The following is a 115,343-nucleotide window of genomic DNA, read 5'->3' as shown; positions in this document are numbered from 1 at the left end:
ATACAATCTCGCTCTTCATGAGTTAAGGTATACAACCCAAAGCTTGCTGTCACATTAAAATCAGCCAGACCTTCAATCTTCATGACATGCTCAGCAATATTTAGCCGTAATTGCTCAGCTATCACCATAGCACTATCATGCTTCGTGTCTGGCAGTACAACCAAAAACTCTTCGCCGCCATAGCGACTGATAATAGTCTTATCTGTTAACGACTGCGATAGCGTCTGCGAGATTTCAATCAAAACCTGATCACCTACATCGTGACCATAATTATCGTTAATCTGTTTGAACCAGTCCAAATCTAACAGCATGACGCTTAAGTCTTGATATTCTCGCACAGTAGCCAAGGCATACTTCATCTTTTTCAGACCGTAGCGGCGATTTTTAAGCTGAGTAAGCTCGTCCTGATTGGCATGTAGAAGGGTCTCAAACCGACTATCATCTAATACCAACAGTAAGGCACGGAATATATAGACGATAAAAATCGCTTTTGGTAGCGCTAAATATAAATGCGTCGACCGCCAAAAAAAGGCCGATGAACGCTGTAACTCGCTGATACTATCCCAATTTAAGACATTATTTTCAAAAGCTAACGCAGCCACCGCATTTTCAGCAGCCATAATCTCGTTGTAAGTTAGATAGTTATGACTTTCAAGCATGGGATGAATGACGGTTAACTGGCGTAAATTAGGCAGACTGATACCAAAGTAAGGTGACATAATCGCTAATAGCATCAAGATAATATGCAACCAAAACATACGCCAAGCATAGCGGCGCTTAATCAGCATCATGCCAAGCATAGCGCCGCCGACGAGCGACACGCCTGCAAACAAACTGCTATACCCTATCATCACAATAACAGTAGAAATGTAAGCAGTGTAAACCAAAACCAAAGCTATTTGCCATCTGCTTAAGACAATGTCGTTGTCATTGCTCGAATGAAATAAGCCTTTGACCATGCACAAAAAGAACAAACCGACAAAGCTAATTCCAAGCCATAATGGATATAAATAATGTATGTTTACATAGGTGTTTAACGCATCTTGCTGCCACCAGACATACAAGCACCAGAACCAATGCAATGACACTTCTAACACGATAAATAAGGCCATCAGCGATGTTCGGTCAGCAGCCTGCCACTCAAAAATCATTTGAGAGATTTTGTTGTAACCTAGATGGGATATCGATACAGCCATAGAGGGGCTACCGCAGAGAGTGTAAATACATTAAAAGGTATAAATGCGTTGAATACATAAGCGCTAAAATCAAAGCCAAAGCATATTATTCGCTCTGAAATTTTCATATCAAGTGTTACAAGTTCTGGCCTTATTATCAATCTATTTTACGCATTTATTTCCCAATAATTTCTCTATGAATGTAATTTTGTTTACTTGCCCATTTTTAGCCTTATTCATCATGATAAATAAGGCCCTATCGCTACTGAAAATAACCTTATTAGAAGTAACTGTAAAAAGGTAAATCCTACTCACTAAGCAAGCGTTGCAAAAGACTCCCAAACCCCTTGCTGATCATCATTCAAAATAGGAACGTCGCCCAAACGTCGCCAAGGCATGTTACTACCATGAAAATCACTACCAATAGATGCCGCAAGACCATGCTCAGCGAGGCTACGATCAACCATTCTGCGGGTACTAATCGGCTCGCTAGTGGCTGGCAGTTCACAAGCATCTCCGCCAAGCTGCGCAAACTCTTCGATCAGTTTACGCACGCGTGTCGCTGATAGTTGATATCGCGTAGGATGTGCGAGCACCGCTTTGCCGCCGCAAGCATGAATCAGTTCGATACCATGCTGCATCGTCAACGCCTCAATTGCTACATAAGCAGGTTTATTATCTGCTAGATACTTGTCAAAGGCTTTTTGAACAGTTTTGACTTCACCGCGCTCAAACAATACCTGTCCAATATGGGCGCGCCCGACTGCTTGTGGGTTGCCGCCTGCTTTATCGAGCACTGCTTGCCATAGCTCATCATAATTAATATCTAATAGCTCACTCAATTTTTCAGCGATACGTTGACCACGAGTGGCTCGACTGTCTTGCAGTTGCTGCAGCGTTGCGTGCATTTTTTCGCGATCAGTAAAGTCCAGTCCAAGTACGTGAATAATTTTATTGGTAGACTTATTCTTTCCGTAACCACCGCTTAATGTATGTTCACAGCTGATTTCAACGCCATTAATAATTTGCATATCACAGGCACTGGCAGCGACCCTTGCCTCGTCAATCCCTGCTAGCGTGTCATGGTCAGTCAATGCCAATACGTTGATGCCCGCTGCATGGGCACGCTGTATGACCTCGGTCGGTGCATAGGTACCATCTGAACAAGTACTGTGGCAATGTAAGTCGATTTTCATAAGCTGAGCCTTAAAGTGTTAGATAAAATAGAAGTAGAATAAAAGCTAGTGAGCAGACAGTCATTGTTACTATCATGAGTATTGTGATTTGTCTTGATGATTCTGTAGATTTAGCAGTTATCGGTGCTGTATTCGTGTTTATATTTGGCCAGTGGCATGGTCATCAGGCGCAATAAGAAAGTATTACTCTGTAGGTTGCGTATATCGCATGATTATCGTGTTGATTGCTTTTTTTTGGTGCGGTAGACGTGTAAACTACCCCATACGTTTTTGTTGGACATACCCTTTGCTATGAAAGCATTATTAGACTTTATTCCCTTAATTGCCTTTTTTATCGCGGCGCGTTATAACGGTATTTTAGCAGCGGCAGGGGCTTTGCTCATCGCCACTATTATCGTTTACGCCATTCATTTTATTCGTCAAAAAGGTAAGTTTGATAAGCAGCAATGGGTTGTCTTATTATTAACGATTTTATTCTGCGGTGGCACATTACTGCTGCGTGATGATATTTATCTGCGTTGGAAATCGCCCATTATCAATGGTATTTTTGCATTGACTCTATTCGTCAGTGCCGCTATTAATAAGCCATTGATGCAGCTTGCTATGAAAGAGGTATTTACCCTGACGCTTAGCGGCTGGAAAAAGCTGACCGTTGCTTGGGCATTGTTTTTCGCCCTAATGGCTGTACTACATTATATCACAGCGTTCACAATGTCAGATGAAGCATGGATCAACTTTAAGACCTATGGCTGGATTCCAATTATGCTGGTGTTTGTCGTGGCTCAATTTGCCGTGTTGAAAAAGCATCTCAACCCTGCCCTAACTGACAAAGCTACTAAATAGTTTCTGTTGCCTTGTCATAGCAGCAACCCCTTTATTGCTATGACGTTTATACTAAGCCCACATAAGCTCATCATTACTTTTTTATTATTCACTAAGGAAGTCTCATGTCTTTATTTGCAATCATTGGTCATGACGTGGCTAATAGCAGTGCACAACGTCTGATTACTCGTACTGAACATATTGAACGCTTAAAAGCACTGCACCAAGAGGGACGCCTCGTTATCGCAGGGCCAACGCCTATCGAACATGGCAAGAGTGATATGTCAGGCAGCTTAATCATTGCAGACTTTGACTCTATGGAAGCGGCTCAGGCTTGGGCAAACGATGAGCCTTATTTACGTGATGGCGTGTATAGTCATGTCGATATCAAACCATTTATTCAAGCATTGCCAGCGCCAACTGACAGTAATAATCAAGTAGCTGCATCGTGATTCAGAAAGTCTCTTTTTCACCTACCTGCTTCTACAAAAGTGCCCTGATTGGTCTCATGCTAGTGACAGCCGTTTCGGCGCAGACTGCACCTGCTGCGCCCATAACACCTGCTGTCGATGCAACCGATCCGGCAGCAGTGCTGCCGTTGACTGGGCCAGTAGCGGCGCGCGCTTTGCCAACGAAAAACTCAGCGCTAGATATCAATGATACCTTGGCGGCACAGTTACAACCATCTACTAAAGCATTGTCAGCTGCCAATCAAGAACTGCTTAGTCGTAATGCACAATTACAGCGCCAAGTGAACGATTTACAGACTCAAGTAAATGTTTTGGTTTACGAAAGTAAAGGACAGTTATTTCTATACGGTGCGTTTACCGTTTTGATCAGTCTATTAGTCGGCATTTTTGTTTCATGGTTAGTATTTGTCCGTCGTGAGCGCTGGTAGCATATGCTGTGCTCGCACTGACCAAATGTCGATATCATTGATCCGTCACAGCTGATCGTTTAGCTACCGTTATTGATATTCCTAAGAAGTGTCTCATGTCTACCGCTAATCATCAAAACCCTGAACATTTAAACGTTATCACGCCTGCCAAGATTGACTGGCAAACGGATGATACTGGCAATATGGTGCCAGTATCAGGTGAGTTTGGGGATGTTTACTTTTCTCATGCAGATGGTTTGGCAGAGACGCGTCACGTGTTTCTAGAGCACAATCAGTTACCAGAACGTTTAGCACACATTGCACCAAAGCAATGCTTTACGATTGCTGAGCTAGGCTTCGGAACTGGGCTTAATCTACTAGCAACGTGGCAATTGTGGCGCCAACTGCGTGACACCAATCCGCAATTAGCAACGGCTCGTCTGCACTTTATTACTACTGAAAAGTTCCCTATACCACTAGCAGATTTGACCCAGATACTTGCGTTATGGGGTCAGCGCGCGCCTGAGCTAATGGCATTTATTAAGCCACTTTTGGCTGCATATCCGCCCCTGATTTCAGGCTGTCATCGTTTAAGTTTTTCTTATGATAACTTAACCGTCGATATGTGGCTTGGTGATGCAGCAGAAAGTCTAAGCAAACTGGCATTAGATCACTCCAATCAGTATACCCCTTACATTGATGCTTGGTTTTTGGATGGTTTTGCGCCTTCTTGCAATAGCACCTTGTGGGCTGACAGTATCTTTGCCCAAATGCAGCGCCTATCACGCCCTCATACGACTGCCGCTACTTATAGCTGTGCAGGTATCGTCAAGCGCGGACTAAGAGAGCATGGCTTTCAAATTAAAAAAGTCAGAGGTTTTGGTCGAAAGCGGGAAATGCTAACAGCCATTATGACCAATGCAGAAAGTAGTGACCTTACTGACGATAATAACAGTCACGAGGCGAAGCAAGAAACGACTTATAGCACATTTGATCACACTGTCGTTATTGGTACAGGTGTCTCAGGGTTGCTCACAGCTTGGTCGCTTGCCAGTCGCGGTATCAACGTCATTTTATTAGATAAATCAGCACCCTTAGCGGGCGCATCGGGCAATCCTAGAGCATTACTTGCGCCCAAAATGACGCCGATTCACCATGTTGACGAGCATCTGCATACCATCGGCTATCTCCATAGCAGCAGGCTATATCGAGGCCTTAATCAAACAGCCGTACAGCTTAATACAGCACCGGTACTTGAACTGACTGGCGCCCTTGATTTACTCATAAAAGCCAATATCGGTACGGAACAAATTGCCGACTATCCTGACGAGATGGCAACCACCCTATCGCATGAGCAAGCACAGATTACTAGCGGCCTAAAAGAGCAAGATTTATCAGAGAACTTGTGCTTACCGCAGTCTGGTCTGGTCAATCCGCAAGCATTAAAAAACATCATACTGACTCATCCACTCATTCACTTTCAGCAGTTAGAAGTGAATAAAATCAACGAGACTGAGCAGCAAGTTCGTATTGAAGGTATTGATGGAAACCATAACACTGTCACTATGACTACTGATAATATCGTCATTTGCGCGGCTTATGAAAGTCATAAATTGGATCAGCGTGTTTTTGATTGCCGTAAAATTCGTGGGCAGCTGTCTTGGTTTACCCCCTCGACGGAGCAACTAACAAAGCTACCTAAAATACCGCTTAAATATAGTGGTTACTGTGCACGGTTCAACGCACAAACTGGAGATGACGAATTAAATACCCTGGTCGCTAGCGAGCCATATTTATTGCTTGGCGCAAGTTTTATCCGCAATGACACAAGTACTGACATACGTCCTGAAGAGCATCAAATTAGCCGAGATAAGCTAATTACCGCCATTCCTGAGATGGCATCGATTATTCCGGCAGATACGAGTCTGTGGCAGGGACGAGCTGGCATTCGCACTCAAACGCCTGATTACCACCCTATCGTTGGACAATTGATAAATAGTCAGCGAATATGGACGATGAGTGCGATGGGCGCAAAAGGTTATGCATTGGCACCTATTTGTGCTGAAGCATTAGCAGATATGATGCTAGGCTCATTCGCACCACTGTCAGAGACGATGCTCGCACGTTTATCACCCAATCGTACACGGCTACAGACGCCGCTTGTTTAAGAATAAATGGCTCTTGTGTAAATAACAGCAATGATTTTCATAGTTCATACTGTCTTATGATATCTTGATTTAATGTCGACTCTAATAATGAGATATACCCCATGAGCTATCACCAAACCACCCTTACTCTACCCGCCTATGCGCGCGGCATTCATATCATTACTCCGAAGGTTGAAGAAGCTATTTCGCAGCTGTTACCTCACTCTGCCAAGGTAGGGTTGGTTCATCTGTTTTTGCTGCATACGTCAGCCAGTCTTGCGATCAATGAAAATGCTGATCCAGATGTCAGACTAGATACAGAAGATTGGCTTAATAAAATCGCACCGGAAGAGCAGCCAGAGTATCGCCATACTTTAGAAGGATCAGACGACTTGCCAGCGCATTTCAAAAGCATGATGTTTGGAGTAAGCTTGACTATACCGCTTGTCGATGGTGGATTAGGTCTAGGCATGTGGCAAGGTATTTACTTATGTGAGCATAGAAACCTGCAAGAATATGGCGGACAGCGTAAGCTGGTGATTACGGTAAATACGTAATAATATACTGTCAATAAATAGCAGATTGACCCTTGCAAATTACCACATTTACGTAGAGCGCCATTAACGGATAAAGCTGATTATGAATACTTCTCTTCCAAAAGTACTGAACTTACGAAAATCTAAATTGCTTTATCGTACGGCTCCTGCTATTTTCTTCAGTCTGTTGCTATTGACTGCTTGTCAAAAAGATCCAGAACCTGAAGCAACTGATATAACTACAGCTGAGACCTCAACGCAAACCACGCCAGTAACGACCAATATCAATGTAGATGCAGCTGAAGATAGCAATGCAGATGACGCTAAAAATGTAGCGCAGACCGATACTGATTCAGAACGTGATATGAGCTTAACGGAGTTAGATAAAGATCTTGGTGATACTACGTCTACGGCAAATGATAGCGCTGAAAAACCCAATCCAGAGCAAGCTATCAAAGGTGCACAAATCACTGATGTCCGTTATAAAAGCGCAGCAGGTGAGAATTTGTCCGTAGTCTTTGAGACGTCGGCAGCTGGTATGCTTAACGCTATCATTACTCGTCCCAACCAGCCAAAAATGATATTGAGCGCACCTGAAGGCCAAGGCAATAATCCTACCTATCAATCAGCTGACGGTAGCATCCAACTCGTCAGTCATGCTGGTGGCGGCACGATCGACCTTATCCGAAACAATAAAGTCACTAGCTTTGATGCCGTCAGTGCTGAAGCAGAAGTCATCACTGAATAAAACCCGCTTTACCTTCTGTTTCAACACTCTATTTAAACCATAAAAAAGGCGGCAAACGTTATTATCGTTGCCGCCTTTTTCCTTTCTTTGTATTACTCTCTACTGACTTGTCTCTACTAAGCTATCTGATGAGTGATTGTATTCACCCAAACCCAGTCGATTGCCCAAAAAGTCCGACCAACCAACTTATCAATGTCCATATCCCCCAGCCGACAAATACAATGACTAGCAGTCCAAGAAAATCAGGGATATGCAGATATAACCAAGCAACGATTGGATTGCGCCAAAAAAACCCAAAACGGCTTTGCTTCTGCTTGTCTTCTAATGATTGGTGCAGAAACGGTCGATCCATATGCATGGTTTCGGTAATACCATACTCATGATGTAGATGCTCGTGCACGATACCCAGTGTCTTACGGCTAGGACGGATAAAAATATCTAATAGCGTACCAATGCCAGGTACGATACCAACGACCATATCAATAAGTGCCAATCTCACCGCTGGCGTCATTTTATGAGCGGGCACACCTAACTGATGCCCTAATATAAATGCATAACTGGTCAATGCCAATCCTGCCAAGTCTCCTGCTAGTGGAATGGTCGAAAGTGCGGCATCCGCACCCATTCCTTGCTTAGTAAAAGGCACTCGCACTAGTGAATCCATAGTATTGGCAAACTTTGCCAGTTTACGCTCAGTTGCGATAACTTGCTCACGAGTCAGACCATGTTCGGCAAGTTTCGCTTGATAGTCTATGACTGACGCATTCGTATCAGACGGTTTCTTTGATTTAAATCTCGGCAATTTATCGAACTTATCCATTGAGCGTCGTCCATATGCAAGTGACTGCGATGAGCGCAAAGACATAGCGCCCTACCCAGATATTGGCCAAGAACGCCTGAAAGCAAGCCAAAGGATTGCGACTGGCACAAGCGCTGTTTTGTTTGGCAAACATCATCGCAACAAGCGCCAACCCAAATACTGGCGTTACACCTAATGTGGTCGGAGCAAAGTAATGCCACATAACCACGCCCATCATTAGCAAAAATAGCATCTGTAGTATCGAAATGATAATCACATCATAACGACCGAATAGTATCGCCGTTGATTTCACGCCAATTTTTAAGTCATCCTCACGGTCAGCCATGGCGTACTGGGTATCGTAGGCCACTGTCCAACACATATAAGCTAAGAATAGCAGCCAACACCAAATATCGGGAGCGCCTTGCACTGCCACATAGGACATCGGTATCGCCCACCCAAAAGCAGCTGCTAAAAATACTTGCGGCAGGTGCGTATAGCGTTTCATAAATGGATAAATAAACGCCAATATAACGGCACCAAGCGACCAGTAAAATACAGCTATAGGCAGGAAAAATAGCAGACTAGCACTTAACAGCACCAGCACTAAGAATGCAGCGATAGCTTCTTTACCAGATAAGCGTCCATCTGCTAATGGGCGACCTTTAGTGCGAGTCACATGACCATCTACTTTTCGATCGGCAAAGTCGTTAATCGCACAACCAGCCGCTCGCATAAATATTGCACCAAGGGCAAATATCGCGAATACCTTGATACTTGGCAACGCTGCCGTCATTCCTTGTTGCTGCGCCTGACCCATTGCAGCGAGTAGTACGCCCCATAATGTTGGCCATAAAAGCAGCTCAATGCCGACTGGCTTATCAAAACGGGTTAGTTGGATGTAGGCTTGTAGCTTGTCTTTAAATGTCATGGCTTTTTATTATCATTGTTTGAATAATTTTTATGTGCGCTTATATATTTCGCTCAGAACAACTGAATTAATTTTTGAAGGGGTTGGTTACTGAGTTTTAATAGACTAATTACTAAGTTTAATGGTCTGGCTACTGAATTTGTTGCCATAATTTATTCGCTTCGATCAGTGATAGCTCAGGATACTGCTTGCGTAATGCTTTCAGCGCTGGGACTTTGTCTTTCTGTTTCGCTTGTTGACGCAAAAATGCCAGTTGCTCTTGTGGATTGCTCAGCTCTTTTAACCGTGCCTCAAGCCGAAGAATTCGAGTACGCAGCATGATATTAATCAACAGTAAAACTGCACCCATAACCCAAATGATTAACGCTGACATTCCTTGCTCCTAAATCCATTAATTCTGAACACACAAACTGCTTAATTGCGTACATTTGCACTCGTACATTCATTATCGCAAACAGCAGCTGTCAGACAAAATAACCATCAAAGCGCACGGCTTCATTGTGCCAGCTTTCACTAGCAGGCTCATCAGCAAGCAGCGGTGCAAACTGTGGACGCTTTACGACCACGCGACCTTGGCCTTGCGTACTTTGTTTAACAACGGCCTGCGCACTACTTAGAAGCTGTCGCTCTTCATCTAACGTTGGTGGACGAGCCAATTGATGAAGAGCTTGCATATGCTTACCGACTTTTGCCCCTTTGCCTGTTTTGCTATCTTGATAGCTATCTTCTGGAAACATCGGATCCAAATAGATGACATCGATTGTCGTAGTATTATCTATTACAGTACTTACTTCTAAATTCGCAAAATAACTGAGTGCATCAGTGTTAATAATCTGTAGACGGCTCATGAGCTTTTGCCAATTGGGTAGCACACTCATACGCTGCTGCTCTACAAGTAACAGCAATGCCATCAACGGCTGCTGCTCAAGCATAGTGACTTGGGCACCAGTACTGGCCAATATCAAACTATCATGCCCAAAGCCAGCGGTTGCATCAATAACATGACTATCTGATGTGATTTTGGCCGCTTGTAATAGCAGCTCAGACTTACGGCCAGCACTCACTACACGGCGCTGCAACTTGTCCCACTCAGGTGCCACACTAAGCCCATCACTTAGCCATGATAGCTTGTCTTTATCATCTAATAATAAAATAGGCTGAGTAGATGCTTGGCTCAATTGCTGACGGCGCTTTTGAGTTAATTTCTCTGTAGCGACTTCGATATCTAAGATAATTGGTAATGTATGCTCAGCTATCAACGACTGTAGGCTCTCAACCTGTGCTTGCTGGCTGTCATTGACGTAGAATAGCTGACAATGTACAACAGCACCTGTCTCGTCATACGTTTGGGGCACATCGGTCATAACCATCATCCTATTTGCTGCTTATTTTCACTATAAATTACTGGCGTGTTAAATCATAACGCAAATCTAGCCAGCCATTTGATAACCAAAGCCCCAAGCGGCGACCAACACGATAACACCCGTGATAATGCGTAACCAAGCAAAAATAGTAAAGTCACGGCGACTTACCCATGCCACAAGTAAGCGGATACAAAGTAGCGCCACCACAAATGATACGATGGTTCCAATACCTAGCACCAGCCAGTCTTCACTGTTGGTCAGTACGTCACCATGTTTGACTAAATCCAACAGTGCTGCCCCTACAATAACCGGAATACCTAAAAAGAAAGAAAATTCAGCAGAAGCCTTACGTGAGACACCTAACCACAGCGCACCAATAATCGTAGCACCTGAGCGTGACGTCCCGGGTATAAGAGCTAAACATTGAAATAGTCCAATCATCAACGCAGTTTTTATGCTGACATCTTCCGCCTCTTCTGCAATGACCGCTTTAGGACGCTTTTCCACGTAAAATATCAGCAGACCGCCAATGATGAGCATAATGGCAACGACGATAGGATTAAACAAATAAGCTTTGATTTCATCGGCAAAAGTAAAACCAACAATCATCACAGGGATAGTAGAGACAATCAGACTCAGTCCTAGCTGTCTAGGATTGGTCATGCCCTCTGCTTTACCAGTCAGCAAGCCCATCAGCGCTTGCCATAACCTACCCCAATAGTCATAAATCACTGCTAAAATAGCGCCAAGCTGTACCACCACGACAAATAAATCGACTTTTTCTTTAGTCCAGAAACCCATCACATCTGCTGATAAAATCAAATATCCCGTACTAGAGATGGGTAAAAACTCAGTGATACCTTCAACGATACCCATGATGACAGCTTGAACGAATAAAACTATATCCACAGTGACTTTCCTAGAAACAGACTGGCCTAAAAAACTGGCCTAAAAACAGACCGATTGGCTGTCCTATATTAACGTTGATTTTATATTGGTATGCGCTTGCTAAACACTAAAAAGCTGGCTGCTATCAATTGAGTTAAACTGGTTATGGTTAAAGTATTTATCATAACCAGTGACAGCAAGCGACGCTGCAAAAAGCATATTTTATAAAGCTATGCTTTACCTTGCTCTTTAAGTGTTTTCCAAGCTTGGTTGCGTAGATATTTTGGCAATGCCTGCGATGCTTCCGTACCACCATCATTTGCAAACTGAGCAATACCAAGCTGCCCAATGACAACAGCATCTGGCCAAACATCTTCATGGCAGTCTTGCTGATCATGTCGTGTTAATAGCGGCGCGCCATTACCCGCGATAGGTAGGTTGAGTGCTGTTTGGCTATCATAATCTAATAGCTGCTCAGTGCTATCGCTATTATTAACCAAGACTGGCTGCATGATGCTATGACCTGATTTGTCATCAGTTGCCAACTCATACTGCCCAAAGTAGACTTGCTGCATACGAGCATCAAGAGCGCTATATAAGTGTGTTAGCCTGTATTTCTGATACGCGCATTGTGCGATTGCTTGTAGGCTTGAGACGCCAACGCAAGGCAAATCATGCGCTACAGACAGAGCCTGTACCACTGCCGTATTGATACGGATACCACTAAACGCACCCGGCCCGCGATTGAATATTAAAGCCTGTATATCAGCAAGACGCAACTGCGCCTCAGACAATGCAGCATCAATCATCGGTAAAATCTGTTGAGTCTGCTGACGCTTACCTGTTTCGGTATGGCTCGACAATACCTGTCCGCTCGAATCTAAAATCGCGATCGAACACTGGTCGAACACGGTATCCATTGCTAAAAACATCACAACCTCGGCTTTTACTTTTGGCGTTCTAAATTGATTTGTCAGATTTTAATAATTTTTAATAACGATCTATCATTCATTCACTATAAGAATACTGACAGAATGAAGCAGCGCCTATCATAGCATTTAGGGTACACGAATTTTATTAATTTCTATATTTTTCACACTTTATCCATCAGTGTTTATCTGCAACTGATAACGATAAAAAGCCCCAAAGCTTTATTGGCCTCGGGGCTTTGTTCAAACGTCTTAAAAATAACTAATCGTTATCTAAAAGCGGGTTTTGAACTTCTTTGGTGCTTGGTTTTGCATTTCTTGCATTTGCTTTTGCATCTCTTCGGTGCTTGGCATGTTGTTTGGATCCAGTCCCATCTGCTTGGCCATCTGTTCTGGATTCACGTCTTTAGCGCCACCTTGCTGACCGCCACCGCCAAACAATGGACCGCCGCCACCTGCTCCACCGCCACCCATGAGGCCTTGCATAGACTTCATCATTTTGCTGATGCCTTCAGGCTTTGAGATCATTTTCATCATTTTTGCCATTTGCTTGTGCTGCTTGAGCAAGCGGTTAACATCTTGAATCTCACGGCCTGAACCTGCAGCGATACGGCGCTTACGACTTGGATTAATCTTGTCAGGGTTTTTACGCTCAAATGGCGTCATTGAGTTGATCAATGCTTCCATCTCACGTACTTTTTCTTCTGGCTTGGCGTCTTCGACAGCTTTTTGCATATCTGAGCCGCCCATACCAGGCATTTTGTCTAAAAAGCCTGCCATACCGCCCATGCTCTTCATCTGCTGGAACTGGGTCAATAGATCCTCAAGGTCGAAGTCACCGCCCTTTTGCATCTTTTTCGCCATTTTTTCGGCTTTATCACGGTCAATTTTCTGCTCAACTTCTTCGACCAAACTCAGTACGTCACCCATACCAAGGATACGCTGCGCGATACGCTCAGGGTGGAACAGCTCTAGCTCGTCTAGTTTTTCACCGCGACCCAAGAATTTGATTGGCTTACCGGTGATAGCGCGTACAGAAAGCGCCGCACCACCGCGAGCATCACCGTCAGTTTTAGTTAAAATAACACCTGTTAATGGCAACGCATCATTAAAGGCTTTTGCGGTATTGGCGGCATCTTGACCCGTCATTGCATCGACGACAAATAGCGTCTCAGATGGGTTAACCGCAGCAGTTAGCGCCTTAATCTCATCCATCATGGTATCGTCGATATGTAGACGACCAGCGGTATCAATGATCAGGATATCTTGATATTGGATTTTGGCTTCTTCAATCGCACGCTTTGCGATATCAATTGGATTCTCATCTGTACTTGAGTTCACAAACTTAGCATTCACTTGACCGGCTACTTGCTCAAGCTGCTTGATAGCCGCTGGACGATAAACGTCGGCAGAGACTAGCATGACTTTTTTCTTTTGGCGCTCTTGTAAATATTTTGCCAACTTACCAGCTGTAGTCGTTTTACCCGCACCTTGTAGACCTGCTAGCAAATAAACAACAGGCGGCTTACCTGTCATCTCTAACTGCTGATTGGCGCTGCCCATCATTTCGGTCAGCTCGTCGTGTACGATTTTGACAAAGGCTTGACCTGGCGCTAACTCTTTTAGCACTTCAGCACCAAGCGCTTGTTCTTTTACACGTTTTACAAAATCACGAGTGACAGGCAACGCCACATCAGCTTCTAACAACGCCATACGCACTTCACGTAGCGTGTCTTTGATATTGTCTTCGGTCAACTGTCCGGTACCGACGATGTTACGTAGGCTCGACGACAAGCGTTCTGTTAAGGTATCAAACATAAATAACTCTCAATTAAAATGGTTTTCAATTAAATAATACGCAATTAAAATAACTCTAAATCAAACCATTAAAATGGTTCATAAATAATATTAGGATACGCTATAAGATATTAGGATATTGCATGACAAGGGACATGATAAAAGAATTATATTATCAATACTATAGCATTAACATGGCTCAAAACTTATAGTCGTTTCGCAAAGGACACAGCGCTTATAATTGTAGTTAACTTTTTACAGATGACATATTTTACGTTTTGCGCTATGCAGCACTGCCGATCATTTATAAGTTATAAGCAAGATGGTGCTCAATTGGCACCCATTTTATGATAAATTGGACGATTATTCTAATCATTCTGATAATACCACTTTAGCGACACATTGAGCGGCAGTTTATGCTCAGTATAAGATGAGGCTTTTTATCTGTGCACTTTGCATTCTTACTTGCTAGCATGGCTTATATCTTAGTCAGCATCCATATTGGTTGGGCGCTGGCTCAGGACAAACCTATCCACAAAAGCCTCAGTTTGGGCTTATTGCTGGTTGGCATGGCTGCACATGCGGCACTGCTATATCCATACGTTGTGACGCTGTATGGTTTAAATTTCAACTTATTTAATATAATCAGTCTGACCAGTTTATTTTTCTTATTCTTTTATCTATTGTTCTGTTTATATCGTCCTATTCTTAGTCTTGGTATTTTGGCTGCACCTACTGCGATAATAGGTATGACGGTCGGTTATGTCGGCCGCGCCCCTTATCAACCGCTCACTGACGTCAGTATCGGGCTTGAAATCCATATCATATTATCATTAGCTGCCTATTGTGTGCTGTTGATGGCGGCTGTACAAGCGCTATTTCTACGTCTACAAATACGTGAGCTTAAGCATCATACCATTCACCGCTTTTGGGTCAACAAGCTACCCTCCTTGCAAAGTATGGAGAGTTTATTATTCGATATGCTGTTGGTCGGGTTTGTATTGCTCAGTATCGCACTGGGGATTGGGTTTATCTATGTACAAGACTTGATGGCACAGCATATCGTGCATAAGACTGTTTTTAGTCTACTATCGTGGTTGTTATTTGGTGTACTACTATTCGGTAACTGGCGTGCAGGCTGGCGAGGCAAACGTGCAGCCAATATCACTATTTATGCCTTTATCCTATTAGCCATTGGCTTTGTTGGTAGCAAGTTCGTCTTAGAAATGCTTCTATAGAATATATTTTCAGAAAAAAGCGGTCAGCAACACTAGTTACTGACCGCCTTTTTATATTCTTAGCAGACTCACTACTGATTTTTCTTAGTTAAATACGACTGTCTTATTACCCGCCACAATCACACGGTTTTGCACATGCCAGTTTACAGCACGTGCTAATACGTTGCGTTCGATATCACGGCCGATAGCACGCAATTCTGTCACTCCTTGGCGATGCGTCACACGGTGTACGTCTTGCTCAATGATAGGCCCTTGATCAAGCTCAGCTGTGACATAGTGCGCAGTTGCGCCGATAAGCTTAACGCCTTTGTCATAAGCCTGACGATAAGGATCTGCACCCACAAACGCCGGCAAGAATGAATGATGAATATTGATAATCTGCATCGGCCAACGTTTGACAAAATCTGATGACAATATCTGCATATAGCGCGCCAATACTAGCAAGTCGTTACCTGCCATCAACTTATGAATCTGCTCTTCTGCATCGAACTTATTGTTTTTGGTCACTGGCACATGATGAAAAGTAATGCCAAAATTCTGTACTGCTTGCTTTAAGTCAGGATGGTTGCTGACCACACAAGTAATCTCACAATCGAGCAATCCACGCTGATGTCGCCATAATAAATCTAACAACGCATGATCAAACTTAGATACCAAAATACCGACTTTGGTCTTCGTTGCATTATTATGTAGACGCCAATCCATGTCGTGACGCTTAGCAACAGTATGTGCAAAGCTGGCTTCAAAATTCTCGATAATATCGCTTAATCCTGCCAAGGCAAACTCTAAACGCATAAAATATTGACCGCCTTCATGCGCCGTTGAATACTGATCAAGCGTAATGATATTAGCGCCATAACGATGAATAAATTCAGAGACTGCCTGTACGATACCTGCCTGATCTTTGCATTTGATGAGCAGAGTAGCTGTATCAATAGTGCTAGGAATCTGTTTGCTCTGAGAAGCTATGGTCGATAATGAAACCGTTTTAGTGTTGTCTGACATAATTCGCCCAATATAAAAAATGATGACTTATCGCTGAAAAATTGCTGACAGCGTAGTAAACCGGTTATTTTAATCTTTTTTGCAATACTTTGCTGAGCGAGTTGGTTGTTTTTGGTTATTTAAGGTGATTTGGTTATTTTAAAGGACAAACTAAAAACCCCCAACGTAGGGTTGGGGGCACCTTTAATCATGTAATAAAAAGAAGCAACTCATTCTAATTAGGATTACTACAACTAGGATTAGTACCGAATGGACTCACCCAGTTTGGACGTGTGGGAACACTAATATCAACATCGTCTATCAGGACTGGAAAACTAATTAAGCGAGACTGTTGTGACTCACTACCATCTACATTTGTATTAACAGTAACTTTGGCCTGGTACCATTCTGCATATTCTTTCGGATAGCGTATTGAAAAATCAACTTTACCAGCACCATCTGTTATAAAATTAAAGTTTTGGCTAGAACCAACCTCGTTGCCATCCTTGTCAAGTACTGCCACGACGTTAATTGGGTCTAACTGGCCATTCCCATTCACATCTTCACCTAAGTCTAAAATACCATTATTGTTTGTATCTTCACTAGGACAGCTTATATATGGGACACGATCCCATACATTTGTGTCAAGAGTAATATTTCTAAATACGCCCCACTGACCTTTACCGTAACTGCTAGGGTTTAAATTAATAGATACTGGTTGATTGATTGCTGGCTTACCTGTACTGTTTAATACGCTAATGGAGCCTTTTTGGAAATAATAAACTTCACGGTCACCAGCAGATATCTTATCCGCAAAGGAAAAACTGATAAATGTTGCTCTAGTCTGTATCGAAATCTTCGCTTCTACAGGACTAATATTTACTGGCTTTTCTGTACCATCTGGCAGCTCAATTAGTCGCACTTCAGCTGCAATGACAACGCCTTCTGTTTTTGTTGGGTTCTGCCCAGCATTGTAAACTACTTTCGCTAAACCACTACTATCAGTATAAGCGACACCTTGACCTAGACTACCCCCAGATGCATCCTTAGTAGTCGTAAACTGGACAATTGCATTTTTCACCGGTGCATCATCGCTATCTAATACGCGAGCGATCACTTGCGTTGACCCGCCAACACTTAGTACTGAACGCTCAGTCTGTAGAAGCAACTTGGTGGGGCTAACAGAGACGAAGCTCAATACCGTTTCTTTAATACTGTCTGGTTGGTTTGTTCTTCTATGTGTAGCAGTGATAGTAGCGCTATCAGGAACACTTGATTCAATATAGAACTCTAATTTCTTATTTAACACTGTAAATACACGGCGTGAACTGCCCTGTTCTTGATTTTCATTTTCATTTTGATAGATTTTGCCTTTGTTTGTGACAAGAATAACAGAATCACCATCATCAGCATCGGGAACACTTAATATTACTTTCTTTCTAGTATCCACCTCTATATCATTTGTTCGTTCAAAGTTCATACTTGATTTGATAGCCGATCCTACAGTTAATATATCAGAAATACGTTGAGTATTTTCAGCACCTTTAATTTCAATACTAAATACATAACTATCATTATTTGAAACATTTAAATCAGCTGTATTTAAGTCAAATCTAAAGTTACCATTACTGTCAGTGCTGCTACTTCCTACTTCTACATTGTTATTATACAATAACACAGTTGCACGATTGATAGGCTCTGCTGCACCATCCATTATCTGCCCAGATACAGTAAAGCTTTCCCCACTACTCACCATGTTTTTAGAAGAAATAACATTACTTGCTCGCGTACCAGAAACTATAATAGGGAAATTTTGCTCAACAATGCTATTTTCTTCGTCATTAACTAATACTGTTAGTAGACTTTCATGGTTTATTTGTGAATCAACATTCGCTCTGCTTTGTATCAGCTTTACTGTAATCAACCCTTCTGCATTAGTAACTTGATTAGAAGAACCATCTAAAGATAAACCATATAATGCAGCATCAGTAATGCCGATAACTACAGGGACACCTGCGACAATACCGCCCTTCTTATCAGTTACTCTAATATTTATCGTTGCCGTGTCTGCACCAGTTAGCAATTCGGTTTTATCAGAGGCAATAAACACATCATAAACATCATCTTTTTGTGTGTTCGTATTACCTTCTACTCCAAATAGTGTAAGAGATTGTTGAACACCATCAACACTGACTCTTACTGTTACACCGTTCTTAATAAGAAAATCACGCTGTGCTGCAGTTAACGTGTTTGTTGCTTGCAACTCAATGACTGCTTTCCCTTTTTCATCAGTAGTTATTCTAGAGCTAGAAGTGCTGAATAACCCAGTTGCTTTAGGGTCAGTGATTGCAAAGGTAACCGTCTTATCATTTACCACTCCGTTTTTATCATCTAATACTAGAGCCTCTATTTTTATAGAAGCATCTTTCGCCATATCCACATTAATACTAGTATAATTAGACAGTATATATATTTCACTTGCCTGAATATCTGACTCTTCCTCACTACCTGATTCTTGATTACTTGGAACTACTGTAACCAATCCAATATCTGGCTTTGGCGCGATAGTATCGGTACCATCACCGCCTCCACCACAACCTGCTAATGCTAATGCGCAAGTCAAAGAAGTGAGCTGAAACAACTTAGAAGTAAGGGGTAGAGAGCTGTATGACATGTTTTGACTCCGCATGAGCAGTAATTTATCTGAGCAAATAAGCAAAAAATCATTACCCAGAATCAAAATAGATTGGTAATGATACATAGATTTACAGTAATACTGACGTATTAACAGATTGTATTAAATATATAACAGCAACTTTACTGACTTTTGTTATAACTTACAACTAAAAATTAATCTTTACTATTAAACAATCAACAACATAGAGCGCTCATTTCAGGGTATAATAGCCCTCCTTTAATTCGACAGTTATTGTAAAAATATTTGAGTATTCATCTGTTTTATGGTATAAATGTCGGCTTTAAAATTTTCTGAATTGGTCAGCCTGTTATTTGCCTTTAGATAGCAGCAAAACCAGCTCAACCTTCATATAGTTTTGTTTGGTGCAAAGCTGCCGCTTGCTGTGTCCATGCCGCAAAAACGTGCAACTTGCCCAGACTGGTATGAGAAAAACTCATACCTCATAGATTAGGAGTTCGCCATGTCTCGAGTTTGCCAAGTGACTGGAAAGCGCCCTATGGTGGGTAATAATGTTTCGCATGCAAACAACAAAACCCGTCGTCGCTTTCTACCAAACCTTCACAACCATCGTTTTTGGGTAGAGTCTGAAAACCGCTTTGTACGTCTACGTGTGTCTACCAAAGGTATGCGCATCATTGACAAACTTGGTATCGATAAAGTGTTAGCGGATCTACGCGCACAAGGTCAAAAAGTTTAAGTTAAAAATAGCAGCTGGATGATGACTCTCATCATTTAGGCTGCTGTTTTGCTACATTAATTGTGGCAACTCACTCTTTGAGACACGTACCTATCGTTTGAAGACCCCTCATTTACAGGAAAGCTATCATGAGAGATAAAATTAAATTAGTATCAACAGCTGGTACTGGGTATTACTACACCACTACTAAAAACAAGCGCACTATGCCTGGCAAAATGGAAATCAAAAAGTTTGATCCAAAAGTACGCCAGCATGTGATCTTCAAAGAAGCTAAAATCAAATAATCTCCATTTTATAAATGGTACTATTTGAACAAAAAAAGGGCTTATCAATTGATAAACCCTTTTTTTTATGGCTGTAGTTTCATGTTGCTAAGCTACGTCTTCAATTATTCGCTTTAATTAGTGCTCAGAAACAACTAAAAATTAGCTGTAGTGTGTTGGTTCTTTATCATATACATGCGCATGCCACTTACTCATTTGCTTTTGCATAATGACCTGAATCGCAGCATGAATCATGTGTTGACCAATGGCTTGAGTATCGCTACCAAGTAGTTCTTTTAGCTTGTCAGAAAAATCAATAGTCATCAGCGGCGCTTCGTCTTGTTCAGCATCACGCAATAACAACCTACCATCATCTGCTTCCACTAACTCTAACGTGGTTTCTTTGGCAAATCCTGCAAACTGATCGCTACTCTCGTTATCTACTTCTATATCATTATCGATATCGTATGGCATTAATGTGTTCCTTATTATCCCGTTTAGTACTGGTAGAGAAACTAGTCATTGCAAAGCAGTCATTTTCTAAAAATACACTCATTCAGCAAATCTATCGTCTTACAGTAACGCGGGTAAATCTGTCTTACTCATACAATGGACGCTTTAACATTGAAATTCAAGGGCTGTCGCATAAGTCTTCGCTATAAAAGCAAACTTGAATGCTATGTCATTTGTATATACTAGTGCCAATAACGCAACTTTCCTAATGTAAATAAGAAGGCCACAAACATTCCAAGATAATAAACCAGCTTTAGCTCAAGGCTAGGATCACGATACTTAAATGGTAGTGCAACGGTGGCCGTCGCAGTGGGCAATATCAGCAGCATAAGCAGCCAGTTTTCAATGACATTTAGCCAACCTTGTAAATCAGTTCCGTGACGTAGTGATGCCAACCCCATTAACAAACAAGCGATAATTAAGCTGGTAAATAAGCCATTTGGTAAGTCTTTAGGATAGATAATTTTAGCAATACTGGCTGGTACGATTCTCATATAAAATTCCAGTCATGCTTGTAGAACATGGCTTAATGATTAAAAAATATAAAATATTACGACATTATATAAGCACGAATAAACAATATAGGTGCAAATAAACGATACAGACGCGAAAAAGCATTATATCTGCAGCTAAACAACTTAACTGTAAGTACCCATCAACCATAGCATCGATATACAAGAGGTCAAATAACCCAAACTAATCGCATTCCAACTCTCGATATGCAAGCCCTTAACTTTATTGAGTATGCGAGAGCCTACCCAAAAGAACAGCGGTATACCTAGCATAAATGCAGGCACAATGACCGTAGCATGACGCAGCACTGTTTCAACGTCATCGCCCACCATCAGGCGAAAGCCATAACCTGCCAAACTAAGTACAAGTGCAAACATCGCTAAGCCAATGGTAATACCTCTAGGCACCAAGCTGCGCTGCGGTGTTTCACTTTCAAGTGATTGCTTAGCCTGCTGATTCAACGTTTCATGAGAGTTTACTTGCACAGAAGGCTCTGTTGAACTGCTAGAATTGTTTGTGTCCATATTTCACCTTTACGCGACTGACCATTATATATAGCTGACTCAATTTAAAAGAGGTACAAGGCAACTGAGTGCAGATGTAACTGTGATACTTCAAGCGCGGTTAACGCTGTCGCTCTTTTATATGGAATTAACTATATAGTCATAAGTTATACAGCACATCTTAATATTATTATTGTATGGCTAATAGCGTTTATTAACCATATAACACTCACTAGCTATTGTTGGCTAATAGCAACTCTGCGCGCATCTCATCGATAGCCGCTTTATAATCTTCTTGATTGAAAATTGCAGAACCAGCAACGAACATATCAGCGCCCGCTTCAGCAATCGCACGTATATTACTGGCTTTGATACCACCATCAACTTCCAATCGAATATCTCGGCCACTGGTAATAATACGCTGACGTACCTGACGGACTTTATCTAAAGTACTATCGATAAACGACTGTCCACCGTAGCCTGGGTTCACACTCATTAATAAAATCTGATCTACTTTATCCATAACATAATCAAGATAATGTAATGGTGTCGCTGGGTTTAATACCAAGCCACACTCCGCGCCGCCATCTTTGATAAGTTGAAGTGAGCGATCGATATGAGCGCTAGCTTCAGGATGGAAGGTAATGATACTAGCACCCGCTTCCAAGAACTGCTCAATCATACTATCGACAGGTGAAACCATCAGATGCACATCAATTGGCGCTTCAACACCATAGTCACGCAACGCCTTACAAATCATGCTACCAAACGTCAAATTGGGTACGTAATGATTGTCCATTACATCAAAATGAATCACATCGGCACCCGACTCTAGTACCTTCTCCACTTCTTCGCCCAACCGCGCGAAATCAGCTGAGAGTATCGACGGTGCAATAAGATAAGGTTTAGCAGGACTGTTCATAATTGAGCTACCTAATTCATGTTTATATAAGATATTAATAAATTAAAAAGGAAATTATAATTGGCTCACATATGCTGAGAGCCTTTTATATATTGATGCTAAATACTTAATGGTTTAGCGCTGCTTATATTGAGTTTTGCAATAAGCGCGGCCAACTTCGAAAGAGCGCTTTGCCTCATGTTTGGTAGCACGATTGCTTACTCTCTGACGCCATAAGCGAAAAGATGACGGCTTTAGCTCTTGGCGCATGAGTTTGATAACCCCAGTCTCATCGAGACCATAGCTATGCTCTATAGCCCCAAATGGCGTTCTATCTTCCCATGCCATCTCTATCACGCGAGATATTTGTACATCATCAAGTACTCTATCGCCAGCGTCGTTGACGGTTTTTGCAATCAGCTCGTCTGACTTAGCTTGAGACACTTCATCATTATAATCATTGCTACGTTGTTTTTTTTGTAGAGCAGCATCCATATCAGCTTGCATAGTCGCTTTTGTAGAGCTCGTATCTGCTGACTTACTCTTTGAATTAGAAGCTGTCAAATCTTGATAACTTGCCATAAAAATCACCTGTTGAGCATGAATGGAATAGCGAAAAATGTATCACGGTCATCTGAATGACAACTTAGCTCATTTGAGCCATGTGCCAATGATGTTCGATATGATCATTAATCACCGTTTGGATAAAATAATAGCTGTGGTCATGACCTGCCTGATAACGTAATGTTAAGGGCTGTTTGGCTTTTTCACAAGCAGCTTGTAGGGTAGACGTTTGCAACTGACCTTCTGCTAAAAAGTTATCAGCCGCGCCTTGATCGACCAAAATGCTCGAATACTGCTGACCGACTTTTTCGATCATCTGTGAGGCATCCGCTTGCGCCCATAGAGACTTATCATCACCGAAGTACTCTGTATAAGCGGCTTGCCCCCATGCCGACTCACTGGCCGCACATACTGGCGATAAGGCCGATACACTGACAAACTTACTTGGGAACTTAAACCCTAGCAATAACGCGCCATGACCACCCATTGAATGTCCTGTGACACCGATACTGTGGATGGGAAACTCTGAACGTAGTAAGTCATATAACTCATCGACAATATAGCTTTGCATGTTGAAGTTGTCTGACCAAGGCGCTTGGGTCGCGTCAACATAATAGCTTGCACCTTGACCGACAAAATAGCGATCGTCGTTTGGTACATCGCTGTCTTCACTACTTCTAGGCGAAGTATCAGGTGCGATAAGTATCATACCAAGCTCGCTACATTTTTGCTGAAAATGCGCTTTATGAGTGACATTATCAGCATTACACGTCAGACCTGATAGGTACAGTATCGCAGGACAACGTCGTCCAGCCAAGGCTTCGTCAGGTAAATAAATACTAAACGTCATAGAGGTTTTGGTAGACGTCGACTCGTGACTATAATAATGCTGCTCACCGTTAAAGCAACGATTCACACTTTTTTGGGTAAGCTGTTTATTGGTAGATAAACTATGACTATAGGAATTTTGCATGAGTGATATCCTTTTATTCAAAATAGAACCAATGACGATGTTTAATAAATGCTCATCATCTAATAGTAAATCTGATATTGGCATTTATTAAATGCGAAATCATACTTTGTATTTATTCAGCTATTCAGCAGCTATCTCTACTTCGTCTACCGACTGATTAGTAGCACTGTCAGGTAAAATATTAACTGTTGTAGAAGTAGTATTATTTGTAATACTAGCAACGGATGGGCGCGCCTTATCAAACAATACTTGCTCAAACGCAGGCAATGCCGTCTCCATTAAACTACCAATGACCATTTGCGGCTCTGATGGCTCAAAGCCCATTGCGCTCTCACGCTCATTGACCCGTATACTGGCATCTTTAAAAGCCGACTCAAAACTGGTATTCCCTCGTAGACTTTCAGCAAAAAACGCTTGGCCAAAATAGGTCATCTCAGCTGTATTCGTGCAGCCAAACGATGCTTTGTCGGCAGCTGATGCAGTAATCACTACCGTGGTTGGCGATGCCAACTCGTCAATAAACGAACCTGAGTAGCAGGCAGACACCACGATCACACGCCAGCGGATACCAGATGCGTCTAGCGCGTCACGCAACCATGTGGCATCTAAATTATCCATCGCAAGCGGCGGATTTGCCAATTGGACGATATCCTGATTACCATGTGAAGACAACGTCAGGAACAACACATCTTCATCAGCGTTCATCTGCTGACCAATTTTCTTTAGACCGCGCAAAATGCTGGTCTTAGTAGCGATTGGTTCATCTAGCCAACTATAAGTATTATTAATCAGCGATAGTGAATGCCCGCTGGTACCAAAGCGTACATCAAACAGCTCGCGCACCCTATTAATCTCAGAGCGAAAAACGTTTTGATCAGAGAATCCTGCCACTCCCATAAAGTACCAGTCGGTTTTGCCATCGATACTCGGGTCTATACTATCCAATGCTTGCTGTAATAGACGTGGCTGCTGATACAGTGCCGCCTCTTCTAATACAGGCTCTATAGGTATTTGCTTAAAGATCGGCTGGTCTGCGACATTACGCTGCCAGATAGTCAGCAACGCTACCGCACCGACCAATACAATGATTCGCTCCCACCATGGTATACGCAGGCGACGGGAGAAAATCCACAATAGAGCTAGTGTCTGCCATAAGAACAATACTAAAAAAAGTACTGGTAAGAACGAATAACTCCAATTTGGCAACCAACCATAGCTACCAAAAAACTGCACCAAGCTCTGTAATAGGGCTGACAATGTATCAGCAACCAACCATAGTACTACTGGTACAAATACCAATGCTTGGTTGCTGGCTCGCCGAGCCAAAATGATACCACCAAGCAAAATGATCATCGGCCAGATTAAATAACTGACCAATCCTTGCTCATTAAATATGCTGCCACTTTCAGCAGCTAACCATGAAAATAAGACATTACTACCAAGCGCCAATAGCGCAAATACGGCAAACTGTACAAAAGTGGGTTTAACCCAAGAAAAAGCCCGTGTTGAACCCACTAGCATCCACAAGGTTGCAATAATATTGGCAGCGAAATTGAGCGAAAAACGCTGAAGCGAGACGGTTTTTAACGACGTAAGTGACAAAGACTTAGACCTCTAGCCAGTCGAGAAAAATAAAATGACTCAATGATAATTATCTTAATGTAACAGCCGCGCGGTGCAATCAGTTGACGATCTTTGTACAGCATGCAGACATCGATTTATATTGAATTCACGATGGAGTGATTATAGAAGATGACTAGCACTGCCTAATATTTTAGCTCGCTAATCTATCGCGATTGTAACGGATTGTCGGTTAAGAGGATAAGGCTGATTTGTAAAATTCACTCAAATTTGGCTAAAGATTCAAATAAAAAAGGAGGCCTCTTATATAAAGCCTCCTTTTTTGCTAATTACTAAACATTATCTCATCAATAGCTCATTGACGCGTTTTAGGTAAGCGGCTGGATCGTCTAGCTGACCACCATCTGCCAATAATGCTTGATCAAAGATTACTTGCGCCAAATCATCAAACTGCTCACTGCTCTCAAGCTTCTTAATGAGTGGATGATCAGGGTTTACTTCTAGCGTTGGCTTACTTGCTGGTACGTCCTGACCCATTTGCTGTAGCATCTGAATCATTTGTGGTGATAGCTCACCTTCACCAACGACCAAGCAAGCTGGACTATCGACTAAACGCGTCGATACTTTGACGTCTTTAGCACGCTCGCCCAATGCAGCCTTTAGCTTATCGACTACTGGCTTTAGCGTTTCTTGTGCTTTCTCTGCTTCCGCTTTTTCTGCTTCATCTTGCAAGTCGCCTAAATCTACTGCGCCTTTGGCGATGTTTTGCAGCGGTGTCTCATCGAATGAGGTCAAGAAGTTCATTGCCCATTCATCAACACGGCTGGTCATCAAGATAACTTCGATGCCTTTTTTCTTGAATAGCTCAAGTTGCGGGCTGTTTTTCGCAGCGGCTAGGTTATCAGCGGTGAGGTAGTAGATGGCTTTTTGGCCATCTTTCATACGACCTTTATAATCTTCGAAGCTTGTTACCAAACCGTCTTGGGTGCTGGTAGCATAACGCAATAGCTTAGCAATACGTTCTTGATTGCCTGCGTCTTCGCCTAAACCTTCTTTGATGACATCACCGAACTCTGCATAGAACTGGGCAAACTTCTCTTGCTTATCACTGTCTTCGCTATTCGCAAGGCTTGCGAGTAAGGTTAAGATACGGCGAGCGTTACCATCACGGATAGATTTTACATCACGTGACTCTTGTAGTAGCTCACGGCTCACGTTCAATGGCAAATCTGCTGAATCAATCACACCTTTCACGAAACGCAAATACATCGGTAGCAATTGCTCAGCTTCGTCCATGATAAAGACGCGCTTCACATATAGCTTTAGACCATGCTGCTGCTCACGAGTGTATAGATCGACTGGCGCTTTTTTAGGGATATATAGTAGCTGCGTATACTGTACGCGACCCTCTACACGGTTATGCGTCCAAGTAAGCGGCGCATCCATGTCATAAGAAATATTCTTATAAAAATCGACATACTCATCATCTTCAATTTCAGAGCTTGAGCGCGTCCATAGTGCACTGGCTTTATTGATTGTTTCCCACTCATCAGTGAGTACCATCTGGCCACTAGCAGGCGTGTCATCGTTCTCGTCTTCTTTTACATCTTCTTGCCAGATCTCTTTACGCATCTGAATTGGCAAGCTGATATGGTCAGAGTACTTATTAACCAAGCGCTTGATTTTGCTGCGATCTAAGTAGTTATCTTCGCCCTCGCTATATTCTTCTTTTAGATGCAAAGTAATCGCCGTACCGCGCGTGTCTTTGGTAATAGGCTCAACAGTAAAGCTACCAGTACCATCTGATACCCAGCGCACGCCTTTATCCGCAGGCTCGCCCGCTTTACGTGATTCGACACTGATGGTATCAGCCACGATAAAACCTGAGTAAAAACCAACACCGAACTGACCAATCAACTGTCCGTCTTGCTTTTGTGATTCAGACAATTTGTCTAAAAATGCCTTGGTGCCTGATTTAGCAATCGTACCTAAGTTTTCGATTGCATCGGCTTCGTTCATACCAATACCATTGTCGGTAAAGGTAATAGTTTTGGCGGCTTCATCGACAGCGATGCGGATTTTTAATTCGCCATCATCTTCATAAAGGCTATCATCATTTGTACCTTCAAAGCGCAACTTATCACAAGCATCCGACGCATTAGATACCAACTCGCGGACAAAAATATCAGCGTTAGAATATAGTGAATGCGTTACCAAATGCAGTAACTGCGCCACTTCCGCTTCAAACGTATGTTTTTTTAATTCTGGATTCAGACCTTCAGCTTGAGTTGCTTCACTCATAAAAACTCCTTTAAATTCTATGAAAGACCTATTATCAGATAACGATATACTCACTAAAGCCGTTCTCATAATGTTAGAGAACTTGCCGTATGCAATACCGTTAAACTGTCTATACTAATAGGGGCATTGAGAAAAAATTCAAGCTCAAAAGCCCTATTCAACAAAAAACACCGCGCTGGTTTACCAAGGCGGTGTTCTGGTATCAGTTATTTGTTTGCTTGGTTTTTACTTGCTTCGTCATTTAATTGCTTAGTCATTTTCTGATATAGCAACCAAAGCGCAAACGACAGCAACTATTCTGAATATGCTTCTATCAATATATCCCAGAGAGTCGTCAGCTTTTTTGAAAATTGCGTATGGGTTTTCATAGTAACCTCTATGTCGATTAACATCGGCTTGTTAGTAATATTGTCTTGTTAGCTACTATTAAAACCATTTCTCTATTATTTGTATAATTAATTGATTACAACGTATTATTTTATTTTACAAAACTATAAACTGGCTGACTCTTAGTCTTTAACGTGGCATCGGACGAATAGTAAGGATTTGCTCACTACGACCAAAAGGCCCATGTACATCGTGCAATACTGCACTTGTCAGTCCGATACCATCATCGCCATATTGTTGTACAGCCTCGATACCGAGCCAGCGACCTTTTGGCGAGCGATGCATATGGATTTGCAAATCAGTATTAGGAAACATCCACTCTAACTTAGATAAACCAAGACCCAATCTTGGTACAACACCATTGGCAGTATCGACCATACCTAACAGATGCACTAAGTCATCAGTCGGCTCGCCTTCAATCATGTCGAGATCATTGGTAATCCATACCATACCGCGACCAGAGCGACGGTCTTCTGTCGCTACTAGACGTACGCTCTCGATAAAGCCGCCCGGCCAGCCTTTCATGCCTTCCCAAACTGGCAACTCTTCAGGTTTGTATTCTGCTGGTTGATCTTCAAGTCCAGCAATCTCACTGGTATCTTGAGTAATAAGTCGCCATGCTCTTGCAATGATAGCATCGCGGCCACGGCTACTCATGACCGCTTCGACCAGCTCAATAGTCTTGCCTGGTCGGATACAGCGCGTAGTAATAGTAAAATCGTCAAGCGGTATTAACCCCAAGATATCAAGGCTCACACGTGCGATACGGGTATTAGGCTGCGGCGCAAAGCTATTGATCTCAGCTGTCAGTAGGCCTGTTGCTGGCGCCATGTGCTGCTCATGCTCATTCCAAGCACCTTGAGCATGCTTGGTTGGCTGATAATGCGCCACACTGACACCGTCTTCTTGTAGTTCTCGTTTAATAAATTTGTAATAAGCAGTCATAGCTATCCTATATTTGGCACTTTCATCTGTATTTTTTATTTATGCTTGTACTTTCTATTTATGGATAAGCTCTTGTTTTCTTAGCGTGAGAATACGGCGAGCTTTTTGTAAGAAGAATAATAAACAGATCATAACTACTGCGAGCATCGCGTAGAAAAAGCTTTTTTCTGCCATAAACTTCATGATATTCATAAACAATACGAAAACCACTGCTGCCATCACTAGCATATTGAGTTTTAGTTGCTTGTTGACTTCAGCGAGCGTGGCCTCTGCCAATATAAATCTGGCTTTTGGTTCTTTCATGCGATCTTATCCATATCAATGATGGTTCATACAAATATAAATACAAACACGAATATTAGTTACTTACCAACCTGAGTAACAGGTATCCGCAACGCTTTTGGCAGACTAAACGTCACATTTTCTTCAATACCAGATAGTTCACTAGGTAGATCGCCACCCCAGTCTTGCAGCTGTTGCAATACTTCTTGGATCAACACTTCGGGCGCGGATGCACCAGCGGTCACGCCTATACTCTGCACACCATCTAACCAACGCTTGTCCATCTCACTGGCATTATCAATTAAATACGCACGGCAATTCATACGCTCAGCCAGCTCACGTAAGCGATTAGAGTTTGATGAGTTTGGCGAACCAACTACCAAGACTACTTCACAGCGACTGGCCAAATCTTTTACCGCATCTTGGCGGTTTTGAGTAGCATAGCAAATGTCGTCTTTGCGAGGACCTTGGATACTAGGAAATTTCTCACGCAGCGCATCGATGACGCGCGCAGTATCATCCATCGACAAAGTTGTCTGAGTCACAAATGCCAAGCGTTCGGCGTCTTGTACAGTTAATGCAGCCACATCACCTTCATCTTCGACCAGATGAATCTGCCCACCATGGCGACGATTGAAACGCCCCATAGTGCCTTCGACTTCTGGGTGTCCTGCATGTCCAATTAACACTGCATCCATACCATCTTGCGCGAACTTTGCCACTTCGATATGTACTTTAGTTACCAACGGGCATGTCGCATCGAACACTGTCAAATCACGACGCTCAGCCTCATCTTCGACTGCTTTGGAGACCCCATGAGCGGAGAAAATAACGATGGAGCCGTCTGGCACTTCGTGAAGCTCTTCAACGAATACCGCACCACGATTGGCCAAGTCTGACACCACAAACTTATTATGCACAACTTCATGACGGACATAAATAGGCGGCTCGAAACGTGTCAATGCTTCATTAACAATCGCAATTGCACGGTCCACACCAGCACAAAATCCACGGGGATTGGCAAGATAAATTTGCATAAAAAGGCCTATCATTGGATAATTTATAGTTAAAACGTATTTTTGAATTTTTTATTCAAAAGTTGGGGCGAAATCAATGCTCTACTTTAGCATAATTTGCTTTTATCGCTCTCTAAAATAGCTGTCTACTCATAGCAATATTTTATAGGCAAACCTCAGCATACTCACGACATATTGCAAAACCAGCTTTAACTTGTATAAAAGCAGTTTATAATAATGCATCTATTATAATTTCTATCGCCATACATGATGGCGTTTTTTATTTTTTCCAGTCTTTGTTTTTAACTGAGGCACTGCTTAACTTTTTATCAACACGCATTTATTACGATACATTTTACGAGTTACTAAGACACCTTCTATTAGGATAAATTGTATGACAGGTTCATTATTCATTGTTACTGCCGCTTCAGGTACTGGCAAGACCTCACTGGTCAAGCAGTTGCTTGCGACCACCAACGACTTGACTGTCAGCGTCTCACATACGACTCGCGCACCACGCCCGGGCGAGATTGATGGTCAGCACTATCATTTCACAGATACCGATAGTTTTACCAATGGTATCAATGCGGGTCTATTTCTAGAGCATGCTGAAGTATTTGGTAATTATTATGGCACGTCAGAGGAAAGTGTACGTACTCAGCTAGCGGCGGGTATTGACGTTATTTTGGAGATTGACTGGCAAGGCGCGACGCAAATCAGAAATATCTTCCCCGATGCCATTATGGTTTTTATTCTACCACCTAGCATTGCGACATTACGTCAACGTCTCTCAACCCGCGCGCAGGATTCTGTAGAAGTTATAGAGCGCCGTCTAGCTGGGGCGGTCACCGAAATGGCACAATATGTGAATGCTGACTATGTAGTGATCAATGATAATTTTGACGTAGCCTTAGCTGAGTTAAAAGCCATTATCGTGGCCGACAGACAGACGCTTGGTCGTCAGCAGCAGCGCTATCATCGCACGATTAGCAACTTGCTAAACACTCAGGTAGAAGAGTAAACTAAGCACAAGCAGCTAATCTCGTAAGTAGATATAAAAAGCAACTACGCGGCTTGGCAAAAAATGCTATAATATTTAGCTATCCCCCTTTATATTTTTGATATTATTTTTATTGAGTGGCGGGCAAGGTCCGTTACTAATAGAAACAACCGAGGTAGCTATTTATGGCACGAGTGACGATTGAAGATTGTTTGGATAATGTTGATAATCGCTTTGAGCTAATTTTGGTCGCAAGCAAACGCGCCCGTCAATTGGCCAAAGGTATTGCCGAGCCGTTGGTTGACGTTGATAACGACAAGCCTACAGTATTGGCACTACGTGAAATTGCCGCTGGCAAAATCACACGCGACATCCTAAATCAGCCAGAGCATAATTTTGCTACTAGCTCATTAGATTTAGCATTGTCAGGCGACCACAGCTTCTAATAAGCTGTTTTGATAAGATGTATTTTATAAAGCCAATAGCGTTTTTATAAAATAAATACACATCTTGATCAACTATAGAGACCACAGCATAGGCTGTGGTTTTTTGGTTGTAATAATAATGTATTGGCTATTTTGGTCACCATTTATCCCCAAAATAGACCACTGAGTGAAATTTTTTCATCGCCCACACGCTTATCAGTTGACATTGAAAGCGATTTGCGATTAATTAGAGAATGGCGTACTCATCCTTAAGTTTTGTATGGTAGGTCATTATTTAGCTTCCATTTGCTTAGGTAAGTGGCCCAACAAGTAGGTCATGGAAAATAGGATCATTATTTTATGAGTCAAACCCTACCCAAACTCAGTCATCACCTCGTCGATGATGCTCAATATAATTTACTACGTTCGGTAGGTTATCTCACTGCTGCTGAGCGCCGTGATATTGTTGATGCTTGTGAGTTCGGAGATATTGCGCACATTAAAGACAAGCGCAAATCAGGGGAACCTTATATCACGCATCCAATCGCTGTCGCTGAGATACTAGCGGGCTTTCGCTTAGATCGAGATACCATCATTGCAGCAATTTTGCATGATACGGTCGAAGACACCGAAGTTAGTGATGAGCAAATCAAGCAGCGTTATGGTGAAATTGTATCAAGACTGGTCGATGGTGTGACTAAGCTAAAGTCATCTTCACATAACAAGCAGCAGAATAAAGCAGCCACCTTTCATAAAATTCTGACCGCCACCCTCGCTGACCCGCGTGTACTCATTATCAAGCTTGCTGACCGTCTACATAATATGTCTACGCTTGACGCAGTACGTCCTGAGAAGCAGCGCACTACAGCTCAAGAAACCTTGGATTTTTATGTGCCATTTGCCCGATTAATGGGTCTGAATGATATTGCTGACTATATCGAAGTATTGTGTTATCGCAATTTAGACTCTGATATGTACAACAAGCTGTCTGACAAACTGCTACAGCATGGGCTTGGACGAAACTTTCAAAGAGAGTCCATTCATCGCTATTTGAGTATCGTGCTAAATAACTTGGATCTCAATGGTCTGGTCAAAGTGTTAGACAATCGCGTGGTGATATATCGTCAGTTTTTCCGCAATCGCGGTGAGATTAATGCGCTACTGCGTCATTATGCGTTTGAAATCGTCCTCGACAATATCGAAGCCTGTGACAAGCTGGCCTATTATTTGATAAAAAAATATCAGATTGATGATACCCATATTGCGGATAATATTCGTCGTCCGCTACCAGGCGGTAACCAGTCCCTCACCCTTATCTATGAGCGTGATAATGATGTGGTAAAGGTCACTATATTAACTAAGCAAATGCAGAGCGCTGCCAGACTTGGGGTCATCGGCGCAGAGCACGCATCTGATGTCAGTCAGTCGGTTATCCAAGCATCATTACGTAACATGAAAGATTTGGTCGATGAAGATAATCTGAATGAAAACAGTCCTGATTTCTCAGCAGCAGTCTCTACCATTAATGAGCTGATGGATTATCTGCACTCTAGTAAAATCATTTGCTACAGCCCTCAAGGGCGTGCTTACGAGCTTCCACAGGGTGCAACGGCGCTAGATTTTGCCTACGCGGTCGGGCCTATGATTGGTAACGTTGCCGTTGGTGCAAATATCGAGGGCAAAACTGCAAAGCTCGGAACTGTAGTAAAAAATGGACAGTCCGTTGAAATAGAAGTGAATAGTCACTCAGAACCAAAAGCGGAGTGGTTAGGATTTGTAGTGACTAACAAAGCCCGTGAAGAGATTTTACGTTGGTTTAAAGATTTATCTGTCGCTGACAAACAACACCATGGTAGACAGGCATTGGATCGTGCGCTCCGAACGCATCAGAAAAGTTTTGATGACTTGACAGATGCTGACTGGAAAGACCTGACTGAATGGCGCGGCCTAACAGAAAAAGATGCGTTATTTGAACAAATAAGCTCAGGTACGCTACTTCCTCAGTTAGTTGTGACACGTTTGTTTAGCGATGAGCTGAGCGATCTACAGGCAAAAGTACATAGCGACGACATGACCCAACCGCAACAGCTGATCGCTAATGCTGCTGGCGTCGAGCTTGATTTTGCTAATTGCTGTCATCCAATATATGGCGACCCTATCGTAGGACATTTATCGCGTCATGGTTTGGTCGTTCATCGTCATAAGTGCTTCTCACTGGATGATATCCGCAAAGACAATCCTTATCAGGTCATTCAATTACGTTGGCGCAATGACAATGCAGTCAAACAAGGTGATATCGGCGAGCATGACTTAAAAAACAGTGGCAAGATTCGTTTTCCTGCTTACTTAAAGCTCTCTATTGCGCTTAGTGACGAGCAAATCAGTGAAGTTATCTATCACTTACGCCAGCTCAATATGGGTGTTGAAACCGTTGATGTTCGCAATACTGATACCATCATTCATATTGTAGTACGTAGTCGCAACCACTTAGCACAAGGTATCCGTGAACTACGCTCGTTGCTAGGTTTCCCTAACATTATACGGTTATATCAATTATAATAAGCGCATTTGCATTACTGCTATAGTCTTGATGCAAATAACTAAAATAGAACTGCTATTCTAGTAGCAATGAATCACTTACATAAAATATAAAAGGGATATTCCATGACTCGTCAAACCATCCAAACTGATAAAGCACCTGCAGCGGTCGGCACTTATTCACAAGCTGTAAAAGTCGGCAATACTGTTTATATCTCAGGTCAGCTTGGTTTTGATCCTGACACGATGGAACTAAGAGAAGGTTTTAAAGCACAAGCTGAGCAAGTATTTGAAAACATCAAAGCTATCTGTGAAGCAGCTGGTGGCAGTCTAAATGACGTGGTTAAATTCAATGTATCTTTGACTGACTTGAGTGATTTTGCTGTCTTGAACGAAGTGTTTGTCGCCAATCTAAGCGAGCCATACCCTGCCCGCGCTGCCGTCCAAGTAGCTGCTCTACCTAAAGGTGGTGTGGTAGAAATTGAGTCTATTCTTTATATCGAATAAGATGATATTTGATGCTTAGTATTAGGTGCTAGTTGTTGAGCGCTCATTATTAATTGCTAATTTTAGCAACAGCCTATAAGTCATATCACCATAAGCTTAGCGTCATGCTAAGCTTATTGGTCTCTGTTCTATTATTCTGATCTCATATTCACCTAATAAGACTGCGAAGCCGTTTATGTTGGTACAAGTTGCTCTGCCCGTTCCCCTTTATCGGGTGTTTGACTATAGCCTACCAGATGATATGCTTGCTTTACCAGACAGTACAATACCGACAATCGGCAGCCGTGTCGAAGTTTCGTTTGGTCGTCAGACTCTGATTGGCATTGTGATTGCTCATATTTCGCAAGATGATAGCAGCGTACCTGTTAACAAGATCAAACCTATTAATAAATGTCTAGATGCTGAGCCTATTTTGGACGCTGGCATGCTCAAGCTTGCCTATTGGTTGGCGCGCTATTACCATTATCCACTTGGCGACGTGTTAGCAGTTATTCTGCCAAGCCTTGTCCGTCAAGGCAAACCATTAGATTTACTGATTACCCATTGGCGAATTTTGCCTCATATCACTGATGATGATTTTCGAGCCAATGCTAAGAAACAAAAGCAGCAGTTCGATATGCTAAAGCTACATGGTCAGCACGGCGCCAGTGAAGATGTATTGCTATTAGAAGGGATGCAACGAGCCTTTTTAAAGACGCTAGAAGATAAAGGGTTAGTCGAGCGCTATATTCAGCCAAAACAAGCACCTACTCCAGTTAAACTGGCAAAAATGCCACTTGATCTCAATGATGAGCAGAAACTTGCTGTCGACGCTATTATTGCTGCCCATGAGTCCGATACTTATACTGGTTTTCTACTCAACGGCATTACTGGTAGTGGTAAAACCGAAGTTTATCTGCAAACGATGCAAGTCGTACTAGAGGCTGGTAAACAGGTTCTTATTTTAGTACCAGAGATTGGCCTTACACCGCAAACGCGGGCAAGATTTGCCAGTCGGTTCGCCGCCCACATTGTGCTATTACATTCTGGCATGACCAACACTCATCGCTTACAAGGTTGGCAAGACTGCCGCACGGGGCATGCACAAATCGTGATCGGTACACGTTCGGCTGTGCTATATCCTTTCGCAGATTTAGGCCTGATTGTCGTTGATGAAGCGCATGATGGCTCGTATAAGCAGCAAGACACATTGCGTTATCATGCAGCTGATGTCGCTCTCTATCGAGGTTTACAGTACAAAATCCCAGTCATACTCGGTACTGCCACACCTTCTCTTGAGCATTTAAAACTGGTCGATGATGGCAAACTATCAGAATACCAACTGCTTACTCGTCCAGGTAATGCCAAGCCTGCAACCATGCAACTGATCGATGCTCGCTTGCAAAGCACTCATCAACAAGCACAAGATGACGGTGCACGCTATGATACAGGGCTGACGGATGCCATGATTGGAGCGATACGGCAAACGCTAGAAGCTGGTGATCAGGTGTTAATATTTTTGAATCGTCGTGGCTATGCGCCTGTTCTATTGTGCGAGGCTTGTGGCTGGCAGGCAGATTGTCCGCGCTGTGACGCTCACCTAACCGTTCACTATAATAGCCAAGCTCAGCGAAACAGTCATTCAAGCAACTCTTATTTGAAATGTCATCATTGCGATTGGCAAGCCTATATCCCTACCGTATGCCCTGATTGTGGTAGTCAAAACCTAGATGCCAAAGGTATGGGAACGACAAGGCTTAGCGAAAATCTACACGCAATCTTTGCCAATCCCCAAACTAGCAAAGAGCTCTATCCGATTATTCAAATAGACCGTGATACCACAAGACGCAAAGACAGCTGGGAAAATATTTACGAGCAAATCAATAAAGGTAACCCAGCTATATTGGTCGGAACACAGATGGTTGCCAAAGGTCATCACTTCCCCAATGTCACGCTGGTTTGCTTACCCAATGCCGATCGAGGATTTTTATCAGCAGACTTTCGCTCACCAGAGCATACCGCACAGCTCATGATTCAGGTAGCTGGCCGTGCTGGTCGAGGTGACAAAGCTGGCCGCGTCTTGATTCAAACGTTGCAACCTGATAACGAGTTACTATTAAAACTGGTCAAAGACGGCTACTTGTCATTTGCACGCGAGCTACTGCAAGAGCGTCAAATGATGGGCTTGCCTCCTCATAAACATGCTGCATTGATACGCTGTGAAGGCAAAACTTTGGCAGCTACTACTCAAGCGCTCAAAGATGCTATTGCGCATTTGCCGAATGCTCATAACCTCGCTGTTCTCGGTCCTATTGATGCGCCCATGAGTAAAAAGAACAGCCGCTACCATGCACAGCTTTTGCTATTGGCTAAAGACCGCCGTCAATTGCACCATGTGTTAGGACAGTGGTGGAAGCCAGTGCTTGCCCTACCAAGCGCTAAATACCTTAAGCTTACTTTGGACATTGATCCTGTCGGTTGGTAGTTCTCATTCAGCTCTCAACAAATGGGTACATATCTTTCTGCTTCTCTTCTCATCATGTTTACTTCGTCGTTACAGCTTCTTATGCTTGGCTATGTTAAATTTATAATTATCAAATGGTATACGATCAAGGCTCTACGCCTACTCTACCCATAGCAAGCATCATTTATTAGTAAACGTCACTTATCAATAAGCATCATCTACCGAACGCAACTATCAGCGAATTTGAGTATTATTATGAGTTCAAATAATCCAAACTCTGACGAGCACAATCATAGCCAACAGCATGATAATACGAATGTGCCTAAGTACGTTCGCGAAGATGAAGAAAATAACTACACTCAAGAAAACCAAGGCCATCACGATCATGATGAGCATCTAGAACAAACAACCACAGCACGAGATACCAAAGGCTATCAGCGTACGTTGTTGTTCAGCTTTATTATCATTACTGGTTATATGTTTATCGAAGCCATTGGTGGCTGGCTCACTGGTAGTTTAGCCTTGTTATCTGATGCAGGGCATATGCTAAGCGATGCGATAGCGCTCGGTGCCACTTTGGTCGCATTTAAAATCGGCGAAAAAGCGGCCACTCACCAGAAAACTTTTGGTTACAAGCGTTTTGAGATATTAGTTGCTACGGTAAATGGCGCTACCCTTGTGATAATCGCTTTGATGATTTTTTATGAAGCGATCAAACGTTTTAACTCACCGCCAGAAATTGCCACCCAAGGCATGCTTATCGTGGCCACTATCGGTATGCTGATCAATATTCTAGTCGCTTGGCTAATGCACCGAGGTAGTCAAGGTGGCGAGTCACACGGCCATAATCATAGTCATGGTACGGATGATGCCCAAATCACAGAGCAGAAACCTAGTAATACAGAATCCGTTAACCTCAATATGCAAAGCGCCTATTTGCACGTATTGAGCGATTTATTAGGGTCAGTAGCTGCGATTATCGCTGCACTATTTATGATGGGTTTTGGTTGGGTATGGGCAGATGCAGTGGCATCAGTAATCGTTGCTGTGCTTATTTTAATCAGTGGCTACCGCGTCGTACGTGATTCTGTGCATATATTGATGGAAGGAACGCCTGCCAATATATCGCTAGTCGATGTGGAGCAAAAATTACTCGAAGACGCTCAAGTACAAAAAGTACATGACCTACATGTTTGGAGTATTACTAGCGGTCTCAATGCACTCTCTTGTCACGTGGTGGTCGATGGTGAAATGAGTATCCATGAATCAAATATTCTAATTGCCAGTCTCGAGCAAAGACTGCTGGAGCTTGGTATTCACCATGCTACTATTCAGGTCGAAAGCTCGTTTCACCCGCAGAATATCGCACATAGCGATGCATTGGTCTGTGATATTGCAGGACAGCTACCTGATGGTAATAGTCATATTGGTCATAACCATTGACGATACATTTTCAGCTAAGTGTCTGAATAGATAAGGCAGTAATTCGAACCCTAATCTAGCAAATATAGGCATGGTCAGCTCATATTGGCTTGTACTAAACGTTACTTGGAATTAGAAATCGAACTTTGGTCAAATTAGAGCAGTTATGATTTGCGACAATCTTTTACTTTATTCAACTTAAAAAAATTAAGTCCGAATCGGCTTATGTGGTTATAATAACTATTATAAAGTTTTGTTTAGCACCCCAGTTAATTTTTATAATCATACTTTTTGGTATTTTCACTCTATCTATTGATGATACAACACTATGTCTAGACGCTCAGCACCCTTTGTCGCCCCAGACTATATCGATGATCCTGCATCAAAAGATGGCAAAAAACACGCCAAAGTTTTGTTATCAACGCTGCAAGAAGACATTGCAAACTTTCGTAATGAACAGTTTCCACCTGATATTTTGCGCCAAATTCGTGATATGCCTATTTATGAAGGCAACTTAGCCGAAGTCCAAACCTATCAACAACGTTGGCAAAATCTGCTTGAGCGTGCAAAGGATTTTTATCCAGCGGCCAACATGCCACCTGATTACTTACCGCTCCCAGCCAGCCTTGAAATACCGCAATTCATCTATCACGTTCAGCGTCTACACTTAACTAAGACACGTGCTAAAGAGTCCAAAAGTTTTGGGTCAGTAGGCGCCCTGACTGATAAATGTGGTCAATATACGGATGATGAAATTGAGCGCATGACAACGGTGCTAGATAACGACGAGGAAGCGCGACTGGTAGCGCATCGTGAGTTTATCGATCTGCGTGCTTATGTTTTTTGTCGTGATAGTAAGGGCGAGATGCTAGAGCCTGAGCGGGTACGCTTTTATCGTACTGGTCTGATTGTACATGCCCTGCCTGACTTTAAGATTGTTGATAGTCGCCAGACACCGCGTAAACGCCGCAACGATGCTTATAATAATCCGCTTGCAGACAATGGGGTGTGGAAAATTTATCGCAAAAAATAATAGATACTAGCGCGATATCGTTTTAGCCATACTGATTTTAGTCACGTCCATTTTATATTGTGTATTTTATTCAAATTTTTAAGGAGCCCAGATGTTTGCTGCCGCCGCCGGCTCACCAAATCTCATGTTGCAAGCCACTATCTTTTTGGGAGCAGCATTGCTCTTTGTCCCTCTCGGTAAACGCTTCGGCATTGCAACGGTTTTAGGCTACCTCATCACTGGACTCATATTGGGCCCCAGTGGGTTGGATGTGGCAGGCGACGCTGAAAGTCTATTGCACTTTTCAGAGTTTGGCGTGGTCATGCTGCTGTTTATTATCGGGCTTGAACTCCAGCCTTCGCGGCTCTGGGCATTGCGCCGCTCTATATTTGTATTGGGTGGTTTGCAGGTCGGCTTAACTGGTACGCTACTGATGTGGCTATTACATCAGTTTTTCTCCTTACAACTAGATACCGCCTTTATCGTTGGTTTTGGTTTAGCGCTATCCTCTACCGCGTTTGTACTACAGATACTGACTGAAAAACAGCAGCTTTCGAGCACGCATGGTCGAGAAGCCTTCACTATCTTACTATTCCAAGATATTGCGGTCATTCCGTTGTTAGCAGTCATTCCGTTCTTATCAGGGGTGCGTGAGCAAAGCTACGATTTAATTTATTTTGGGAAAGTATTTGCTGTCTTTGCCGGTCTGATTTTCGCCAGCCGTTATGTGGTTCGACCCTTCTTTAAATTTGTGGCTTCCAGTGGTGCATCAGAACTACTGACAGCGGTCGCCCTATTTATCGTGATGGGCGTATCTATCTTGATGGGTCAAATCGGTTTATCAATGGCATTGGGTGCATTTTTGACAGGTGTGTTGTTAGCAGATTCTGAGTATCGTCACGAGTTAGAAGCCAGTATCGAACCTTTTAAAGGATTGCTACTAGGTCTATTCTTTATGTCGGTCGGTATGCTTACCGACGTCAAACTTATTTTAGCAGAGCCCATCTTTATTATTGGCTGTGCGCTTGCCTTGATGTTTATCAAGTTTGCGGTGATTGCAGGTATTGCAAAAGTATCGGGCAATCGCTGGCCGACCAGTATCCGATTGGGCGTAACCTTGGCCCAAGGTGGTGAGTTTGCCTTTGTCCTGTTTAGTGTCGCCACTGCTCAAAACGTCTTGCGTCCCGAGCTTGCTAATACTCTTAACTTAGTCGTTACTATTTCGATGGCGCTAACACCTCTGGCATTCTTATTGTTAGAAAAAGTAGGTGAGCCGCTATTTGCCAAGAGCAAACCGAGCCGCGAATACGATACCATTCCCGATCATGAGCATCAGGTCATTATTGCAGGCTTCGGCCGCGTTGGTCAGATTATTGGCCGTGTACTGCGCATGCATAATATCGAATTTACCGCCATTGAACGCTCTGCAAATCGAGTAGATTTCGTAAGAAAATTCGGTAACCAAGTCTATTATGGCGACCCGAAAAACCCTGAGATTTTACGAGCGGCAGGTATTCAAAAAGCGCGAGTGTTTATTCTTGCTATCGATGACTTAGAGCGCTCTATCACCACCGCTCAGTATCTTCGTAAGAATTATCCTGAACTGATTGTATTAGCAAGAGCGCGCGATCGTCAGCATTATTATCGTTTGCGTGAGGTTGGCGTGCGACACATCTGGCGTGAGACTTATTTGTCGTCTTTGGACATGTCACGCGAATCACTACAGTTATTAGGTATCTCACCAGAAAAAGCGCGAGAAACAGTAAAAACATTCCGTGATTATGATGATGACTTGATCGAACGCCAACAAGCTATCTACGATGATGAAGCTAGCATGATTGAATCCGCGCAATCAGCAATGGCTGAGCTTGAAAGCTTGTTTGATGAAGACATTGGTAAAGCACGTAAAATGGATTTGACCGATTTTTATGAGGCGTTAAAGAGCCAAGCAACACCAGTTGAGGAAAAGGGTGATACTACAACGGACTCTAAGCATTAGCAACATCTACAAGCACTCGTGAAATACAGCCCCTAATCAGCTATGCAGTTTTTAGGGGCTTGTTTTTTATTCAGTGAGCTTATGCAATCCCAGTTATCACTGTCTGGTATATGATAAAAGACCAGCGTCTGCTCGTTTAAATAGCGTATCGGAAACGTCACGTTCTGAATCGTTGCCACTACTGCACAGTCGGTTTCTGTTACGCCAGCAGCCTGAATATTGACATGCATACGTATTTGCTGCTGTTCGGTACTCAGGGGCAGGTTTACTGGACACTGCCCTGTCTGCTGATAAATCAACGCCACTCGATTTTGGGCATTCTTTGCAATATCATAAGCGTCAAACAACACTTCGTTTGCTTTTGGCTTGGCAATAATCGGTAAAAACTGCACCTTAATTACCAATAACGAAAACGCAAAAAAACTAAACCCTAATGCCAGTCCGAACAAGCTAACGCCACCTTCTCTTTGCAGATGCGCCTTCTGTGCTGCCTCATCTCGCGGATGATCATTTATCGCATCAGCGATCTCACGCCTTGCCATACGGTAGTAATATGCATCAGTCCAGCGTGCCACCATAAACGACCAAAATAGCCAAATAACGGCAGCAATGCCGATACGTATTGCCATCTGATAGGCATCTGGCACATAGGACATCGCTACAAACTCAAAAGCGACTAGCACCAGCGCGACATTAAGCTGAATAAAAGACCACCCTGCGACACTATAGACAATCGCATCCATATAGCGCTTGCGATATAGCAGCCAAGGAAAAGTGATAAAAAACGCAGCCCAATGCCATTTTGGCGACAGATAACCTTGCTGATCAAACTGCTCAAAGCGTTTGAGATAATAACGCTGGGTACGATTGCCTATGAACCACTTGTCTAACTGCTTACGTTTAGCAGGTGTTAACGATTCTTGATAAAACGGTGGCGGTGAATCTGTCTCGATAAATAACATGGCAACACGCTCTACTTGCTGACTCTTAGAAAAAGCATTTAAAAGATACCATTATATGATAACGCTAAAACCCGTGTGTAACATAGAGAAACCACAGCACCGACTAGCAAATACGCGAAAATAGGATTGTCCGTTCACAGTTGTATGGATTTGACTTATAATAAGCAAACATCACCCACCTAATTAAGCCTTACGAATCCTATGAGTCAACATTCTGATATCAATGACAACGTCAATAGTACCGATACTACTGATGAGCAAACCCTTAATAGCACAAGCGAGCCTATCGATATCGATAACAGCACCAACCAAGAGATAGAACCGACCTCTGACAAGCATATCCGCATCGTCAATACGTTTATGAAGCGCCGTACGCACATGAACAAAAACGCTGAGCTTGCACTAACTGCTCCAGAATTTTCTGAGTATTTGGTCAATAACAGCTTTGGTGATGGCGATCTTACCGGTATTGACAACTTACGTACGTTATTCGCCGATAGACCTAACGGCCCAGATGCACTGCTTACGGTAGAGATTGGTTTTGGCTTGGGTGATTCGTTTATTGAAATGGCGGCCGCTGACCCTACTCGTAATTTTGTCGGTGTAGAAGTGCATGAGCCTGGTATTGGTAAATGTGCGTATATGGCAGGCACCCAAGATTTGAGCAACGTAAAAATCATCAACGGTGATGCCATTCAATTGCTCAAGCAGCTACCAGAAAACCATATCGACCGTATTCAGCTATACTTCCCTGACCCATGGCAAAAGAAGCGTCACTATAAGCGTCGTTTTGTCAGTCCTGAACGTATGACCATCGTTACGCGCAGCTTAAAACAAGGCGGCTGGTTCCATACAGCAACTGACTGGGAGCATTATGCATTTTGGATGGTTGAAGTATTGGATGGTTTCGCTGGATTGACCAACAAAGCAGGTACAGGTAATTTCACTGAGCGTCCTGACTTTCGTCCAATGACTAAGTTTGAGCGTCGTGGCCTCGATCGTGGGCATGGCGTCTGGGATTTGATCTATATCAAAGACTGATTAATACAGCTCTACTTTTAAGTGTTTTGACAAAGCGGCTATCTGATGTAGCCGCTTTTTTTTGGCCTTCTATAGGCTGTAGAAAATATCTCTAAAAATACTAGACATCCTATGCATAACTATGTCTACTGACATCTTAGATGTATATCTTGAGTCATACTCCTGACTTTTAATGCCTATAGTATGATTATGCATAAAAAAAGATAAATTTATAATTTGTGAAACATAGCGCTCATAGCGTTGTTTGTAGACAAAACTGCTTCTCTAAAGTGATTAGAAACGAAATATAGAATCCATTCCTAATAATAATAATCTACGTAAACTTATGTATTATAAGGCTTTACAGAGTTCTCCCCATAAGCTGTGGATAACCCTGTGCATAAGTCACTACTTGACAACTTTATAGCTAAGCAACTTAAAGGATAAGGTAAAATCGTTCATTTTTTGTACAATTTATAAAACCTTTAAAATCAGTTACTTACATTAAATTTATACACATAAAAAATTATTTTAAATAATTTCTAAAATAATTTAATTCTTCATAATGTTTCACAATCAGCGAAAATAAGCCTTTTATTTGTTGTGGACAACTCCCAGATCTATTGACAAGCACAGTCATTATCAGGTTCAAAACCACAGCGACCTATCGCATTATTTCCGTAGATTTTAGCTTCATACCATACGACAGATAGTGTCGTCTAGCATCTCTCAACGCTCATTATAGTGCTTTGCTTTTGTTATAATTACCTTATCAAATCAACAGTGTTAAAAAGTTGAGTCGAGTAATCAGCATGCCAAGTCTGACTTAAAAACAACGATAACGACAGTGTATTACGGACTTATTTTTACTTCTCTCGCTATTTAATTTTACTGTATAGTAGAACGATACATTCGATACTACTATCTATACCAGTCACGTGACAACCTATTTTTCGATAAAACAGCCAAACAATTATTACCGACTTCATAACAGTCAGTATGCGTTTGTCAAAAGTTTTAACAGTACCAATATTTTATTTATAGCATCAACTTAACTACCGAAAACAAGGAATCCAATATGGACGACAATAAAGCCAAAGCCCTCAAAGCGGCATTAGGTCAAATCGAAAAGCAATTTGGTAAAAACACCATCATGCATCTAGGCGATGACTCGGCCATTATGGATGTCGATGTGGTCTCTACAGGCTCTCTAGGATTAGACATTGCGCTTGGCATTGGCGGTCTACCAAAAGGCCGTATCGTTGAAATTTACGGCCCAGAAAGCTCAGGTAAGACGACGATGACCCTGCAAGCTATTGCAGAATGTCAAAAGCAAGGCGGTACTTGTGCCTTTATCGATGCCGAGCATGCGCTTGACCCTGTTTATGCACGCAAGCTTGGGGTAAACACTGATGACTTATTGCTCTCGCAGCCTGACAATGGCGAGCAAGCACTTGAAATTACCGATATGTTGGTACGCTCAGGCGCAATCGATATGATCGTGATTGACTCAGTAGCCGCCTTGACGCCACGTGCCGAGATTGAAGGTGAAATGGGCGACTCACACATGGGTCTGCAAGCGCGCCTTATGAGCCAAGCCCTACGTAAAATCACTGGTAACGCCAAACGCTCTAACTGTATGGTGGTGTTTATTAACCAGATTCGTATGAAAATCGGTGTTATGTTCGGTAGCCCTGAGACTACGACTGGTGGTAACGCGCTGAAATTCTACGCCTCTGTACGTATGGATATTCGCCGTATTGGTGCTGTTAAAAACGGTGATGAAATCATTGGTAACCAGACCCGTGTCAAAGTTATCAAAAATAAAATGGCACCACCTTTCCGCCAAGCTGAGTTCGAAATTACTTACGGTGAAGGTACTAACCACTTAGCCGAAGTTATTGATTTAGGTGTGGAGATTGGATCGGTTGGTAAAGCAGGATCTTGGTACAGCTATGGCGACGAAAAAATCGGTCAAGGTAAAGCCAACTCTGTGCTTTTCTTAAAAGAGAATCCTGCCATTGCTCAAGAAATCGAAGACAAAATTCGTGACGAAAAGCTTGGTACGAAGAAAAATAGCAAAGCCGACGAAACTGAAGAAGCAGAACAGGCTTCTGAACCTGTACAATAATGGTTTAACGATTAACCGTTGTCAGTAACTATGATTCATTATGAAAATTAAAACCTTAGCTGAAATTCTAGCTGAGTCGGGTGCCGACTCAGCTAGTTCTGTTGATAGCAAACCAAAAAAACCATCCAAGAACTCTCATACGAAAGAGCCTAAAAAACTAGAGAAACCTAGTAAACAGATTATCCGTTCAAGTAAAGATAATTCAGTCACGAATGACGCTACTATTGATACAGCGTTTTTTGAAGACTCCTCTCCTAAGTCAAAGAAAACTTCTAAATCTAAAAAACGTAAAAAGCGTTTTCATCCAGCGGCTAATTTTACCGCTGAGCCTAGTGACACCCCTATATATCAACCACCTGAAGCGCAAACCATCAAAGAGATGCTGGCAGAAGTCAAACTCGACATTCAGAATGACGAAATTGACAATAGCTTAGCAACAGATAAGGGTCGTAGCACTGAGCCATTTCCGAAAAACTCAGAAAATGAAGCTGAGCTTTTTGCTATCAATGATAGTGAAACAGACAGCCAAAACGATAATATACCAGCTGCGCTCAAAGCCTACTTACGAACTCCTGAACAAAAACAAGCAGAGGTCGATGCGATTAAAGCAGAAAGTCGATTGCGTTGGCTCGCATTTTATTATTTATCACGCCGCGAATACGGTAAGGCTGAGCTAAAGCAAAAGCTGATCGACAAAGAACAAGACCCAGAGAAAATTGATGCCCTGCTCGATGAGTTTGAAGAAAAAGGTTATCAAAGTGATTACCGCACTACCCTAATGCTGATACGTGAGAATATCCGTAAAGGTCGCGGACGTGGTCGGATCAAACAAGAATTCTATCGTAAGAAGATTGCTATGCCAGGTAATATCGATGAGCTAATCGATATGGCAAATACTGAGTCTGATGAATTTAGTGAGTTTGTAGATGATGATGCAGATAACCTAGTCGATGGTGTGGATTGGCTGAAACTGGCGGTGATAGCACGTACCAAAAAATACGGTAATGAGATACCAGTTGAGCAAAAGGAAAAAGCCAAGCAGCTACGTTTTTTACAGTATAGAGGGTTTAACACCGATATCTGCTTTGCAGCACTTAATCATACTACAGAGACCCTAGACGAACGATTCTAAGGGCTTACTATCGCTATCACTGTCCCTGCCAAACGGTATTTATCGACAATCATACTATTATGACAAGTATAAAAAAGAGCACGTTATATAACGTGCCCTTTAATCAATGCTGCCAGAATCAGTACTGCCAGTCATTTTAATTGATACGGCTTTAAAGTATACAATTAGAAGTCTTCGAATTTTAAGCTATCAAACTACTTGCACAAACTATTTAAGGTTGCCAAGACGACTAGATAGCTGGCTAATGATTTGATCTATCTCTTCATTGGCTTCAGACTCATTATCCAGATTGCCATTAGGCGTTAGCTGATTCATGACCTCAGGCAACAGCTCAGCGAGTCCTTGTCTTACCTCAGTTTCATTAGCACCAGTATGAGCGGCTACTTGCTGAATTTCGTTTTCGTCAAATAAACGGTTAATTTCGTTTGGATCTAAATTATCATTTGCTTCGTTATTACTCATCCAAGAGCGTGCTTGACCTTCGTAGCCCATACCAGTGATTTTTGACAACGCCCCACTCAAACCACCATTACGTTTGATCCAGCTAAGTACCATAGGCATCAATGCAGCGACGAGCATACCTTTACCACCAAACCCACTATTAGTACGCTGACCACCTAATACACTACCTAAAATATCACCTAGTCCGCCAGCACCTGAACTCATACCGCCGCGCTGACTACCGCCCGTGAGACCACCAATGATGTCATCTAAGCCAAAACCATTATCTGCTTGACGGCTATTTTGTTGAGGGCTATAACCACCTGCCTGACTGCCACCGCCCAACACACTACCTAAAATATCACCTAGTCCGCCAGTCTGCCGTGTTTCAGTACGTTGGTTAACTGGATTGCGCTGAGCGTCGTCTGGATTCATTGCACTACGTGCCACTTGGCTCACTAAATTCCCTAATAAGCTCATTATCTACTCCTCTTCTTATCCTATTGTTTAATATAAAAATACTGCTAAAAACTGTGAAACTTCATATCTGTCTACATGTTTTTTAATAACAGGACAGCAGAATTACGAGTTTTATTTTCTATTTTTAATATAACAGATTTTAATATAACAAACCTCTTTGTCCTTTGAGATAGCTATTTTGTTATGACGTGTAGAGATTTTTCATCGTAAAAGGAGAAGTCTAAGACCAGTAGATAACCAGTTATCTAGCATTACCCTTACTGGTATTGGCTAAAATATTTAACTGTCGCCATTGCTCGTGATTTACTTGGTCGCGGAATATAGTAGTCGAAAACGATCTTTGATAAGGCTCAACGATATTGAACTCGATACTTATCGCCCACTGGTAGCAATTTATATCGATTAACTCTGCTTGCCATAACTCATCGCCGCGTCCCGTTCGTATCAGTAATTGCCATTCTTTATCAACACGCTGACTGAACTCTGGCTGACTAATATGTAATAGTATCGGTCTCGATATAATCAGATAACTTGCAACTGCTGCCGAAAATATTAAGATTAGTAAATCCTGCCACAAAGTCAAAGATGCAAACCATGCCAATATCATCATAACGCCAGTCAAGCCTACATATAGCAGCGCGCGTAAATAACTGGCAGGCTTGATAGCTGTATCAATACGTAGCGAGGTTACTAGCGTCATATAAGCGTACCATGGGAAACGTTAGATATTGTACTGACCCGTTCCTTAAGACCTAAACCAAGTCTTTAGTATGGCGCCATGTTTTAATCTTATTGACCAATGCCCAGATGTCGTCCTCTTCTGGACGATTTTGATTGGTAAAATAGTCTAGCAAGTCTGGGTCTTCATGAGTCAGCATTTCTGCAAATGTTGCTTGTTCAGTAGCATCTGCTGTCAGGTACAGCTCCTTGACGTAAGGATCAATATAAAAATCCAATTCTTTTAATCCGCGGCGAGCTTGATAAATGATACGGCGTTGTTCATTGGTCGGTTCTGGCTGAGTTGTACTAGTCATAGATTTACTCTTATTAATTGAGATAGTTTTGTTGGTTTAGATAGTTTAAAAATAGACGTTAAGCATAGCGTATAGAATATTTATAGTCTTGAAATCTCACTATACATTCGGACATGTAGAATGAAATTAACAACGATATGCTGACAGTTGACTCCATAAGGCCACTGCTTGCTGCATCATCGCCACATTATGTGTACGAATGATACTTGCGCCTTGCTGTAAGGCCAATAGTCCAGCTGCGGTTCCTGCCGAATCACGCTCTACCGCTTGCGTCGTACTTACAGCTTCAGACCCACTTTTGGTCAATACTTCTGCTAAAAACCGCTTACGAGAAATGCCAAACATCATTGGCAGCCCTAATGTTTGCAAGCTGCTCAGCTGACTTAATAACGCGCAATGATGCTCATAGTTCTTAGCAAAACCAAAGCCTGGATCGATAATGATATTGCTTTGTTTGACGCCGATGCTCACTACTTCGTTAATACGGTCGAGCAGCTCCGTACGCACCTCATTGATCACATCGTCATACTCTGCCAGATTATTCATTGTCGTTGGCTCACCGCGCATATGCATTAGCATAACAGGTATATCGAGCTTAGCTGCCAGCTCTGCCGCACCAGTACGTTTCAGTGCTCGTACATCGTTCCAAATGTCAGCACCTTCATTAAATGCTGCCTGCATGACTTCAGGACTACTAGTATCAATCGATAACCAAATAGCATCACCACAATGCTGACGAATGGCTCGAACCACGGGTACAACTCGCTGAATCTCATCATCAGTCGCCACAGTTTGCGCATTTGGACGAGTAGATTCACCACCGATATCAATAATAGTAGCGCCTTCATTTATCATCTGCTGACAATGAGCGACGGCTTTATCTACTGCGTTAAATTGCCCACCGTCTGAAAATGAATCTGGCGTTACGTTTAAGATGCCCATGACATGTGGCTGCGACAAATCTAATGTTTTATCACGGCTAGACATTTGATAGTTGGGTAAAGGTTGAAAAAATGACATGAATAATCCATCACAAGTAAAATTTATAATGCAGCTTTAGTTATTGTTATCTATGCTTATGATACCAGTAAATCTTATAGGGTTCTAAACCCTTCATAAAATGATGACAATAAAAAAGCCCTTTATCATAAAGGGCTTCTTATTAAACATGAATCAGTTAGAGCCTACATCGCTGGTAATGGTGGCGGTGTAGCACCCGCTGTTTTAACGTCATTTTTTGATAAGTTTACTTCGTTATGCTGGTAAACTCTCGGTGGACGTGGCTCTTCACCTGCTAGAATATCTTGCAGTTGATCACGATCAATGGTTTCCCAGTTCATAAGCGCATCAACCATCGCATGCATTTTGTCTTGGTTGGCTTCAATCAATTCACGAGCGATATCATACTGCTCTTCTAGCATACGACGCACTTCTTCATCGACCTTCTGCTGCGTAGCTTCAGAGATAGTACGACCGCCACCGCCGAAATATCCTTGCGAGTTGTCGTCATCTTCGTACACCATGATACCAAGTGCATCAGACATACCGTACTTCGTGACCATTGCACGTGCCATTTTGGTAGCACGTTCAAAGTCGTTCGAAGCACCCGTTGACATTTGATTGATAAACACCTCTTCAGCGATACGACCACCGAACAAGATAGCAATGTCGCTTAGCATCTTAGACTTGTACATACTGGTCTGATCATGCTCAGGCAACTGCCAAGTAACACCAAGGGCAAAGCCACGCGGCATAATAGTGACCTTATGCACCGGATCTGTACCTGGCAATAGCTCAGCTACTAACGCATGACCCGCTTCGTGATATGCAGTTGCACGGCGCTCTTCTTCGCGGATTACCATTGATTTACGTTCAGGACCCATATATAGCTTGTCTTTTGCATCTTCGAAGTCATTCATATCGACGCTAGTCTTGTTACGACGCGCGGCGAACAATGCGGCCTCGTTTACAAGGTTGGCAAGCTGTGCACCACTGAATCCAGGCGTACCACGAGCAAGAGAACTTGCATCTACACTGATTGTGTTTGGTAGTTTCTTCAAATGGACTTTCAAGATTTGCTCACGGCCTTTGATATCCGGCAAGCCTACTTGTACCTGACGGTCAAAACGACCTGGACGAAGTAACGCTTTATCAAGCACGTCAGCACGGTTGGTTGCGGCAATAACAATAACGCCTTCATTACCTTCAAAACCATCCATCTCAACCAATAGTTGGTTCAATGTCTGCTCACGCTCATCATTACCGCCGCCCATACCGGAACCACGATGACGACCGACTGCATCAATCTCATCAATAAAGATAATACAAGGAGCGCTTTTCTTCGCCTGTTCGAACATATCACGGACACGTGATGCACCAACACCGACGAACATTTCAACAAAATCAGAACCTGAAATTGAGAAGAAAGGCACTTTAGCTTCACCAGCAATAGCTCTCGCTAGCAAGGTTTTACCTGTACCTGGAGGACCTACCATCAAGATGCCACGAGGAATCGTTGCACCCAGTTTGGTAAATTTGTCTGGATCACGTAAGAACTCAACCACTTCAACAACTTCTTCTTTGGCTTCTTCACAACCGGCCACATCTTCGAAGTTAACGTTGATTTGATCTTCGGTCAGCATTTTCGCTTTCGATTTACCAAAGCTCATTGGGCCGCCGCCTTTACCGCCAGCGCCGCCCTGCATATTACGCATAAAGAATAAGAACAGACCAATAATCAATAGAATTGGGAAGCTGGCTATCAGTAGTTGCATCAATACGCTTTGGCGCTTTGGTGCAGTTCCTTGAACTTCGACTTGGTTCTCACGTAGCATTGGCATGAGCTGGTCATCTGACACAGCTGGTCTAATGGTCTCAAAAGATGAGCCATTTTTCTTTTCGCCGGTGATCTGTTCGCCGTCGATCTCGACACTGGCTACTTGATTTTCTGACACTGCGGTCACAAACTCAGAGTAGTTAAGGTTATCCGGCTCAGAAGATTGATCAAAGCCGCTAAACACCAGCACCAAAACGCCGATTACCACCAGCCACAATAAGGTATTTTTTACCATGTCGCTCACTAGTTATTCCCATCCCTTACTTATTGGTGTGTTTATTAAACACGTGACGTCTATAAACGTATTGCTCATTTTTAACGAATATCCCGATAATAAAAAGCTGCTAAATTAAACTTATATGATTTATAGGTAGCATAAAAATTGTTTTTATAAATAATCAGTATGAGATAAACATAGATATACGATCATTGAGCTTGTAAAACGCTTATTATCAGACGACTTTGCCTAAAACGTATGCTAAAAACAAAGGTAATATACCATGATATGTGGTGCTAACCCGCATAATTCAAGCAGGTTTCACGATTATTCATTTAACAATTGACGCAGCTTTTATATCGCGATAATAACACTTTATGGTGGTTTACCTTCACGCTTACAAGAGCAGCAACCTATTGATGTTAAAACTATTTAATCGCTATCCAAAACATCTCTTTTGAGCGTGGTCGTGACGCACCTGGCTTTATACTACGAATCTTACTAAAATCCTGCTGCATCTGCTTGCGTAATTCTTGTGTACCCTCGCCTTGAAACACTTTCATAATAAGTGCGCCACCTTCTGGTAAGGTTGCAAGCGCGAAGTCCACTGCTAGCTCACATAAGTACATCATACGTGGCTGATCGATAGCACTGTTCCCAGCGGTATTGGGTGCCATGTCAGACAATACGACATCGACTTGTCTATCACCTACTTCTGCCATAATAGCGTCAAACACTTCAGCTTCACGAAAATCGCCCTGAATGAAGGTCACATCAGGCAAGGTATCCATGGCCAAAATATCAGAGGCAATCAAGATACCATCGTCACCTACCAATCGACCAGCGACTTGTGACCAGCTACCAGGCGCACTGCCCAAGTCCACGACCGTCATGCCTTTTTTGATTAGGTTGGTTTTTTCATTAATCTCTAATAATTTATAAGCGGCACGGGCACGGTAGCCATCTTTTTGAGCTTTTTGCACATAATGATCGTCAATATGCTCTTTCATCCAAGCACTGCTGCTCTTTGATAGTTTTTTGTTTTCGATACGCGTGGCCAAAATACCTGCTCCTATTGCTTTACTAAATCTAGCTGCTTTAATTGCTCTATCACTTACAAACTGATATTAATCCGTTGCGGATTATTCTAAATACGGTGTTAATCAGATTTTTTATTCATGGTTGGTTGCAAACTGACCAAATTCTATTGGTTAAATAACTGTTTTATAAGGCAGTAGCGTTTATAATGTACCAAACATTCAGTTTAACATTTTCGTCACGTAAAATCGTGCAAAATCCTGCTGATCTCATGCAAGATGGTCACAGATTATCTATAATGATCAATAACTGTTTTTGACAGTACCATTTTTATTTTTACCAACACTTAGGAATTCTATGCAACTCGATAACGCTACCATCAAACGTCTAAAAGGCATCGGTCACGAGCTAAAGCCTATCGTTATGATCGGCAACAAGGGTATTACTCCAACCATCACTGAAGAAATCGATCGCGCGCTAACAGATCATGAGCTTATCAAAGTGAAATTGCCTGCTGGCACGAAAGAAGAGCGTGACATCGTTGGCGCTGAACTTGCTAAAGCGGCTAATGCGTCTTTGGTTCATTCTATTGGTCGTATGGCATTATTACTACGCAAAAACCCAAATGCCAACCCAAAACTGTCTAACCTAGCACGTCACGCGCAGTAATATGTCATGATAGACTGGCATTAAGTGACTGGGTTTTATGTTCACTTATATCATAGCCAAACGATAATGAAATACAAAGGCCGCGACGCATCTTGCTCGCGGCTTTTATGTTCTCCGATAGTCTCGGTTATACTTAACATATAGTATTAGTTCCCTGAATCAGTATAATTTCTCTTGTCACTATCACCTCTTTATTATTACCGTCGAGATGTACTTATAATGAAACAAGCTTTTAACCTCCGTCTAGCCACCGAGACGATAGCGAAAGATGCTCAGCAATTAGGTGTGTCTATAGAAGAGCTTGAGAATATCTCTATCAAAGTAAGTGCAGAGATCATCCAGCAACCAGCTTTGCAACTAGTGCTGACCTATCAAGTGACTCTGCCTAGTCAAATTCTAGCCAATCAATTCAATTGGCCAACATGGCAACAAACTCAAGTAAATTTCACTGATTACCTATGGGAAGAAACCTGCCTTGAATGTTTTATTGCTGGCAGTGAGATTGATAACGAAGACATCGTAGCAATTCACCATCCAGAACCTCACAAGATACCACTTCAGCAAACAACCGCTTATATAGAGATTAATGCTAGCCCTGACGGCCGCTATGCACTCTATCAATTTGAGAGCTATCGTAACCCTGCGACACTACCGCCATTACCGTTGTATGAGACCGACGGAACCACATGCGCATTTATTAATTGGCGTAACTGTAAAGAGCTAGCAGATATATCAGGGGAGAACCCGTTATCTAGCACTCCAACGGCAGTGCAGACAGCCTTTCGTTATGAGCGCAGCTTTAGCCTACCTATAACGCAACTACCGAATCAACAATACGCTGTTGCTAATATGCTGATTGAACAAATACATCCTTGTGTCATCTTATGGTTTGGCAAAACTGACTTATACTTTGCCTCGGGCCATGCCTCCCCGCCTGATTTTCACAGTCGCGACTATTGGCCAAAATTTGAGCTTTGATTTGTTTATATGAGCTGAACTCATTTAAATACAGCTATTCTTAGATATAATTATTCAAAGCACAAAAAAAACCCAGTAATGTCATAAAGAGCATTACTGAGTTTGGAGAAAACCTTAGTTCTATTTAACTGATGCTTACTTCATTTAACCGATGTTTATTTGTCAGCCATCGCAAGGTAGATACCACGATCTGATGCATCATCAACATACTGCGAATCACGCCATGTCGTATAGCTGTATGTACCGCTATAAGGGCTAATGCTGTTTTGACGGAAATCAGATACCCAGTCATTGCCATCAAAAATCTGGATATGACCATGTGGACGGCTTGACGTGCGGTTATAGACAACGACATCACCAACTTGTGGTGCCATGTCGTTACTAATCTTGGTAAAGCCAGCTTGGGCTAGCGTGCCACGAGAGGCATACTGATAGGCTGAAGGGTTAGGCGTAAACTCATAACCTGCTGATTGTAATGCTTTACGCACATAGCGAGCACAGTAGCCAGAGCTTCTAGATAGTGCGACTCGTGATGCATTTGCTGCAGCAATAGCAGGAGCAGAGTTGCGGTCAGGTACACGGCTTGCTTGCTGCTGACGCTGTTCGTAAGACAAACGACTGGTCAGTGAAGCGAGTTGATATTCTTTTTGCTTAGCATGAGCGCTTAGGTTGTCAATTGCTTGACTGATCTCATCGTTGCTATATACATGGGCACCACTGTTGGTGCTATAGATGTTGCGACTAGAACCATAGTTCGCAGAAGTAGAAATATTTGTGATGGTATGACTCAAGGTATTATTTGGTTGAAAGGTTGTTTCGGCAGCACCACTCGTCTGTGCGATACCCATTCCCAATACTGACAAAATTAATAAAGCTTGTTTCATAAATTTACTACCTATTGTTAATACAAGTCTGCTCGTCATCCGTAACGAAGCATCAATTAATTTAGAGGATATAATCATCAAATAGACGTGATAAAATCCCTATTACAACGGTTCATTCTTTTCAAATAGTGACTAGTGCCAGTAGTACTTCCCACCTAGTCAACTATCTTATAAGCCATCTGCTATATATTGCTTTTAGCATGTCTGTTATGAGTATCGAGTTTGTCACCTATTAGATGAGTACTTACGATGTCAAAAAAACAGCCTAATCGGCTTGCCCAGCTTATAGATCATCAAGCATTTGCTGGTAGCGCGCTACCTCAAACCCTTGCTAACAACATGCGACTATATATAGAAGCAACCAACGAGATAAAAGAGCTATTGATAGACTGTCTGCCTGAAGAAATACTCAATACCTGTTGGGTTGTAGGCTTATCACCTGAGCAGTTGATATTAAGTGTTAGCTCAATGACAGCAGCAAATCATATTCGCTATTTACATAGCTCGTATTTGCAAATACTAACAGAGCAGTCAATTACATTTAAACAACTCAAGCAAATTCGCGTCGTTGTGGCTAAAAGCTCTGCCGATAATTATTCATCTAAACAATCGTCAACATCATCACTGCACTTGCCAAATTCTCGTAAAGCCAATGAAAATCAGGCGCTTAGCCAGAACACAAAACGGACTATATCACAGGCCGCAGAGCATGTCACCACTGATGAAAATCTCAAAAAAGCTCTTTTGCGTTTGATTAATCATTAAAAATACTGAGCGCTAAATGTAAAGTTATGTAAATAAGAGCAGGTGATGGCATTGATAAAGATGGATTTTTGTAATGTATCAGATAAAAAAAATCCTTCGTTAGTTACATCCAGATTATGGATATAGCTAACGAAGGATTTAAAAACCAACTACAGCTTTTGTATTATATGCCTTAACAGAAAATTCATATAATCATATAGATAATATATTCAAAATATAGCATATTATATAAATGTAATTATGGGCTTTCTATGTAATATTGCGTAAATGTTTCGATACTTCCTGTATATTCCTGTATTTATCCTTCAATAACCAAATCATTGAGCGGTAAATACTCGATAGGACAGGTTACATTGTCATCAAAAGTTACAATTTCAAAGTTATCTTCGTCAGACAGTATTTCACGTACTAATAAATTATTTAGAGCATGACCAGACTTATAGGCGTTAAAACGACCTAAAATTGGGTAGCCAATCAGATGCAAATCTCCCAAAGCATCTAAAATTTTATGACGGACAAATTCATCGTTAAAACGTAAGCCTTCTGCATTAAGTATGTTGGCATCATCGATAACGATGGCGTTTTCCATACTGCCACCTAATGCTAGGTTATTTTGACGTAGCGCTTCTATATCACGTAAAAATCCAAAAGTACGCGCAGTGCTTAATTGTTCGATAAAGTTCTGTGTAGAGAACTGCAACTGTGCATGCTGAAAGTTCTTATCAAATGCAGGATGATCAAAATCAATTTCGAAATTTAATTCATACCCTTCATAAGGACGTAGCTCTGCCCACTTATCTTCTAGCTTTACTCGTACTGGACGTATAATTTTAATAAACTTTTTGGCCGCTTCTTGCTCACAAAATCCTGCATCTAGTAAGAGCGCAACGAAAGGCGCAGCGCTACCATCCATAATTGGTATCTCTGAAGCAGAGACCCGAACTAACAGATTGTCTACTCCTAGACCAGCGATGGCACTAAGCAGATGCTCAACCGTGCCCACTCGCGTACCACCAAACACTAAGTTCGATGACATCATCGTGTCTTGTACTAAAAACGCACTCGCTGGAATTGGTTGACTACCTTCTATATCAGAGCGCTCGAAAACAATACCAGTGTCAATCGGCTGTGGATGAAACTCCAAGTCAACAGGCTGACCACTATGTAGACCAGTACCCGTAACGGCTATTGCTGTTTTTATGGTTCTTTGGTTCATGGTTGTCTTCTCACATATTTTGTTACAATTGACATAGTGTACCATTACCGACCCCTTATTCGCTATATATAAAAAGCGCTAATTTTCTTATCTCCTTGATTGATAACACTTATCGTCAATATCCTATTGCTGATTTTTACTTTATATAGCCTATTTAATGCTATAAAACAACGAGGCTCATATAAGTTTCGACAGTCATATACATATAGATTACATAGAAAACTGTTATGAATTTTCTTATAGAAAACGTTTCATTTTTCCTTAAACACAAAAAAGCCAACGTTAAGACGCTGGCTTTTTCTTACTCACAGTAAATTAGAATTACTATTTATTCTGTTGACGCTTTAAATAGTCTTGAATACTGTTTGTTTTAGTCTTAGGCTGCTCTTGAGGCGCACTTGCGCTAGGACGTGCAACGCTATCTTGATACTGCTGAGCTTGCGACTGCTTCTGACTGTTTAAAGCGCTGGTATGCACATTAGGATCAACAGGTTGCGTGCTATTAACAGAAGGTACTGGCTGCTCTACTACTTCTGGCTCTTGTCCAGCATTTTCGTCTAACGTTAAACCAGTTGCGATAACGGTTACATGTAAGTCGTCACCCATTTTTTCATCAATCACAGAACCGTAGAAAATGTGAGCGTCGTCGATGTCAGTAATTTCTTCGACTATTGCACTGATTTTGCTCATTTCATCTAGTGACAATGACTCTGAAGAAATAACGTTAACCAGTAGACCTTTTGCATTTTCTAAACGCAAATCATCAAGTAGTGGTGATCTGATGGCTTTTTCAGTCGCTTGACGTGCACGATCATCACCGCTGGCACGACCAATACCCATCATCGCATGACCTTTCGCAGTCATCGCCGTACGGATATCGTTAAAGTCAATATTGATCATACCTTCGCTAGCGATGGTTTCCGCAATACCTTGAACAGCATGCAGCAATACATCATCTGCTTTTTTGAAAGCATCTTGCATAGAGATGTTGCCGTATACACTCATCAACTTATCATTCGGAATCGTGATAATTGAGTCGACAAAGTTGGTAAGCTGCTCAATACCTGCTTTAGCAGCTTTGATACGCTTACCACCTTCGAATTTGAATGGCGTAGTCACAACCGCAACTGTCAGCACTTCCATTTCTTTAGCAATACGAGCAACAACTGGCGCTGCGCCTGTACCAGTACCGCCGCCCATACCAGCAGTGATAAATACCATATCTGAGTGCTCAAGCAATGCGCGAATCGCTTCTTCTTCGCTCTCTGCTGCTTCACGACCCACTTCTGGATTTGCGCCTGCCCCTAGACCACGGTTCGTTTTTGCACCCAGTTGCAGTTTATGCGGTGCAGTAAGACGATCTAGCGCTTGTTTATCTGTATTGGCACAAACGAACGTTACACCTCTGATGCCTTGCTGTACCATATGTTCAACTGCATTACCGCCGCCGCCACCAACACCGAATACAGTGAAGCTTGCTTGGCCATTGTTTTGAAGCTGATTATCATCTGGCATGGTGTATTTTGACATAAAAAAGATTCTCCAGTTGCAGATAGCGTGTAAGTCGATACATAGTAACGCACTCATGTGGCGCGCTATCGACATACTATATATAAATGTATTTAAATAAAACAGGGTATGGCTAAAATCGATCAGTATAGACAATAATATGTCATTATTACTTAATACTTTATTTTTAAAACTAATTTATTCGCAATGTTACTCTATTTTTTGCTTAACCAACTTAGAGACATTCCATAATGTATAGATGCTCTAGATATGAGGTTAAACAGATCTATAATATTTTCTTTAAAACATTTGCAAACCGTTGACCCGCACTTCGAAATACGCCTGATACTCGATTGTTTTGAATCGCTTCAGGTTCGCTTTTTTCACTACGGCGGAATTGCTCACTTTGACTGTATAGCAATGTGCCAAAAGCTGTCTGATAAGCACGGTCATTCACTTGACTATTTAATAGCTTAAATGACTCATCATTATCAAAATGATTATAAGCACTGATAGCAGGATGGGTGTTTGTTAGTACGACAGGCATTTTTAGTAGCTTTTTGGCAAAAGGTATCATACCTTTAATCGTACTACCGCCGCCAGTCAACACAATCCCTTTATCGATATAGCCTATCAAACCTGCTTCGTGTAATTGACGCGCTACTTCAGTAAATATCTGAACGTAACGAGCCTCAATGATGCGTGCCAAGTTATAGATGCCAATATTGATTTCGTCGCCCGATCCTTGAGGTTTGAATAAAAAGAATGCGCTTGGATCGACACTATTAACATCAGCGGTCCCATGAGACTTCTTCAGCTTTTCAGCTTCAATCATGGAAATACCAAAATCAGCTGAAATATCCATTGTCACTTCATGACTGCCCGTTGCTATACAATGTGTAAAAATCAACTTATTCTCTTTATACACACAAATGCTGGTCGTACTGGCACCGATATCTACTAAACAAACGCCTTGCTGGCGTTCCTCAGTCATCAAACTATACTCAGCACTGGTCACTGCATCGAAAACAATATGATCAATACCGACATCACAACTTTGTAATAGCTTTTGGATATTCTGACGGCTGGCAACAGGCATCATCATCATGTGGTACATCACGGTGATATTATGTGCCATCATCTCGATGACATCATCCACCATAAAGTCTTGCTCATCGACATAAATACCTTGCTGACAGCAATGCATCAAATAATAGTCAGATGATAAATCACGCGATTTTGCATTGGCCAATGCTTGTACCATGTCTTTAGCACGTACAACTTCATCTTCTACTTTGACCTCTCCAGCACTGTTTTTGCTAGATAGCTCAGGGGTCGCAAGGGTTAACCAAACACTATGCACACGGCAGTTAGCGGTGTCTTCTGCTTCTTGAATGGCTTGCTTGATAGCACCTTGCAGACGTTCACGATGCTTTATTTGACCTTGATAAAAATCGCTGTTTTTAACTTGTCCTACGCCCAAAATACGAATGTCTTTTGCAGAGACAACATTGCCTATGACGACATATACTGCCGTGGCACTTAGATGGACAACAACCAGATTTTCATTATTTTTCATGGTACCAGACAAATTATCGCTAAATAGAAGAGCAAGTAATGCTCTTCTATTGAATCATTAAAAAAAGCGTTACTAATACGCTATGATGTTGTACATGTTTTCTTCAAACTAAATAAACCGTATTAGCTCACATCGGTTATGTATAGATGTAATGCTTACTTAGGCTATTCTGATTCAGCACTCTGTGTCACGTTCCAAGCGATGGTAAAGCCATTTTTGTATCGTAAATCTACAGACTGCATGTCATCTCGACGCGTCCTTAACTGATTGCCAAGCAGTTGGCTTAGATTCAGTAGTTTTTGCGCCGTATTTTCATTGTCGACAATCACACGTAATCCATTGTCAAAGCGGATTAGCCAAGTCATTCTCGGTGACAGAATGATATCTTCGACCTGTATACCAAGCGGTGCATACCAATCATTAACTTGCTGCATCTGTTGCATAATAACTGGCGCTTGAGACATCTCACCCTGTAAGGTCGCAAAACGCTCTTGTGTTAAATCTCTACTATCAGCAGGAACAAATACCGCCCCTTTTGCATCGACCAAACGTTCTGTACCAAAATTGGCAACTGCCTGTTTGGGTAATGCGTTGACGACGATGCCACGTTGCCAATCACGAGAGATACTCACTTGGTCTACCCAAGCTAAACCCATCGTGATGTCTCGCAATGCTTGCAAATCAGAAGTAAAAAAGCTACTTACTTGTTGTTGTTCCATCACATCTTGTAATGAGCGATACTGAGCAGCAGACAAACCTTGATTACTGACATAAATATTTGCTGGCGGCGCATCACGCAGCGCTTTGCCGCCCATCATTAATATTAGCACTAGCAAACCTAAGACAAGTACCATAAATAGATACTTTACCGTTGCCGGTATTTGGATCTTAGATTTTGGGCGACCGGCTTTATCACTCATCAAGTCAGTTACCTCGTTGACAGTTTGAGCCATAACGACCTTTGTCCCTATATTTGCATAAAACTGATCATGCTATTTATTGATATAAATCTGCGTATTTTTGGCAGAAGCTTATTAAGTCGATATGTTATCAAATTTTATTAAAAATATAGCTTATATACAGAGATTACGTTGATTTAAACGTAACATTTTTCTTAAATTATGAATAAGTTATCAGTTGTATTCACAAAACAACATAAATATCACCGAAATAGACCTATTCTTACAATATTAACGTATTTTATGGTTAAACAATAGCCAAACACCAACTAGCAGCAGCGAATTTACACAAGTTTACACGAAGCTGTGGTATAGCAGCTCTAGTGACACAAAGAGTCATCACTATCTACTCAATTTAGTTGATTTGGTAATTATAGTGTTTGCGCCAAAATGTGCCAGCATAGTGCATCAAAATCTAGTCCGCGAGCTTTGGCCGCCATCGGAACCAAACTGTGACTGGTCATACCTGGTACGGTATTGATTTCAAGCAACCAAAAATTGCCTGCTTCATCTTGCATGGCATCGATACGCCCCCAGCCTTTTGCATCTACTGCACGAAATGCTGCAAGGCTTAAATCTTGCAGGTGCTTTTCATCAGCCGCGCTCAATCCACAGGGGATATAGTAACTGGTATCGTTACGATTATACTTGGCTTCAAAATCATAGAAGTTAGTAATGTCAGCAGGCTCAAGGCGAATAACTGGATAGGCTTCGTCATCGATAATCACAATCGTAAATTCGCGACCTGTAATCCAACGTTCAGCCATCACTGCATCACCACACTCCACTGCAGTTGCATAAGCGGCAGGTAGCTCGTCAAGGTGATTGACCTTAGTCATGCCAATGCTTGAACCTTCATGAACTGGTTTAATGATAAGTGGCAAACCTAGCATGTTAACCACTTGCTGCCAGTCAGTATCAGCCGTCAATAATGAAAATGGTGCAGTTGAAAGGCCGCAACCTTGCCACAGTTGTTTGGTACGTACTTTGTCCATACCTAGTGCAGAAGCTAGAATCCCTGAACCAGTTTGCGGTATATCAAACCACTGTAATACGCCTTGCAGCAGGCCATCTTCGCCGCCGCGACCATGCAAAACATTAAACACGCGGTCAAATTTGCGTAGCTCAGTAATGTCTTGATGCTTTGGATCAAAGTGAGTGGCATCAACGCCTTGGTTTTGAAGCGCTTGCAATACTGCCGCACCACTATCCAAAGACACGCTACGCTCATTGCTACTGCCGCCATAAATAACGGCTACTTTGCCAAACTGACTGGCGTCTTTTGCATGAGTCGTCGTGTCTAAAGGTGTATCATTGATAGCTGCATTTTGAGTGCTATTATTGTCTTTATTATCAGTTGTCATGAGGATCGTCCCTAAATTTTAGCTTACTTAATATAAAGGTTATTGGCAGCCAAATCGATAGCAATTTGCCCAACATTACCAGCACCTTGGGTAATCAGCATGTCGTTGGCTTTTAGCAAACGCTGCATAACAGGGGCTAGATTGTCTTTATCAATAATAGTCGGTTCAACTTCACCGCGCAAACGGATACTACGCGCTAATGACTTTGTATCAGCGCCCGTAATCGGACTCTCACCTGCTGAATATACATCCAATAATAGTAGCTCATCAACACTTGATAGCACTTCCACAAAATCATCGTAGCAATCACGGGTACGGCTGTAACGATGCGGCTGAAATAGCATCACTAAACGACGATCAGGGAAGCTTTGGCGTGCGGCTTTAATGGTCGCATCGACTTCTTTTGGATGATGACCATAATCATCAATCAATAAGACATTGCCATCATCGATATCAACAGAAGCATGCTGCTCAAAACGACGACCCACGCCTTCAAATTTCTGCAAGGCACGCTCAATCGCTGCATCATCAACGCCTTCATCGGTCGCCATCGTGATGGCAGCAAGAGCGTTATAGACGTTATGTGTACCAGGAATGTTCAGCGTCAGGCGTAATGGCTCACGGTCACGGCGCAATACGGTAAAGTGAGTCTTAGTCCCTTCTGTCACCAAGTCTACAGCTTGTACGTCATTGAACGGCTCAAGACCAAAGGTCAATACCGGACGACCGATATCATCGATCATTGCATACAGTTCAGGGTCATCACCGCAGACCACTGCTAAACCGTAAAACGGCATATTTTGTAGAAACTGGATATAAGCAGCTTTTAATTTATCAAAGCTGTTTTCGTAGGTTTCCATATGGTCTTGGTCAATGTTGGTCACAATCGCAGCCATCGGATGCAATGACAAGAATGATGCATCCGATTCATCAGCTTCTGCTACCAAGAAACGGCTGCTACCTAATGCTGCATTTTTGCCTGACGCATTTAACTTACCGCCGATGACATAAGTAGGATCTAGCTGTCCTTCTGCCATCATCGTGGTTAGTAAACTCGTCGTTGTCGTTTTACCATGTGCGCCAGCAACTGCGATACCATGACGATAGCGCATTAGCTCACCAAGCATATCGGCGCGGCGTACTACCGGCAGACGAGCTTCAAGCGCTGCTTTTACCTCAGGATTGCTACGATCAATCGCTGATGAGACAACGATAACATCGGCATTGGCAATGTTTTTAGAGTCATGGCCAATCGATATCTCAATACCGATTTGCTGTAGACGCTTAGTCACCAAGCTTTCTGCGATGTCAGAACCACTGACTTGATAGCCTTGATTGTTCATCACCTCAGCGATACCGCACATGCCTGAGCCACCAATACCGATGAAATGCAAATGCTGAATACGGCGCATTTCTGGTATTTCAATCAAACGCTTAGGTAGAGCTTTCGCAGAGGTAGGCATAAGGATCTCTCTTTATTAAAGGTCAATAAAACTTAGTAAATTCAAATAAGGGGTATAAACGACAGACTATAGCGCTTGCCAAATGATGTCAGCAACTTGCTTACTCGCACTACGGTTGGCCAATGCATGGCCTTTTTTTGCCATCGTTAAGCACTTCTCTCGATTGAGTACGCCAAGCTCGTCACTTAGACTTTTGGCAGTTAGCTCTGACTGTGGCAGTAGAATTGCAGCATCATGTGAGGTCAACGTGTGCGCATTAGCCGTCTGATGGTCATCCACTGCATGCGGTAGCGGTACAAAAATAGCGGCGATGCCGACGTTTTGGATTTCGGTCACGGTCAATGCACCTGCGCGGCAAACGATGATATCTGCCCAGTTATAAGCTGCAGCCATATCATTAATAAAAGGCTGTACAGTAAACTGATGGTTATTTAGATTTTGCTCGCTATAAGCCGCTTGCGTGGCTGCTTCATTGTTGCGTCCACACTGGTGTAGGACTTCAAATGGTTGATCTAGTAATGCTAATGCTTTTGGTACTGTATCATTTAATACCTGAGCACCAAGTGAACCGCCTACTACCAACAGTTTAAGCGGTGAACTGTCATTTACATCGTAGCGTACCGTTGGCTCTGCGACACCAGTAATGGCGTTACGCACAGGATTGCCCACTGTCTCAAGCTTGGTATCTTGCTGACTATTGGCAAAGGTGTTCTCAAACGCTTGTAACGTTTTGGTCGATAGCTTAGATAAGTAGCGATTACTCATGCCAGCAATGGCATTTTGCTCATGGATAATCAATGGGGTGTTAGTCATGCGCGCAGCGATACCGCCAGGTGCACTCACATAACCGCCGAACCCAACGACCACATCGATCTGATTACTACGAATCACTTTCACGGCAGCCATCGTTGCGGATAGCAGAGTCATTGGTAGCTTCAATAGTCGACCAACGCCTTTGCCACGAAGTCCTTGCATATTAATAGCATGAAAAGGATAACCTGTGGGCTCAACCAAACCGTTTTCCATACCGTTTGGCGTTCCCAACCAATGAATCACCGCACCGCGTTGGCTCAGCTCGTCGCTCACTGCCAGCGCTGGAAAAACATGCCCGCCCGTACCAGCTGCCATCATCAATATATGCGGTGTTTTCATGAACGCCTGCCTATCTTTACTTTATTTATATGAAGGGTTTATCTCACTGCTGGGGTGGCAATTATGAAAAATAATGACCTAGCCAAAGCCCGCATAGTATAGAGGAAATCATTGTCTTATATACAGTACTTTATGCAGCAAAAATAACAAAAATCCAAGCCATGATTGGTCACAGCTTGGCGTCGTGTAATACTAGTAAACGGTAAGAAAATCCAATAACTAACAATGCCTCAAAATATGGGTTTTACGTAGTCAGAATACTCCTGAACTCAAAGCATTCCTGAACATAGCGAAAGCTACGCAGTAAATTTATTCTCAATCGCCATGATAAAGTCGGTCGCGATATCTGTACCGCATTGATCATCAATCTCACGTACGCACGTTGGGCTAGTAACGTTAATCTCAGTGATACGTCCACCGATCAAGTCTAGACCAACGAACATTAGGCCTTTTTCTTTGACGATTGGTGCCACAACTTCTGCTACTTGGCGTTCGATATCAGTCAATGGCATTGCAACACCGCTACCACCAGCTGCTAGATTACCACGGGTCTCGCCTTTGATTGGAATACGAGCCAAACTATAATCTACCACGACTCCATCGACGATCAATACGCGCTTATCGCCTTCTTTAATTTCTGGCAAATAACGCTGCGCCATGATGGGCAGAGTCTCAAGCTCAGTCAGTATCTCTAACGTCACTCCGATGTTTGGGCTATCAGCAGTTAAACGAAAAATACCAGTGCCGCCCATACCATCTAATGGCTTGACGATGACGTCCTGCTGTTCAGCGATGAACTTACGAATGTGTGCTTGTTTGCTGGTCACAATCGTTGGGCTCATATAATCGCTAAACCACGTCGCAAACAACTTCTCATTACAGTCGCGAATCGCTTGTGGATCATTGACCACGAGCACGCCTGCTGCTTTGGCATGGTCAAGCATATAAGTGGCATAAATAAAGCGCATATCAAACGGTGGATCTTTGCGCATCAAAATCACGTCATAGTCGCCGACTGGCCCTGTGCTTTTATCACCCAATGTATAGAAATCTGCAGGATCACGCTTTACTGTAAGCGGCTGCGTATCAACCATCAACTGACCACGGTCCAACCACAGGTCATGAATCTGACAATAACCAAGCTGATGGCCACGGTCTTGAGCGGCCCACATCATAGCGAGACTAGTGTCTTTTTTATAATTAACCCGTTCGATAGGATCCATAATAACGAGTATTTTTAGCGATTTTTCTTGTTTATGTTGGCTCATGATAAGACTCACTTACGTTATATTATTAATATGAAACAAACTTATTAAACAACATCAGTGCCCAACTATACGCCGTACTGCTCACGGTAGTGTTGCATTTTGGCTAACTGGGTCGCGTCTTTATGTTGGCCGTTTTGTGCACCATGGTCATCGGCCAAATAACTGATCAAATCATCGATATCGACCAATGCACGTACGGGCACTTCTAGTGTCGCGGTAAGCTCTTGAATAGCAGAGTGCTCTGCTTGACCTTTTTCTTTACGATCAAGTGCGACGAGAATACCAGCAACGCTTGCGCCTGCTTGCTCTAGAATCTCGACCACTTCGCGCATGGCTGTACCCGCTGTGATGACGTCGTCAAGTACCCAAACAGCCTTGCCAGTTACGTCAGCACCGACCAAATTGCCGCCTTCGCCGTGAGTTTTTGCCTCTTTACGATTATAGCCCCACTTGGCGTTAATGCCATGATGTAGCCATAACGCTTGCGCCGTCGCTGCAACAAAAGGAATACCTTTGTAAGCCGCACCAAAGATGACCAGCTCTTGCTCATTACCGCCATTATTTGCTGCACTCATCTGTTCAGCCAAGGCATCTGCATAACCACGTGCTAATAACGACAACATCTCACCAGTCGCAAGCAAGCCTGCATTAAAAAAGTATGGACTGATACGACCAGACTTGAGGACAAACTCACCAAACTTAAGCACTTGGTTGTCTAGAGCCAGCTGAATAAATTGATGAGATGAAAATGTAGGGTCTTGAGGGCGTGTTACATGAGACATTATGACATTCCTATCAGCAAAAAGAGGGGGCAAAAAATTTGCATTATTGTACGCATTATTGATCAGCTTGACCAACCATTGATCTCATAATCCTGCATATTGGCATAGCGAGTCAACAAACCACTACGCGACGAGATATTAAAATAGCTCTGTCCATCTGCTCGGACTTGTATCTCCCAGCCCAAATGATAAGCGGCAACAATAATATGACCAGCAAATAGTCGAATCTGACGATATGCGTGGCGCTGCGACGGCTCACAAACGATCTGACTCAGCAAATAGCTACGCATATGCTGGCAAATTTCTGCGGCGCTATAACTATGATTGATACTCTTACGGGTACTAGATTGCTTTAGCGCATGGACGGCCACGCTACATGCCATGATATCTGTGGCCAAACTGCCCTCACCTGTATCAAACTGCTGCGGTTGTAGTATCACTTGCCAATCGTCAGCATACAGACTATTGAGTAGCTCATCAGGATTATAGCGTTTGGTCAATGCGCGCATAGATAATGCAGAATTTTGAGCCTTGCTGTCATTATTTGAATCGTTATCTGACTCAACCACTGTAGAACTATCGGTAGGCAAAAACCCGTAACGGTTCAGTTTTGGATAAGCCCGAATCGCCTGCTGAATATCCGACATATCTAATAATGTCATATCTGATAATGTCGATATTAGTGGTTGCTCACTATGATTCTGATAAAAGCTATCCGGCAATTCAATAAGCTGTGCTGCATTTAGTAACGATAAATGCTCAGCCAGTGCTTCTGAAGCAATCAGCGACCATTTCGATAAGCTGTCTGCATTGGGCTGATAGAACCGAGTCGAGTTACCGTAGAGCCTGCGCAGTTGACCATTCAGGCGACGAGCAGGCTCAGGAATATCACTCAATGGTCTGGCAGGGTCAAGAGGAGATTGTTTGGGATCAAAGTTAGGATGTACGATCGCAGGTTGCTGTGAATCAGCTAATATAGACGATTGCTCAGCCTTTTTTTGGACGTGACCTTCTGCCAGCTGCCCACCTTCTGCTGCCAGATTAGCATGGGATAAACGGTCATCAGAAGTAGAAGGCTGGGACATGAAATCTCCATAGACTATAAAATAAATAAGAACGATTACACCAAGGGCTATTTTGCTCTGTAGGGCTTAACTCTAAAGGCTTACTCTTGATGATTTAAAATATCTCGGTAGCCTGTCTGCCAATCAGCATAATCAAGCCAAGCTAACGGAATGTTGCTGTGCAAGCGTTTTCCTGTCACTGAGGTTTTTGTATTATCAATAGTAGGAGGTGTCTCGCCAACCTGTTCACTAAGCCAGACCCCTAGTTCAAACGTAGTAACAGGTCGATAGTCCGTCGCTAGATAGACAGACTTTGGCGTCTCTATCGTCAACACTTTGGCGATGATATTGACCAAGTCGCGATCCATAATACGGTTGCTCCAATGCTCAGCTGGCACTGGATCTTTATTTGGCTCACGAGCCTTGCGTAGTCGCATTAAACGCTCGCGACCGTAGATACCACTAGGACGGATGACCACTGCTTTATCACCGAAGCCTTGTTGCAGCGCTTGTTCTGCTTGCAATATAACCTTTGAGGCTTCACGCGCAGGCGTAACAGGTGCAGTATGCTCATCAATCCACTCACCATTATCCTGACCATAGACACCAGTAGAAGAAATGAATACCACACGTTCAAGTTTAATAAGTTGTGGAGCAAGCGTTGCCAAATGCTGACTAATCGCTAGATAACTGGCGTGATAGCCGCTGGTCGAATACTCGTCAGGGGTGACGATAATTGCAATATGAGTAAACGCTTGCAGTTGCTCAGCCGTCAAAGTCAACGCATCAGCCTGCAAAAAATCTGCACTATCTATCAAATCATAATGGTGGCGCTCACTACGAGCAAGCCCAGTCACACAATAGCCATCTTGGGCGAGTTTATTGGTAACTGATAGGCCAATATCACCTTGTCCGATAATTAGTAAATTTTGCATATTCATAAAGCATTTTTTCCTTTATACAACCATTACAGCGCTTAGAAGCCATTTTGTCTAAATGAATGACTAAATCAGTGCCTAAAAATACCGTCTGTACGATAGCTGTATATCATCATTGGCATCGATACGTTCTTGCCATTCGTAATTGGCATTGATACGTAGTGCTTGTTTTTTATCAATGTCGTATTGCAGTCCTAAGCTTGAGACTGGTTGCCAATAATGGCCACGGACGTTGGTTTCATCGCTGCTGCCATGATACCAATATGGCAATTGCAATTCAGCTTGTGCGCGTAACTGATTGTTAATCTGATAACGGCAGCCCGCATTGATACCTGCGCCTAGACGAAAGCCTTTATTGATACCGCGTCCTACTTGCCCCGTACCTGCCAAAAACGTATAGCACAGTTGCGGCGGCATCTCACCAGTACCTGCGGCTGGTGTACCAAATGCCCATGACCAGCCTTTTTCGTAACCCACGCTACCGACCAGATGATCCGTACCTGCCTCTTGCGAGCCATCATTTACTCGCGTCGCCTCGATATTGGCGCCCCAAGTCTTGCCTTTTTTGGCAGCATTGACAGGGTTAAAAGAGCGGCCACGAATCAAAGTGACATTTTGCAAGACCACACTGTCTGGCTGATTGGCCTTATTATCATCTGTGTCATACAGTCGTAATGTCGCAGCCAGCCCTTCTAAATTAAAAAACTGTGGATACCCCGATGCGTGGTCAAGCGTATCATGAAACCCCGCTCGGAACCCAATATCCATATAGTCATCGTCGCCACGCTGCCCTATACCTATCGTGCCCAATTGTAGCGGATGCCTGTCTATTGGATTATTATCCGATACGTCGATTTGACGCTTGAGCAATGTTTGCCCATCATCTGACATGCTCGATACAGGGTTGAGCTGCGCAGACCTGATCTCATTCACGGTTTGTTCGGCGCTATTATGATAGCCCAACTGCGCGCGCTGTTGTTTTTTCTCATTGATCTGAGCTTGACGTAAGGTATTATCAGCAGGCGTATAAATGGTACTTGCCAGCAACTGCTCATCATTTAATAACTGAATCACATCAGAAGGCACGACTGCGTAAGACAATTGGCTCAGTAAGTTTTGCTGCGGACGGACCACATCAATAAGACGCAGAATCTCGGAAGCACAATTGTCCGTGGTGAAGTAATACGGCATCTTCAATGCTTTGATTTCCCAAACGTGGCGCATAATCTGCTGAACTTCCGCTGGCGTCAGACTCAACTGATATGTCCACGTATCACGTTCATCATCTTGCAGGTATTTCGCTAGCATCTCTGGATAATGGTCAATTTCGATAGCGCTGTTGTAGCTACCAATCATTGACTTAGTAGCATAGATCGGGAAACTGTCGTTTGGATCACCGTCTACCGTATAATTCAGCGCATAAGCCTTATCGATTTGGTTTGGATCGGCGATGCTTGCTTTTGAGTCAATGCGTAGCAGCGTATGAGCAAACGCAGAGAGCGGATTGTCCAAGTACTCCTGCGCAAACATGATAGATAGCTGTTCAGGCGCTAATGTCGACATCCACTCATCCAGCTCTGGACACTCAGCAGATAGACTTGCAGCATCGATCGCTAGCACCTCTGCTAGCCATGCCACTCGCGCTGGAAAACGGCATAAGACAGAATTGTTATTGGTATCAGTCTTGGCTTCGTCGTTATCAGTCGCTGATGATGACACCAACTCTTGTGCAAGTGCCGCGAGCATCGCATCTAACTCTGCACCTGAATCTCGTTGACCATTTTTACTTAAAAAAAAGCTCGGATCGTCAACCAAACTCTCGGTTTTCTTTTTACTCAATACACTGTTTTTATCATCGTAAAAATATAATAAACGTCGCCATGTTGTATGCTGTGCCAACTTGTCTGTTTTTACTTGCTGACGCCATGTTGATAGTAGCTGCTCTGTCGCTAAACTTGATTCAGATAAAGTACTATTTTTAATATTAGGTTCAGCAATACTGATATTACCCGACTCAGATAATGCATCCGAATTAGAATAAGTAGGTGCTGTGCTAGTAGGTGCTGTGCTAGTAGGTGCTATGCTAGATGCGTCAGGTGACAATACATCTGATTCAAGGACAGACAGCGGCGTTGGTAAAAACGCCTGTGTTTGAGCCGAGAGCAATAACCCTGCTATAGCCAATGGCAGACGTGCTCGCAGGCCAATGGTCATTAGCGTACAATCGATAGGTATGGACGTCAGTTTTATAGACATGAAGTAGAATCTCGCACGTTATTATTCATACGCTATCAGCGTTATTAAAGTTGCTGGGTCAAAAAATCAAACACGTCGCCCACTATCGTTTAGCTATTTAGATAGATTGTCTATCACACCATTATCAATACTAGTATAAAAAGAGAGTATTATGCCCGTATTATCACCAAACTCATCATCTGCGTCGTCAATGTCCATCAAAGATGGTCTACTATCAGCAGCCACTTGGTTGGCCTCGCCCAATTACAATGTAAGGCCAAAAGGTTTAAGTATTGACGCCATCGTCGTACATAATATCAGTCTACCACCGAATGAATTTGGTGCCTGCGACACTAGTGGCAGACATTATGTGAAAGCATTATTTACTAATCAATTGGACTGGGATGCTCATCCTTACTTTCAAACAATCAAAGGCGCGGAAGTATCAGCGCACTTGTTTATAGAACGTGATGGTGCTATCACTCAGTTTGTCAATTTCAACGAACGGGCATGGCATGCTGGGCGGTCTAGCTACTTGGGTCGACCTGAATGTAATGATTATAGCATTGGCATCGAGCTTGAAGGGTCGGATTTTGTGTCCTTCACCTCTGCTCAATATGAGCAGCTAGCCGAAGTAATTGCTGCCATCTATAAGGCCTATCCCAAAACACGTCGCCACTTGACGGGCCATAGCGATATCGCACCTGGGCGTAAGACTGATCCTGGTGATTATTTTGAATGGGCAAGATTGCGCCAGTTAGTTGCTGATGCAATGAAAAACGATGCACCATCACATAAGTGATTTCCACACTCAATCCATTTATCTCAATGGTGAAAGTGATATAATTCGTCAGTTTTTTATCCATATTACATCAGCACATAACTCAATATGCAACTTAGCAAGATAGGTTCTCATGGCAAAAAGTCGGTTATTTCGTTCAACCATGGTGGTCAGCAGTATGACCATGTTATCGCGTATTTTAGGTCTGGTACGTGATGTTGTATTGCTAGGGGTTTTTGGTGCAGGTGGTTTGATGGATGCCTTTTTGGTCGCCTTCAAAATCCCAAACTTCTTACGACGATTGTTTGCAGAAGGCGCGTTTAGCCAAGCTTTCGTGCCAGTACTGTCCGAATACAAAGAAAAGTACAGCTTGCAACAAGTACAGATTTTGGTCAGTCGAACCTCGGGTGCATTATTGCTAGTGTTATCGATGCTGACAGTGGTGGTTATCTTAATCGCACCCTGGGTGGTAACGTTGTTTGCCCCTGGGTTTGCCGATCAGCCTGATAAGTTTGCTATTACTGCTGAGTTATTGCGTCTTACCTTTCCGTATTTGCTATTTATCTCTATGACAGCTTTTGCGAGTGGTATTCTACAAAGCTACGGTCGTTTCGCCGCACCTGCTTTTGCACCAGTTCTATTGAACCTGTGCATGATTGGTGGGGCGCTGATTTTTGCGCCGATGTTTGATACGCCCATTATGGCGCTTGGCTATGCCGTTGCTATCGCAGGTTTGCTACAATTCTTGATTCAACTGCCGCAGCTTTGGCAACAAAAGCTGCTTGTCGCACCAAAGATTGACTTCCAGCACGAAGGTGTTCGTCGGATTTTGAAACTGATGTTACCTGCTATCTTTGGTGTGTCTGTTACTCAGATTAATTTACTATTGAACACTATCTTTGCCTCATTAATGATTGGCGGTTCCGTCTCTTGGCTCTATGCAGCTGAACGTATGAGCGAGCTACCATTAGGTCTGATTGGCGTAGCGATTGGTACCGTCATATTACCAAGTCTGTCAAAAAGTGAAGCTCAAAAAGACGACGTCAGTTTCAAAAAAACCATCGACTGGGCAGCACGTCTTATCATCTTGGTCGGTGTTCCCGCCTCGGCTGCCCTATTTGTACTGGCAGATGTATTGATGCAAGCACTGTTCTTACGCGGTGAGTTTACCTTACGTGATGCCCAGATGAGCTCACTGGCCCTACGTAGTATGGCAGGTGGTATCTTAGGATTTATGCTTATTAAGATATTTGCCCCTGCATTCTTTGCGCGTCAAGACACCAGAACCCCCGTCAAAATCGGCATCATATCTGTCATCGCTAATATGATTTTTAGTGTTATTTTTATCGGGATATTTTACTTCTTAGAGATACCACTACATGGTGGTCTAGCATTAGCTACGACTGGTGCTGCTTTTGTAAACGCAGGCTTGCTATATTACTTCTTGCACAAGCGTGATATTTTCCGTTTCGGTCCGCATTGGAAAAAGCTGTTTACGCAGTTTGCTATCTCGACTGGCTCTATGATTGGCGTGCTTTATTTTATGCTACCTTATTTTCCTACCGATGAGGCTCAGTGGCAACGTATCGTCGCGCTGATTATTATGTGTGCTGTCGGAGCGCTGGTTTACGGTGTGGTATTGCTAGCGACTGGTTTCCGTCCGCGTCAGCTAAAGCACGGTTAGGACGAAGTATAAGCAAACTTATGGCAGGCTTACGAAACCAAAACAAGCCTGTTATGAGAAATGACAATGCGCGCTGCTAATAATTGTCATAATAGATCACTAATGAATAAATGACATTTGAGGTTTGATATGACAACGAAACAGCCAATCTTTCAGCGCTTACCAATTTTGCTAGCAACTGGTGTACTAAGCACTGGACTACTTATTAGCGGCTGTAGCAATAATGAATCGGCTGAAGCTGCTACCGAGAATGAAGATGTGGCAGCGACCGTTGATACCTCAGAAGACGTCACATTGGACGATGATACGACTGACCAAACGACGACCGATGATAGTGCTAGCGAAGCAGGTGAAATTACAGATGGCACTGAAGACAAGACAGCGATTGATAGTGATAATATTAATCCAGTCACCGATGCGACCAAACAGAAAAGCCTAGTGACCAATCCGACTCAAGCCGGTACGCCAGAGGATACTGTCAAGCAAGCACTGAACAGCTTATATTATGGTGACGTGAAGGATGCCGCGTCATATTACCAAGTCGATATGGCAAATTTTGAAAAAGAGCTTGCCAATACTCAGTCTGCGTTTCAGCAAACGGTGGATGGCGTTACGATTACTGATACCAAATATAATGATGACAAAACTCGTGCCACTATCACTGGTGAGCTGATGCTAAAAGGACAGAGCGAACCTGCACCACTGACCTACCAGCTACAGAAGATAGAAGGTCAATGGAAGATTTTGGGTTAGAGCATTTTAAGTTAAATTGTTTCAGACGCTTTATCTAAAATATCGTCTGACGTGACTGCTTTGCCAAGCATCACAACATCAGCGATAAACCCTTCCATATCGCAAACTTCGGGCATATAACCCCATTGTTCAAAGCCAAGCTTACGAAATAATCCTAAGCTTGGATGGTTATGAGCAAAGACAAGGGCAATGACATTTCGAATACCTAGGCGTGGTGCTTGCGTCAACATCCAACGGGTCAGCAAACTGCCTAACCCTTTGCGCTGATAATCTTGATTTAGATAGATGCTAATCTCGGTACTGATATGATAGGCCGTACGTGCGTACAAATCGCTAAAGCTGCCCCATGCGACTATCGGTGTTTTTGTTTGATCTACATCATCTGATAGTAATGCCTTGACTACATATATCGGTCTGGTTGCGCTATCCAAATGCTCATCAAACCAAACAGCACGCTCCTCTAGCGTAACCAATGCAAGATTGGCTGTTGCTTGTTTGCCCGGTATGCTTTGATTATAAATGGCTAAGACTTCTGCTAAATCTTCTTTACTTGCACGCTGCACAACGAACTGATCGGTGAGCTGATATGTCGATAATTCGGTTGGTATAGTATTTAAGGCAGCAGCAGACATAAGATCTCCATCGTTGTTGAGATTGTTGTTAGGATTGGTATTAGCATCATTGGCAATAAAGAATAGCTACCCTACGTGCCATACTTGCATTACACATAGACTATAGGATGTTAGTGTGGCTATTTTACTTTATAATGGCTGGTTTTAGACACATCAATTTTAAGCATAGATGTGTTTTTTCGTTTTTTATTTGGTCTCATCATAGCTGAAAACTTATGAAAACCTATTTTCTTGAGCAACTGATTTCGTCGCCACACACTTCATCTACGGACACTGTCCCAGTAGAGTTGGCATCTTGCGTGCTCACTATCGGCAATTTCGACGGTGTGCACCTTGGTCACCAAGCCATGCTAGCCCAAGTTCGTGAGATTGCACATACCCAAAACTTGGGTGCGGCGGTCATGATCTTTGAGCCGCAGCCACGCGAATTTTTTGCACCTGCTAAAGCGCCTGCGCGTCTGACGAATCTGGCAGAGAAGCAAGCACTGCTAGCAGAATATGGCGTTGAGGCGTTGATCGTAGCAGGTTTTGATACAGAATTTCGCTCGCTATCAGCACAAGCGTTTGCCGATATATTAGCCAAGCGTTTGAACGTAAAAGCATTGGTGCTGGGCGATGACTTTCGCTTCGGCCATGATCGTACTGGCGACAGTCAGTTTTTGCGTAGTTATGGTTTGGATGTGACCAACCTGCATACGGTTACTGATAGCGACAGTATTGATACGACCGATAACGACGCTGCCCGTATCAGCTCTACTCGTGTTCGTGACTTACTATTGGCAGGTGACCTTCAGGCGGCCAACAGATTACTTGGTCGTGACTATGCAATCACAGGAGTGGTTGTGCGCGGCGACCAGATAGGACGAACAATAGACTTCCCTACCGCAAATATCGATTTGCAACGTATAAAGCCTGCCCTGCATGGTATTTTTGCAGTCGATGTGGTGAGCTTAGATGATAATGGTAATATGATCGCTAATGGTTTGACTGCGCTTGCCACCGATGGTCATACAGGTGTTGCCGGATTGCGTCCGCATAGTTTGTTCGGCACGGCTAATATTGGCAAAAGACCTTCTGTTGATAAAGGTGATGACTGGCGACTAGAAGTCCACTTTCCACAGTTACAAGCTGACTTATACGGATTGAACTTACACGTACGTTTCCTACACTTTTTGCATGGTGAGCGTCGCTATGATGGAATAGAAGCATTAAAAGCAGGTATTCATCAAGATGTCGCAGATTTACTTGAGTGGCGCGAAAAGCAAATTTGATGTTTAGTGTTAGTCCAGACATAAAAAACCCCGCGATATTAAGACTATCGCGGGGTTTTTTATAATATCGTTATAAACTTCTATGCGTCAGGATGTAAACGGACATTTAGCTCATCGATGGTTTCTACCCATGCTGCATCTTTTTGCCATTCTTCCTGCAGGAACATACGCTGATTATCCGTCCAAATACTAGCCTCTGTTAGTTTTTCTTCGCTAGCTAATTGGTTTGCTGCGATAAAATTATCAATTGCTTCATCAGAGCTGTCGAGGCCTAACTGAGCAAATAACTCATTCATACTGTATTCTGGTTCACCCAACATAATTTTTCTCCTTAAATGGTACGAATATAGTCGTACTTATTGTTTAATGTGCTTATTATTCAAATTGACATATTCATTGTAACAAGCTTTATTTTAATAGCTGTTAATCAACGTTTATCTAACGTTATCAATTGTATTAACGGTAAATCGCTTTTACCAGTTTAAGAAAGAAACATAGGTTATTTTCACTTGCCTACTTCTCATAGACACAAAAAAGCCCTCATATTTCAGAGGGCTTTTTTATACTACTTATCTTTACTACTTAAATCATAGCTTACTGGATAGCAGCTTAGATTTACGGTAGTAAATGTGCTACTGCATCACGCTCTTCACTAAGCTCTTGCTCAGTGGCAGCCATTTTCTCTTTTGAGAAATCTGATGATACATCAACGCCGTCTACGATAGACCAGTCGCCGTTAGTGCATGTGCATGGGAATGAGTAGATCAAACCTTCAGCAATACCGTATTCGCCGTTTGAGTAAACGCCCATAGATACCCAATCGTTCTCATCAGTACCTAGTGCCCACGTACGCATGTGTGCGATAGCAGCGTTGGCAGCAGAAGCGGCAGATGATGCACCGCGAGCTTTAATGATCGCAGCACCGCGCTGTTGTACTTCTGGGATATAAGTCGCTTCGTACCATTCGCGATCAACTAAATCTAGCGCAGGCTTACCGTTTACTGTACAAGCGGTTAGATCTGGATACTGAGTTGACGAATGGTTGCCCCAGATGATCATTTTTTTCACGTCATTTACAGTGCTGTCAGTCTTGCCAGCCAACTGTGCCATAGCACGGTTGTGGTCTAAACGAGTCATTGCTGTGAAGTTGCGTGGATCAAGATCTGGTGCATTGCGCTGAGCGATAAGTGCATTGGTGTTGGCAGGGTTACCGACTACCAATACTTTTACATCACGGCTAGCGACTTCGTTCAATGCTTTACCTTGTGCTGAGAAGATCGCAGCGTTGGCTTCTAGCAAATCTTTACGCTCCATACCTGGGCCACGAGGACGTGCACCAACCAGTAAAGCATAATCGATATCTTTGAATGCGACATTAGCATCGTCAGTTTGGACGATACCAGCCAACAATGGGAATGCACAGTCTTCTAGTTCCATGACCACACCCTTTAGGGCGTCAAGAGCTGGCGTAATTTCAAGTAATTGCAAAATAACTGGCTGATCTTTACCTAGCATCTCGCCAGATGCAATACGAAATAGCATCGCGTAGCTGATATTACCAGCGGCACCAGTGACGGCAACACGTAAAGGCTGTTTCATTGACATTGAATACTCCCTAATTAATTATTAGATAATTCTAATGAACGATTATCATTTTAGATATCGACTTGTTTGCCGCATAGCAGCATGTATAAACCGAGAGCTAGTGTAGCACTTCATCGCAGTGACCGTCTAGATACAGTCATAGACCCGTCAGGGATTATATTGTTACATTTTATACGAGAGGAGATCTATAGAGGCTAAGCGCTTATGGATAAGGCGCTAGAGGGTTTTAGTACACGATAACTAAAGTACATTTTCACTGTGCTATACGTAGATATAATAGTCAAAATAGGCAATTTTCACTATTAGATTCGATTAAGCGAAATGAAAAATGGTATCAAAAAAGAGGTTTAAGCAGATAACTAAGTAAAGGTTATCGTCCACCTGAAATGATAAATTTACTGCCACAGCTGTCTACAACGTCATGACAAGTCCCAAAATCACTACCCTCATAACACACATGTATATCAGTGAGTATCGATTGGCGACGGCTACCTTCTTGACAAATGAGGTCCACACTATTGGAAGACATACCACTATTGAGACGGGTCATTTGACTGATAAATCGTGATTTGGAAACGGTATAACTATTACCCGTATTTAACTCGTTCGGTAATTTTAATCCACCTGCATAGTTAGTAATCTGGCGGAAGTAACTGCTGGCGCTAAGCGGACTACAGGCTCCATAGCGTTGCCACGTTTGGCTACGTACCGTTGTGTCAGGCATGATGCGGTTGACGACTTTTAGTTGTAGCGGTGTGAGACGTGGCTCACTACCACGACCGCAGCGCTCGCCATATCCCATATCCAGTCCAGATACGGTTAACGAATACCCTTCTAAACACTGACGCATACGTGCCCGCGTTGGCTGCATATTACATAGTGCTGGAGTCATCTCAATCATCAATACGCGCTGACCAGTCTTAACCGTGCTAGCCGCCTGTGCTGGTAGCAGTATAACGCCTTGTATAAGCAGTAAAGCGCCGAAGCTCATCGTCGCTTTAATACTACCTACACGGTGTTTGCTAGCCAAATCTGCACGCAATCGCATCATAGAGTTAGCAGCCTTATTGCTCAGGTCTGTATCCGTCTTTGTATTTGCCTTCGATAAAGAGCATATCCGATTAGATAACGAATATTTGGTTTTTGGCGACGTAGACAGACTAAAATATTTTTTGATCATAGGACTGAAGGCAGTTAGTTAGCAATGATAAGACATAGGCTATAACTTAAATCATTAGACGCGATACATGAAACACGCATTGACCTAAGAACAAGACTGAAAAATAGGGTTTCCCATTAAGGCAATGGTAACAAAACGTTTTTTTTAATCTATAGCAAAAACGTAAACGTTGACGACATCGTCAGGAAGCTCGATAAATGTTGATAAAGCACTGAAGTATAAATAATATGAAACTTACCTTAGCCAGATGAGTGCTGCTTGGGCAAATCAGAGTTGATTAATTGACAAAGCAAATTAGCAGATAAAAATAAACCACTAATAATAAATCATTAGTGGTTTATCAAATACCAGTTCAGTGATTAAAATCCAGCTGGCACCGTACCCATACGCTGAGTAATCGGCTGACCACGACCCAACAGACTGCTATAAATAGTGGCGTTTTCCATCACGTGTTTGACATAGTTACGTGTCTCAGGGAATGCAATCGACTCTACATATTGATCTGCGGCAAGTGAGCCATAAACTGGCTGCCAGCGTTTGGCGTTATTGGGACCAGCATTATAGCCTGCGGTTGCCAATACTGGCTGATAATTAAGTTTACCCAAGATATCACCCATATACCACGTACCATAGCGAATATTGGTATCGCCGCTGTTGGCACGGCTCGCACTATACGTCTCACCTAGATTACGAGCGATATATTTTGCGGTATCAGGCATAACTTGCATCAGTCCACTCGCGCCCACGTTTGAGCGCGCAGAAGATACAAAACGGCTTTCTTGACGCATAATACCGTACGCCCATGCTGGATCAATACCTGCTGACTCACTATAACGTACGACTGCGCTTTGATGCGGCATCGGATGCGAGAGTGCGAGACTATCCACCCTATCAGTATTATCAACTGCATAAATCGCTCGATCGAGCCAGCCCATATCATAGGCTTGACGAGCAGCGGCAATGATTAAATTGTCATCACGATTGTCACGAGCTTGCTTAACCGCCCAGTTCCACTCGCGATTGGCATAAGCACGACTAGCCTCAGAGTTGTACAACGCAAATGCACGAGCAAAGTTGGCATCTTGCATGACGCGCGCGCGATCAGCGGTACTGACATTAGGCAAATTACTACCGCCTAGGCGGCTAGCATCAAAACGCTGCCCTATTTTATCTTTTGCCATTAGACCATAGTAGTCATTACTTTTTGCTAAGTTCTGATACATTTTTTTGGACGTATTGCGCTTGCTACTATCGCTTGACTGCTCATACGCACGAGCTAGCCAATACTGCCACTGGGCTTCTTTTTGGATTTCGCCATCCATTTTTGAGATAGCCTCTACCACATCATCCCAACGACCGAAGCGAATCGCTGCCATAGCGTAATCTTCAGCTTCTTCAAAATTAAAGTCATTGTCTAAACTGTTGCGGAACCAATCGACTGCTTCAGCGTTAAAGCCATCGTCAGTGTTGTGATTCATACGCTGTACGCCAAGCGTACGATAAGCATAGCGTCGGGTTTCGTCATTCAACAATTTGACCGCGCGCTGATTGTCTTGTTTGATATCAAAGTCTAACTGTAGCGCCGCCTCACGATAAGACTTGTCAGCCATACGGCCGATTGCGTACATATATAGGTATTGATTAGTTTGGCTAGCAGGCTCACGACCAAAACGGCTAAAGAAAGAAGATGGGTTTAGCTGAATTTCACTGAGCGCCGAATAAGCAATTGGCGTACCAAGGCGTGATGACAATGCCATAATATCGCCAGTCTTGCCTTTGCGTAACATACGCTTGAGACGAGCCGCACGATCTTGATTACTAATCAGCGCGTTGTTGTTCATCTCCATCGCTAGCTGATCGCACAATGCTGGCTGCTTTTGGGTGGTCAGCCAAACATCAGATTTGGCTGCCATGGCACGCATGGTGTCACCACCATTATTAAACCCAAGCGCAACGGCACAGCGCTCACTGGCATCCGCATTGGTAATTAAATTCGCGACTTGACGTACTGATGCATAATCATTTGACCCCGCTTTGGTCTCCGCAAAATCCGCAACCAATTTCTCAGCCATAACCGTATCTGGATACTGACGCACAAACTGCGAGACCGCCGCTGAACTCTGTGAATTAAGATCTAGATTCATACGCCAATAAGTCGGATACATCGCAAACAAGCCGCCGCTCATGACTTGCTCATAGTTATAGAGCGCGCTCACATCACCGCGATCTGCGGCGATAGCAGCTGCCATAAATGAGTCAATACTACTGTCTTGCTGATAATCTTGTTGATAGTTACTTTCTTGTTGGTAGCTTTCCTCATCGCCCCACGTCAACTCGGCACAAGCGACTTGTGACACACCAAGTGCACTTACCGCTGTTGCCACGCTCAACGCGCTCAGCCGTAGCGTCCCTACTGTGATTCGCTTTGACGCGTGTTTTTGACTGATAGACTCTTCATCCTTGATGCTATGCGCAACACGCAACTTTGTCATACTGACTCTCTTTATGATATCTCTACAAATATGTGAATAACGGTTCGCTAAGTACCGCCAAGGGTATAGCAATCATCATACTATACTCATTGTGCTTTCAACTATCTCCTTTACCTTTTGTTAATAAATAGGACAGCACGGTGTAACATAGAAGTGATAACGAGCCGCAGTTTTTATGAATAGTAATATGAACGACAGTAAATAATTGATACTGCTATGAATTATTTATCATATTGACACCCTATCGCTCGTGCTAATTTTTCACATTGGCACAGGGTTGTGATAAAATACGCCACCTGTTAATCGGCTACTCCGCTATATTTTTGGTCAATCATGGACTTATCCTTATGAGTGTTACTGTATTCAATCCCCGCATCGATGACGATGCTGTTGCTGAGACGACTGTCACCGCACGTGCTGTCACTGCACTCAAAGAAGCAAGTTCAGCCCAAGCGCCCGTCGAAAAAGCAGCGACAAAAAAGGTCTTTGTCACGACTCAAGGCTGTCAGATGAATGTCTATGACTCTGGCAAAATGCTAGACGTGCTAGGCGACTCACATGGTATGGAGGTGACTCATGATATCGATGAGGCCGATGTACTACTGATGAACACCTGCTCTATCCGCGAAAAAGCGCAAGAAAAAGTCTTTTCGGAATTGGGTCGCTGGCGCAAACTAAAAGAAAAACGCCCTGATCTTGTCATTGGCGTCGGTGGCTGCGTCGCTTCACAAGAAGGCGATAATATTCAAAAGCGCGCGCCTTATGTCGATATGGTATTTGGCCCGCAAACCTTGCATCGCCTACCAGAGCTATATGACCAATCAAATGAGCAACGTGAAATCGCACCTAAAAATCGTATTGGCACAATTGACGTATCATTCCCTAGCATCGAAAAATTTGATTTCTTACCAGAGCCAAGAGTAGAAGGCTACAAAGCCTTTGTCTCTATTATGGAAGGTTGCTCAAAATATTGCTCGTTTTGCGTGGTGCCTTATACGCGTGGTGAAGAATTGTCTCGTCCACTTGATGACGTCTTGGCTGAGATTGACAGCCTTGCCGCACAAGGTATCCGTGAAATTAACCTGTTGGGTCAAAACGTCAACGGCTATCGCGGCGAAAAAGACGATGGCAGCATTTGCCGTTTCGCTGAGCTATTACACTATGTCTCGCATGTCGATGGTGTCGAGCGTATTCGCTATACGACTAGCCATCCGCTAGAGTTCACTGATGATATCATTGATGCCTATGCACAATTGCCGGAGCTAGTATCACACTTACATCTACCGGTTCAGAGTGGCTCAAATGCTATTTTGGCAGCGATGAAGCGCAACCATACGATCGATGTATATATCAATCAGATCAATAAGCTTAAAGCCATTCGTCCTGATATTCACTTATCGAGCGACTTTATCATTGGCTTCCCTGGTGAGACCGATCAAGACTTCCAAGATACGTTGAACTTGGCAAAAGAGTTGAACTTCGATCACTCTTACAGCTTTATCTACTCTAAGCGCCCAGGCACGCCAGCCGCTGAGTTGCCAGATGATGTAAGTTTTAAAACTAAAAAAGAGCGCTTAGCTGAATTCCAAAAAGTCATCATTGATTCGACACTTGCGAAAACACATGAGATGGTCGGCACTACGACTCGTGTCTTGGTTGAACAAGTTGCCAACCGTCATCCTGACTGCTTAATCGGTACTGCAGATAACACCCGTACCGTCATGTTCCCCCATGATATTGAGAAAATGGATGAGATGTTGGGTAAACTTGTGAGCGTACGTATTACTGATTTCGTCAGCCCGCACATGGTCAAAGGTGAGCTAATCGAAGTATTGGCATAGTGGTTAAGGCAACAATGGTTAAATTATAAATCTAAGTAAGAATAAAAAAAGCCGTTCACTATAATAGCGAACGGCTTTTTCGTGCGTGAATATTAATCCTCATTATTCTGATAACCAATCTGTCTTCCGTAGCTGCTGTTTGGTCTCGCGGCGGCGTTTTTTGCGGACAATATCGATATCTTCTTTTTCGTGAATACCACCTTTTCTTAATAATGGATCTAGTGCCAAATAGTTGCGCGGCTTGACTGTACCTAGCGAGTGTTGCACACCTGTCTCAGCTTTTTGTTCTAACTGCCGTTCAATTTGTTTGGCCTTTTTTAAGGTTTGTTTTAAGCTCATGTTTTTACCTATATTTTTAATAACTTTAAATCTGTTTTATATATTAGAATGACAGCATAGTGAGGTCACGACTAGGAAATCGAGCGCAAATAGTACACTTAGTACATTTAGCTCGATTGACACCGTCATGACTCGCTATGGTTTTATTCGTTAGCCTTTAATGCACATGACCTGCTTAAGCGTATGCACCACCTCAACCAAATCCGTTTGATTGGCCATCACTTCATCTATGTCTTTATAAGCGCCGGGTATCTCATCGATGACGCCTTTATCTTTGCGACATTCGACACCATCAGTCTGCGCTTTTAGCTCATCGATAGTGAATGCTCGCATAGCTTTACCACGGCTCATTTGTCGTCCTGCCCCATGTGAACATGAGCAAAACGATTCAGCTTCGCCAAGACCACGTACGATAAAAGACTTTGCGCCCATAGAGCCTGGAATAATACCAAGCTCACCTTCATAAGAACTGATCGCGCCTTTACGCGTCACGTAGACTTGCTCACCGAAGTGCACCTCTTCATTGACATAATTATGATGACAATTGATGGCTTCTTTGGTCAGCTGAAATCGTGGCAACCCCGCTTGTGGCGACTGCAATGACTTAATGACGAGACGCATCATCTCACGGCGGTTCTCAAGCGCGTAATCCTGTGCCCAGCCTACTGCTTCAACATAATCAGCAAAGCTATCAGACCCTTCGGCAAAGTAAGACAAATCTCGATCTGACACATGACCAAAGCGTGATTGACGTTCTTTTTTGGCAAGGTTGATGAAATAGCGACCGATACAGTTACCAATGCCGCGGCTGCCAGAATGCAGCATGACCCAGACATCATTTTTCTCATCCAAGCACAGCTCAATGAAATGATTGCCACCGCCGAGTGTTCCCAACTGCTTCGCCCATGTGCGCTCAAAACCTTTAAGCATTTTAAGCAAACCCGGGTGTTTATCAGTAATCGGTTTTAGGCGTTTACCTAACGGATCAAGCGTGGAGTTTTTGGCTTGAATTTGTTTGTGCATATTGAAGCCGACTGGCACTTGCTGCTCAACGATCGATCGCAATGACTTCAAACTGTCAGGCAAATCACTCGCTGTCAGAGACAAACGCACCGCGTTCATACCGCAGCCAATGTCCACACCGACTGTCGCAGGAATAATGGCAGACTTGGTCGGAATCACACTGCCGACTGTTGCGCCTTTGCCCACATGCACATCGGGCATCACTGCAATGTGTGAATGTACAAACTCTAGCTGGGCTAAATTGCGTAACTGCTGCATCGCACCTTGTTCAACATCCGAGGTATAAATCTTGACGGGTACGCCATGTTTACGATTTTCGTTTAATACTAATTGAATGCTCATAATTTATTATTTCCATTTTGTTATTTTTATAACCATGCATTTTCTATAATTCCCAGTTTTTATAATTTTTAGATATTACTTATCTGTCTCAATTAAACGAAACGTTTAATAAGAAATAAAATTAATAAATTATAAAACTTAGGTAATAAAAAACCGTATTCTTATTAATTAAAAAATCAATAAAAATGCATGGTTAATTTATTATGGACGTTTTAAAAAAATGACATAGATCAGAACCGTCGGCCACAGCGTAAATATTATACGCATAGAAAAGCTTTAGCTAAATCATAGCCTGAGTCGCTTTATTAGCAATAACGGTAAAGAAAAATGTTAGGTAAACAGATAACAGCAGGCGCAATATGGCTTAGCACAATCGCAGAGCAAATTTGGCACAGTAGACCTAGAAAAGAGATAGCGCAAGTAGATACAGAAGGCTATTCGTTGATATCGATAGATGGGATATCACTCAATAGCTTATATAAAAATTTAGCCAAACCTTTTCGAAGGTGTCATTGCTGTCATGTGGTTTACACATTTAATCTTTAAAAACGTCTTGGTAGTTATATAGGACACGATGATTCCTCCATAGGTTGTGGCTAATGTCAGGGCGACAATAACAGGTTAATTGAAACGATTTATCGCTTATGAAAGATAAGCGATATAAATCAATGAGCCAATAATAACGATTTAAAAATTAAAGTCAATAATTAATTTGGCTTGTATAGAAAATAATTTAATAAACGTGTGTTTAATTAATCACTTTGATTTAAAATCGTATCGGTAGTTTTTAAGCTATAAAACTATTTAACACTTCAGCCAATAAAGCAGCAGCGATAATTATAAATATCACCCCACAACCACGATTGAGCCATGCTAAGCGATTACCAACATCAAGCCAGCTTGCCAGCTTTTTGCCACCTAGCGTATATACGATTTGCCAAATGGTTTCACTCAAAAACAAGCCGATAGTCAATAGAACATATTGCGGCCATAGTGGCGCACTGAAATTGATAAATTTAGGGAAAAATGCCGCAAAGAACAAGATAGCTTTCGGATTAGATAATGATACCCAAACACCAGTACGAAACAAGGTAGTATTACTCGGCGCTATTTTAGTAGCGGCACTAGATAGTGAACGCGGCTGCGGTTTACTAGGTGCGCCATCAGTGGCAGCATAGTCTGCTGCTACCTCGGCACTCAACTCTTTAGCATCGCTCATCAAGCTACCGTCGCCAGCATTGCGCCAAGAGCTGATACCTAGATAGATTAAATACGCCGCACCCACGGCTTTGATAATCGTCAGTAGCCATGGTGACTGGCGACTAATTACGTCCAAGCCAAGCAGTGTCGATAACAGTAATGCAAACAAACCAAGGCTCAGACCTGCCAGCGTCCATAAGGTTCGTTTGACGCCATAGTTCATGCCATACTGAAATGCCAGCAGCATATTAGGACCAGGGGTCGCTGAGATAAAAAACGTACTTGCGAAAAACACTGCAAACAGATGCCAAGACATCAACCCACCCCTACTTTGTCATGTGTAAATGGTTCTAATACAAACGGCTATACGACTTAAATATGCGACTAAAAAATAAACACCGCCATTCAGACGGTGTCACTTATACCTATGTATCAAAAAAATCTCGCAGAAATTATTAAAGGAACAACATACCTCCTTCTAAATAATTATGACTGCATAGACGGTTGAGTCGTACAGCTATCTAACAATTTCTTTAAAAATGCATCGCAGCGTTCAATTTCGTTAAGCTCCACATACTCATCCGCTTTGTGCGCCTGCTCAATACTACCAGGGCCGCAGATAATCGTTGGAATACCTGCATTGGTAAACTGACCGCCTTCAGTCGCGTAAGCCACTTTATGACGCTCATCATCCCCTGTCAGCGCAGCGATTAGTGATTGCAACTCAGCACTATCGTCATCTGTCATTGCTGGGACGCTTTCTTCTTGCATCAGCTCAATACCAGTCTCTGGCGCGCGTGCTTGCATTTGGGCATTTAGCTCAGCAACTTTAGCTTGAATAGGCGCTAGTATATCGTCTTGCGTCATGTGCGGTAAATTACGATAGTCAAAAGTAAACTCGCATAGGTTGGGCACGATATTGGTCGCTGTACCACCATGTATGGTACCTACTGACAATGTCGAATAAGGCACTGTAAATAATGCATCGTTATCATCACGAGCGCTCAGCTCTTCAGCAAGCGTATCTACATAGCCAACCAATCTGCTAGCGTAGCTAATAGCATTGACACCTTGTGCAATCAGTGACGAATGCGCCGACTTGCCATGTACACGGCAACGATAAACCGCGATGCCTTTGTGTGCAACTACCATGGCCATGTTAGTTGGCTCACCAACGATACAATAATCAGGCGTGATGCCGCGTGCTTTTAGGTCTGCCAAAATCAATGGCGCACCCAAACAACCAACCTCTTCATCGAACGACAATGCCAAATGTAATGGACGACGTAGCTGACCACTGTTTGACAACTGCACGGCTTGCGGCAATACAGTAAGCGCACAAGCGATAAAGCCCTTCATATCACACGCACCGCGACCATATAGCTTATCACCACGTATCGTCGCCGTAAACGGCTCTGAAGACCATGCTTGTCCATCAACTGGCACAACGTCGGTATGACCTGATAAGACCAGACCGTTATTGATAATATCAGCGTTTTCACCAGCTGGTACAGTCACAAACAAATTGGCTTTGGTCTTAGCTTCATTAAAGGTCAAATCTACCGTCAAACCTAACTGCTCACAGTACGACTTTACATCATTAATCAAAGCCAAATTAGAGTGGCGACTGACCGTATCAAAGGCAATGAGACGTGTTAGCCAATCGAGGCTCTGAATAGGATGCTCGACACTTTTCAGCTGGACATCGCTGCTACTGTCAACGTTATCGATATTACTGACGTTGTCGATATTACTACTGTTATTTTGGATCATAAAATATCCTTACTACGATTTTCAGAACTATGATGTGTCAGAGCTGCTTACGATGGATTGTTATGATTCATCACATCAACCACTGGCGGCATTGGTTTTGGTAGCTTACCTTCTGCCTGTAGCTCTTTGGTTGTTTTAGCATCGATAGACAAACCCGCGATGAGCGCGATATCTTTGACAGCCTTACGTTTACGCGTGGCAAAACTTACGGGTACCATACGAGCAAATTCATAGATATAAAGATAAGACTCTTCCCCACCTTCAAAATCTTCATCATCTTCGAGACGAATTGCGCCAATCTTAGCCAAATCAGATAGCATCTCGTTTTCTTCACTGGTCAAACCACAATCAGTAATACCAAAACCGGTCATAAAACCGTTTGCCCACTGTTTCAAAGCCATCACGCGCTCGTATAAATCATGTTCATCATCTGGGATGAGCGGCATATACGCGTAGGCATCATCTTTGTCTTTTAGCTGAAACACAATGTCTTCCGCTTCTTCTGTCAGCAAGGTCAATGCAGGCTCTGGTAATGGAGCAAAGCTAAGCTCCTCAAACACCTTAGCCCAAGTTGCTTCGTCGGGCGCATTACAAGCCGTCATAAGCCCTGTCATCATGCCATGCACTTCGCTGATAGACACGTCAGTCCAATCATCAAACGCAGTCAGCCAAGTATTCCAGCCAGAGATATTATCATTCATAATAGATGTCCTAGTAATTGATTACTGCTCATAAAATAAAAATAGTCGCGATAAAATGTCATGGACAAATCATCGATAAATAAAAGTGAAAAGACAAAGCCTGATGCTTGTAATTACTTTGTTGATATAGATATTATGCGGTCACCTATGGCATTATTAAATGCAGCGAACAAAACTCATTCACGCTTACTTGTTAAGGATAAAAACTGACTATGTATGATCAACTTAGAATATTAGAAAAAATGGTACTCGACATCAAAAAACAGTATCAGCTTGTCAGTGCTGAACTTAGCAGCTTAAAACAACACCCTGTTACTGATTCAAAAGAATTTGCCGCACTAAAAACCAAATTAGATAACAGTCATAACGAACGTGACGGTGCCAAGAAACAACTGAACGATCTCGACAAGCGCTATCAGAGTCTTGCAGAAGCGCACCATATGATCGGTGAAGAACAAGACAAACTGCAAAAACAGATCAGCCAATTACAACAACAAAACAGCGAGCTGCAACAACACAATAATGAGCTAAAGCAGCAGTATAGCGATATCAAACAACAAAACAGTGAACTGCAAAAGAAGAACCAATTGGCAGCCGAGCGTACGCAAGTCGTATTACAACGCCTAACCCGTATCGATCAAGCAGAAGGCTAACGTTTTCTTGTAGCATATAGCAAAGACGTACTGCTTATTAAACTGCCAAATGCTATTTGTAAAATCTGATATCACTCATTTCACTGACCAGACATTGTAGGATTTATCATGACCGATGACCAAAGCAAATCGATAGAAAAACAACCAAAAAATACTCAAGCTCCAAGTGCACCAGTAACAAATGCGCCAGTACCAGAGCAAAAAACGACATCAGCAGCATCGAATATATCAAGCGCCATGGCACAATCCAATACCAAAACACCTAAAGCGCCAGAACCACAAATCAAAAAAGTCGATATTGCGATTGCTGGTGTTACTTATCCAATCTTTTGTCCAGTACATGAGCAAGAAGAGCTACTGTCAGCGGTTTCGTATATCAACAACTATGCACTCGATTTAAAAAGAGATGCGCCAAGCCTTAGCCAAGAAAGCATACTGGTACTGTGCTGCTTAAACTTGTATGAAAAAATCCATGCCAATCAAAGAAGTGATGAAGATCGTTTGCAGAAAGACAAACAGTCTGAGGCATTGCTGAATAAAATCATGAAAGATGCTCATTCTATTTTGTAGATGTATCGTACTGTATTAAACACACTAGCGCCTAGCCAATAAAGTTAGGCGCTTTTTTTGGTCAATCATTTATCTATTTATGCATAAGGCGTGTAGGTCTTGCCTGCATGAAAGTCTGCTTGATGCTCATAATTGCAAAAGAATAACTCTTGGTTCGCTTCAACGTTGCCATCGGTAGCTGTGCTTGGTTTAGTTTCAAGTACACCGCGATATTCAGCCAAGCTGTTGCCACAGAAATTGCACTGACGCGGAGTGGTCACATCCCCTTCTTTTGGCATCATACTCTTAGGTGCACGCGGGTACATAAACTTGTAAAAAGCCCACATTGAAGCCCAAATAATAAGGATGACAATAATAACAGCAAACACAGTAGTGCTCCTTCGATTACGGGTAAACGCGAGAAATAACGAAATCTATTAAATAAGATTATTTAAGACGTTTTGATAGCATAAATTTTACCGTCAATAATAGCGATAATACAATGCCTTTACCGTTTAATTGCTGATGGCGCTAACTGACTGGTTATAACTAACGGATAACTGTATGAGTAAACCAGTCAACTGCATAACAAAAAACCTGGCCATGATAAGCCAGGTTTTTTTATCAGAAGTAACCGTCAAGTTAAAGCAATAATCAAGTTAAAGTAACCATCAGCTTTTAGCAGGGTTACAGCTGTAGCTCGCTAATATCAGCTACCGTCAAGAACAAGGCGCGAACCTGCTTTAGCAATGCCAAGCGATTGTTTTTAAGCGCAGCATCTTCACTATTGACCATTACTTGATCAAAGAACTGGGTCAACGGCTCATCTAAGCTAGCCAGCGTTTGCAATACTTGCGTATAGTCCGCTTGCTCCAGCAATGGTTGTACCACTGTCTGTGCTTGCTGCACGTTCGCATATAAATTTTGCTCAGCAGATTCAGACAGTAGTGCTTCATCGACTGTATCAGCAACGCTCACTTCTGACTTAGCCAATATGTTAGCAACACGTTTGTTTGAATCCGCCAACATCGACGCTTGTGACAGCTCGCTAAATGCTTGCACTGCACGGATACGCTGATCAAAATCAAGCGGCATATGAGGGTTAATCGCTTGCACTGCTTGAATCGTGTCGACGCTAACGCCCTGCTCTGTATACATCGCACGATAGCGCGAGTTTAGGAATGCCATTACTTGGGTAAAAGTATCGCCCATTTTGGCAATCTTGCTACCTTCAGCATCACTATAGCCTTTAATCGCTTGCTCAACGAGCGCAACCAGATTAATCGGCAACTGCTTTTCGATTAAAATACGCAAGATACCAATAGCAGAACGACGTAAGCTAAACGGATCCTTTGAACCCGTTGGCGCTTGATCAATCGCAAAAATACCAACCAATGTATCCAAACGATCAGCTAACGCTAAGCAAATACCAATCGGTGTCTGTGGTAATACATCGCCACTGAACTTAGGTAGATATTGCTCTTCTAAACTGGCTGCAACCGCTTCAGGCTCATCGTTTAGACGCGCATAATACGTACCTGCGATACCTTGTAATTCAGGGTACTCGCCGACGAGCGAGCTGGCCAAATCTGCTTTAGATAAAATACCTGCACGTACGGTTTCATCAACATTGATATCGTGGCCTTGCTGCTGCATCAATGTAGCGATGAATGCTGCTAGCTTGGCAATACGCTCAGATTTCTCCCAAATCGTACCCAGTTTGTCTTGGAATACACGATTTTTTAGGCTTTCTGTAAGCGCAAACAACGGCTGCTTTTGATCTTGCAAGAAGAAAAACTCTGCATCAGCCAAACGTGGACGCACAACTTTTTCATTACCTTCGATAATCTGGTTAGGATCTTTTGATTCAATATTGGTAATAAAAATGAAATACGGCTGCAATTTGCCAGTTTTATCAGTTAAGCAGAAATACTTTTGATCCGCTTGCATGGTCGAGATAAGTGCTTCTTGCGGTACTTGTAAAAAGCGCGCTTCAAAGCTTGCTCGTAGCGCAATTGGAAAATCGACCAATGCGGTGACTTCGTCCAACAAATCCTGCGGTACGATGGCATCAGAATTGACTTCATCTGCCAATGCTTTGACTTGGTTTTTGATCAGCATTTGACGCTTATCAAAATCTGCTACTACTTTTAGACCACTTAGTAATTCTTCATAATCATTGGCATGAGCAATATTGTGGTAGTCAGGGCTGTGGAAGCGATGACCACGTGTTTGCGTACCAGTCTGATGACCTTGGATAGTGGCATCAATGACAGTATCATCCTGCATCAATACTGCCCACTGTACTGGACGCACAAATTCGTTGCGGCTAGCGCCTGAGCGCATACGCTTAGCAATCGGCAGATTATCTAGCGCGGTTTGGAAAATAGCAGGCAGTAGCTCAGTGGTCGCTTGACCACGGATAGTCTGCTCAAAACCGACATAGTCACCTTTGTCAGTATTAATCGTCGTAAGCTCGCTAGCTTCAATACCCAAACCTTTAGCAAAACCCATGGCCGCACGTGTTGGATTGCCCTCTGCATCAAACGCCGCTTTAATCGCAGGCCCGCGTTTTTGCTCAGTACGATCCGGCTGCTTATCGCTAATACCTTGAATCTGAATGGCCAAACGGCGCGGAGCAGCAAAAGCTTTGATACTATCAAAGGTAATATCTGCTGCCGTCAATTGCTCAGTAACACTGGCTTGTAGTGCATCACGTAATGGTTTTAGGCTCTTTGGAGGTAGCTCTTCACACCCCAGTTCAAATAGAATAGTACTCATGGGATGCTCCTATTTATCGTTAGTAGATTGGTTAGTGTCAGTAGTTTCTTCTGCTATGCCGTCTGCTGCTAAGCTGTCTGCTGCCACGTCTTCTTTTGGCAAATACTTATCAAGTGCGGCTTGGCGATGCTCTTCATCAGCCAATGGAAAACCCAATTTGGCACGAGCTTCGACATAACCAAAGGCAACCTTACGAGCAAGCGTACGCACACGTAGGATAAAACGCTGACGCTCAGTCACTGAGATAGCGCCGCGTGCATCAAGCAAGTTAAACGCATGAGATGCTTTTAATACCATCTCATAAGCTGGTAACGGCAATCCTGCATCGACCAATTTGTCTGCTTGTTGCTCATAAAAATCAAACATCTCGCCCATCATCGGCACATCAGCGTGCTCAAAGTTGTAGGTAGACTGCTCGACTTCGTTTTGATGAAAGACATCGCCATACGTGACGCGACCAAACTCACCATCTGCCCAGACCAAATCATAAACGCTATCAACGCCTTGTACGTACATGGCCAAACGCTCAAGTCCGTAAGTGATTTCGCCAGTGACTGGGAAGCACTCGATACCACCGACTTGCTGGAAGTACGTGAACTGCGTGACTTCCATACCGTTTAGCCAAATCTCCCAACCAAGTCCCCACGCACCAAGCGTTGGAGATTCCCAGTTGTCTTCTACAAAACGCACGTCATGCACCAATGGATCAATACCAATGGCTCGTAGTGAGTCCAAATACAGCTCTTGGATGTTCGGTGGATTCGGTTTTAGTACAACTTGGAACTGATAATAATGCTGCAGGCGGTTCGGGTTATCACCATAGCGCCCGTCAGTAGGACGACGTGATGGCTGTACATAGGCCGCATTCCAGCGCTCAGGACCTAATGAGCGCAAAAACGTCGCGGTATGAAAAGTACCTGCACCGACTTCCATGTCGTAAGGCTGCAATACAACGCAACCTTTATCGGCCCAATAATTTTGCAAAGTTAAGATTAAATCTTGAAAAGTCATCGGTTGAGAGTCTTTATCTTGTGTCATCGGGGTTATCGCTTGGGATGTCATAGTTTCGGTTTTCATAGTAAAGCCACTGTGAAATGAGTATTATTAAATAAATCTCTGATAGCGCACGCGCGACCTATTCGGCAACGACTCTATCTGCCTGCTCACCTTACTAAAAATTGACTATTTTATCCATATTTACATCAACTAAATTTGCATAGCGAGCACAAAACCTCAGTTGTATAGCATATTTTCAGACAAATCATCATGGAAGTCGTACTAATACCATGAATAAAAAAATACCCAAATGCGCTAGCATTCGGGCAGGAGGAAAATTGTATCTTGGGCATCCTGATTGATCAGGCTTTTTATTTTTTGGAGGTCTACTGTTTTTAACAACTACGTCTAACTTAATTCTTTAACTGGTTTAAAAAACCTAGTTTTAAAAGTAACCATCAGACTCCTATTATTGATAAGACTGACTATTGGCTTTTGGCATAATTATCCATAGGATGATATAAATCAAAATGCCTGGTACTGCTGCACTTAATGATGAGATGATTACAAATAATACTCTCACCCATGTTGGCGACCAACCAGCATACTCTGCAATGCCACCCATCACACCTGCTATCATGCGATTGTTTGGTGAGCGATGTAATTTTGCTAACTTAGCCAAATCAAATACCTCTCTATTTTCTATTCTTGTTTATTTTTTATTCTATTTTTCTAATTGTCTTACGTATTTAGCTAAAACATTATCTTGCTTTGCTAACTTACGAATCAGTATATCAATAATTCAGGATTTATCTGTTGAAGGTATAGCAGTACTTTGTGAGTTTATGCTACTCAAGCTTACCCTAATCTGTCATAGCACCATGCAAACCCCTGATTTTAAATAGTTATTTCAAAATGTTTCAAAACCACCTTTGTTGCTATAACCTTGCAACCTAGCATCATATATCTTGCTATTTTTAATTTAATCAAAGAGATAAGCTCGCTTTATAATGCTAAAATCGAGTGAAACTTTTGATAGTCTGAATAATCTTTTAGCTAACCAAGTTTACTCGAATAAAAGAACCCTCAATTAAAAAACGTGCGATTCCTTGTACATCCGATATACCTTATTTTTACAATAACCCACCTGCAAATCATCCAAAACCTTTATACCATGCTGATAAGCAACTTAGGTTTTCAGACGTTCTACTATGAAAACTAGGACACTGCTCAACTATTAGATAAAAATACCTTTACAAAGAATAGTAAAAGTAAGTAACGAGGTTAGTGTTACGGGTCTTAATAGATTGCTGATTTGGATCTTGATAGATGTCTAGTTTGGATCATTTAACTTAGACAGTATTAGCCGTATTTTTTGGCATAGACATGGAACACTGAGATTAGAATAAAAAAATAATAAGGATAGCTATGTACGACACTGGATTGATGATTGGACATTTTGAACCCTTGCACTTAGGACAGATGCGCAGCATATTGGATGCAGCAGGACAAGCCAAAACCTTGCATATCGTTATTATGGCGCATCCATCGCCGCATCCAGATTTTACCATCACCTTACAAGACAAAGCGCGCTGGCTACAGATGGCCTGTGCCGACTTGCCATTTATTCATATTCATACTACTCATGAGATAGAGCTACCGCTGCACGAACATCTGTATAGTGCCAGTGATGATGTCAGTATCGATATCGCTGCTAGCAATGCCAAATTACAACGCTTAATGGACGCACTATCACTATCAGCAGAGACTGTATTGTTTACGGCGGACAACCATCCGCTCACTCGCAATAACATACAAGAGCCGCTGCTTTTGCCAGTCGTTACTACGCCGCTACAGCCGGAATTTGACTCTTATGCGATTGCGCGTGACCCAGTCGCCCATTGGTCAGCACTTCATCCGCAAGCGCGCGTCGACTATACCAAGACTGTTGCTATCGTCGGCGGTGAAAGCTCAGGCAAGACAACGCTAGTCCATAAGCTGGCCAACTATTATGGTGCCAGCTTTGCCTTAGAGATGGGGCGTCTGTATGTCGGTACAGATTTGGGTGGTAGCGAGGTTGGATTACAGTACAGTGATTATGGCCCTATTTGTCTTGATCATGCTGAGGCAATCCGAGAAGCTAAAGCCAATGCAACGGCCCCCATCACCATCGTTGATACTGACTTTGTCACTACGCAAGCATTTTGTGAAGAGTATGAGGGTCGCACACATCCCTTTGTGGCTGCTTGTATCGATGAGTTTCGTTTAGACCACACCATTATGTTAGATAACAATACGCCATGGGTTGATGATGGTATGCGATCTTTGGGTACGCCTGAAGCGCGTGGACGCTTTGAGCAGCGTTTGATAGATATTTTTGCGCGTCACGATATTACGCCGCATATGATCGATCAGCCCGACTATGATGCTCGCTATCAGCAAGCATTGTTATTGATTGATCAATATATCTATGGCAAAAAATCATAAACTGTACTGAGCATATTTATAATAATTTATTCAACTAGCACATGTTATTTGACTAGCACACGTTATTTAATTAGCACATGGTAGTTAGCACTATATTGATATCAGTATTTACTTTAGGGGAAAAGCGATGCGTATTCAGCTATTGGACAACATCACCGGAAAATGGGCGATGCAATGGATTATCATTTGGTTTATTTGCGGTGTTATTGCATTGTCCGCAGGTTTTTGGCTCACGACAGACCATACCACGCTTGATTGGTTTTATTTAGCGGTCTCGTTCATTGGTTTAGTTTGCGTGGTCTCGTTATCATTCCGCAAAAACGTCATGGGCAATGGCTTTGGTATGGGAGCAACGGCCGGCGAAGTTATTGTGCAAGCAACGTCTGGCGCAGTTGGTTTGATGCTTGCTCCACTATTTAACTTTTTTACCCATGTTTACGGTATTTTTTATTGGTCGAAGCACACCGATCCTGATGGCGACATGATACCCAAGTCAGCGAGTAAAGCTGTTTGGTTAATCACTGCTGCATTTATTATCATTGGTCTTGCCCTTTTTCCCACAATAAATGATCTACTGGCGAGCTATGGCTATGCAGTCGTAGAGGATGATAGTAGTCTGTTTTTGGGATTTATCTCTTTCTTTTGGATTAACGTCATTGCCTTTGTGCTTTCTATTACTGCTCAGGCAGCTATGATTCTGCGTTACTCATTTAATTGGTGGTTATGGATTATCGTCAATTTTGTTTGGCTCATTGTGAACCTTATGTCTGGTAACTATATCTTTGCTATTCAGACTATGGTGTATCAAGTAAACGCCTTTATCGGCCTTTATGAATGGCATCGCAGCGAGCAAGGATAATGCGTCTCTTATAGAAAAACCCATTGAAAGTTTGAATAAAATCTTGCTGATATAGCACTAATAGTACGAGTAAAATTGACTGTGCCGTCTATCAGATAACGTGGTAGACAGGCGCAATTAGTGCTACAACTGATATTAACAATTGTCTTCATACTGAGATTAGTAGCGAGTCCATTGGCTAGTATGAGTTACTTATCTTATTTACTAACAGGGAGGTTAGTATGTCTCGTCAACCAAAAATGTCCAAACGTACGCTAGAGCAATGGCTTAGTGAGTACTCTGTCAGTCACCAAAACTTGGTCAATAAAAAAATCCATTGGCTATGTGTGCCGACGATCTTTGTCAGTCTGCTAGGTATGGGTATGTCACTATCCGTATGGTTTACCTTGGTGCTTAGCGCATTGGTACTACTGTTTTATATGCGTTTATCTACGCCACTGTTTTTAGCGATGGGGATGTTTATTCTTATCTGTCTGTCAGTGATGGCAGCGATGCCATGGGGCTTTAAAGCGTGGGCAGCGGTATTTATCGTTGCATGGATTGGACAATTCATCGGGCATAAAATCGAAGGCAAAAAACCTTCTTTCTTTAAGGATCTACAGTTTTTGTTAATCGGTCCAGCATGGGTGGCTAATAGTTTGATGCAACGTAAATAGTTGTCAATCTCTACGTAATTTGCTCAGGAACTTAGCTTAGCTGCAGGCTATTCGATAAAATCTACAATTCTCACCCTCAATAAAATAATATCATCAATAAAAAAGCGCCACCCAGAGATTACTGAGTGGCGCTTTTTGTTTTACGTAAGCTTTTGGGACTATTTATTTTTGGGGACTATATAAAATAGACTACTCTATCTTACGCACCAAAAACTTTCATACGCTCTTCGACTGGCTTAAATGCTTTTTCGCCCGCTGGCTGCTCAATCGTTCCAAATACCAATTGTGCATTTAGCGTCCAGTCTTTGTCGATATCCCAAGCGCTAGCTACTTTTTGATCGATTACTGGATTGTAGTGCTGTAAGTTTGCGCCAACATCGATACTGGCTAGTGCCGTCCAGATAACATACTGATGCATGGCACTGGTTTGACTTGCCCAAATTGGGAAGTTATCAGCATATAGTGGCGCTGCTTCTTGCATGCCTCTAACGACTGCTTGATCTTCAAAAAACAATACAGTACCAGCACCGTTACGGAAACCATTGACACGCTCTTTGGTCGATTTGAACTTCTCTTCGTCACCAACGATTTCGCGTAATGTATCTTCGGTCATGTCCCACAATTTACGATGGTCATCGCCGAACAATACAACGATACGTGTCGATTGCGAGTTAAACGACGATGGCGTGTGCAAAATAGCATGCTCAACTATTTTTACGATTTCGTCGTTAGCTACTGGTAGCTGGTTGCTTAGCGCATAGATAGAACGACGTTTCTCTGCTAGCTGCTGTAATGTTGTTAAATCTGACATAGTGTTTCTCCACGTTGTTAGTAAAATAGTTGTTAATAAAAATATTTTTTAGCGTTAATGGTTATTGATATAAGTGCTTTAATTGATAAAGAGCTTTGTTCTTGATTACATAAATAGTGGTACTTCCATCACTAGCACACGGCTAGCTACTGTTGCGTCCATCGTAAAGCTCTGAATATCCCACATACCAATGCCGTCACGAGTAGACAGGACTTGGCCATCTATCACCACTTCACCGCTGAGGACAAATACGTAGACACCATTGTTAGGATCATTTAACTGGTAAGTTTGCGATATACCTTCGTCAAAATCACCCATGCTAAACCAAGCATCTTGATGAATCCAAACCCCTGCATCATCAGAATAAGGTGATAGCACTTGGCTAAACTCGTTAGGTCGCATGATATCGCCCATATGCACTTGCTGATAACGCGGTGCGACATCCATTTTGTTTGGTATTACCCAAATCTGCAAAAACCTCACAGCCTCTGCATCGTCACCGTTCATTTCACTATGGGTAATGCCTGTACCCCCTGACATCACTTGAATTTCACCAGTTTTTATGATGCCCTCATTACCGATATTATCGCCATGAGCGAGCTTGCCGGATAGAGGTATACTGATAATTTCCATGTTACGGTGCGAGTGATTGCCAAACCCTTGACCGCCAATGACAAAATCATCATTAATAACGCGTAAGGCCCCAAATCCCATACGTTCGGGATTATGATAATTGGCAAAGCTAAAGGTATGTCTGCTTTTAAGCCAGCCATGATTGGCATCGCCACGTGAGTCTGCTGCATGATAGATTGTTTTCATAATTTGTCCTTAGCTATCAACAGATTAATCCTCTATATACTTATTATCGATTAATCTATTTAAACAATGGGCTTATTATAATTATTAATTCTACATAGATAAACAACACTAAATGCAATTAACTATTCTGTTTTTTAGAACAATTAGAGCAGTTCTAATGTACTACAGATTTTTTACATATATTAGCACAGCTAACTTTATATAAATTACTTTAAGTTATGCTTATATAGAAAACTGTCTGCTGTTGAGGTTTTCTGTGAAAATTTCATGACGCTCTTTATTCGAAAGTACCCCTTTATGATTATTCTTCGTAAACGTATAAGAGGTAACTCAGCCACTGATTGTTTATCGCTTATTGTCTATTGAGTAAGCACCCGCACCATGAGCAAAAATCATTAAAAACCCACCTGCGATTGAAATATTCTTCATAAATGAGATCATCTGTGATTCGTCAGTCCAGAACTGATGAAAAAGAATAGCTGACACGATGCTAAACCCGGCAAACAAGAAAGCGATTGGGCGAGCTTTATAACCTAGCAAGATAGCGATACCACCTAGTACCTCAAACGCAATTACCAATGGTAATAACATACCAGGCACACCTACTGACTCCATATAGCCTTGAGTAGTCGCATAATCTGTGATTTTACCAATGCCTGCAAAGATGAAAATGATTGATAATAATAGACGACCGAGCGGTGCGCTAAATTGCTGTAATTTCTCCATAATAATGCTCCAAAAGTGTGTTTAATCATGTTTCTGAATAGAGAATAGCGCGATTATAGGCGTTGACTAGCATGGGATAAACAGCAATAATCACAAATATAAGTTCTTGGTGTAAGAACAATCATGAGGCATCGATAATGGGTCAATTAGAAGACATGGCGATGTTTGTACGCATTGTTGAGGCAGGTAGTATTACCAAAGCGGCTGAGCAGTTAAATATTGCAAAATCAGCCGTCAGTCGCCGACTTAAAGAATTGGAAGAGCGTTTAGGCAGTCAGTTAATCAGCCGTACTACCCGCCAATCTAAATTGACGCAAGCTGGTGAGCAGTATTATCAGCAAGTGAACAATATCTTGCGTGCGGTTGACGCTGTCAATGAGCATGCTACTGACGCTCCCATGCGTATTGAAGGTACGCTAAAAATGACAGCGCCGTTGTCCTTTGGACTCATGCACTTGAACGATGTGATTGATAAATACGCCAATAAACATCCCAATCTGAGATTCGATCTGGATTTTTCTGACCGACGTATCGATTTGATTGAAGAAGGTTATGAGCTGGCTATTCGAATCGGAGAGCTACAAGATTCTAGCTATCAAGCAAAAAAGTTGGCATTGATTCGTTGTGTGATTTGCGCCAGTCCCGATTATTTGGCAAGAATGGGCACGCCTGAAACGCTAGACGACTTAGACAACCATGCGCTTTTGCAATACAGTCTCGGTCAAACCAATAGTATAAACTTGGTGGATACTGAAGGCAGAAGTCATCATCGTACGATAGATGCCAAAATCAAAGCCACCAATGGTGAGTTCTTAGTGGATTTGGCAGTCAAAGGGCATGGGGTTACCTTTGTGCCGACTTTTATTGCTTATAAACAACTGGCGCTTGGCGAGCTTGTACCTGTCTTCCAACACTATCAACTGCCAACCCTAACCGCTTATGCTGTTTATCCAAAAAATCGTTTTTTGTCGCAGCGTTGTCGTTACTTGATTGATTTTATTGCCGAGCAGTTCGGTGACAATCCGTACTGGGATCAGTATTAATCAACACTTCTATTATCCATAACAATATCAATTGCTATTAATTTTGGGTCGCCTTCCCCTCTTTAACCCGACTAATCGTCAGCCCAGTGAACCCGAATAGCAGCGTCAGCAGCAATGACAAATAACAGAAGAACGCATAAGGCAGATAATCCAATACCGGCACCCCTAACGCCTGACTGATAAACACCCCGCACACACTCCAAGGCACTAATGGATTAATCACCGTTCCTGCATCCTCAATCGTCCGCGACAGATTCTTAGGATGTAGATGTAAACGCTCAAACGTCGATCGAAATGCCGTACCTGATAATAGAATACTCAAATACTGCTCACCGATCAGCACGTTAATGCTCAGCGCCGACATCGCTGCGGCAAATATCGCTCGTCCTGATGTCGTCAATGTATCCTTAATACCAGATAATAGTGCTGGTAGAATCCCTAATGCGGTCAATAGACCACCTAAGCTTAATGCCAGTATCACAATCGCCTGGGTAAAGAACATACTCTGTACACCGCCGCGCGACAGCATACCGCCTACCTCACCCAACTCTAATGACTCAGCAGGAGCATAGCCTGCAAACAGATACCCACCCAATTGTCCAAAGCTTGGTGAGCTATGGATATAAGTAATGATCAGTGCCGCAGCAATAGTACAGATAATCGTATAGATCGCATTGACCCGAAACAGTGCCAATCCGACTAATACCACAAAGGGCATTACTGAATACCCATGTACCAAACCACTGTCTATCAACTGACCTTGCAATATGGTTACTTGACTCAGATCAGCACTGGTCGTCTGTCCTGAGAACATCCAAAACAAGATCACCGTCAGTATCCACGCAGGCACTGTCGTATACATCATATTGCGAATATGCTCAAACAGATCAATACCAACGACGGAAGAGGCAATCGTACAAGTATCAGATAAGGGCGACATCTTATCACCAAAGAACGCGCCTGATACTACTGCCCCTGCCGCTATCGCCACATTGGCATCAAAGGCATTACTCATACCAATAAACGCCACGCCCAAAGTAGCTGCAGTCGTCAAACTACTGCCTAGAGCAATACCGATAATAGAGGTGAGGATAAAGGCAGAGATATAATAGTACTCAGGGGAGATCAGCTGAAAGCCTACATACATAAGTGTGGGAATCGCACCTGACATCATCAAAGCCGCAACCATCAGTCCGATAAAGAAGAACAAATAGATGGCACCAATACCACGCATGACACCTGAGGCCATTTGCGCTTGCATGTCATCAAAGCTGAGTCCTTTATACATACCGATAGCCAGTAGCACACAGATAGCCAATATAAGAGACAGGTGCGGCACCCAGCCAAAGCCGATCATGGTGATACCCATGATACCGATGACGATGGCGGATATGATAAAGGCGAGCTTAGCACTGATTAATGTAAGCGGTTTTGGTGGCATTGGATACCCTTATGTTGCTATAGGTTTAGTTTGCTCAGGTATTCGGGGTGCGCATCTATTCTTCAATACTAATAATCTCTGTCTTGCTGATAGTTAGCGTCAGGCGTTACTTTCTATGTTTTCGCTATTAGCTGACTTAGGACAGATTTTACACATAAAAAAAAGCCTCACTGTGAAGTGAGGCTTTTTGCGCTTTTTCAAGCCATATTTGGAGCGGGAAAAGAGATTCGAACTCTCGACCCCAACCTTGGCAAGGTTATGCTCTACCACTGAGCTATTCCCGCTTAGTATCAATCCGTAGTGTTGTTAACAACTACTCCGTCTCGATAGGCTGGCCATTTTAGCAAATATTCTGTGGGTGTCAATACCTTTTTTAGAATTTATTTCTAATATTTTTAGCTAAATGCCCTTTTTATCGGATAAATCAACATAAGCAATTGATTTAAAAACAGGAATTAATTTTAATTAAATGAAAAATATTTCACATTAATTATAGAACTTTAAGTCTGAGCTCTACTTCCTTTAGCTTCATAGTGGTCATAAGACAATCGATAAAGTAAAAACTCACTATTTGCACTCTAATAAAAAGATATCGCACTTACAATCATACGCTTTATTGTTACTTTTCCTATCTTGGTTTTAGGTGGTTAACATTATTATACTTATGTCCAATGGCAGTTAAGGTAGACTTTTACTGTTTAAGCGGATAAATGAGCACTACTAAAAGATTAATAAACACGGCTCCCACATCTGCTGCACTATTTTTTAACTTGTTTGACTTTATGTTTTTCCATCTTATAGAGAGGATATTTTTATGAAGAAGTTATTAACCACGACAGTGATGGCCGCTTCGTTGTCAGCACTCACCTTAACTGGTTGTACCAGCACTACCAATTCTGGCGCAGTTGGTGTTGATCGTCAGCAGTTGCTATTAGTGTCTAGTGAGCAAGTATTGGCACTATCTGCCCAAAGCTATGCCAAAACAATACAAGACGCAAAATCAAAAGGTGTGCTAGATACCAACACCGCTCAGCTAAACCGCTTAAAAAATATTGCGAACCGTCTAGTCGGTCAAGTTGGCGTCTACCGCGCAGATGCAGCCAAATGGCAATGGGAAGTACACACCATCAAGTCTAACGATCTAAATGCATTTGTGGTGCCGGGTGGTAAAATTATGTTTTATTCAGGCATCATCGATCGTCTGAACCTCACTGATGATGAGATTGCTGCCATCATGGGTCATGAAATCTCTCATGCACTACGTGAGCATTCACGCGAGCGTCTGTCACGCGAGTATGCAACCCAAACTGGTATTGGTCTGGCTGCTAGTATATTTGGCTTATCACAAGGACAGGCTGAGTTAGCTGGTACTGCGGGTAATTTAGGCTTGAGCCTACCCCACAGTCGCACTCAAGAAAGTGAAGCTGATCAGATTGGTCTTGAGCTGATGGCACGTGCAGGTTATAACCCTCAGGCGGCTGTTACGCTTTGGCAAAAAATGCAAAAAGCAAGCCAAGGTGAGCCACCACAATTCCTTAGCACTCACCCAACGAGCAGCAGCCGTATCGCAGAGTTACAGTCATTGATGCCAAAAGTTACGCCTCTATATCAACAGTCGCGCCGCTAATAAGTAGCTAATTAGCGACTTTTACGCTTTATCAGTGCGTGTTTAGATATCATAGAAGCAAAGTACAGCCAAAGCGTTGTGCTTTGCTTTTTTAATTATAGCCAGACATTACAGGTTTTATAATTGGCAAGCATTGTAGTTGATAAGCACTGTAGTTGATAAGCACTGTAATCGGCAGGGTTTGCAATTGATCGGTTTGGCAATCGCACTCTATCCCGCTTACCGTGTCTGTTATAATGCTGATAAATATTATTTGCAGATAGCTCAATCAAATTGCACAAAATACATTGAAGGATTGTTATGAGTACCACACCTACTGCCGACGCACTTCATGCCGAATTACAGGCGCTTGCGCCGCAGCATATCGAACTGATAAATGAGTCGATGTCGCATGCCGGTTACTTTGAAGGTAAAGAGAGCCATTTTAAGCTCACTATCGTTAGCGATGCTTTTGAAGGCAAACGACTGGTCGGGCGTCATCAGCTTATATATGGCCTAGTCACGCCTTTGCTCACTTCACAAGGCGGTCAAGTACATGCCCTCGCTATCCATGCCTATACTCCGACAGAATGGCAAGGTCAAAGCCCTGCGAGTCCATTATGTGCTGGTCAAAACAAATAGCCGACTATGTTTGCATCGCAACTAACTATTCTAAATTAGCCTATATACTGCAGTTTTAGAGGGAGCAATATTCAATGAAACACCTACATATGCTGATGGCAGCGCTGACTGTTGCGCTATTTTTATATCAAAGCTACTTAGTACTCAGCGCAGACCGCCGCGCACCACGTGTGGTCAAAATAGCCACGCATATTATCTATGCCCTGCTTATCCTGTCAGGTGCGATGATGCTAATGCAATTGATGGGTGCCAACGCTCCTGTCCAGTGGGTGTTTGCCAAAATCATTTTACTTATCGCTGCTATTAGCTCTAGTATTAAAGCGTTTAAAGTTGATGCGACACCTGTGCAAAGAAAAACAGGTATTCTTATTGCTGCCGTCGCCTATATTGGTATCGTCATACTTGCCTTTGCCAAACCAGCAAACTTATTTTAATAAGCGATTTTCTGTTTTAATAAGCAACCATTTTAGAAAGCTGTCGATATGTTGATGACATGATGCGAAAATTTTTCATCATCGATGGATTTTCAATATCTTAATTGCGCTATTTTTGCTATCTTAAATAGATATAAATACAATCACTTAGCCTACTGGAGCCATTATGAAAACGTTTACGACAGCGACACTACTAGCTGGCATTTTTGCGCTCTCAGGCTGTGCCTCTACTGGTAACATCACCCCGCAATATGTACCGCCAAGTACTTATCAAAATTATAACTGCCAAGCACTTAGTCAAGAGTACACTCGCGTCAACCGATATGTCGAAGCGGCTCGTAATGAACAATCTACCCTATCGGCATCAGGCGTCGGTGTTGGCGTCTCTGCAGGACGCTGGGGTATCTCGCCGAATATCAGTTTTGGTTTAGGCAAGAGCAACAATACCAAAGCACGTGATGCAAAATTATCGCGTCTATACGGTGAGCGTGATGCAATTGTCCAGTCGGCGCGCATTCAGCGTTGTAGCTTTGCCAATGGCATCAAGATTTATGGTGAATAAGCTTAAGAAAGTGCAAGGCTATCTAAATGATTAAGATAGTGCCTGACACCGTAAAATAGTACGTGACATAGCAAAATAGTACGTGAAATAGCAAAAAGCCAATATGCAGATCGCATATTGGCTTTTTTATTGCTGCGGTTTTTATAAGAAAACATGAGCGCTTGGATAGATAGTTTGGAGAAAAAGTAATCTAGCCTGACTAATATTACGACTGTAAGCCTTGCACCCATTGGATGATTTGATGACTTGGTAGCGCGCCTGATTGTCGCGCGACTTCTTTACCATTTCTAAAAGCAACCATCGTTGGCAAGCTGCGAATATTATAAGGCGCGGCTGCCTGCTCGTATTTATCCGTTTGTACCTTGGCAAAGACCACCTGTGGCAATTGGCTAGCAGCGCTCTTGAACTCTGGCGCCATCATAATACAAGGCTGACACCAGCTCGCCCAAAAATCCACGATAGTCAGCACATCGTTCTTTTGGATAACCTTATTGGCTGTTTGCGCATTGAGCTCATGCGGACTAGCAGTCAATAATGGCTGACCACATTTACCGCACTTTGGCGCAGCGCTTAACCGTGCAGCAGGTACACGGTTGGTTGCTTGGCAATGTGGGCATACTAGATGAAAACTTTGCTCGCTCATTATTTAATTCCTATTCTAATTATTTTGTTATTTCAAATACTCTTCATGAACGCTCTTATCTAAAGGCTATTTACCTTGCTTGCTGTGGTTATAGCTGTAGTCGTCGTTGCGTTGATTGATTGCATAAATAATTTTAGCATAGTTAATTGGGCTTATCCTTTATGCCAGTTGCTGTGCCACACCGCTATACACATAGCTCATCGGCCGTGGACCGGGCAAATACGCTTCGCTCAACTCATCAATAGCAAACCCACCTTCTCTAATAAGCGCCGGAATATCGCGATCTAAATGACATCCTCCCGCTATAGGTTTCCAAAAAGGCGTCAATCGATGCTGCCAACGCTCAACAGAAGAATCTGGTGCCAGTCCATGCTCACAAAATAATAAGCGTCCGTTAGGTTTTAACACTCGCGCCATTTCTCGGAGCGCCGCTACTGGATCATCAATACTGCACAAGGTAAAAGTCATCACAATCGTATCAAATTGATCCGTATCAGCATGGATACCTTGTACATCGACGGCTATCACTTCAACCGGAATGCCAATGTCAGCTGCACGCTCACGAGCCAGTGACTGCATCTGAGCCGCTGGATCCACACCGATGATAGAGGAGACTTTATTAGCATCATAGAACTGCAAATTCAGACCGCTGCCAATGCCAATCTCCAACACCTTACCAAGCGCTTGCGGAACAATTTTGGAACGCGCTTTCATCACATTGCCTGTACTACAGGCAATATCTATCATCTTTGGCAACACATAGCGCTCGTAAGGGTTCATCGCTTTCTCCGGTTATTGCCGCCCTTAGCGCTTGCAGTTGGTCATACATAGCATCTAAAAATGGACAGTCTACAGGTTAGCATTCTTATAGATATCAATCATACGATACTTACGTAGTGCTGCATCAGGTAATGACTTTCATTTATTACACTGTTTAACTTATCCACCAAGGACATTGATCGGAACTTTTAGATAGCGCGTACCATTATCTTCTGGCTCGGGGAAATGTCCTGCATCGATATTGATTTGTACAGCGGGAATGATAAGGCGAGGCATATCTAGAGTCGCATCACGGCGCTCACGCATCTGCACAAACTCTGCTTCGTTTATACTGTCTTTGACATGGATATTTTCTAGTTTTTGTGCGGCTACTGTCGTCGTTGGGCAGTGCTGACGACCTTTGCTCGGATAATCATGACACAGATACATGACCGTATCCTCAGGAAGTGCTAGCAGCTTCTGAATAGACTGATAGAGTGTTTTGGCGTCGCCACCAGGGAAATCGCAGCGTGCTGTACCGACATCAGGCGCAAACAACGTATCCCCAACGAATACCACTGTTTTCTCATCATCAGCGGCTAGATAGGCCATATCGGCACGCGTATGACCAGGTACATACATCGCAGTGATAGTAATATTGCCAAGCTCTAAGGTCTCGCCTTCATCTGTTAAAATATCAAACTGGCTGGCATCAGTGCGGAAACTGGTGTCGAAGTTAAAAATTTGCTTAAAGATTTTTTGTACTTCGGTGATATGCTGACCGATGACTAATTGTCCGCCAAGGCTTTCTTTTACATGAATGGCCGCTGATAAATGATCTGCATGTGCATGGGTTTCAATAATGTACTTGAGTGCCCAATCCTGCTCACGTACAAACTCAATCACTTCATCGACACTGCTGGTATTGGTTCGGCCTGACTTAGCATCGAAGTTCAATACAGGATCGACAATGGCGCATAATTTTTGCTCAGTATCAGCAAGTACGTGGGTATAAGTTTCTGTATCGCTATCTAAAAAAGAATGAACTTGCATGGCGGCCTCTTTAATTATTTATACGTAAGTTATTTATACATATTTTGGACATAGGGATTTTTATCTTTAATTAACCCCTAAGTATGATATTCAGTCGTATATAATGCGTTCCTACGACTTATCTGATGCCACCAATATAACAACCACCATACAATTTATCAATTTATATAATGTAATTAATGATAACTTGCTATGTGGCGTGATATCATTGATAATCAACTATATATTGTTCAAAACATCATGGCATTTGTTACCATCTAATGTAAGGAATTTGTTCTGACTACTTCTATTTCAGCCGAAGGTACACCTACTCGCAGTACCACTGACGATGGGTCGTCTGATACTGCAGATTTAGTACCTGCCGATCTTGCCAAGCAAATGCAGCAAGCATCGCTACAAGCCAGCCAACTATTAAAGTCGCTATCGCACCCTGATCGCCTACTTCTTCTTTGTCAATTGACCCAAGGTGAATATTGTGTCGGTGAGCTCGAAGACTTGGTCGGGGTTGGACAGCCGAGCTTATCGCAGCAATTGGGTATATTGCGTAAAGACGAGCTGGTCGCCACACGCCGCGAAGGGAAACAAATTTACTATAGTATCGCAAGCGAGCATGCGCTAGCTGTACTCGATCTACTGTATCAACGTTTTTGCGCCAAAGCAGAATAACGCCGCCCTCGCCTAATTATTTGTACTATCTACTGTGGTGATTGATATGTCCTCTATCGTCGCTCGTCTGATTCCAGCTTGGCTGCGTCAATACCAGCTCTCAGCGTTACCGACTGATCTCGTCGCAGGCATAGTGGTGGGTGTGTTGGTCATACCGCAGAGCCTAGGTTACGCGGTGCTTGCAGGACTGCCACCTGTCTATGGCCTATATGCAGCGATCGTACCTGTCCTCGTTTATGCGTGGCTCGGCTCTAGCAACGTGCAAGCCGTAGGACCGGTTGCCATTACCGCCATTATGACCGCCAGTGGTCTACTGCCTTATGCTGAGCAAGGCACTGAACAGTATGCACTGATGGCTAGCCTATTGGCACTGATGGTAGGTGCACTGCTATGGATAGCAGGACGGTTAAAACTTGGCTGGATCATGCAGTTTATCAGTCGCGGTGTGTCCGCAGGGTTTGTAAGCGGTGCAGCGGTCCTTATATTTGTCAGTCAGCTCAAATATCTGACAGACATCCCTGTCACTGGTAATAGTTTGATCGGGTATTTGACTACCATGCAACGCTATGCCAGCCAGCTGCATCCATTAACCTTAGCTATCGGTATTACCGCATTTGCGCTATTGGTTGCTAATCGCTATGCAAGTGAGTGGATATGGCAGACGTGGCTATCATCGTCATATGCCAAATGGGCAGAGCGCTTATTTCCGCTTATTTTACTTGGTGTCGCTATCGTACTCAGTATGGCCCTGCATTGGAGCACACATGGTGTCGCAACCATCGGTCGTATTCCACAAGGGCTACCGAGCTTTACGTTACCGCATATCTCAGACCTACAAGAGGCGCTGAAACTCTTGCCAACCGCAGGATTGATGGCACTGATCGTATTTGTGTCGAGCAGTTCAGTTGCCAGTACCTATGCTCGCTTGCGTGGTGAGAGCTTTGATGCCAATCGTGAACTGACTGGACTTGGACTGGCCAATCTGTCTGGTGGACTATTCCAAAGTTTTGCGGTTGCGGGTGGCTTTTCGCGTTCGGCTATCAATGCCGATTCAGGCGCGAAGACACCACTTGCTAGTCTCGTCACCGTACTGGTGATGATGGCCGCGCTCATAGCCTTTAGCAATGCGCTTGCTCCACTACCCTATGCATTACTGGGCGCAACTATCATGGCCTCTATCATTGGCCTGATAGATATTGCAACGTTGAAATCTGCATGGCAGCGTGATCGCTTAGATGGTGCTAGCTTTTTGGCTGCGTTCGTCGGTGTGCTGATATTTGGTCTAAACACAGGGCTGGTCATTGGTTTAATGGTGTCATTCGCCAGTCTCATCTGGCAGTCGAGTAAGCCACATGTGGCTGTCGTTGGGCAATTGGGCGGTACAGGACATTTTCGTAATATCAATCGCCATGACGTCGTAACTTTTGACAACTTATTGATGTTGCGTATCGATGAGAGTTTGTTTTTTGGTAATAGTGAATCTGTACATCGACGCATCCTCAATGCCATGCAGCAATATCCAGATGCCAATGAAATCATATTGATTATGGCTGCCGTCAACCATATAGATCTGACCGCCCAAGAAATGCTTTGTACCTTAAATCATGAGTTGGCGTTACAGAATAAGCGCTTACATTTTAGTTTTATCAAAGGTCCTGTGATGGACATCATCGGTCACACCCCATTGATTAGTGAGCTATCAGGGCAAGTCTATCTGAGTACTTTAGATGCTGTCGATGCATTAAAGTAATCTATAATTTGACCACAATAAAATCGCTACGACATTAATTTCCCTCGTCCTCAATTACTATTGTCGCCTACAACACAATATCGCTATGATAGCGCCTGTGTTATGCTAGACACACTAAATAGGGAATCAATTAACCTAGAAATCGGCCTAAAAAATGCTGATTTATAGTCCTTTGATACTCTTAGTCCAACCATCAATAATAAATATACCTTAACAAATATAACTGAACCTATTTTATGACCGATGATTTAACGATTTATAAGCAAATATACCCAAGCCAATGCGTTAAGATTGCTGAGCTTGGTTATCGCTCAGTGCTTAATATTCGCCCAGATGCCGAGATTGAAACACAGCCTAATAGCTGTGATTTGGCGACTGCTACCGAACAGGCGAACCTAGCGTATCAGCATCTGCCGTTTGATGATGAACGCCTAAGTATGCTGACGGTTGAGCAGTTTGCCGATTTCTACCACTCAATGCCCAAGCCTATATTAATGTTTTGCGGTACTGGGGCACGCGCCAAGCTACTTTACCAAAGCGCATTGATGCAAGGTCTGTTATAACAACCATAGCTTGAACTAACACGTTTTATAAACCCAACAACACCAATAAAAAAAGGAGCTCTTATGAGCCATGAAGTTAGCTTTACCGGACAAATCACGCCTGACCAAGTGCCTATGATTGCCGAAAATGGTTTCAAAACAATTATTAATAACCGTCCTGACGGTGAAGAGCCAAATCAGCCAACCAGTGCCGAAATCGAAGCAGCAGCTAAAGAAGCTGGACTTGCTTATAAAGAGATTTCTTTTGCAGGTAATGAGCTGAATCAAACTCACGTCGAAACGTTTGCAGATTTCTTTAATCAAGCTGAGCAGCCAATGCTGATTTTTTGCCGCACGGGTAACCGCTCAAACGGTATCTATGAAGCAGCCAAGCAAATGGATTTACTAGACGACTAGTGCAGCATAAGTAGACTAGAAAGTTAGTGTATTTAGCCCACAGAATCTTGTGGGCTTTTTATTGCGCTTATCATTATGCTCAAATTTTCATTAACCACAAACAGCCTAATCACTACCTAGTCACAGCCCAATCACTTCCCGATAGCTGTACAGCAACCTCGACCAACCTCAATAGTCACGACAAGTGGGTTACTATACGAGCGTAATACCGCTATTATCATTTGATAGGCTTGATCTAGCTTGGTGGTTAAGACACCTCATTAGCTAGACGATTAAATACCTAAACACATGGAATGTGAGCAGCTGTATGGTGACAAGGTTGCCCCGCTGCTATTTACTTTCAAAACGCCATCTTGATATGGCATTTTAGTTTTACAAGGAATGTTTGATGAATAATACCGCGCTAGCATTATTGCCACTAGCCCTTGCCTACATTATGTTCACTCTAGGAGCAGGGCTAAAACTTAGTGATTTTAAGGTCATTGCCAAATATCCAAAAGCGTTCTTTGTTGGCTTAATCAATCAAGTTGTGTTGGTACCCTTGGTTGCGCTAGCAGTCGTGTTAGTAACGGCTCCGCCACCAGCCATTGCTTTTGGGATTATGCTGATTAGTTTTTGTCCCGGCGGCGTCACTAGCAACATGCTGACCTACTATGCCAAAGGAAATGTCGCGCTCTCTATCGCGTTGACTGGTGTGGTCAGCATATTGTCGGTAATTACGCTGCCCATTCTAATTACGTTGGCTTTTGATCATTTTATGAAAGATCAGGCGAACTCTATTAGCGCGATAAAGATTGGCCTAGTCATGTTCTTATTGACCACACTGCCAGTGTCTCTTGGTATGCTTGCTCGCCACAAGTTTACGGACTTTATGGTACGTCGCAGCAGTCTTCTAAACGGCTTGGCCAGCGTGTTTTTTGTACTAATTGTCTTTGCTGCTATTGCCTCTAACTGGCAATTACTACAAACACAATTCACTCAAATTGGTTTAGAACTTATCTTTATCATTGCTATTTTATTCGCTATTAGCATCCTAATCTCTAGAGTTCTAAAGCTTAGCTGGTTTGATACCAAAACCATCTCGATAGAAACCAGTATCCAAAATAGCACGACGGCTATTACCTTAGCCCCTATCATCATGGGCGTGAGCACACTGCCTGTTATTGCGCTGCCTGCTGCTTTGTACGGTGTGCTGATGTATGTCGTTGCGCTGCCCGTTATTTTCCTAATCAAAAACAAGAACTGATTGTAGTAAGTACGAGAAAACAAAAGCGTCCTTCTAAATAAGTGCCCGTCTAAATAAGCGCCCTTCCAAACATTGGATGGGCGTTTTTTTTGAAATGTGATTTAAATGATAGAAATATTGCTCGGGTTATAGACTGGTCAATACTCAATATTGAGTACATAATAAAATGCTACTGTTATCGCTTAATAGGACTCTATGATGCAAAAACCGCTATTAATTATTGGTAATAAGAACTACTCCTCTTGGTCGCTACGAGCGTGGCTGTTGCTTAAAGCATTTCATGTTGATTTTGATGAGCAACTTATTGAGCTGTTTCATCCATCAGCACGTTCAACGCTCGAAACGCATTCACCAACGGGTAAAGTGCCTATTTTAGTCTATGGTGAAAAAGATAATAAAGTAACCGTTTGGGACACCTTAGCTATTGCTATGCATGTCAATAAGTACTTTACGGATATTGATATTTGGACAGGTATTGATAAATCTAACGCTGAAAAACGTAATAACAATCAAAGTAGAATAAATAGCGCCTATTGCCAAAGCATCGTGGCTGAGATGCATTCGGGATTGACAGGCATTCGTAATGAGATGCCGATGAATATACGAGCAACGGCTAAGATACAACCAAGTAATGCTTGTTTGGCTGATATTACTCGTATCGAAGACATCTTTGCCGATTGTTTAAAAGATCGCTCAGCAGACAGTTTCTTATTCGGAGATTTCACAGCAGCTGATGTATTCTTCGCTCCAGTGGTGCTGCGATTACAGACTTATGCTGATGCGTCCAATATTACTTTGCAGCCACTGACCAAACAGTATTGCCAAACCATTCTAAATCATCCGCACATACAGGCGTGGCAACAATCAGCACTGATAGAAACTCGAATTATTGAAGAAGATGAAGCAGGCGAGATCATGTCGATAGCTGGCGTATTGGCGAATAACCATTCATTTTAGGCATAAATAATATCTTACATAAAAAAACCACTTCAGCTTAGCTAAAGTGGTTTTTTCTTTCATGAGAAATAAAGCGTACGAGTACTACTGTTTTTGGTCTAAGGCTTCTTTTACTGCTTTTTTGCCCCATGCGCTCAGATCAAGATCCAGTTTTTCATACTCTTGCGCATCGAACAACGGCTCTTTAATCCCTGATTTTAACTGACTTGCAAAGTCGTCCAATAGACGCTTAGCTCGCGGAAATAACATTATCAAGGCCAATAAGTTTGCTAGCGCTAGCACACCCATCAACGGATCAGCAAAGAAGAATACTGCGGTTGCTGCAGGAGCCACTGCACCCAAGAATAATACCGCAATCACAACAACTCGCAAAACCAGAGTCGCCATTTTGATATTCTTTTTGACCAAGAAATTAATGGCATTTTCACCCATGTAGTAGTTATACATGATAGAACTTAGTGTAAATAACAATAGCGATATAGTCAGAATATACTGCGCCCAGTTCCCAAGCTGAGTCGTTAACGCTTGCTGTGCCAGTACAATACCATCGACTTCAGCACCTGGTTGATATACGCCGCTCAGTAAAATCATAAATGCG

General features: G+C 42.8%; 108 protein-coding genes and 1 tRNA gene (2 of these 109 running past the window's edge). 44 read left to right on the top strand and 65 right to left on the bottom strand.

The annotated features are described in order from the left end of the window. Both ACI2IW_RS09065 and ACI2IW_RS09060 read right to left on the bottom strand, forming a co-directional pair. Nucleotides 1-1,196: the 5' portion of a diguanylate cyclase gene (locus ACI2IW_RS09065; protein WP_404693432.1), read on the bottom strand. The gene continues 262 nt to the left of window position 1, outside the view; the window shows 1,196 of its 1,458 coding nt (coding positions 1-1,196); its start codon is at nucleotides 1,194-1,196; its stop codon lies off the left edge, out of view. Between the two features lie 293 nt (nucleotides 1,197-1,489). Further along, nucleotides 1,490-2,371: a PHP domain-containing protein gene (locus ACI2IW_RS09060; RefSeq protein ID WP_404693431.1), complete on the bottom strand. Its 882-nt coding sequence runs from the start codon at nucleotides 2,369-2,371 to the stop codon at nucleotides 1,490-1,492. A gap of 291 nt (nucleotides 2,372-2,662) precedes the next feature. On the opposite strand from ACI2IW_RS09060, the gene ispZ reads away from it, so the two are divergent. The 6 genes from ispZ (at nucleotide 2,663) to ACI2IW_RS09030 (ending at nucleotide 7,501) form a co-directional block, all read left to right on the top strand. Then, entirely contained in the window at nucleotides 2,663-3,214 is a 552-nt protein-coding gene (gene ispZ / locus ACI2IW_RS09055; RefSeq protein WP_290178823.1) for a septation protein IspZ, read from the top strand. 104 nt (nucleotides 3,215-3,318) lie between these two features. After that, entirely contained in the window at nucleotides 3,319-3,645 is a 327-nt protein-coding gene (locus tag ACI2IW_RS09050) for a YciI family protein (RefSeq protein WP_404693430.1), read from the top strand. After that, complete coding sequence (locus ACI2IW_RS09045; RefSeq protein ID WP_404693429.1) at nucleotides 3,642-4,091, top strand: hypothetical protein; 450 nt, start codon at nucleotides 3,642-3,644, stop codon at nucleotides 4,089-4,091. The genes ACI2IW_RS09050 and ACI2IW_RS09045 overlap by 4 nt, the downstream gene beginning before the upstream one ends. Nucleotides 4,092-4,186: 95 nt before the next feature. Then, nucleotides 4,187-6,238 carry a tRNA (5-methylaminomethyl-2-thiouridine)(34)-methyltransferase MnmD gene (mnmD, locus tag ACI2IW_RS09040; RefSeq protein ID WP_404693428.1) on the top strand — a complete coding sequence of 684 codons (2,052 nt, stop codon included), beginning with the start codon at nucleotides 4,187-4,189 and terminating at the stop codon, nucleotides 6,236-6,238. Between the two features lie 101 nt (nucleotides 6,239-6,339). Continuing rightward, nucleotides 6,340-6,774 (top strand): secondary thiamine-phosphate synthase enzyme YjbQ, encoded by a 435-nt coding sequence (locus ACI2IW_RS09035; RefSeq protein ID WP_404693427.1) that lies wholly within the window; start codon nucleotides 6,340-6,342, stop codon nucleotides 6,772-6,774. Between the two features lie 82 nt (nucleotides 6,775-6,856). Next, nucleotides 6,857-7,501: a hypothetical protein gene (locus ACI2IW_RS09030; RefSeq protein ID WP_404693426.1), complete on the top strand. Its 645-nt coding sequence runs from the start codon at nucleotides 6,857-6,859 to the stop codon at nucleotides 7,499-7,501. A gap of 142 nt (nucleotides 7,502-7,643) precedes the next feature. Here ACI2IW_RS09030 and ACI2IW_RS09025 read toward each other — a convergent pair whose 3' ends face one another. The 7 genes from ACI2IW_RS09025 to ffh all read right to left on the bottom strand — a co-directional run bounded on the left by ACI2IW_RS09025 (nucleotide 7,644) and on the right by ffh (nucleotide 14,230). Beyond that, nucleotides 7,644-8,321: a DUF4112 domain-containing protein gene (locus ACI2IW_RS09025; protein WP_404693425.1), complete on the bottom strand. Its 678-nt coding sequence runs from the start codon at nucleotides 8,319-8,321 to the stop codon at nucleotides 7,644-7,646. Then, the gene (ubiA, locus tag ACI2IW_RS09020; protein WP_404693424.1) at nucleotides 8,314-9,231 is read right to left on the bottom strand and encodes a 4-hydroxybenzoate octaprenyltransferase; all 918 of its coding nucleotides are present in this window, start codon (nucleotides 9,229-9,231) and stop codon (nucleotides 8,314-8,316) included. Before ubiA ends, ACI2IW_RS09025 begins: the two co-directional genes overlap by 8 nt. A 130-nt stretch (nucleotides 9,232-9,361) precedes the next feature. Further along, complete coding sequence (locus ACI2IW_RS09015) at nucleotides 9,362-9,604, bottom strand: hypothetical protein (RefSeq protein WP_201579220.1); 243 nt, start codon at nucleotides 9,602-9,604, stop codon at nucleotides 9,362-9,364. 91 nt (nucleotides 9,605-9,695) lie between these two features. After that, nucleotides 9,696-10,595 (bottom strand): class I SAM-dependent methyltransferase, encoded by a 900-nt coding sequence (locus tag ACI2IW_RS09010; protein ID WP_404693423.1) that lies wholly within the window; start codon nucleotides 10,593-10,595, stop codon nucleotides 9,696-9,698. Nucleotides 10,596-10,661: 66 nt separating this feature from the next. After that, nucleotides 10,662-11,504, bottom strand: a complete 843-nt coding sequence (locus tag ACI2IW_RS09005) for an undecaprenyl-diphosphate phosphatase (RefSeq protein WP_404693422.1) — start codon at nucleotides 11,502-11,504, stop codon at nucleotides 10,662-10,664. A 209-nt stretch (nucleotides 11,505-11,713) separates the two neighbouring features. Then, a complete protein-coding gene (gene tsaB, locus ACI2IW_RS09000; RefSeq protein ID WP_404693528.1) occupies nucleotides 11,714-12,415 on the bottom strand; it encodes a tRNA (adenosine(37)-N6)-threonylcarbamoyltransferase complex dimerization subunit type 1 TsaB in 702 nt (233 codons plus the stop codon). A gap of 270 nt (nucleotides 12,416-12,685) precedes the next feature. Then, nucleotides 12,686-14,230: a signal recognition particle protein gene (ffh, locus tag ACI2IW_RS08995; protein ID WP_404693421.1), complete on the bottom strand. Its 1,545-nt coding sequence runs from the start codon at nucleotides 14,228-14,230 to the stop codon at nucleotides 12,686-12,688. 452 nt (nucleotides 14,231-14,682) lie between these two features. Here ffh and ACI2IW_RS08990 point away from each other — a divergent pair, with 452 nt between their 5' ends. Beyond that, nucleotides 14,683-15,447 (top strand): inner membrane protein YpjD, encoded by a 765-nt coding sequence (locus tag ACI2IW_RS08990; protein WP_404693527.1) that lies wholly within the window; start codon nucleotides 14,683-14,685, stop codon nucleotides 15,445-15,447. 84 nt (nucleotides 15,448-15,531) lie between these two features. Here the strand turns inward: ACI2IW_RS08990 and purU are convergent, their stop codons facing one another. Together purU and ACI2IW_RS08980 are read right to left on the bottom strand one after the other, a co-directional pair. Beyond that, the gene (purU, locus tag ACI2IW_RS08985) at nucleotides 15,532-16,452 is read right to left on the bottom strand and encodes a formyltetrahydrofolate deformylase (protein WP_404693420.1); all 921 of its coding nucleotides are present in this window, start codon (nucleotides 16,450-16,452) and stop codon (nucleotides 15,532-15,534) included. A gap of 214 nt (nucleotides 16,453-16,666) precedes the next feature. Beyond that, complete coding sequence (locus ACI2IW_RS08980) at nucleotides 16,667-19,105, bottom strand: Ig-like domain-containing protein (RefSeq protein WP_404693419.1); 2,439 nt, start codon at nucleotides 19,103-19,105, stop codon at nucleotides 16,667-16,669. 484 nt (nucleotides 19,106-19,589) lie between these two features. Here ACI2IW_RS08980 and rpmB point away from each other — a divergent pair, with 484 nt between their 5' ends. Further along, nucleotides 19,590-19,826, top strand: a complete 237-nt coding sequence (gene rpmB / locus ACI2IW_RS08975; protein ID WP_057761372.1) for a 50S ribosomal protein L28 — start codon at nucleotides 19,590-19,592, stop codon at nucleotides 19,824-19,826. 128 nt (nucleotides 19,827-19,954) lie between these two features. Continuing rightward, nucleotides 19,955-20,110, top strand: a complete 156-nt coding sequence (gene rpmG, locus ACI2IW_RS08970) for a 50S ribosomal protein L33 (RefSeq protein ID WP_010201403.1) — start codon at nucleotides 19,955-19,957, stop codon at nucleotides 20,108-20,110. A 141-nt stretch (nucleotides 20,111-20,251) separates the two neighbouring features. Here the strand turns inward: rpmG and ACI2IW_RS08965 are convergent, their stop codons facing one another. The 11 genes from ACI2IW_RS08965 to ispH all read right to left on the bottom strand — a co-directional run bounded on the left by ACI2IW_RS08965 (nucleotide 20,252) and on the right by ispH (nucleotide 30,589). Then, nucleotides 20,252-20,563 (bottom strand): hypothetical protein, encoded by a 312-nt coding sequence (locus ACI2IW_RS08965; RefSeq protein WP_101205798.1) that lies wholly within the window; start codon nucleotides 20,561-20,563, stop codon nucleotides 20,252-20,254. Between the two features lie 221 nt (nucleotides 20,564-20,784). Next, on the bottom strand, nucleotides 20,785-21,096 hold the full coding sequence (locus tag ACI2IW_RS08960) for a hypothetical protein (protein ID WP_057761376.1): 312 nt from the start codon (nucleotides 21,094-21,096) through the stop codon (nucleotides 20,785-20,787). A 144-nt stretch (nucleotides 21,097-21,240) separates the two neighbouring features. After that, the gene (locus tag ACI2IW_RS08955; RefSeq protein ID WP_404693418.1) at nucleotides 21,241-21,639 is read right to left on the bottom strand and encodes a hypothetical protein; all 399 of its coding nucleotides are present in this window, start codon (nucleotides 21,637-21,639) and stop codon (nucleotides 21,241-21,243) included. Between the two features lie 211 nt (nucleotides 21,640-21,850). After that, nucleotides 21,851-22,540, bottom strand: a complete 690-nt coding sequence (rpe, locus tag ACI2IW_RS08950; protein WP_057761380.1) for a ribulose-phosphate 3-epimerase — start codon at nucleotides 22,538-22,540, stop codon at nucleotides 21,851-21,853. Between the two features lie 114 nt (nucleotides 22,541-22,654). Further along, the gene (locus ACI2IW_RS08945) at nucleotides 22,655-22,936 is read right to left on the bottom strand and encodes a TIGR03643 family protein (protein ID WP_371547594.1); all 282 of its coding nucleotides are present in this window, start codon (nucleotides 22,934-22,936) and stop codon (nucleotides 22,655-22,657) included. A gap of 229 nt (nucleotides 22,937-23,165) precedes the next feature. Then, nucleotides 23,166-24,056, bottom strand: coding sequence for an S-formylglutathione hydrolase (gene fghA, locus ACI2IW_RS08940; RefSeq protein WP_404693417.1), 891 nt, complete (start codon nucleotides 24,054-24,056; stop codon nucleotides 23,166-23,168). A gap of 120 nt (nucleotides 24,057-24,176) precedes the next feature. After that, on the bottom strand, nucleotides 24,177-25,658 hold the full coding sequence (locus ACI2IW_RS08935) for a C13 family peptidase (protein ID WP_404693416.1): 1,482 nt from the start codon (nucleotides 25,656-25,658) through the stop codon (nucleotides 24,177-24,179). A 318-nt stretch (nucleotides 25,659-25,976) separates the two neighbouring features. Beyond that, on the bottom strand, nucleotides 25,977-27,938 hold the full coding sequence (gene htpG, locus ACI2IW_RS08930; RefSeq protein WP_404693415.1) for a molecular chaperone HtpG: 1,962 nt from the start codon (nucleotides 27,936-27,938) through the stop codon (nucleotides 25,977-25,979). Nucleotides 27,939-28,454: 516 nt separating this feature from the next. Continuing rightward, complete coding sequence (locus ACI2IW_RS08925) at nucleotides 28,455-29,270, bottom strand: thioesterase family protein (protein WP_404693414.1); 816 nt, start codon at nucleotides 29,268-29,270, stop codon at nucleotides 28,455-28,457. Between the two features lie 54 nt (nucleotides 29,271-29,324). Continuing rightward, a complete protein-coding gene (locus tag ACI2IW_RS08920) occupies nucleotides 29,325-29,573 on the bottom strand; it encodes a hypothetical protein (protein WP_404693413.1) in 249 nt (82 codons plus the stop codon). Between the two features lie 59 nt (nucleotides 29,574-29,632). Further along, nucleotides 29,633-30,589: a 4-hydroxy-3-methylbut-2-enyl diphosphate reductase gene (gene ispH, locus ACI2IW_RS08915; protein ID WP_057761392.1), complete on the bottom strand. Its 957-nt coding sequence runs from the start codon at nucleotides 30,587-30,589 to the stop codon at nucleotides 29,633-29,635. Nucleotides 30,590-30,962: 373 nt separating this feature from the next. On the opposite strand from ispH, the gene gmk reads away from it, so the two are divergent. The 8 genes from gmk to ACI2IW_RS08875 all read left to right on the top strand — a co-directional run bounded on the left by gmk (nucleotide 30,963) and on the right by ACI2IW_RS08875 (nucleotide 41,914). Next, nucleotides 30,963-31,589 (top strand): guanylate kinase, encoded by a 627-nt coding sequence (gmk, locus tag ACI2IW_RS08910; protein WP_102091897.1) that lies wholly within the window; start codon nucleotides 30,963-30,965, stop codon nucleotides 31,587-31,589. 164 nt (nucleotides 31,590-31,753) lie between these two features. Then, entirely contained in the window at nucleotides 31,754-32,014 is a 261-nt protein-coding gene (gene rpoZ / locus ACI2IW_RS08905; RefSeq protein WP_057761396.1) for a DNA-directed RNA polymerase subunit omega, read from the top strand. Nucleotides 32,015-32,353: 339 nt separating this feature from the next. Continuing rightward, on the top strand, nucleotides 32,354-34,552 hold the full coding sequence (locus ACI2IW_RS08900) for a RelA/SpoT family protein (protein ID WP_404693412.1): 2,199 nt from the start codon (nucleotides 32,354-32,356) through the stop codon (nucleotides 34,550-34,552). Nucleotides 34,553-34,657: 105 nt separating this feature from the next. Further along, nucleotides 34,658-35,038: a RidA family protein gene (locus ACI2IW_RS08895; RefSeq protein WP_057761400.1), complete on the top strand. Its 381-nt coding sequence runs from the start codon at nucleotides 34,658-34,660 to the stop codon at nucleotides 35,036-35,038. Between the two features lie 175 nt (nucleotides 35,039-35,213). Beyond that, on the top strand, nucleotides 35,214-37,502 hold the full coding sequence (locus tag ACI2IW_RS08890; RefSeq protein WP_404693411.1) for a primosomal protein N': 2,289 nt from the start codon (nucleotides 35,214-35,216) through the stop codon (nucleotides 37,500-37,502). 234 nt (nucleotides 37,503-37,736) lie between these two features. Further along, nucleotides 37,737-38,924, top strand: coding sequence for a cation diffusion facilitator family transporter (locus ACI2IW_RS08885; protein ID WP_404693410.1), 1,188 nt, complete (start codon nucleotides 37,737-37,739; stop codon nucleotides 38,922-38,924). A gap of 307 nt (nucleotides 38,925-39,231) precedes the next feature. Beyond that, complete coding sequence (locus ACI2IW_RS08880; RefSeq protein WP_404693409.1) at nucleotides 39,232-39,936, top strand: hypothetical protein; 705 nt, start codon at nucleotides 39,232-39,234, stop codon at nucleotides 39,934-39,936. Between the two features lie 91 nt (nucleotides 39,937-40,027). Then, on the top strand, nucleotides 40,028-41,914 hold the full coding sequence (locus tag ACI2IW_RS08875) for a monovalent cation:proton antiporter-2 (CPA2) family protein (RefSeq protein WP_404693408.1): 1,887 nt from the start codon (nucleotides 40,028-40,030) through the stop codon (nucleotides 41,912-41,914). A gap of 32 nt (nucleotides 41,915-41,946) precedes the next feature. On the opposite strand, the gene ACI2IW_RS08870 is transcribed toward ACI2IW_RS08875, so the two are convergent. Further along, nucleotides 41,947-42,876, bottom strand: a complete 930-nt coding sequence (locus tag ACI2IW_RS08870) for a DUF2628 domain-containing protein (protein WP_404693407.1) — start codon at nucleotides 42,874-42,876, stop codon at nucleotides 41,947-41,949. Between the two features lie 201 nt (nucleotides 42,877-43,077). Here ACI2IW_RS08870 and trmB point away from each other — a divergent pair, with 201 nt between their 5' ends. The 3 genes from trmB to ACI2IW_RS08855 all read left to right on the top strand — a co-directional run bounded on the left by trmB (nucleotide 43,078) and on the right by ACI2IW_RS08855 (nucleotide 47,159). Beyond that, nucleotides 43,078-43,917 (top strand): tRNA (guanosine(46)-N7)-methyltransferase TrmB, encoded by an 840-nt coding sequence (trmB, locus tag ACI2IW_RS08865; RefSeq protein WP_404693406.1) that lies wholly within the window; start codon nucleotides 43,078-43,080, stop codon nucleotides 43,915-43,917. A 1,057-nt stretch (nucleotides 43,918-44,974) separates the two neighbouring features. Continuing rightward, nucleotides 44,975-46,027, top strand: a complete 1,053-nt coding sequence (recA, locus tag ACI2IW_RS08860; protein WP_404693405.1) for a recombinase RecA — start codon at nucleotides 44,975-44,977, stop codon at nucleotides 46,025-46,027. A gap of 40 nt (nucleotides 46,028-46,067) precedes the next feature. Continuing rightward, nucleotides 46,068-47,159 (top strand): regulatory protein RecX, encoded by a 1,092-nt coding sequence (locus ACI2IW_RS08855; protein ID WP_404693404.1) that lies wholly within the window; start codon nucleotides 46,068-46,070, stop codon nucleotides 47,157-47,159. 207 nt (nucleotides 47,160-47,366) lie between these two features. Here ACI2IW_RS08855 and ACI2IW_RS08850 read toward each other — a convergent pair whose 3' ends face one another. The 6 genes from ACI2IW_RS08850 to ACI2IW_RS08825 all read right to left on the bottom strand — a co-directional run bounded on the left by ACI2IW_RS08850 (nucleotide 47,367) and on the right by ACI2IW_RS08825 (nucleotide 53,228). After that, the gene (locus ACI2IW_RS08850; RefSeq protein ID WP_404693403.1) at nucleotides 47,367-48,080 is read right to left on the bottom strand and encodes a YidB family protein; all 714 of its coding nucleotides are present in this window, start codon (nucleotides 48,078-48,080) and stop codon (nucleotides 47,367-47,369) included. Between the two features lie 241 nt (nucleotides 48,081-48,321). Continuing rightward, nucleotides 48,322-48,780, bottom strand: coding sequence for a hypothetical protein (locus ACI2IW_RS08845; protein WP_404693402.1), 459 nt, complete (start codon nucleotides 48,778-48,780; stop codon nucleotides 48,322-48,324). A gap of 52 nt (nucleotides 48,781-48,832) precedes the next feature. After that, nucleotides 48,833-49,114, bottom strand: a complete 282-nt coding sequence (locus tag ACI2IW_RS08840; protein WP_057761419.1) for a succinate dehydrogenase assembly factor 2 — start codon at nucleotides 49,112-49,114, stop codon at nucleotides 48,833-48,835. Nucleotides 49,115-49,240: 126 nt separating this feature from the next. Continuing rightward, a complete protein-coding gene (gene folP, locus ACI2IW_RS08835; protein WP_404693401.1) occupies nucleotides 49,241-50,134 on the bottom strand; it encodes a dihydropteroate synthase in 894 nt (297 codons plus the stop codon). A 164-nt stretch (nucleotides 50,135-50,298) separates the two neighbouring features. Then, nucleotides 50,299-52,194 (bottom strand): ATP-dependent zinc metalloprotease FtsH, encoded by a 1,896-nt coding sequence (gene ftsH / locus ACI2IW_RS08830; RefSeq protein WP_404693400.1) that lies wholly within the window; start codon nucleotides 52,192-52,194, stop codon nucleotides 50,299-50,301. Nucleotides 52,195-52,595: 401 nt separating this feature from the next. Further along, entirely contained in the window at nucleotides 52,596-53,228 is a 633-nt protein-coding gene (locus ACI2IW_RS08825) for an RlmE family RNA methyltransferase (protein ID WP_057761424.1), read from the bottom strand. Nucleotides 53,229-53,562: 334 nt separating this feature from the next. Between ACI2IW_RS08825 and ACI2IW_RS08820 the strand changes: the two genes are divergently transcribed. Together ACI2IW_RS08820 and ACI2IW_RS08815 are read left to right on the top strand one after the other, a co-directional pair. Next, complete coding sequence (locus tag ACI2IW_RS08820) at nucleotides 53,563-53,874, top strand: YhbY family RNA-binding protein (protein WP_057761426.1); 312 nt, start codon at nucleotides 53,563-53,565, stop codon at nucleotides 53,872-53,874. A gap of 219 nt (nucleotides 53,875-54,093) precedes the next feature. Next, entirely contained in the window at nucleotides 54,094-54,852 is a 759-nt protein-coding gene (locus ACI2IW_RS08815; RefSeq protein WP_404693399.1) for a hypothetical protein, read from the top strand. A 155-nt stretch (nucleotides 54,853-55,007) separates the two neighbouring features. Here the strand turns inward: ACI2IW_RS08815 and ACI2IW_RS08810 are convergent, their stop codons facing one another. Next, complete coding sequence (locus ACI2IW_RS08810) at nucleotides 55,008-55,736, bottom strand: CHAP domain-containing protein (RefSeq protein ID WP_160022325.1); 729 nt, start codon at nucleotides 55,734-55,736, stop codon at nucleotides 55,008-55,010. 249 nt (nucleotides 55,737-55,985) lie between these two features. Between ACI2IW_RS08810 and ACI2IW_RS08805 the strand changes: the two genes are divergently transcribed. Next, complete coding sequence (locus ACI2IW_RS08805; protein WP_397477704.1) at nucleotides 55,986-56,501, top strand: hypothetical protein; 516 nt, start codon at nucleotides 55,986-55,988, stop codon at nucleotides 56,499-56,501. 298 nt (nucleotides 56,502-56,799) lie between these two features. On the opposite strand, the gene lpxC is transcribed toward ACI2IW_RS08805, so the two are convergent. The 12 genes from lpxC to ACI2IW_RS08745 form a co-directional block, all read right to left on the bottom strand. Then, complete coding sequence (gene lpxC / locus ACI2IW_RS08800) at nucleotides 56,800-57,717, bottom strand: UDP-3-O-acyl-N-acetylglucosamine deacetylase (protein WP_290178785.1); 918 nt, start codon at nucleotides 57,715-57,717, stop codon at nucleotides 56,800-56,802. 324 nt (nucleotides 57,718-58,041) lie between these two features. Further along, the gene (ftsZ, locus tag ACI2IW_RS08795; protein WP_057761433.1) at nucleotides 58,042-59,247 is read right to left on the bottom strand and encodes a cell division protein FtsZ; all 1,206 of its coding nucleotides are present in this window, start codon (nucleotides 59,245-59,247) and stop codon (nucleotides 58,042-58,044) included. Between the two features lie 265 nt (nucleotides 59,248-59,512). Beyond that, complete coding sequence (ftsA, locus tag ACI2IW_RS08790) at nucleotides 59,513-60,805, bottom strand: cell division protein FtsA (protein WP_057761435.1); 1,293 nt, start codon at nucleotides 60,803-60,805, stop codon at nucleotides 59,513-59,515. Nucleotides 60,806-60,969: 164 nt separating this feature from the next. Further along, nucleotides 60,970-61,758 carry a cell division protein FtsQ/DivIB gene (locus tag ACI2IW_RS08785; protein WP_191114159.1) on the bottom strand — a complete coding sequence of 263 codons (789 nt, stop codon included), beginning with the start codon at nucleotides 61,756-61,758 and terminating at the stop codon, nucleotides 60,970-60,972. 377 nt (nucleotides 61,759-62,135) lie between these two features. Continuing rightward, nucleotides 62,136-63,128: a D-alanine--D-alanine ligase gene (locus tag ACI2IW_RS08780; RefSeq protein ID WP_404693398.1), complete on the bottom strand. Its 993-nt coding sequence runs from the start codon at nucleotides 63,126-63,128 to the stop codon at nucleotides 62,136-62,138. A gap of 23 nt (nucleotides 63,129-63,151) precedes the next feature. Further along, the gene (murC, locus tag ACI2IW_RS08775) at nucleotides 63,152-64,591 is read right to left on the bottom strand and encodes a UDP-N-acetylmuramate--L-alanine ligase (protein ID WP_101205772.1); all 1,440 of its coding nucleotides are present in this window, start codon (nucleotides 64,589-64,591) and stop codon (nucleotides 63,152-63,154) included. 66 nt (nucleotides 64,592-64,657) lie between these two features. After that, a complete protein-coding gene (gene murG / locus ACI2IW_RS08770; RefSeq protein ID WP_404693397.1) occupies nucleotides 64,658-65,743 on the bottom strand; it encodes an undecaprenyldiphospho-muramoylpentapeptide beta-N-acetylglucosaminyltransferase in 1,086 nt (361 codons plus the stop codon). A 296-nt stretch (nucleotides 65,744-66,039) separates the two neighbouring features. After that, nucleotides 66,040-67,011, bottom strand: a complete 972-nt coding sequence (gene gshB, locus ACI2IW_RS08765) for a glutathione synthase (protein ID WP_404693396.1) — start codon at nucleotides 67,009-67,011, stop codon at nucleotides 66,040-66,042. A gap of 65 nt (nucleotides 67,012-67,076) precedes the next feature. Then, entirely contained in the window at nucleotides 67,077-67,793 is a 717-nt protein-coding gene (pyrE, locus tag ACI2IW_RS08760; RefSeq protein WP_404693395.1) for an orotate phosphoribosyltransferase, read from the bottom strand. 62 nt (nucleotides 67,794-67,855) lie between these two features. Next, nucleotides 67,856-68,878: a hypothetical protein gene (locus tag ACI2IW_RS08755; protein ID WP_404693394.1), complete on the bottom strand. Its 1,023-nt coding sequence runs from the start codon at nucleotides 68,876-68,878 to the stop codon at nucleotides 67,856-67,858. A gap of 80 nt (nucleotides 68,879-68,958) precedes the next feature. Further along, nucleotides 68,959-69,798 carry an SDR family oxidoreductase gene (locus tag ACI2IW_RS08750; RefSeq protein WP_404693393.1) on the bottom strand — a complete coding sequence of 280 codons (840 nt, stop codon included), beginning with the start codon at nucleotides 69,796-69,798 and terminating at the stop codon, nucleotides 68,959-68,961. 75 nt (nucleotides 69,799-69,873) lie between these two features. Then, nucleotides 69,874-72,051 (bottom strand): DUF4105 domain-containing protein, encoded by a 2,178-nt coding sequence (locus ACI2IW_RS08745; protein WP_404693392.1) that lies wholly within the window; start codon nucleotides 72,049-72,051, stop codon nucleotides 69,874-69,876. A gap of 151 nt (nucleotides 72,052-72,202) precedes the next feature. On the opposite strand from ACI2IW_RS08745, the gene ampD reads away from it, so the two are divergent. The 3 genes from ampD (at nucleotide 72,203) to ACI2IW_RS08730 (ending at nucleotide 75,248) form a co-directional block, all read left to right on the top strand. Further along, nucleotides 72,203-72,832: a 1,6-anhydro-N-acetylmuramyl-L-alanine amidase AmpD gene (gene ampD, locus ACI2IW_RS08740; protein ID WP_404693391.1), complete on the top strand. Its 630-nt coding sequence runs from the start codon at nucleotides 72,203-72,205 to the stop codon at nucleotides 72,830-72,832. 112 nt (nucleotides 72,833-72,944) lie between these two features. Continuing rightward, a complete protein-coding gene (murJ, locus tag ACI2IW_RS08735; protein WP_102091874.1) occupies nucleotides 72,945-74,495 on the top strand; it encodes a murein biosynthesis integral membrane protein MurJ in 1,551 nt (516 codons plus the stop codon). 129 nt (nucleotides 74,496-74,624) lie between these two features. Continuing rightward, a complete protein-coding gene (locus ACI2IW_RS08730; protein WP_404693390.1) occupies nucleotides 74,625-75,248 on the top strand; it encodes a hypothetical protein in 624 nt (207 codons plus the stop codon). Between the two features lie 11 nt (nucleotides 75,249-75,259). Here ACI2IW_RS08730 and ACI2IW_RS08725 read toward each other — a convergent pair whose 3' ends face one another. Next, nucleotides 75,260-75,880 (bottom strand): GNAT family N-acetyltransferase, encoded by a 621-nt coding sequence (locus ACI2IW_RS08725; protein WP_404693389.1) that lies wholly within the window; start codon nucleotides 75,878-75,880, stop codon nucleotides 75,260-75,262. 215 nt (nucleotides 75,881-76,095) lie between these two features. Between ACI2IW_RS08725 and ribF the strand changes: the two genes are divergently transcribed. Further along, nucleotides 76,096-77,151: a bifunctional riboflavin kinase/FAD synthetase gene (ribF, locus tag ACI2IW_RS08720; RefSeq protein ID WP_404693388.1), complete on the top strand. Its 1,056-nt coding sequence runs from the start codon at nucleotides 76,096-76,098 to the stop codon at nucleotides 77,149-77,151. Nucleotides 77,152-77,231: 80 nt separating this feature from the next. On the opposite strand, the gene ACI2IW_RS08715 is transcribed toward ribF, so the two are convergent. The 4 genes from ACI2IW_RS08715 to ACI2IW_RS08700 form a co-directional block, all read right to left on the bottom strand. Next, nucleotides 77,232-77,471, bottom strand: coding sequence for a DUF2789 domain-containing protein (locus tag ACI2IW_RS08715; RefSeq protein ID WP_057761462.1), 240 nt, complete (start codon nucleotides 77,469-77,471; stop codon nucleotides 77,232-77,234). 295 nt (nucleotides 77,472-77,766) lie between these two features. Beyond that, entirely contained in the window at nucleotides 77,767-78,750 is a 984-nt protein-coding gene (locus ACI2IW_RS08710) for a malate dehydrogenase (protein WP_101205831.1), read from the bottom strand. A 376-nt stretch (nucleotides 78,751-79,126) separates the two neighbouring features. After that, the gene (locus ACI2IW_RS08705) at nucleotides 79,127-79,807 is read right to left on the bottom strand and encodes a hypothetical protein (RefSeq protein WP_404693387.1); all 681 of its coding nucleotides are present in this window, start codon (nucleotides 79,805-79,807) and stop codon (nucleotides 79,127-79,129) included. Nucleotides 79,808-80,295: 488 nt separating this feature from the next. Beyond that, the gene (locus ACI2IW_RS08700; RefSeq protein ID WP_404693386.1) at nucleotides 80,296-82,428 is read right to left on the bottom strand and encodes a transglycosylase SLT domain-containing protein; all 2,133 of its coding nucleotides are present in this window, start codon (nucleotides 82,426-82,428) and stop codon (nucleotides 80,296-80,298) included. 347 nt (nucleotides 82,429-82,775) lie between these two features. On the opposite strand from ACI2IW_RS08700, the gene miaB reads away from it, so the two are divergent. Continuing rightward, complete coding sequence (miaB, locus tag ACI2IW_RS08695; protein ID WP_404693385.1) at nucleotides 82,776-84,269, top strand: tRNA (N6-isopentenyl adenosine(37)-C2)-methylthiotransferase MiaB; 1,494 nt, start codon at nucleotides 82,776-82,778, stop codon at nucleotides 84,267-84,269. A 102-nt stretch (nucleotides 84,270-84,371) separates the two neighbouring features. On the opposite strand, the gene ACI2IW_RS08690 is transcribed toward miaB, so the two are convergent. The 5 genes from ACI2IW_RS08690 to ACI2IW_RS08670 form a co-directional block, all read right to left on the bottom strand. Beyond that, nucleotides 84,372-84,608, bottom strand: a complete 237-nt coding sequence (locus tag ACI2IW_RS08690; protein ID WP_404693384.1) for a hypothetical protein — start codon at nucleotides 84,606-84,608, stop codon at nucleotides 84,372-84,374. Nucleotides 84,609-84,758: 150 nt separating this feature from the next. Then, nucleotides 84,759-85,973: an RtcB family protein gene (locus ACI2IW_RS08685; protein WP_404693383.1), complete on the bottom strand. Its 1,215-nt coding sequence runs from the start codon at nucleotides 85,971-85,973 to the stop codon at nucleotides 84,759-84,761. Nucleotides 85,974-86,760: 787 nt separating this feature from the next. Beyond that, nucleotides 86,761-87,489 carry a LysE family translocator gene (locus ACI2IW_RS08680; protein ID WP_404693382.1) on the bottom strand — a complete coding sequence of 243 codons (729 nt, stop codon included), beginning with the start codon at nucleotides 87,487-87,489 and terminating at the stop codon, nucleotides 86,761-86,763. Between the two features lie 170 nt (nucleotides 87,490-87,659). Further along, on the bottom strand, nucleotides 87,660-88,946 hold the full coding sequence (gene argE / locus ACI2IW_RS08675; RefSeq protein ID WP_404693381.1) for an acetylornithine deacetylase: 1,287 nt from the start codon (nucleotides 88,944-88,946) through the stop codon (nucleotides 87,660-87,662). Nucleotides 88,947-88,993: 47 nt separating this feature from the next. Then, a complete protein-coding gene (locus ACI2IW_RS08670; protein WP_057761477.1) occupies nucleotides 88,994-89,647 on the bottom strand; it encodes a UPF0149 family protein in 654 nt (217 codons plus the stop codon). A 212-nt stretch (nucleotides 89,648-89,859) separates the two neighbouring features. Here ACI2IW_RS08670 and ACI2IW_RS08665 point away from each other — a divergent pair, with 212 nt between their 5' ends. Both ACI2IW_RS08665 and ACI2IW_RS08660 read left to right on the top strand, forming a co-directional pair. Then, the gene (locus ACI2IW_RS08665) at nucleotides 89,860-90,300 is read left to right on the top strand and encodes a hypothetical protein (protein WP_057761479.1); all 441 of its coding nucleotides are present in this window, start codon (nucleotides 89,860-89,862) and stop codon (nucleotides 90,298-90,300) included. Between the two features lie 108 nt (nucleotides 90,301-90,408). After that, complete coding sequence (locus ACI2IW_RS08660; protein ID WP_404693380.1) at nucleotides 90,409-90,870, top strand: cell division protein ZapA; 462 nt, start codon at nucleotides 90,409-90,411, stop codon at nucleotides 90,868-90,870. Between the two features lie 77 nt (nucleotides 90,871-90,947). Here the strand turns inward: ACI2IW_RS08660 and ACI2IW_RS08655 are convergent, their stop codons facing one another. The 4 genes from ACI2IW_RS08655 to ACI2IW_RS08640 all read right to left on the bottom strand — a co-directional run bounded on the left by ACI2IW_RS08655 (nucleotide 90,948) and on the right by ACI2IW_RS08640 (nucleotide 95,308). Further along, a complete protein-coding gene (locus tag ACI2IW_RS08655) occupies nucleotides 90,948-91,238 on the bottom strand; it encodes a hypothetical protein (protein ID WP_224737782.1) in 291 nt (96 codons plus the stop codon). A 298-nt stretch (nucleotides 91,239-91,536) separates the two neighbouring features. Next, complete coding sequence (gene glyS / locus ACI2IW_RS08650; protein WP_404693379.1) at nucleotides 91,537-93,630, bottom strand: glycine--tRNA ligase subunit beta; 2,094 nt, start codon at nucleotides 93,628-93,630, stop codon at nucleotides 91,537-91,539. Nucleotides 93,631-93,639: 9 nt separating this feature from the next. Beyond that, a complete protein-coding gene (gene glyQ, locus ACI2IW_RS08645; RefSeq protein WP_404693526.1) occupies nucleotides 93,640-94,641 on the bottom strand; it encodes a glycine--tRNA ligase subunit alpha in 1,002 nt (333 codons plus the stop codon). Nucleotides 94,642-95,095: 454 nt separating this feature from the next. Then, entirely contained in the window at nucleotides 95,096-95,308 is a 213-nt protein-coding gene (locus ACI2IW_RS08640) for a PspC domain-containing protein (protein ID WP_057761485.1), read from the bottom strand. Between the two features lie 746 nt (nucleotides 95,309-96,054). On the opposite strand from ACI2IW_RS08640, the gene nadR reads away from it, so the two are divergent. From nadR to ACI2IW_RS08625, 3 genes are all read left to right on the top strand, one after another. Further along, the gene (nadR, locus tag ACI2IW_RS08635; RefSeq protein WP_404693378.1) at nucleotides 96,055-97,113 is read left to right on the top strand and encodes a multifunctional transcriptional regulator/nicotinamide-nucleotide adenylyltransferase/ribosylnicotinamide kinase NadR; all 1,059 of its coding nucleotides are present in this window, start codon (nucleotides 96,055-96,057) and stop codon (nucleotides 97,111-97,113) included. 127 nt (nucleotides 97,114-97,240) lie between these two features. Beyond that, nucleotides 97,241-97,972, top strand: coding sequence for a nicotinamide riboside transporter PnuC (gene pnuC / locus ACI2IW_RS08630; RefSeq protein WP_160022375.1), 732 nt, complete (start codon nucleotides 97,241-97,243; stop codon nucleotides 97,970-97,972). Between the two features lie 221 nt (nucleotides 97,973-98,193). Continuing rightward, nucleotides 98,194-98,628, top strand: a complete 435-nt coding sequence (locus ACI2IW_RS08625; protein ID WP_057761491.1) for a DUF962 domain-containing protein — start codon at nucleotides 98,194-98,196, stop codon at nucleotides 98,626-98,628. A gap of 199 nt (nucleotides 98,629-98,827) precedes the next feature. Here the strand turns inward: ACI2IW_RS08625 and ACI2IW_RS08620 are convergent, their stop codons facing one another. The 3 genes from ACI2IW_RS08620 to ACI2IW_RS08610 all read right to left on the bottom strand — a co-directional run bounded on the left by ACI2IW_RS08620 (nucleotide 98,828) and on the right by ACI2IW_RS08610 (nucleotide 100,984). Continuing rightward, entirely contained in the window at nucleotides 98,828-99,439 is a 612-nt protein-coding gene (locus ACI2IW_RS08620) for a nitroreductase family protein (protein WP_057761493.1), read from the bottom strand. Between the two features lie 105 nt (nucleotides 99,440-99,544). After that, the gene (locus ACI2IW_RS08615; RefSeq protein WP_404693377.1) at nucleotides 99,545-100,258 is read right to left on the bottom strand and encodes a pirin family protein; all 714 of its coding nucleotides are present in this window, start codon (nucleotides 100,256-100,258) and stop codon (nucleotides 99,545-99,547) included. Nucleotides 100,259-100,603: 345 nt separating this feature from the next. Continuing rightward, nucleotides 100,604-100,984 (bottom strand): DoxX family protein, encoded by a 381-nt coding sequence (locus ACI2IW_RS08610; protein ID WP_404693376.1) that lies wholly within the window; start codon nucleotides 100,982-100,984, stop codon nucleotides 100,604-100,606. A 137-nt stretch (nucleotides 100,985-101,121) separates the two neighbouring features. On the opposite strand from ACI2IW_RS08610, the gene ACI2IW_RS08605 reads away from it, so the two are divergent. Next, a complete protein-coding gene (locus tag ACI2IW_RS08605; protein WP_404693375.1) occupies nucleotides 101,122-102,027 on the top strand; it encodes a LysR family transcriptional regulator in 906 nt (301 codons plus the stop codon). Nucleotides 102,028-102,064: 37 nt separating this feature from the next. On the opposite strand, the gene ACI2IW_RS08600 is transcribed toward ACI2IW_RS08605, so the two are convergent. Both ACI2IW_RS08600 and ACI2IW_RS08595 read right to left on the bottom strand, forming a co-directional pair. Beyond that, entirely contained in the window at nucleotides 102,065-103,468 is a 1,404-nt protein-coding gene (locus ACI2IW_RS08600; protein ID WP_404693374.1) for a Na+/H+ antiporter NhaC family protein, read from the bottom strand. A 209-nt stretch (nucleotides 103,469-103,677) separates the two neighbouring features. Next, nucleotides 103,678-103,752, bottom strand: a tRNA-Gly gene (locus tag ACI2IW_RS08595). 530 nt (nucleotides 103,753-104,282) lie between these two features. Here ACI2IW_RS08595 and ACI2IW_RS08590 point away from each other — a divergent pair. The 4 genes from ACI2IW_RS08590 to ACI2IW_RS08575 all read left to right on the top strand — a co-directional run bounded on the left by ACI2IW_RS08590 (nucleotide 104,283) and on the right by ACI2IW_RS08575 (nucleotide 106,712). Next, the gene (locus ACI2IW_RS08590; RefSeq protein WP_057761502.1) at nucleotides 104,283-105,095 is read left to right on the top strand and encodes a M48 family metallopeptidase; all 813 of its coding nucleotides are present in this window, start codon (nucleotides 104,283-104,285) and stop codon (nucleotides 105,093-105,095) included. A 300-nt stretch (nucleotides 105,096-105,395) separates the two neighbouring features. Then, a complete protein-coding gene (locus tag ACI2IW_RS08585; protein WP_160022391.1) occupies nucleotides 105,396-105,716 on the top strand; it encodes a BolA family transcriptional regulator in 321 nt (106 codons plus the stop codon). Between the two features lie 74 nt (nucleotides 105,717-105,790). Then, nucleotides 105,791-106,150, top strand: coding sequence for a SirB2 family protein (locus ACI2IW_RS08580; RefSeq protein WP_102094089.1), 360 nt, complete (start codon nucleotides 105,791-105,793; stop codon nucleotides 106,148-106,150). 166 nt (nucleotides 106,151-106,316) lie between these two features. Beyond that, the gene (locus tag ACI2IW_RS08575) at nucleotides 106,317-106,712 is read left to right on the top strand and encodes a hypothetical protein (protein WP_057761508.1); all 396 of its coding nucleotides are present in this window, start codon (nucleotides 106,317-106,319) and stop codon (nucleotides 106,710-106,712) included. Between the two features lie 205 nt (nucleotides 106,713-106,917). Here ACI2IW_RS08575 and trxC read toward each other — a convergent pair whose 3' ends face one another. From trxC to ACI2IW_RS08560, 3 genes are all read right to left on the bottom strand, one after another. Further along, nucleotides 106,918-107,355, bottom strand: a complete 438-nt coding sequence (trxC, locus tag ACI2IW_RS08570; RefSeq protein ID WP_404693373.1) for a thioredoxin TrxC — start codon at nucleotides 107,353-107,355, stop codon at nucleotides 106,918-106,920. 159 nt (nucleotides 107,356-107,514) lie between these two features. Further along, nucleotides 107,515-108,135, bottom strand: coding sequence for a class I SAM-dependent methyltransferase (locus ACI2IW_RS08565; protein ID WP_404693372.1), 621 nt, complete (start codon nucleotides 108,133-108,135; stop codon nucleotides 107,515-107,517). 159 nt (nucleotides 108,136-108,294) lie between these two features. Then, nucleotides 108,295-109,167: an MBL fold metallo-hydrolase gene (locus ACI2IW_RS08560; protein WP_102091850.1), complete on the bottom strand. Its 873-nt coding sequence runs from the start codon at nucleotides 109,165-109,167 to the stop codon at nucleotides 108,295-108,297. Nucleotides 109,168-109,545: 378 nt separating this feature from the next. On the opposite strand from ACI2IW_RS08560, the gene ACI2IW_RS08555 reads away from it, so the two are divergent. The 6 genes from ACI2IW_RS08555 (at nucleotide 109,546) to ACI2IW_RS08530 (ending at nucleotide 114,745) form a co-directional block, all read left to right on the top strand. Continuing rightward, on the top strand, nucleotides 109,546-109,833 hold the full coding sequence (locus tag ACI2IW_RS08555; protein WP_404693371.1) for an ArsR/SmtB family transcription factor: 288 nt from the start codon (nucleotides 109,546-109,548) through the stop codon (nucleotides 109,831-109,833). Between the two features lie 46 nt (nucleotides 109,834-109,879). After that, the gene (locus tag ACI2IW_RS08550) at nucleotides 109,880-111,583 is read left to right on the top strand and encodes a SulP family inorganic anion transporter (RefSeq protein ID WP_404693370.1); all 1,704 of its coding nucleotides are present in this window, start codon (nucleotides 109,880-109,882) and stop codon (nucleotides 111,581-111,583) included. Nucleotides 111,584-111,819: 236 nt separating this feature from the next. Continuing rightward, a complete protein-coding gene (locus tag ACI2IW_RS08545; RefSeq protein ID WP_057761519.1) occupies nucleotides 111,820-112,146 on the top strand; it encodes a beta-lactamase hydrolase domain-containing protein in 327 nt (108 codons plus the stop codon). A gap of 63 nt (nucleotides 112,147-112,209) precedes the next feature. After that, nucleotides 112,210-112,542, top strand: a complete 333-nt coding sequence (locus tag ACI2IW_RS08540; protein ID WP_057761521.1) for a TIGR01244 family sulfur transferase — start codon at nucleotides 112,210-112,212, stop codon at nucleotides 112,540-112,542. Nucleotides 112,543-112,930: 388 nt separating this feature from the next. Continuing rightward, nucleotides 112,931-113,788, top strand: coding sequence for a bile acid:sodium symporter family protein (locus ACI2IW_RS08535; protein ID WP_404693369.1), 858 nt, complete (start codon nucleotides 112,931-112,933; stop codon nucleotides 113,786-113,788). 195 nt (nucleotides 113,789-113,983) lie between these two features. Beyond that, complete coding sequence (locus ACI2IW_RS08530; RefSeq protein ID WP_404693368.1) at nucleotides 113,984-114,745, top strand: glutathione S-transferase family protein; 762 nt, start codon at nucleotides 113,984-113,986, stop codon at nucleotides 114,743-114,745. Nucleotides 114,746-114,829: 84 nt separating this feature from the next. Here the strand turns inward: ACI2IW_RS08530 and ACI2IW_RS08525 are convergent, their stop codons facing one another. Then, nucleotides 114,830-115,343, bottom strand: partial view of an alanine/glycine:cation symporter family protein gene (locus ACI2IW_RS08525; protein ID WP_404693367.1) — the 3' end only. The gene runs 935 nt beyond the window's last position; only the last 514 of its 1,449 coding nucleotides appear in the window; its start codon lies off the right edge, out of view — the gene reads right to left on this strand; the stop codon is at nucleotides 114,830-114,832.

The organism is Psychrobacter sp. NPDC078501, from assembly GCF_044900935.1.
Lineage (GTDB): Bacteria > Pseudomonadota > Gammaproteobacteria > Pseudomonadales > Moraxellaceae > Psychrobacter.
Note: the sequence above shows the minus strand (reverse complement) of the source record. Positions and strands in the feature narration are given on the sequence as shown.

Coding starts and splice junctions, on each gene's coding strand:
- argE (WP_404693381.1), bottom strand. CDS start 88,946: ATGATCCAAAATAACAGTAGTAATATCGACAACGTCAGTAATATCGAT.
- purU (WP_404693420.1), bottom strand. CDS start 16,452: ATGTCAGACAACACTAAAACGGTTTCATTATCGACCATAGCTTCTCAG.
- ampD (WP_404693391.1), top strand. CDS start 72,203: ATGCCCGTATTATCACCAAACTCATCATCTGCGTCGTCAATGTCCATC.
- murC (WP_101205772.1), bottom strand. CDS start 64,591: ATGCCTACCTCTGCGAAAGCTCTACCTAAGCGTTTGATTGAAATACCA.
- htpG (WP_404693415.1), bottom strand. CDS start 27,938: ATGAGTGAAGCAACTCAAGCTGAAGGTCTGAATCCAGAATTAAAAAAA.
- ACI2IW_RS08540 (WP_057761521.1), top strand. CDS start 112,210: ATGAGCCATGAAGTTAGCTTTACCGGACAAATCACGCCTGACCAAGTG.
- ACI2IW_RS08895 (WP_057761400.1), top strand. CDS start 34,658: ATGACTCGTCAAACCATCCAAACTGATAAAGCACCTGCAGCGGTCGGC.
- ACI2IW_RS09050 (WP_404693430.1), top strand. CDS start 3,319: ATGTCTTTATTTGCAATCATTGGTCATGACGTGGCTAATAGCAGTGCA.
- ACI2IW_RS08885 (WP_404693410.1), top strand. CDS start 37,737: ATGAGTTCAAATAATCCAAACTCTGACGAGCACAATCATAGCCAACAG.
- ACI2IW_RS08555 (WP_404693371.1), top strand. CDS start 109,546: ATGCAGCAAGCATCGCTACAAGCCAGCCAACTATTAAAGTCGCTATCG.
- pnuC (WP_160022375.1), top strand. CDS start 97,241: ATGCGTATTCAGCTATTGGACAACATCACCGGAAAATGGGCGATGCAA.
- ACI2IW_RS08920 (WP_404693413.1), bottom strand. CDS start 29,573: ATGAAAGAACCAAAAGCCAGATTTATATTGGCAGAGGCCACGCTCGCT.
- ACI2IW_RS08615 (WP_404693377.1), bottom strand. CDS start 100,258: ATGAAAACAATCTATCATGCAGCAGACTCACGTGGCGATGCCAATCAT.
- ACI2IW_RS09030 (WP_404693426.1), top strand. CDS start 6,857: ATGAATACTTCTCTTCCAAAAGTACTGAACTTACGAAAATCTAAATTG.
- ACI2IW_RS09035 (WP_404693427.1), top strand. CDS start 6,340: ATGAGCTATCACCAAACCACCCTTACTCTACCCGCCTATGCGCGCGGC.
- ACI2IW_RS08810 (WP_160022325.1), bottom strand. CDS start 55,736: ATGAAACAAGCTTTATTAATTTTGTCAGTATTGGGAATGGGTATCGCA.
- folP (WP_404693401.1), bottom strand. CDS start 50,134: ATGTCATTTTTTCAACCTTTACCCAACTATCAAATGTCTAGCCGTGAT.
- ACI2IW_RS08665 (WP_057761479.1), top strand. CDS start 89,860: ATGTATGATCAACTTAGAATATTAGAAAAAATGGTACTCGACATCAAA.
- ACI2IW_RS08700 (WP_404693386.1), bottom strand. CDS start 82,428: ATGACAAAGTTGCGTGTTGCGCATAGCATCAAGGATGAAGAGTCTATC.
- ACI2IW_RS08590 (WP_057761502.1), top strand. CDS start 104,283: ATGAAGAAGTTATTAACCACGACAGTGATGGCCGCTTCGTTGTCAGCA.
- ACI2IW_RS08960 (WP_057761376.1), bottom strand. CDS start 21,096: ATGAGAATCGTACCAGCCAGTATTGCTAAAATTATCTATCCTAAAGAC.
- miaB (WP_404693385.1), top strand. CDS start 82,776: ATGAGTGTTACTGTATTCAATCCCCGCATCGATGACGATGCTGTTGCT.
- ACI2IW_RS08965 (WP_101205798.1), bottom strand. CDS start 20,563: ATGCCATACGATATCGATAATGATATAGAAGTAGATAACGAGAGTAGC.
- ftsA (WP_057761435.1), bottom strand. CDS start 60,805: ATGAAAAATAATGAAAATCTGGTTGTTGTCCATCTAAGTGCCACGGCA.
- trxC (WP_404693373.1), bottom strand. CDS start 107,355: ATGAGCGAGCAAAGTTTTCATCTAGTATGCCCACATTGCCAAGCAACC.
- ACI2IW_RS08980 (WP_404693419.1), bottom strand. CDS start 19,105: ATGTCATACAGCTCTCTACCCCTTACTTCTAAGTTGTTTCAGCTCACT.
- ACI2IW_RS08870 (WP_404693407.1), bottom strand. CDS start 42,876: ATGTTATTTATCGAGACAGATTCACCGCCACCGTTTTATCAAGAATCG.
- ACI2IW_RS08705 (WP_404693387.1), bottom strand. CDS start 79,807: ATGATGCGATTGCGTGCAGATTTGGCTAGCAAACACCGTGTAGGTAGT.
- pyrE (WP_404693395.1), bottom strand. CDS start 67,793: ATGTCTCATGTAACACGCCCTCAAGACCCTACATTTTCATCTCATCAA.
- ACI2IW_RS08535 (WP_404693369.1), top strand. CDS start 112,931: ATGAATAATACCGCGCTAGCATTATTGCCACTAGCCCTTGCCTACATT.
- gmk (WP_102091897.1), top strand. CDS start 30,963: ATGACAGGTTCATTATTCATTGTTACTGCCGCTTCAGGTACTGGCAAG.
- ACI2IW_RS08560 (WP_102091850.1), bottom strand. CDS start 109,167: ATGCAAGTTCATTCTTTTTTAGATAGCGATACAGAAACTTATACCCAC.
- ACI2IW_RS08845 (WP_404693402.1), bottom strand. CDS start 48,780: ATGACGCTAGTAACCTCGCTACGTATTGATACAGCTATCAAGCCTGCC.
- murG (WP_404693397.1), bottom strand. CDS start 65,743: ATGAAAACACCGCATATATTGATGATGGCAGCTGGTACGGGCGGGCAT.
- ACI2IW_RS08620 (WP_057761493.1), bottom strand. CDS start 99,439: ATGTCAGATTTAACAACATTACAGCAGCTAGCAGAGAAACGTCGTTCT.
- ACI2IW_RS08880 (WP_404693409.1), top strand. CDS start 39,232: ATGTCTAGACGCTCAGCACCCTTTGTCGCCCCAGACTATATCGATGAT.
- ACI2IW_RS08545 (WP_057761519.1), top strand. CDS start 111,820: ATGACCGATGATTTAACGATTTATAAGCAAATATACCCAAGCCAATGC.
- recA (WP_404693405.1), top strand. CDS start 44,975: ATGGACGACAATAAAGCCAAAGCCCTCAAAGCGGCATTAGGTCAAATC.
- ftsZ (WP_057761433.1), bottom strand. CDS start 59,247: ATGTCAAAATACACCATGCCAGATGATAATCAGCTTCAAAACAATGGC.
- ACI2IW_RS08875 (WP_404693408.1), top strand. CDS start 40,028: ATGTTTGCTGCCGCCGCCGGCTCACCAAATCTCATGTTGCAAGCCACT.
- ACI2IW_RS08610 (WP_404693376.1), bottom strand. CDS start 100,984: ATGGAGAAATTACAGCAATTTAGCGCACCGCTCGGTCGTCTATTATTA.
- ACI2IW_RS08550 (WP_404693370.1), top strand. CDS start 109,880: ATGTCCTCTATCGTCGCTCGTCTGATTCCAGCTTGGCTGCGTCAATAC.
- ACI2IW_RS08745 (WP_404693392.1), bottom strand. CDS start 72,051: ATGTCTATAAAACTGACGTCCATACCTATCGATTGTACGCTAATGACC.
- ACI2IW_RS08585 (WP_160022391.1), top strand. CDS start 105,396: ATGAGTACCACACCTACTGCCGACGCACTTCATGCCGAATTACAGGCG.
- ACI2IW_RS08955 (WP_404693418.1), bottom strand. CDS start 21,639: ATGGACACAAACAATTCTAGCAGTTCAACAGAGCCTTCTGTGCAAGTA.
- ACI2IW_RS08660 (WP_404693380.1), top strand. CDS start 90,409: ATGACCGATGACCAAAGCAAATCGATAGAAAAACAACCAAAAAATACT.
- glyQ (WP_404693526.1), bottom strand. CDS start 94,641: ATGACTTTTCAAGATTTAATCTTAACTTTGCAAAATTATTGGGCCGAT.
- ACI2IW_RS08990 (WP_404693527.1), top strand. CDS start 14,683: ATGGCTTATATCTTAGTCAGCATCCATATTGGTTGGGCGCTGGCTCAG.
- rpmG (WP_010201403.1), top strand. CDS start 19,955: ATGAGAGATAAAATTAAATTAGTATCAACAGCTGGTACTGGGTATTAC.
- ACI2IW_RS09010 (WP_404693423.1), bottom strand. CDS start 10,595: ATGACCGATGTGCCCCAAACGTATGACGAGACAGGTGCTGTTGTACAT.
- ACI2IW_RS08600 (WP_404693374.1), bottom strand. CDS start 103,468: ATGCCACCAAAACCGCTTACATTAATCAGTGCTAAGCTCGCCTTTATC.
- ACI2IW_RS09060 (WP_404693431.1), bottom strand. CDS start 2,371: ATGAAAATCGACTTACATTGCCACAGTACTTGTTCAGATGGTACCTAT.
- nadR (WP_404693378.1), top strand. CDS start 96,055: ATGTACGACACTGGATTGATGATTGGACATTTTGAACCCTTGCACTTA.
- ACI2IW_RS08580 (WP_102094089.1), top strand. CDS start 105,791: ATGAAACACCTACATATGCTGATGGCAGCGCTGACTGTTGCGCTATTT.
- ribF (WP_404693388.1), top strand. CDS start 76,096: ATGAAAACCTATTTTCTTGAGCAACTGATTTCGTCGCCACACACTTCA.
- ACI2IW_RS08685 (WP_404693383.1), bottom strand. CDS start 85,973: ATGAGCATTCAATTAGTATTAAACGAAAATCGTAAACATGGCGTACCC.
- ACI2IW_RS08690 (WP_404693384.1), bottom strand. CDS start 84,608: ATGAGCTTAAAACAAACCTTAAAAAAGGCCAAACAAATTGAACGGCAG.
- ACI2IW_RS08575 (WP_057761508.1), top strand. CDS start 106,317: ATGAAAACGTTTACGACAGCGACACTACTAGCTGGCATTTTTGCGCTC.
- mnmD (WP_404693428.1), top strand. CDS start 4,187: ATGTCTACCGCTAATCATCAAAACCCTGAACATTTAAACGTTATCACG.
- glyS (WP_404693379.1), bottom strand. CDS start 93,630: ATGAGTACTATTCTATTTGAACTGGGGTGTGAAGAGCTACCTCCAAAG.
- ACI2IW_RS08900 (WP_404693412.1), top strand. CDS start 32,354: ATGAGTCAAACCCTACCCAAACTCAGTCATCACCTCGTCGATGATGCT.
- ACI2IW_RS08715 (WP_057761462.1), bottom strand. CDS start 77,471: ATGTTGGGTGAACCAGAATACAGTATGAATGAGTTATTTGCTCAGTTA.
- ACI2IW_RS08625 (WP_057761491.1), top strand. CDS start 98,194: ATGTCTCGTCAACCAAAAATGTCCAAACGTACGCTAGAGCAATGGCTT.
- ACI2IW_RS09025 (WP_404693425.1), bottom strand. CDS start 8,321: ATGGATAAGTTCGATAAATTGCCGAGATTTAAATCAAAGAAACCGTCT.
- ACI2IW_RS08565 (WP_404693372.1), bottom strand. CDS start 108,135: ATGAACCCTTACGAGCGCTATGTGTTGCCAAAGATGATAGATATTGCC.
- ACI2IW_RS08840 (WP_057761419.1), bottom strand. CDS start 49,114: ATGACTAGTACAACTCAGCCAGAACCGACCAATGAACAACGCCGTATC.
- ACI2IW_RS08725 (WP_404693389.1), bottom strand. CDS start 75,880: ATGTCTGCTGCTGCCTTAAATACTATACCAACCGAATTATCGACATAT.
- ACI2IW_RS08530 (WP_404693368.1), top strand. CDS start 113,984: ATGATGCAAAAACCGCTATTAATTATTGGTAATAAGAACTACTCCTCT.
- ACI2IW_RS08805 (WP_397477704.1), top strand. CDS start 55,986: ATGTCAAAAAAACAGCCTAATCGGCTTGCCCAGCTTATAGATCATCAA.
- trmB (WP_404693406.1), top strand. CDS start 43,078: ATGAGTCAACATTCTGATATCAATGACAACGTCAATAGTACCGATACT.
- rpmB (WP_057761372.1), top strand. CDS start 19,590: ATGTCTCGAGTTTGCCAAGTGACTGGAAAGCGCCCTATGGTGGGTAAT.
- ACI2IW_RS08680 (WP_404693382.1), bottom strand. CDS start 87,489: ATGTCTTGGCATCTGTTTGCAGTGTTTTTCGCAAGTACGTTTTTTATC.
- ACI2IW_RS09015 (WP_201579220.1), bottom strand. CDS start 9,604: ATGTCAGCGTTAATCATTTGGGTTATGGGTGCAGTTTTACTGTTGATT.
- murJ (WP_102091874.1), top strand. CDS start 72,945: ATGGCAAAAAGTCGGTTATTTCGTTCAACCATGGTGGTCAGCAGTATG.
- ACI2IW_RS08785 (WP_191114159.1), bottom strand. CDS start 61,758: ATGGCTCAAACTGTCAACGAGGTAACTGACTTGATGAGTGATAAAGCC.
- ACI2IW_RS08850 (WP_404693403.1), bottom strand. CDS start 48,080: ATGAGCTTATTAGGGAATTTAGTGAGCCAAGTGGCACGTAGTGCAATG.
- ACI2IW_RS08755 (WP_404693394.1), bottom strand. CDS start 68,878: ATGTCCCAGCCTTCTACTTCTGATGACCGTTTATCCCATGCTAATCTG.
- tsaB (WP_404693528.1), bottom strand. CDS start 12,415: ATGTTTTTAGCAATGGATACCGTGTTCGACCAGTGTTCGATCGCGATT.
- ACI2IW_RS08820 (WP_057761426.1), top strand. CDS start 53,563: ATGCAACTCGATAACGCTACCATCAAACGTCTAAAAGGCATCGGTCAC.
- lpxC (WP_290178785.1), bottom strand. CDS start 57,717: ATGAACCAAAGAACCATAAAAACAGCAATAGCCGTTACGGGTACTGGT.
- ACI2IW_RS08730 (WP_404693390.1), top strand. CDS start 74,625: ATGACAACGAAACAGCCAATCTTTCAGCGCTTACCAATTTTGCTAGCA.
- ACI2IW_RS08605 (WP_404693375.1), top strand. CDS start 101,122: ATGGGTCAATTAGAAGACATGGCGATGTTTGTACGCATTGTTGAGGCA.
- ACI2IW_RS08925 (WP_404693414.1), bottom strand. CDS start 29,270: ATGACTGCTTATTACAAATTTATTAAACGAGAACTACAAGAAGACGGT.
- ACI2IW_RS08670 (WP_057761477.1), bottom strand. CDS start 89,647: ATGAATGATAATATCTCTGGCTGGAATACTTGGCTGACTGCGTTTGAT.
- ACI2IW_RS08855 (WP_404693404.1), top strand. CDS start 46,068: ATGAAAATTAAAACCTTAGCTGAAATTCTAGCTGAGTCGGGTGCCGAC.
- rpoZ (WP_057761396.1), top strand. CDS start 31,754: ATGGCACGAGTGACGATTGAAGATTGTTTGGATAATGTTGATAATCGC.
- ACI2IW_RS08780 (WP_404693398.1), bottom strand. CDS start 63,128: ATGACAACTGATAATAAAGACAATAATAGCACTCAAAATGCAGCTATC.
- fghA (WP_404693417.1), bottom strand. CDS start 24,056: ATGCAAAATTCCTATAGTCATAGTTTATCTACCAATAAACAGCTTACC.
- ispZ (WP_290178823.1), top strand. CDS start 2,663: ATGAAAGCATTATTAGACTTTATTCCCTTAATTGCCTTTTTTATCGCG.
- ACI2IW_RS08710 (WP_101205831.1), bottom strand. CDS start 78,750: ATGAAACAGCCTTTACGTGTTGCCGTCACTGGTGCCGCTGGTAATATC.
- ACI2IW_RS08750 (WP_404693393.1), bottom strand. CDS start 69,798: ATGAATATGCAAAATTTACTAATTATCGGACAAGGTGATATTGGCCTA.
- ffh (WP_404693421.1), bottom strand. CDS start 14,230: ATGTTTGATACCTTAACAGAACGCTTGTCGTCGAGCCTACGTAACATC.
- ispH (WP_057761392.1), bottom strand. CDS start 30,589: ATGCAAATTTATCTTGCCAATCCCCGTGGATTTTGTGCTGGTGTGGAC.
- ubiA (WP_404693424.1), bottom strand. CDS start 9,231: ATGACATTTAAAGACAAGCTACAAGCCTACATCCAACTAACCCGTTTT.
- gshB (WP_404693396.1), bottom strand. CDS start 67,011: ATGAGCCAACATAAACAAGAAAAATCGCTAAAAATACTCGTTATTATG.
- ACI2IW_RS08815 (WP_404693399.1), top strand. CDS start 54,094: ATGAAACAAGCTTTTAACCTCCGTCTAGCCACCGAGACGATAGCGAAA.
- ACI2IW_RS08890 (WP_404693411.1), top strand. CDS start 35,214: ATGTTGGTACAAGTTGCTCTGCCCGTTCCCCTTTATCGGGTGTTTGAC.
- rpe (WP_057761380.1), bottom strand. CDS start 22,540: ATGAACAGTCCTGCTAAACCTTATCTTATTGCACCGTCGATACTCTCA.